Source organism: Catenulispora subtropica (assembly GCF_039531675.1).
Taxonomy (GTDB): Bacteria; Actinomycetota; Actinomycetes; order Streptomycetales; family Catenulisporaceae; genus Catenulispora; species Catenulispora subtropica.
Genome location: NZ_BAAAQM010000008.1, coordinates 1 through 112,357, shown reverse-complemented (window position 1 = coordinate 112,357; position 112,357 = coordinate 1). Strand labels below are relative to the sequence as shown.

At 69.4% G+C, this 112,357-nt stretch carries 110 protein-coding genes, 1 tRNA gene and 5 pseudogenes (1 of these 116 cut by a window edge); 80 read left to right on the top strand and 36 right to left on the bottom strand.

Annotation, left to right across the window (positions count from 1 at the left end):
• The 13 genes from rplX to ABD466_RS09670 form a co-directional block, all read left to right on the top strand.
• On the top strand, positions 1-101 hold the 3' portion of the coding sequence (gene rplX, locus ABD466_RS09730) for a 50S ribosomal protein L24 (RefSeq protein WP_344656703.1). Its footprint begins 259 nt before the window's first position; only the last 101 of its 360 coding nucleotides appear in the window; its start codon lies off the left edge, out of view; the stop codon is at positions 99-101.
• 1 nt (position 102) lies between these two features.
• Entirely contained in the window at positions 103-672 is a 570-nt protein-coding gene (gene rplE, locus ABD466_RS09725) for a 50S ribosomal protein L5 (protein WP_344656629.1), read from the top strand.
• 4 nt (positions 673-676) lie between these two features.
• On the top strand, positions 677-862 hold the full coding sequence (locus ABD466_RS09720) for a type Z 30S ribosomal protein S14 (protein ID WP_012785171.1): 186 nt from the start codon (positions 677-679) through the stop codon (positions 860-862).
• 94 nt (positions 863-956) lie between these two features.
• The gene (rpsH, locus tag ABD466_RS09715) at positions 957-1,355 is read left to right on the top strand and encodes a 30S ribosomal protein S8 (RefSeq protein ID WP_344656628.1); all 399 of its coding nucleotides are present in this window, start codon (positions 957-959) and stop codon (positions 1,353-1,355) included.
• Positions 1,356-1,372: 17 nt separating this feature from the next.
• The gene (gene rplF / locus ABD466_RS09710; RefSeq protein ID WP_344656627.1) at positions 1,373-1,915 is read left to right on the top strand and encodes a 50S ribosomal protein L6; all 543 of its coding nucleotides are present in this window, start codon (positions 1,373-1,375) and stop codon (positions 1,913-1,915) included.
• Entirely contained in the window at positions 1,915-2,298 is a 384-nt protein-coding gene (rplR, locus tag ABD466_RS09705; RefSeq protein ID WP_344656626.1) for a 50S ribosomal protein L18, read from the top strand. The genes rplF and rplR overlap by 1 nt, the downstream gene beginning before the upstream one ends.
• Positions 2,299-2,329: 31 nt before the next feature.
• Entirely contained in the window at positions 2,330-2,962 is a 633-nt protein-coding gene (gene rpsE, locus ABD466_RS09700) for a 30S ribosomal protein S5 (RefSeq protein WP_344656625.1), read from the top strand.
• Between the two features lie 5 nt (positions 2,963-2,967).
• Positions 2,968-3,150, top strand: a complete 183-nt coding sequence (rpmD, locus tag ABD466_RS09695) for a 50S ribosomal protein L30 (protein ID WP_344656624.1) — start codon at positions 2,968-2,970, stop codon at positions 3,148-3,150.
• A 1-nt stretch (position 3,151) separates the two neighbouring features.
• A complete protein-coding gene (rplO, locus tag ABD466_RS09690) occupies positions 3,152-3,592 on the top strand; it encodes a 50S ribosomal protein L15 (RefSeq protein WP_344656623.1) in 441 nt (146 codons plus the stop codon).
• Positions 3,593-4,071: 479 nt separating this feature from the next.
• Positions 4,072-5,421 carry a preprotein translocase subunit SecY gene (gene secY / locus ABD466_RS09685; RefSeq protein WP_344656622.1) on the top strand — a complete coding sequence of 450 codons (1,350 nt, stop codon included), beginning with the start codon at positions 4,072-4,074 and terminating at the stop codon, positions 5,419-5,421.
• An 88-nt stretch (positions 5,422-5,509) separates the two neighbouring features.
• On the top strand, positions 5,510-6,193 hold the full coding sequence (locus ABD466_RS09680) for an adenylate kinase (protein ID WP_344656621.1): 684 nt from the start codon (positions 5,510-5,512) through the stop codon (positions 6,191-6,193).
• A 43-nt stretch (positions 6,194-6,236) separates the two neighbouring features.
• Positions 6,237-7,064 carry a type I methionyl aminopeptidase gene (gene map / locus ABD466_RS09675; RefSeq protein ID WP_344656620.1) on the top strand — a complete coding sequence of 276 codons (828 nt, stop codon included), beginning with the start codon at positions 6,237-6,239 and terminating at the stop codon, positions 7,062-7,064.
• Positions 7,065-7,141: 77 nt separating this feature from the next.
• Entirely contained in the window at positions 7,142-7,897 is a 756-nt protein-coding gene (locus ABD466_RS09670; RefSeq protein ID WP_344656619.1) for a sensor domain-containing protein, read from the top strand.
• Positions 7,898-7,998: 101 nt separating this feature from the next.
• Here the strand turns inward: ABD466_RS09670 and ABD466_RS09665 are convergent, their stop codons facing one another.
• From ABD466_RS09665 to ABD466_RS09655, 3 genes are all read right to left on the bottom strand, one after another.
• Complete coding sequence (locus ABD466_RS09665) at positions 7,999-10,128, bottom strand: MMPL family transporter (RefSeq protein WP_344656618.1); 2,130 nt, start codon at positions 10,126-10,128, stop codon at positions 7,999-8,001.
• Positions 10,129-10,206: 78 nt separating this feature from the next.
• The gene (locus ABD466_RS09660; protein WP_344656617.1) at positions 10,207-10,881 is read right to left on the bottom strand and encodes a response regulator; all 675 of its coding nucleotides are present in this window, start codon (positions 10,879-10,881) and stop codon (positions 10,207-10,209) included.
• Positions 10,882-10,953: 72 nt separating this feature from the next.
• Complete coding sequence (locus ABD466_RS09655; RefSeq protein WP_344656616.1) at positions 10,954-12,090, bottom strand: sensor histidine kinase; 1,137 nt, start codon at positions 12,088-12,090, stop codon at positions 10,954-10,956.
• Positions 12,091-12,205: 115 nt separating this feature from the next.
• On the opposite strand from ABD466_RS09655, the gene ABD466_RS09650 reads away from it, so the two are divergent.
• From ABD466_RS09650 to rplQ, 8 genes are all read left to right on the top strand, one after another.
• Positions 12,206-12,799 carry a DUF1707 SHOCT-like domain-containing protein gene (locus tag ABD466_RS09650; RefSeq protein WP_344656615.1) on the top strand — a complete coding sequence of 198 codons (594 nt, stop codon included), beginning with the start codon at positions 12,206-12,208 and terminating at the stop codon, positions 12,797-12,799.
• A 339-nt stretch (positions 12,800-13,138) separates the two neighbouring features.
• The gene (gene infA, locus ABD466_RS09645) at positions 13,139-13,360 is read left to right on the top strand and encodes a translation initiation factor IF-1 (protein ID WP_012785186.1); all 222 of its coding nucleotides are present in this window, start codon (positions 13,139-13,141) and stop codon (positions 13,358-13,360) included.
• A gap of 134 nt (positions 13,361-13,494) precedes the next feature.
• On the top strand, positions 13,495-13,608 hold the full coding sequence (gene rpmJ, locus ABD466_RS09640) for a 50S ribosomal protein L36 (protein ID WP_009740505.1): 114 nt from the start codon (positions 13,495-13,497) through the stop codon (positions 13,606-13,608).
• A gap of 181 nt (positions 13,609-13,789) precedes the next feature.
• Positions 13,790-14,170, top strand: a complete 381-nt coding sequence (gene rpsM, locus ABD466_RS09635; RefSeq protein WP_344656614.1) for a 30S ribosomal protein S13 — start codon at positions 13,790-13,792, stop codon at positions 14,168-14,170.
• Positions 14,171-14,242: 72 nt separating this feature from the next.
• Entirely contained in the window at positions 14,243-14,653 is a 411-nt protein-coding gene (gene rpsK / locus ABD466_RS09630) for a 30S ribosomal protein S11 (protein WP_012785188.1), read from the top strand.
• Between the two features lie 20 nt (positions 14,654-14,673).
• Entirely contained in the window at positions 14,674-15,300 is a 627-nt protein-coding gene (rpsD, locus tag ABD466_RS09625) for a 30S ribosomal protein S4 (RefSeq protein ID WP_344656613.1), read from the top strand.
• 103 nt (positions 15,301-15,403) lie between these two features.
• Positions 15,404-16,429 carry a DNA-directed RNA polymerase subunit alpha gene (locus ABD466_RS09620; protein WP_344656612.1) on the top strand — a complete coding sequence of 342 codons (1,026 nt, stop codon included), beginning with the start codon at positions 15,404-15,406 and terminating at the stop codon, positions 16,427-16,429.
• An 85-nt stretch (positions 16,430-16,514) separates the two neighbouring features.
• Positions 16,515-17,045 (top strand): 50S ribosomal protein L17, encoded by a 531-nt coding sequence (gene rplQ / locus ABD466_RS09615; RefSeq protein ID WP_344656611.1) that lies wholly within the window; start codon positions 16,515-16,517, stop codon positions 17,043-17,045.
• Between the two features lie 54 nt (positions 17,046-17,099).
• Here rplQ and ABD466_RS09610 read toward each other — a convergent pair whose 3' ends face one another.
• On the bottom strand, positions 17,100-17,360 hold the full coding sequence (locus tag ABD466_RS09610) for a Txe/YoeB family addiction module toxin (protein WP_344656610.1): 261 nt from the start codon (positions 17,358-17,360) through the stop codon (positions 17,100-17,102).
• Positions 17,357-17,602 carry a type II toxin-antitoxin system Phd/YefM family antitoxin gene (locus ABD466_RS09605; protein WP_344656609.1) on the bottom strand — a complete coding sequence of 82 codons (246 nt, stop codon included), beginning with the start codon at positions 17,600-17,602 and terminating at the stop codon, positions 17,357-17,359. The genes ABD466_RS09610 and ABD466_RS09605 overlap by 4 nt, the downstream gene beginning before the upstream one ends.
• 82 nt (positions 17,603-17,684) lie before the next feature.
• On the opposite strand from ABD466_RS09605, the gene truA reads away from it, so the two are divergent.
• Entirely contained in the window at positions 17,685-18,560 is an 876-nt protein-coding gene (gene truA / locus ABD466_RS09600) for a tRNA pseudouridine(38-40) synthase TruA (protein WP_344656608.1), read from the top strand.
• Here truA and ABD466_RS09595 read toward each other — a convergent pair.
• Positions 18,517-19,068 (bottom strand): DUF6886 family protein, encoded by a 552-nt coding sequence (locus tag ABD466_RS09595; RefSeq protein WP_344656607.1) that lies wholly within the window; start codon positions 19,066-19,068, stop codon positions 18,517-18,519. The two genes, truA and ABD466_RS09595, sit on opposite strands and share 44 nt — an antisense overlap.
• A gap of 9 nt (positions 19,069-19,077) precedes the next feature.
• Positions 19,078-19,593 carry an NADPH-dependent FMN reductase gene (locus ABD466_RS09590; protein WP_344656606.1) on the bottom strand — a complete coding sequence of 172 codons (516 nt, stop codon included), beginning with the start codon at positions 19,591-19,593 and terminating at the stop codon, positions 19,078-19,080.
• A gap of 57 nt (positions 19,594-19,650) precedes the next feature.
• Here ABD466_RS09590 and ABD466_RS09585 point away from each other — a divergent pair, with 57 nt between their 5' ends.
• From ABD466_RS09585 to glmM, 4 genes are all read left to right on the top strand, one after another.
• The gene (locus tag ABD466_RS09585; RefSeq protein WP_344656605.1) at positions 19,651-21,315 is read left to right on the top strand and encodes an ABC-F family ATP-binding cassette domain-containing protein; all 1,665 of its coding nucleotides are present in this window, start codon (positions 19,651-19,653) and stop codon (positions 21,313-21,315) included.
• Positions 21,316-21,524: 209 nt separating this feature from the next.
• Positions 21,525-21,968 (top strand): 50S ribosomal protein L13, encoded by a 444-nt coding sequence (gene rplM, locus ABD466_RS09580; RefSeq protein ID WP_344656604.1) that lies wholly within the window; start codon positions 21,525-21,527, stop codon positions 21,966-21,968.
• Positions 21,969-22,016: 48 nt separating this feature from the next.
• Positions 22,017-22,535, top strand: a complete 519-nt coding sequence (rpsI, locus tag ABD466_RS09575; protein ID WP_344656603.1) for a 30S ribosomal protein S9 — start codon at positions 22,017-22,019, stop codon at positions 22,533-22,535.
• Positions 22,536-22,684: 149 nt separating this feature from the next.
• A complete protein-coding gene (glmM, locus tag ABD466_RS09570) occupies positions 22,685-24,028 on the top strand; it encodes a phosphoglucosamine mutase (RefSeq protein WP_344656602.1) in 1,344 nt (447 codons plus the stop codon).
• Between the two features lie 81 nt (positions 24,029-24,109).
• On the opposite strand, the gene ABD466_RS09565 is transcribed toward glmM, so the two are convergent.
• Positions 24,110-25,429: an ATP-dependent 6-phosphofructokinase gene (locus ABD466_RS09565; protein WP_344656601.1), complete on the bottom strand. Its 1,320-nt coding sequence runs from the start codon at positions 25,427-25,429 to the stop codon at positions 24,110-24,112.
• Between the two features lie 297 nt (positions 25,430-25,726).
• Between ABD466_RS09565 and ABD466_RS09560 the strand changes: the two genes are divergently transcribed.
• From ABD466_RS09560 to ABD466_RS09530, 7 genes and pseudogenes are all read left to right on the top strand, one after another.
• Positions 25,727-26,815, top strand: coding sequence for an ABC transporter ATP-binding protein (locus ABD466_RS09560; protein ID WP_425558597.1), 1,089 nt, complete (start codon positions 25,727-25,729; stop codon positions 26,813-26,815).
• Positions 26,805-27,752, top strand: coding sequence for an ABC transporter permease (locus tag ABD466_RS09555; RefSeq protein ID WP_344656600.1), 948 nt, complete (start codon positions 26,805-26,807; stop codon positions 27,750-27,752). Before ABD466_RS09560 ends, ABD466_RS09555 begins: the two co-directional genes overlap by 11 nt.
• A gap of 152 nt (positions 27,753-27,904) precedes the next feature.
• A pseudogene (locus tag ABD466_RS09550) lies at positions 27,905-28,756 on the top strand (ABC transporter ATP-binding protein); the annotation flags it as partial.
• Positions 28,757-28,770: 14 nt separating this feature from the next.
• The gene (locus ABD466_RS09545; RefSeq protein ID WP_344656599.1) at positions 28,771-29,565 is read left to right on the top strand and encodes an ABC transporter permease subunit; all 795 of its coding nucleotides are present in this window, start codon (positions 28,771-28,773) and stop codon (positions 29,563-29,565) included.
• Between the two features lie 16 nt (positions 29,566-29,581).
• Positions 29,582-30,424: a helix-turn-helix transcriptional regulator gene (locus ABD466_RS09540; RefSeq protein ID WP_344656598.1), complete on the top strand. Its 843-nt coding sequence runs from the start codon at positions 29,582-29,584 to the stop codon at positions 30,422-30,424.
• A gap of 319 nt (positions 30,425-30,743) precedes the next feature.
• The gene (locus ABD466_RS09535) at positions 30,744-31,250 is read left to right on the top strand and encodes a SigE family RNA polymerase sigma factor (RefSeq protein ID WP_344656597.1); all 507 of its coding nucleotides are present in this window, start codon (positions 30,744-30,746) and stop codon (positions 31,248-31,250) included.
• Between the two features lie 13 nt (positions 31,251-31,263).
• Positions 31,264-32,166 carry a hypothetical protein gene (locus ABD466_RS09530; RefSeq protein ID WP_344656596.1) on the top strand — a complete coding sequence of 301 codons (903 nt, stop codon included), beginning with the start codon at positions 31,264-31,266 and terminating at the stop codon, positions 32,164-32,166.
• A gap of 25 nt (positions 32,167-32,191) precedes the next feature.
• On the opposite strand, the gene coaA is transcribed toward ABD466_RS09530, so the two are convergent.
• The gene (coaA, locus tag ABD466_RS09525; protein WP_344656595.1) at positions 32,192-33,184 is read right to left on the bottom strand and encodes a type I pantothenate kinase; all 993 of its coding nucleotides are present in this window, start codon (positions 33,182-33,184) and stop codon (positions 32,192-32,194) included.
• Positions 33,185-33,277: 93 nt separating this feature from the next.
• Here coaA and glmS point away from each other — a divergent pair, with 93 nt between their 5' ends.
• The gene (gene glmS, locus ABD466_RS09520) at positions 33,278-35,170 is read left to right on the top strand and encodes a glutamine--fructose-6-phosphate transaminase (isomerizing) (RefSeq protein WP_344656594.1); all 1,893 of its coding nucleotides are present in this window, start codon (positions 33,278-33,280) and stop codon (positions 35,168-35,170) included.
• Between the two features lie 19 nt (positions 35,171-35,189).
• A complete protein-coding gene (locus ABD466_RS09515; protein WP_344656593.1) occupies positions 35,190-35,540 on the top strand; it encodes a holo-ACP synthase in 351 nt (116 codons plus the stop codon).
• 231 nt (positions 35,541-35,771) lie between these two features.
• Here ABD466_RS09515 and ABD466_RS09510 read toward each other — a convergent pair whose 3' ends face one another.
• The gene (locus ABD466_RS09510) at positions 35,772-36,413 is read right to left on the bottom strand and encodes a DUF1707 SHOCT-like domain-containing protein (RefSeq protein ID WP_344656592.1); all 642 of its coding nucleotides are present in this window, start codon (positions 36,411-36,413) and stop codon (positions 35,772-35,774) included.
• Positions 36,414-36,569: 156 nt separating this feature from the next.
• Between ABD466_RS09510 and ABD466_RS09505 the strand changes: the two genes are divergently transcribed.
• Positions 36,570-38,000: an NAD(P)H-hydrate dehydratase gene (locus tag ABD466_RS09505; RefSeq protein ID WP_344656591.1), complete on the top strand. Its 1,431-nt coding sequence runs from the start codon at positions 36,570-36,572 to the stop codon at positions 37,998-38,000.
• 703 nt (positions 38,001-38,703) lie between these two features.
• Positions 38,704-40,434, top strand: coding sequence for a DUF4209 domain-containing protein (locus tag ABD466_RS09500; RefSeq protein WP_344656590.1), 1,731 nt, complete (start codon positions 38,704-38,706; stop codon positions 40,432-40,434).
• A gap of 326 nt (positions 40,435-40,760) precedes the next feature.
• Here the strand turns inward: ABD466_RS09500 and ABD466_RS09495 are convergent, their stop codons facing one another.
• Both ABD466_RS09495 and ABD466_RS09490 read right to left on the bottom strand, forming a co-directional pair.
• Complete coding sequence (locus ABD466_RS09495) at positions 40,761-41,249, bottom strand: NUDIX domain-containing protein (RefSeq protein ID WP_344656589.1); 489 nt, start codon at positions 41,247-41,249, stop codon at positions 40,761-40,763.
• A gap of 30 nt (positions 41,250-41,279) precedes the next feature.
• A complete protein-coding gene (locus ABD466_RS09490) occupies positions 41,280-42,503 on the bottom strand; it encodes a helix-turn-helix domain-containing protein (RefSeq protein ID WP_425558592.1) in 1,224 nt (407 codons plus the stop codon).
• A 342-nt stretch (positions 42,504-42,845) separates the two neighbouring features.
• Between ABD466_RS09490 and ABD466_RS09485 the strand changes: the two genes are divergently transcribed.
• The 3 genes from ABD466_RS09485 to ABD466_RS09475 all read left to right on the top strand — a co-directional run bounded on the left by ABD466_RS09485 (position 42,846) and on the right by ABD466_RS09475 (position 44,957).
• Entirely contained in the window at positions 42,846-43,064 is a 219-nt protein-coding gene (locus tag ABD466_RS09485) for a hypothetical protein (protein ID WP_344656587.1), read from the top strand.
• A 46-nt stretch (positions 43,065-43,110) separates the two neighbouring features.
• Positions 43,111-44,037: an ATP-binding protein gene (locus tag ABD466_RS09480; RefSeq protein WP_344656586.1), complete on the top strand. Its 927-nt coding sequence runs from the start codon at positions 43,111-43,113 to the stop codon at positions 44,035-44,037.
• Positions 44,038-44,228: 191 nt separating this feature from the next.
• The gene (locus ABD466_RS09475; protein ID WP_344656585.1) at positions 44,229-44,957 is read left to right on the top strand and encodes a GntR family transcriptional regulator; all 729 of its coding nucleotides are present in this window, start codon (positions 44,229-44,231) and stop codon (positions 44,955-44,957) included.
• Positions 44,958-44,972: 15 nt separating this feature from the next.
• Here ABD466_RS09475 and ABD466_RS09470 read toward each other — a convergent pair whose 3' ends face one another.
• Positions 44,973-45,413 (bottom strand): PH domain-containing protein, encoded by a 441-nt coding sequence (locus ABD466_RS09470; protein WP_344656584.1) that lies wholly within the window; start codon positions 45,411-45,413, stop codon positions 44,973-44,975.
• Positions 45,414-45,581: 168 nt separating this feature from the next.
• On the opposite strand from ABD466_RS09470, the gene ABD466_RS09465 reads away from it, so the two are divergent.
• From ABD466_RS09465 to ABD466_RS09440, 6 genes and pseudogenes are all read left to right on the top strand, one after another.
• Positions 45,582-45,995: a plasmid replication, integration and excision activator gene (locus ABD466_RS09465; protein ID WP_344656583.1), complete on the top strand. Its 414-nt coding sequence runs from the start codon at positions 45,582-45,584 to the stop codon at positions 45,993-45,995.
• Between the two features lie 112 nt (positions 45,996-46,107).
• The gene (locus tag ABD466_RS09460) at positions 46,108-46,383 is read left to right on the top strand and encodes a hypothetical protein (protein ID WP_344656582.1); all 276 of its coding nucleotides are present in this window, start codon (positions 46,108-46,110) and stop codon (positions 46,381-46,383) included.
• Positions 46,383-47,885, top strand: a complete 1,503-nt coding sequence (locus ABD466_RS09455) for an FtsK/SpoIIIE domain-containing protein (protein WP_344656581.1) — start codon at positions 46,383-46,385, stop codon at positions 47,883-47,885. The genes ABD466_RS09460 and ABD466_RS09455 overlap by 1 nt, the downstream gene beginning before the upstream one ends.
• Positions 47,882-49,504, top strand: a complete 1,623-nt coding sequence (locus tag ABD466_RS09450) for a replication initiator (RefSeq protein ID WP_344656580.1) — start codon at positions 47,882-47,884, stop codon at positions 49,502-49,504. Before ABD466_RS09455 ends, ABD466_RS09450 begins: the two co-directional genes overlap by 4 nt.
• Positions 49,501-49,728 (top strand): helix-turn-helix domain-containing protein, encoded by a 228-nt coding sequence (locus ABD466_RS09445; protein ID WP_344656579.1) that lies wholly within the window; start codon positions 49,501-49,503, stop codon positions 49,726-49,728. Before ABD466_RS09450 ends, ABD466_RS09445 begins: the two co-directional genes overlap by 4 nt.
• Position 49,729: 1 nt before the next feature.
• Positions 49,730-50,993 (top strand): annotated as a pseudogene (locus ABD466_RS09440) (tyrosine-type recombinase/integrase).
• A 49-nt stretch (positions 50,994-51,042) separates the two neighbouring features.
• Here ABD466_RS09440 and ABD466_RS09435 read toward each other — a convergent pair.
• Complete coding sequence (locus ABD466_RS09435) at positions 51,043-51,852, bottom strand: GNAT family N-acetyltransferase (RefSeq protein ID WP_344656578.1); 810 nt, start codon at positions 51,850-51,852, stop codon at positions 51,043-51,045.
• A 96-nt stretch (positions 51,853-51,948) separates the two neighbouring features.
• Here ABD466_RS09435 and alr point away from each other — a divergent pair, with 96 nt between their 5' ends.
• From alr to ABD466_RS09405, 6 genes are all read left to right on the top strand, one after another.
• On the top strand, positions 51,949-53,136 hold the full coding sequence (alr, locus tag ABD466_RS09430; RefSeq protein WP_344656577.1) for an alanine racemase: 1,188 nt from the start codon (positions 51,949-51,951) through the stop codon (positions 53,134-53,136).
• A gap of 29 nt (positions 53,137-53,165) precedes the next feature.
• A complete protein-coding gene (locus ABD466_RS09425; RefSeq protein ID WP_344656576.1) occupies positions 53,166-54,344 on the top strand; it encodes an alpha/beta fold hydrolase in 1,179 nt (392 codons plus the stop codon).
• An 88-nt stretch (positions 54,345-54,432) separates the two neighbouring features.
• Positions 54,433-55,155: a glycosyltransferase family 2 protein gene (locus ABD466_RS09420; protein WP_344656575.1), complete on the top strand. Its 723-nt coding sequence runs from the start codon at positions 54,433-54,435 to the stop codon at positions 55,153-55,155.
• Complete coding sequence (locus ABD466_RS09415; protein ID WP_344656574.1) at positions 55,152-55,511, top strand: DUF2304 domain-containing protein; 360 nt, start codon at positions 55,152-55,154, stop codon at positions 55,509-55,511. Before ABD466_RS09420 ends, ABD466_RS09415 begins: the two co-directional genes overlap by 4 nt.
• Entirely contained in the window at positions 55,508-57,547 is a 2,040-nt protein-coding gene (gene galE / locus ABD466_RS09410) for a UDP-glucose 4-epimerase GalE (protein ID WP_344656573.1), read from the top strand. Before ABD466_RS09415 ends, galE begins: the two co-directional genes overlap by 4 nt.
• A 218-nt stretch (positions 57,548-57,765) precedes the next feature.
• On the top strand, positions 57,766-59,517 hold the full coding sequence (locus tag ABD466_RS09405; protein ID WP_344656572.1) for a DUF2142 domain-containing protein: 1,752 nt from the start codon (positions 57,766-57,768) through the stop codon (positions 59,515-59,517).
• A gap of 13 nt (positions 59,518-59,530) precedes the next feature.
• On the opposite strand, the gene ABD466_RS09400 is transcribed toward ABD466_RS09405, so the two are convergent.
• Positions 59,531-62,749 (bottom strand): lipopolysaccharide biosynthesis protein, encoded by a 3,219-nt coding sequence (locus tag ABD466_RS09400; RefSeq protein ID WP_344656571.1) that lies wholly within the window; start codon positions 62,747-62,749, stop codon positions 59,531-59,533.
• 87 nt (positions 62,750-62,836) lie between these two features.
• Here ABD466_RS09400 and ABD466_RS09395 point away from each other — a divergent pair, with 87 nt between their 5' ends.
• Positions 62,837-64,564 carry a hypothetical protein gene (locus ABD466_RS09395; protein ID WP_344656570.1) on the top strand — a complete coding sequence of 576 codons (1,728 nt, stop codon included), beginning with the start codon at positions 62,837-62,839 and terminating at the stop codon, positions 64,562-64,564.
• A 39-nt stretch (positions 64,565-64,603) separates the two neighbouring features.
• Positions 64,604-65,152 carry a tRNA (adenosine(37)-N6)-threonylcarbamoyltransferase complex ATPase subunit type 1 TsaE gene (gene tsaE, locus ABD466_RS09390; RefSeq protein ID WP_425558591.1) on the top strand — a complete coding sequence of 183 codons (549 nt, stop codon included), beginning with the start codon at positions 64,604-64,606 and terminating at the stop codon, positions 65,150-65,152.
• An 18-nt stretch (positions 65,153-65,170) separates the two neighbouring features.
• Here tsaE and ABD466_RS09385 read toward each other — a convergent pair whose 3' ends face one another.
• Positions 65,171-65,812: a hypothetical protein gene (locus tag ABD466_RS09385; protein ID WP_344656569.1), complete on the bottom strand. Its 642-nt coding sequence runs from the start codon at positions 65,810-65,812 to the stop codon at positions 65,171-65,173.
• Between the two features lie 34 nt (positions 65,813-65,846).
• Here ABD466_RS09385 and tsaB point away from each other — a divergent pair, with 34 nt between their 5' ends.
• The 5 genes from tsaB (at position 65,847) to ABD466_RS09360 (ending at position 69,440) form a co-directional block, all read left to right on the top strand.
• Complete coding sequence (gene tsaB, locus ABD466_RS09380) at positions 65,847-66,503, top strand: tRNA (adenosine(37)-N6)-threonylcarbamoyltransferase complex dimerization subunit type 1 TsaB (RefSeq protein ID WP_344656568.1); 657 nt, start codon at positions 65,847-65,849, stop codon at positions 66,501-66,503.
• 15 nt (positions 66,504-66,518) lie between these two features.
• Complete coding sequence (gene rimI / locus ABD466_RS09375) at positions 66,519-66,995, top strand: ribosomal protein S18-alanine N-acetyltransferase (RefSeq protein WP_344656567.1); 477 nt, start codon at positions 66,519-66,521, stop codon at positions 66,993-66,995.
• A 5-nt stretch (positions 66,996-67,000) separates the two neighbouring features.
• A complete protein-coding gene (gene tsaD / locus ABD466_RS09370) occupies positions 67,001-68,041 on the top strand; it encodes a tRNA (adenosine(37)-N6)-threonylcarbamoyltransferase complex transferase subunit TsaD (protein WP_344656699.1) in 1,041 nt (346 codons plus the stop codon).
• Positions 68,038-68,319 carry a hypothetical protein gene (locus tag ABD466_RS09365; RefSeq protein WP_344656566.1) on the top strand — a complete coding sequence of 94 codons (282 nt, stop codon included), beginning with the start codon at positions 68,038-68,040 and terminating at the stop codon, positions 68,317-68,319. Before tsaD ends, ABD466_RS09365 begins: the two co-directional genes overlap by 4 nt.
• Before the next feature lie 107 nt (positions 68,320-68,426).
• Positions 68,427-69,440: a polysaccharide deacetylase family protein gene (locus tag ABD466_RS09360; protein WP_344656565.1), complete on the top strand. Its 1,014-nt coding sequence runs from the start codon at positions 68,427-68,429 to the stop codon at positions 69,438-69,440.
• Between the two features lie 95 nt (positions 69,441-69,535).
• Here ABD466_RS09360 and ABD466_RS09355 read toward each other — a convergent pair whose 3' ends face one another.
• Positions 69,536-70,333 (bottom strand): hypothetical protein, encoded by a 798-nt coding sequence (locus ABD466_RS09355; protein ID WP_344656564.1) that lies wholly within the window; start codon positions 70,331-70,333, stop codon positions 69,536-69,538.
• Positions 70,334-70,587: 254 nt separating this feature from the next.
• Here ABD466_RS09355 and groES point away from each other — a divergent pair, with 254 nt between their 5' ends.
• Together groES and groL are read left to right on the top strand one after the other, a co-directional pair.
• Complete coding sequence (groES, locus tag ABD466_RS09350) at positions 70,588-70,884, top strand: co-chaperone GroES (protein ID WP_012785229.1); 297 nt, start codon at positions 70,588-70,590, stop codon at positions 70,882-70,884.
• 146 nt (positions 70,885-71,030) lie between these two features.
• Entirely contained in the window at positions 71,031-72,656 is a 1,626-nt protein-coding gene (gene groL, locus ABD466_RS09345) for a chaperonin GroEL (protein WP_344656563.1), read from the top strand.
• 345 nt (positions 72,657-73,001) lie between these two features.
• Here the strand turns inward: groL and ABD466_RS09340 are convergent.
• Positions 73,002-73,334: pseudogene (locus ABD466_RS09340) on the bottom strand (WhiB family transcriptional regulator); the annotation flags it as partial.
• An 810-nt stretch (positions 73,335-74,144) separates the two neighbouring features.
• Here ABD466_RS09340 and ABD466_RS09335 point away from each other — a divergent pair.
• The 9 genes from ABD466_RS09335 (at position 74,145) to ABD466_RS09295 (ending at position 84,212) form a co-directional block, all read left to right on the top strand.
• A complete protein-coding gene (locus ABD466_RS09335; RefSeq protein WP_012785233.1) occupies positions 74,145-74,756 on the top strand; it encodes a response regulator transcription factor in 612 nt (203 codons plus the stop codon).
• Positions 74,757-74,926: 170 nt separating this feature from the next.
• Complete coding sequence (gene guaB / locus ABD466_RS09330; protein WP_344656561.1) at positions 74,927-76,423, top strand: IMP dehydrogenase; 1,497 nt, start codon at positions 74,927-74,929, stop codon at positions 76,421-76,423.
• A gap of 103 nt (positions 76,424-76,526) precedes the next feature.
• Positions 76,527-77,636: a GuaB3 family IMP dehydrogenase-related protein gene (locus ABD466_RS09325; protein WP_344656560.1), complete on the top strand. Its 1,110-nt coding sequence runs from the start codon at positions 76,527-76,529 to the stop codon at positions 77,634-77,636.
• 126 nt (positions 77,637-77,762) lie between these two features.
• Entirely contained in the window at positions 77,763-79,472 is a 1,710-nt protein-coding gene (locus ABD466_RS09320) for a glycerol-3-phosphate dehydrogenase/oxidase (RefSeq protein WP_344656559.1), read from the top strand.
• 23 nt (positions 79,473-79,495) lie between these two features.
• Positions 79,496-79,984, top strand: a complete 489-nt coding sequence (locus ABD466_RS09315) for a glutathione peroxidase (protein WP_344656558.1) — start codon at positions 79,496-79,498, stop codon at positions 79,982-79,984.
• A 34-nt stretch (positions 79,985-80,018) separates the two neighbouring features.
• Complete coding sequence (locus ABD466_RS09310; protein WP_344656557.1) at positions 80,019-80,993, top strand: oxidoreductase; 975 nt, start codon at positions 80,019-80,021, stop codon at positions 80,991-80,993.
• 134 nt (positions 80,994-81,127) lie between these two features.
• Entirely contained in the window at positions 81,128-81,679 is a 552-nt protein-coding gene (locus ABD466_RS09305; RefSeq protein ID WP_344656556.1) for a hypothetical protein, read from the top strand.
• 124 nt (positions 81,680-81,803) lie between these two features.
• Positions 81,804-82,364, top strand: coding sequence for a TIGR00725 family protein (locus ABD466_RS09300; RefSeq protein WP_344656555.1), 561 nt, complete (start codon positions 81,804-81,806; stop codon positions 82,362-82,364).
• A 69-nt stretch (positions 82,365-82,433) separates the two neighbouring features.
• Positions 82,434-84,212, top strand: a complete 1,779-nt coding sequence (locus ABD466_RS09295; protein ID WP_344656554.1) for a glycoside hydrolase family 15 protein — start codon at positions 82,434-82,436, stop codon at positions 84,210-84,212.
• Positions 84,213-84,365: 153 nt separating this feature from the next.
• Here the strand turns inward: ABD466_RS09295 and ABD466_RS09290 are convergent, their stop codons facing one another.
• From ABD466_RS09290 to ABD466_RS09260, 7 genes are all read right to left on the bottom strand, one after another.
• Positions 84,366-85,352, bottom strand: coding sequence for a zinc-binding alcohol dehydrogenase family protein (locus tag ABD466_RS09290; protein WP_344656698.1), 987 nt, complete (start codon positions 85,350-85,352; stop codon positions 84,366-84,368).
• A gap of 97 nt (positions 85,353-85,449) precedes the next feature.
• Complete coding sequence (locus ABD466_RS09285; RefSeq protein WP_344656553.1) at positions 85,450-87,111, bottom strand: alpha-amylase family glycosyl hydrolase; 1,662 nt, start codon at positions 87,109-87,111, stop codon at positions 85,450-85,452.
• A gap of 175 nt (positions 87,112-87,286) precedes the next feature.
• Positions 87,287-90,223: an ABC transporter permease gene (locus ABD466_RS09280; RefSeq protein ID WP_344656552.1), complete on the bottom strand. Its 2,937-nt coding sequence runs from the start codon at positions 90,221-90,223 to the stop codon at positions 87,287-87,289.
• 5 nt (positions 90,224-90,228) lie between these two features.
• Positions 90,229-91,008 carry an ABC transporter ATP-binding protein gene (locus ABD466_RS09275; RefSeq protein ID WP_344656551.1) on the bottom strand — a complete coding sequence of 260 codons (780 nt, stop codon included), beginning with the start codon at positions 91,006-91,008 and terminating at the stop codon, positions 90,229-90,231.
• Between the two features lie 354 nt (positions 91,009-91,362).
• Positions 91,363-92,361: an acetamidase/formamidase family protein gene (locus tag ABD466_RS09270; RefSeq protein WP_344656697.1), complete on the bottom strand. Its 999-nt coding sequence runs from the start codon at positions 92,359-92,361 to the stop codon at positions 91,363-91,365.
• Positions 92,362-92,402: 41 nt separating this feature from the next.
• A complete protein-coding gene (locus tag ABD466_RS09265; protein ID WP_344656550.1) occupies positions 92,403-93,827 on the bottom strand; it encodes an APC family permease in 1,425 nt (474 codons plus the stop codon).
• Positions 93,828-93,915: 88 nt separating this feature from the next.
• Complete coding sequence (locus ABD466_RS09260) at positions 93,916-94,968, bottom strand: ABC transporter substrate-binding protein (RefSeq protein ID WP_344656549.1); 1,053 nt, start codon at positions 94,966-94,968, stop codon at positions 93,916-93,918.
• Between the two features lie 56 nt (positions 94,969-95,024).
• On the opposite strand from ABD466_RS09260, the gene ABD466_RS09255 reads away from it, so the two are divergent.
• Positions 95,025-95,492 (top strand): MarR family winged helix-turn-helix transcriptional regulator, encoded by a 468-nt coding sequence (locus ABD466_RS09255; protein ID WP_344656548.1) that lies wholly within the window; start codon positions 95,025-95,027, stop codon positions 95,490-95,492.
• Positions 95,493-95,753: 261 nt separating this feature from the next.
• Here ABD466_RS09255 and ABD466_RS09250 read toward each other — a convergent pair whose 3' ends face one another.
• Both ABD466_RS09250 and ABD466_RS09245 read right to left on the bottom strand, forming a co-directional pair.
• Positions 95,754-96,782: a DUF2690 domain-containing protein gene (locus ABD466_RS09250; RefSeq protein ID WP_344656547.1), complete on the bottom strand. Its 1,029-nt coding sequence runs from the start codon at positions 96,780-96,782 to the stop codon at positions 95,754-95,756.
• Positions 96,783-96,857: 75 nt separating this feature from the next.
• Complete coding sequence (locus ABD466_RS09245) at positions 96,858-97,382, bottom strand: DUF2690 domain-containing protein (protein ID WP_344656546.1); 525 nt, start codon at positions 97,380-97,382, stop codon at positions 96,858-96,860.
• 238 nt (positions 97,383-97,620) lie between these two features.
• Between ABD466_RS09245 and ABD466_RS09240 the strand changes: the two genes are divergently transcribed.
• The 3 genes from ABD466_RS09240 to ABD466_RS09230 all read left to right on the top strand — a co-directional run bounded on the left by ABD466_RS09240 (position 97,621) and on the right by ABD466_RS09230 (position 100,782).
• Positions 97,621-98,598, top strand: a complete 978-nt coding sequence (locus ABD466_RS09240) for a DUF2690 domain-containing protein (RefSeq protein WP_344656545.1) — start codon at positions 97,621-97,623, stop codon at positions 98,596-98,598.
• 830 nt (positions 98,599-99,428) lie between these two features.
• The gene (locus tag ABD466_RS09235; RefSeq protein ID WP_344656544.1) at positions 99,429-99,821 is read left to right on the top strand and encodes a peptidase inhibitor family I36 protein; all 393 of its coding nucleotides are present in this window, start codon (positions 99,429-99,431) and stop codon (positions 99,819-99,821) included.
• 589 nt (positions 99,822-100,410) lie between these two features.
• Entirely contained in the window at positions 100,411-100,782 is a 372-nt protein-coding gene (locus ABD466_RS09230) for an RICIN domain-containing protein (protein WP_344656543.1), read from the top strand.
• A gap of 442 nt (positions 100,783-101,224) precedes the next feature.
• On the opposite strand, the gene ABD466_RS09225 is transcribed toward ABD466_RS09230, so the two are convergent.
• Entirely contained in the window at positions 101,225-101,857 is a 633-nt protein-coding gene (locus tag ABD466_RS09225) for a tyrosine-type recombinase/integrase (RefSeq protein ID WP_344656542.1), read from the bottom strand.
• A gap of 681 nt (positions 101,858-102,538) precedes the next feature.
• Here ABD466_RS09225 and ABD466_RS09220 point away from each other — a divergent pair.
• From ABD466_RS09220 to ABD466_RS09210, 4 genes and pseudogenes are all read left to right on the top strand, one after another.
• Positions 102,539-103,507: a GNAT family N-acetyltransferase gene (locus ABD466_RS09220; RefSeq protein WP_344656541.1), complete on the top strand. Its 969-nt coding sequence runs from the start codon at positions 102,539-102,541 to the stop codon at positions 103,505-103,507.
• A gap of 67 nt (positions 103,508-103,574) precedes the next feature.
• Positions 103,575-103,880 (top strand): annotated as a pseudogene (locus ABD466_RS44400) (protein kinase domain-containing protein); the annotation flags it as partial.
• 29 nt (positions 103,881-103,909) lie between these two features.
• Positions 103,910-104,071 (top strand): hypothetical protein, encoded by a 162-nt coding sequence (locus ABD466_RS09215; protein ID WP_344656540.1) that lies wholly within the window; start codon positions 103,910-103,912, stop codon positions 104,069-104,071.
• Between the two features lie 112 nt (positions 104,072-104,183).
• A complete protein-coding gene (locus ABD466_RS09210; protein ID WP_344656539.1) occupies positions 104,184-105,083 on the top strand; it encodes a tyrosine-type recombinase/integrase in 900 nt (299 codons plus the stop codon).
• 206 nt (positions 105,084-105,289) lie between these two features.
• On the opposite strand, the gene ABD466_RS09205 is transcribed toward ABD466_RS09210, so the two are convergent.
• Both ABD466_RS09205 and ABD466_RS09200 read right to left on the bottom strand, forming a co-directional pair.
• Positions 105,290-105,361: transfer RNA gene (locus tag ABD466_RS09205), tRNA-Arg, on the bottom strand.
• Between the two features lie 87 nt (positions 105,362-105,448).
• The gene (locus ABD466_RS09200) at positions 105,449-105,898 is read right to left on the bottom strand and encodes a PaaI family thioesterase (RefSeq protein ID WP_344656538.1); all 450 of its coding nucleotides are present in this window, start codon (positions 105,896-105,898) and stop codon (positions 105,449-105,451) included.
• 226 nt (positions 105,899-106,124) lie between these two features.
• Here ABD466_RS09200 and ABD466_RS09195 point away from each other — a divergent pair, with 226 nt between their 5' ends.
• Positions 106,125-106,559, top strand: a complete 435-nt coding sequence (locus tag ABD466_RS09195) for a DUF6918 family protein (RefSeq protein ID WP_344656537.1) — start codon at positions 106,125-106,127, stop codon at positions 106,557-106,559.
• A 329-nt stretch (positions 106,560-106,888) separates the two neighbouring features.
• Here the strand turns inward: ABD466_RS09195 and ABD466_RS09190 are convergent, their stop codons facing one another.
• The 4 genes from ABD466_RS09190 to ABD466_RS09175 form a co-directional block, all read right to left on the bottom strand.
• On the bottom strand, positions 106,889-107,254 hold the full coding sequence (locus tag ABD466_RS09190; protein WP_344656536.1) for a chorismate mutase: 366 nt from the start codon (positions 107,252-107,254) through the stop codon (positions 106,889-106,891).
• Positions 107,255-107,511: 257 nt separating this feature from the next.
• Positions 107,512-107,808, bottom strand: a complete 297-nt coding sequence (locus tag ABD466_RS09185; RefSeq protein WP_344656535.1) for a WXG100 family type VII secretion target — start codon at positions 107,806-107,808, stop codon at positions 107,512-107,514.
• A gap of 14 nt (positions 107,809-107,822) precedes the next feature.
• Positions 107,823-108,212 (bottom strand): WXG100 family type VII secretion target, encoded by a 390-nt coding sequence (locus ABD466_RS09180; protein WP_344656534.1) that lies wholly within the window; start codon positions 108,210-108,212, stop codon positions 107,823-107,825.
• A 170-nt stretch (positions 108,213-108,382) separates the two neighbouring features.
• Positions 108,383-110,035, bottom strand: coding sequence for a succinic semialdehyde dehydrogenase (locus ABD466_RS09175; protein WP_344656533.1), 1,653 nt, complete (start codon positions 110,033-110,035; stop codon positions 108,383-108,385).
• A 119-nt stretch (positions 110,036-110,154) separates the two neighbouring features.
• On the opposite strand from ABD466_RS09175, the gene ABD466_RS09170 reads away from it, so the two are divergent.
• A complete protein-coding gene (locus ABD466_RS09170) occupies positions 110,155-110,859 on the top strand; it encodes a haloacid dehalogenase-like hydrolase (RefSeq protein ID WP_344656532.1) in 705 nt (234 codons plus the stop codon).
• Between the two features lie 86 nt (positions 110,860-110,945).
• On the opposite strand, the gene ABD466_RS09165 is transcribed toward ABD466_RS09170, so the two are convergent.
• Both ABD466_RS09165 and ABD466_RS09160 read right to left on the bottom strand, forming a co-directional pair.
• A complete protein-coding gene (locus tag ABD466_RS09165) occupies positions 110,946-111,671 on the bottom strand; it encodes a hypothetical protein (protein ID WP_344656531.1) in 726 nt (241 codons plus the stop codon).
• A 12-nt stretch (positions 111,672-111,683) separates the two neighbouring features.
• Positions 111,684-112,357 (bottom strand): annotated as a pseudogene (locus ABD466_RS09160) (hypothetical protein); the annotation flags it as partial.

The window sequence follows — 112,357 nt, the reverse complement described above, 5'->3', positions numbered from 1 at the left end:
GCTACCGCCGCGTGGAGGAGGAGCGCACGCTCGCCGACGGGACGAAGAAGACCGTCACGCGCAGCGTCCGCTACGCCAAGCGCACCGGTAAGGACATCTGACATGACCGTGACTGAGACTGAGACCGTGGCGCCGCGCCTGAAGCTGCGCTACCGGTCCGAGATCGCCCCGGCGCTCAAGGAGCAGTTCGCCTTCGAGAACGTCATGCTGATCCCGTCGCTGACCAAGATCGTGGTCAACATGGGCGTCGGCGACGCCGCCCGGGACAGCAAGCTGATGGACGGCGCCGTCCGCGACCTCGCGGCGATCACCGGCCAGAAGCCGACCGTGACCAAGGCCCGCAAGTCCATCGCGCAGTTCAAGCTGCGCGAGGGCCAGCCGATCGGCGCGCACGTCACGCTGCGCGGCGACCGGATGTGGGAGTTCTGCGACCGGCTGGTGTCGATCGCGCTGCCCCGGATCCGCGACTTCCGCGGTCTGTCGCCGAAGCAGTTCGACGGCAAGGGCAACTACACCTTCGGTCTGAACGAGCAGTCGATGTTCCACGAGATCGACCAGGACCGGATCGACCGCGTGCGCGGCATGGACATCACCGTCGTGACGACCGCTCGCAACGACGATGAGGGTCGCGCCCTGCTGCGTCTCCTCGGATTCCCCTTCAAGGAGGCGTGAGCCAATGGCGAAGAAGGCCCTGATCAACAAGGCGCTCGCGAAGCCGAAGTTCAAGGTGCGCGGCTACACCCGCTGCTCCAAGTGCGGCCGCCCGCACTCGGTCTACCGCAAGTTCGGCCTGTGCCGGGTTTGCCTGCGCGAGATGGCGCACGCCGGCGAGCTGCCGGGCGTGACCAAGAGCTCCTGGTAACTACTACACGCCGCAGGTCCGCGCGTATGTGCACTCCTATCGGAGAGTGTGAGCAGCGCGCGGATACCACGGCGAGGAAGGCCTCAGGCCAAACATGACCATGACCGACCCGATCGCGGACATGCTCACCCGGCTGCGGAACGCCAACTCGGCGTACCACGACCAGGTGTCCATGCCGTCGAGCAAGATCAAGACCCACATCTGCGAGATCCTCAAGCAGGAGGGCTACATCGCCGCCTGGAAGGTGGAGGACGCGGAGGTGGGCAAGACGCTCACCATCGAGCTGAAGTTCGGCCCGAACCGGGAGCGCTCCATCGCGGGGATCAAGCGGATCTCCAAGCCGGGTCTGCGCGTCTACGCGAAGTCCACGAGCCTGCCGAAGGTTCTGGGCGGACTCGGCGTCGCCATCATCTCGACTTCGACCGGTCTGCTGACCGACCGCCAGGCCGCCCGCAAGGGCGTCGGCGGCGAAGTCCTCGCCTACGTCTGGTAAGGGAAGGAGGAGAAGCAATGTCTCGTATTGGACGGCTGCCGATCCCGGTTCCCGCCGGCGTCGACGTCACCATCAACGGCCAGGACGTGACCGTCAAGGGGCCCAAGGGCTCGCTGTCGCACACCGTCGTCGCCCCGATCACGATCGCCAAGGGCGAGGACGGCAATCTGGTCGTCTCCCGCCCGAACGACGAGCGGGTCTCCAAGGAGCGCCACGGTCTGTCGCGCACCCTGGTCAACAACATGATCATCGGCGTGACCCAGGGCTACACCAAGAACCTGGAGATCTCCGGTGTCGGTTACCGCGTGACCGCCAAGGGCAAGGACCTCGAGTTCGCCCTCGGCTACAGCCACCCGGTCCCGGTCCCGGCCCCCGACGGCATCACGTTCGCCGTCGAGAGCCCGACCAAGTTCTCCGTGTCCGGGATCGACAAGCAGCTGGTGGGCGAGACCTGCGCCTACATCAAGAAGCTGCGCAAGATCGACCCCTACAAGGGCAAGGGCATCAAGTTCGCCGGCGAGGTCATCCGCCGCAAGGCCGGAAAGGCTGGGAAGAAGTAATGGCTTTCGCAGTCAAGATCGGCAAGGGACCGGCGAAGAAGCGCAACGCCGTCAAGCGCCGCCACCTGCGGGTGCGCAAGAAGGTGTCCGGCACCGCGCTGCGTCCGCGCCTGGTCGTCACCCGCTCCGCGCGCCACATGGTGGCGCAGGTCGTGGACGACGTCACCCGCGTGACGCTGGCCTCCGCCTCCACCATGGAGGCCGGCCTGCGCACCTCGGAGGGCGACAAGACCGCCAAGGCGAAGGAAGTCGGCAAGCTCGTCGCCGAGCGGGCCAAGGCCAAGGGTGTCGGCACGGTCGTCTTCGACCGCGGCGGCAACAAGTACCACGGCCGCGTGGCCGCGGTGGCCGACGGCGCCCGGGAAGCGGGGCTGGAGCTGTGAGCACTAACTACTCGAAGGGAAGGAGCCTCTGATGGCTGGACCGCAGCGCCGCGGAGGCGGCTTCGGTGGGCAGAACCAGGGCGGCGGCGAGGGCGGCAACAACCGCCGCGAGCGCCGTGACCGTCGCGGCGACCAGGCCCCGGTGGAGAAGTCGGCGCACATCGAGCGCGTCGTCACCATCAACCGCGTGGCCAAGGTCGTGCGCGGTGGCCGCCGCTTCAGCTTCACCGCCCTGGTGATCGTCGGCGACGGCGAGGGCACCGTGGGCGTGGGCTACGGCAAGGCGAAGGAAGTCCGGGACGCGATCGCCAAGGGTGTCGAGGAGGCCAAGAAGAACTTCTTCAAGGTCCCGCGCATCCAGGGCACCATCCCGCACCCGGTCACGGGCGAGCGCGCCGCCGGCGTCGTTCTGCTCAAGCCGGCCGCCCCCGGTACCGGTGTCATCGCCGGCGGCCCGGTGCGCGCCGTGCTGGAGTGCGCGGGCGTCCACGACGTGCTGAGCAAGTCGCTCGGCTCGGACAACCCGATCAACATCGTCCACGCGACCGTGGCGGCCCTGAAGGACCTCGTGCGTCCGGAGGAAGTCGCCGCTCGCCGCGGGCTGCCGCTGGAGGACGTGGCCCCGGCCGCCCTCCTGCGCGCCCGCGCCGGTGTGGGGAGCTGAGAGACATGGCCCGTTTGAAGATCACGCAGACCCGCTCCCAGATCGGGACGAAGCAGAACCACCGGGACACCCTCCGGTCGCTCGGCCTGAAGCGGATCAACGACACCGTGGTGAAGGAGGACCTCCCGCAGTTCCGCGGCATGGTCCACACCGTTCGCCACCTGGTCAAGGTCGAGGAGGTCGACTGACATGACGCTGAAGGTCCACCACCTCCGCCCGGCCCCGGGCGCCAAGACGCCGAAGACCCGCGTGGGTCGCGGTGAGGGCTCCAAGGGCAAGACGGCGGGTCGCGGTACCAAGGGTACGAAGGCCCGCTACCAGGTCTCGGCGCGTTTCGAGGGCGGCCAGATGCCGCTGCACATGCGCCTGCCGAAGGCCCGCGGGTTCAAGAACCCGTTCAAGGTGACGTTCCAGGTCGTGAACCTGGACAAGCTGTCGGCCCTGTACCCGGCCGGCGGCGAGGTCACCGTCGAGGACCTCGTCGCCAAGGGCGCGGTCCGCGACAACGAGCTCGTCAAGGTGCTCGGCACCGGCGAGGTCTCGGTCGCGCTGCAGGTGAAGGCGCACGCCTTCTCGGCCAGCGCGAAGGAGAAGCTGGCCGCGGCCGGCGGCTCGGCTGAGGAAGTCTGAGCCGCTGACGCGGTGAGCTCGTCGCTGTAGACGGCAAGGAAGGGGCGCTGCCTCGGGGAGACTCGGGGTGGCGCCCTTTCCGTTCCGTTCCGCCCGGGCCCTCCGGCCGTGAGCCTGCGCACAAGGCGCTCGGCTGTCCGGGTTCGCCCGGGATCCGGCGGCTGCCGCAGGCCTCGTCAGGCCTCAGCGATCTCCGCCGCATCGTCGCAGGTCGGAGCCCGTCCACCGATCCCCCTCGGCCTCCTGCCCGGACCGTGTCGCGTCCTGGACAGCCTCCCCACCCTCACTCCCAGTACATCGCCCACAACTCCCCCCGGGTGAGGGTCGCCATAGGCTTCCTGCTATGCGTAAGATGGCGCAGGTCGGCCATCACCCCGACTTGACCCCGCGTGCCCGAAAGCGCCGCGCAGCAGCGTGAAGCCGAAGGCGCGAGGGAATCAGGACCCTCTAACTCTCGTCTCGCAAGGCGCAGGAGGACCATGCTCACCGCATTCGCTCGGGCGTTCCGTACGCCCGACCTGCGCAAGAAGCTGCTCTTCACGCTGGGCATCATGGCGCTGTTCCGCTTGGGCGCGCACATTCCGGCGCCGGGTGTCGACACCCACACGCTCAGTCAGTGTCTGAACCTGACGAAGTCGCAGAGCGGGAACAACAACTCGGCCCTGGGGCTGATCAACCTGTTCTCGGGCGGGGCGCTGCTGCAGCTGTCGATCTTCGCGCTGGGGATCATGCCCTACATCACCGCGTCGATCATCCTGCAGCTGCTGACCGTGGTGATCCCGCGGCTGGAGGCCCTCAAGAAGGAGGGGCAGGCCGGGCAGACGAAGATCACGCAGTACACCCGGTACCTGACCATCGGCCTGGCCGTGCTGCAGTCGACGACGATGCTCACGCTGATGAAGAACAACCCGAGTGCCCTGCTGGGCAGCGGGTGCGCCGGGCAGAACGTCATCTACACCAAGATCGACTGGACCGGCATGGCGGTCATGGTCATCACGCTGACCGCCGGCACCACGCTGATCATGTGGCTCGGCGAGCTGATCACCGACCGCGGCATCGGCAACGGCATGTCGCTGCTGATCTTCACGTCGATCACCGCGAACTTCCCGCAGTCGCTGTGGGCCATCAAGCAGGCCGGCAAGACCATGGACGGCTGGCCGGTGTTCTTCGGCGTGCTGCTGATGGGCATGGTCATGGTCGGCGCGGTGGTGTTCGTCGAGCAGGGGCAACGGCGCATCCCGGTGCAGTACGCCAAGCGCATGGTGGGGCGGCGGATGTACGGCGGGTCGTCGACCTACATCCCGATGAAGGTGAACCAGGCGGGTGTCATCCCCGTCATCTTCGCCTCGTCGCTGCTGCAGCTGCCGCTGATGGTCGCGAACTTCACGCACCCGAACGCCCAGAAGGGCTGGGCGCACTGGATCAACAAGGAGTTCGGGTTCAGCACCAACGGCTACTCGCTGGCCTACTCGATCACCTACTTCCTGCTGATCCTCGGCTTCGCCTTCTTCTACGTGTCGATCACGTTCGTGCCGGACGAGATCGCCGACAACATGAAGAAGTACGGCGGCTTCATCCCCGGCATCCGGGCCGGCAAGCCGACGGCCGAGTATCTGCAGTACGTCTCCACGCGCGTCACCTGGCCCGGTGCCCTGTACCTGTCGGTGATCGCCATCATCCCGATGATCGCCCTGGCCGAGCTGCACGCCAGCGGGAAGTTCCCGTTCGGCGGCACTACTATCCTGATCATGGTGGGCGTGGGCCTGGAGACCGTGAAGCAGATCGAGTCGCAGCTCCAGCAGCACAACTACGAAGGCTTCCTGAGGTGACGGCTGTGACAACGGCGTCGACGCGCCTCACCCACCGCGGACGGCACACCGCCGTCCGTCCCATCGACGCCGAAGGGTTCCTCCACTAGTGCGTATCGTTCTCGTCGGTCCGCCGGGCGCGGGCAAGGGCACGCAGGCCTCGTTCATCGCCTCGCACCTGGGCGTCCCGAAGATCAGCACCGGGGACATCTTCCGGGCGAACATCTCCCAGGGCACCCCGCTGGGCGTGAAGGCCAAGGAGTACCTGGACGCCGGCCACCTGGTCCCGGACGAGCTCACCATAGACATCGTCCGCGACCGGCTCTCGCAGCCGGACGCGGCCGGCGGGTTCCTGCTCGACGGGTTCCCGCGGAACGTGGCGCAGGCCGAGGAGCTGGACGAGATCCTCGCCGACAACGGCGTCTCGCCCAGCGTCGGCAAGGCCTACCTGGACATCGTGCTGGACCTCGAGGTGGACAACGACGAGGTCATCAAGCGGATCTCCGGCCGCCGGCTGTGCCGCAACGACTCCGGCCACATCTTCCACGTCGACTACAGCCCGTCCCAGGCCGGCGACAAGTGCGACGTCTGCGGCGGCGAGCTCTACCAGCGCTCGGACGACAAGGAGGAGGTCGTCCGCAAGCGCCTGGAGGTGTACGCGGCCGAGACCGCCCCGATCATCGACTACTACCGCGAGCAGGGCGTGCTGACCACGATCGAGGCCGCCGGTCAGGTGCACGTCATCACCGAGCGCGCGATCGCCGCCGTCGACCAGGTCGCCGCCCGCGGCTGAGCCGCACGCCCCCGAGCAGTCCCCCGAAGGAAGCCCCGCACCCATGCACGCCCACGGCGACGACGACGGCACGATCGAGCTGAAGACCCCCGAGCAGTTCGAGGCCATGAAGCAGGCCGGCAAGGTCGTCTCCCGCACGCTGGCGCTGTTGCGCTCGGCGGTCCGGCCGGGCATCACCACCGGTGAGCTGGACCGGATCGCCGAGGAGTCCATCCGTTCGCAGGGCGCCGTCCCGTCCTTCCTCGGCTACGGCGACTTCCCCGGCTCGATCTGCGCCTCGGTCAACGACGAGATCGTGCACGGCATCCCCGGCGCCCGCGTGCTGCGCGAGGGCGACCTGATCTCCATCGACTGCGGCGCGATCATCCCCGACGACGTGACCCTGGTGGCCACCGGCCGCTGGAACACCCGGGGCTGGCACGCCGACGCGGCCGTGACCGTGGGCGTGGGCGAGATCGCGCCGGAACTGGCCGAGCTGTCCCGGGTCACCGAACAAGCGATGTGGGCCGGGATCGACGCGGTGAAGGAGGGCGTCGCGCTGAACGACGTCTCCACCGCGATCGACGGCTTCACCCGCTCCCAGCCGCGCCGCTACGGCATCATCCGCGACTACGGCGGCCACGGCATCGGCTCGTCGATGCACATGGCCCCGATGGTCTACAACTACCCGGTCCGCGGGGAGCGCCTCGTCCTCACCACCGGTATGGCGATCGCCATCGAGCCCATGCTGACCCTGGGCAAGAACAAGACCCGGGTGCTGGCCGACGACTGGACCGTGGTCTCCAAGGACGGCTCCTACGCCGCGCACTGGGAGCACACCGTCGCCCTGACGCCGGACGGCGTCGTGGTCACCACTGCTCCGGAAGAGTGATCCGAGGTGCCCACAAGGGGTGACCGCGCGGCGGGGCCGGGCGTGCACCGGGGCCCGAAACGTCAGAACATAGAGTCATGGCTCGTGCTGCCGCGCTGACGTCGGCGCTCCTCCTGTCCCTCGGCACCGCCGCCGGGTGCGGGAGTTCCAAGAGCGCGCCGAAGCCGACCGCGACCTCCGCCTCCACCCCGACGGCCGGTACCGCGTCCTCTCCCGCGACCTCCGGTCCGAGTCCTTCGGCCACCGCGCTCAGCGCCGACGACCTCGAAGCGCGCCTGCTGACCGTCGCCGACCTGCCGAGCGGCTTCTCCGTCGACAGCGACAACGCCGACGCCAACGGGACGATCAGCGCGACCGACCCCCGCTGCCGGCCGCTGGTCGACCTGATGAACAGCGACGGCAAACCGTCCGGGGCGGTCGCCGACGCCGACACCTCGTTCACCCGCTCGGAACTCGGCCCGAACATCGCCACCGGGCTCGCGAGCTTCCCCTCGACGCAGGACGCCCAGAAGCTCATGGACTCCGTGACGAAGGCGATGCGGGCCTGCACCGAGCTCACCGAGACCGACAAGGACGGCACCAGCTACGACTTCGCTGTCGCCCCGTTGGAGTCCCCGAAGACCGGCGACGCGGTCGGCGCCATCCGGATGTCGGCCGACATCGGCGGCTACCCGGCGCAGATCGACATCGTCCTCGTGCGTGTCGGCAGCACTCTGCTGTACGTCGCGAACACCGGCCTCGGCGACACGGACGCCGGGCTGACGCAGGACGTCGTGAAGCGGGCTGTGGCGAAGCTGCAAGCGGCCGGCACGCCGAGCGGCCCGGGCGCGTAGGACACCCGGGGCACAGGACGGGGAGGGCCGGGACACGCCGACGCCGGGTAGGGCCACCTGCGCGGCCGTACCCGGCGTCTTCCCTCCTGGCCCGCGGACCGTCACACCCGCTGGAGCACCTCGCCGCGCACCGGTTCGGCCGCCTCGCTCACCCCGAACCGCCGGTGGACGCCGCGCAGCGTCCGCGGCGCCCACCATCCGTGCTCGCCGAGCAGCGCCAGCACCGCCGGCACCAGCATCATCCGGACCAGCGTGGCGTCGATCAGCACGGCCAGCGTCAGTCCCAGCCCGAACTCCAGGATCGGCGCGGCGCCGCCGGTCATGAAGCACGCGAACACGATCACCAGCAGCGCCGCGGCGCAGGTCACCACGCGGCCGGTGTGCCGGATCCCGGTGACCACCGCGGTGCGCGCGTCCTCGCCGTGCAGCCGGGCCTCGCGGATCCGGCCCAGGATGAAGATCTCATAGTCCATCGACAGCCCGAAGGCGACCGCGATCATCAGCGGCGGCACGGTGACGTCGAGGGCGCCCAGCCCGCCCTTCACCCCGCCGCCGAAGCCGGCCGCGCTGTGGCCGTCCTGGAACACCCACACCACCGCCCCGAGCGCGGCGCCGATGCTCAGCAGGTTGGTCAGCACCGCCTTGAGCGGGATCAGCACCGAGCCGGTGAACAGGAACAAGAGCACGAAGACAGACACCAGCACCACGCCGACCGCTACCGGGAGCCGGTCGACCAGCATCTGCCGGAAGTCCACGAGGTGCGCGCTGGCCCCGGTGACGAACGCCCGCTGGTGCTCGCCGCGGATGGTCTTCACCAGGCCGGTCGCGACCGCGCCGTCGTCGGTGCCCGAGGGCGTGAGGCTGACGATCGCGCTGCCGTCCGGATACGTCTTCTGTGACGAGTCCACGACGCCCGGCAGCGACCGCAGGTGCTTCAGGTAGTCCGGCCGCGCGGCCCCGTCCTCGACCAGCACGGTGACGGCGTCGGCGTTGCTGTGTCCCGGGAAGTGTGCCAGCGCCAGGTCGTACACCTGCCGAGCCTCGGAGGTGGCCGGCAGTTCGCGAGCGTCGCCGGGCGTCAGCGCCATGCCCTTCACCGGCACCGCCGCGGTCACCAGCGCCGCGCCGATCACCAGCAGCACCGGCACGGGACGCCGCACCACGCCGGCCGCGAACGTCCCGAACCAGCGTCCCTGCCGCCGCCGCGTGCTCGCCGGCTTGATCCGGTGCCCGTACTTCGCCAGCAGCGCCGGCAACAGGGTCACCGCCGCCAGCATGTCGACGGCCACCACCGCGCACGAGGCCAGACCCATGCTGCGCAGGAACGGCGCCGGGTACACCACGATCCCCGCCAGGCTCACCGCGACCGTCAGCCCGGAGAAGAAGACCGTGCGGCCCGCGGCCGCGACCGTGGCGCGCACGCACTCGGCGACGTCGGCGGTGACGAGGCGCTCCTGCCTGAACCGGGTCACCATCAGCAGGGCGTAGTCCACACCGAGTCCGAGCCCGAGCATCGTCGTGATCTGCACCGAGTACACCGACAGATCGGTGACGAAGCTGAAGGCGAACAGCACCAGCAGCGTCGACGCCACCCCGCACAGCGCCAGCAGCAGCGGCAGCGCCGCGGCCAGCAGCCCGCCGAACACCACGACCAGCAGCACCAGCACGATCGGCAGCGAGAGCGTCTCGGCCTTGCTCGCGTCGTTCTGCGCGGTCTTGTTCAGGGCGTCGTCGAGCAGCGGGCCGCCGCTGACCCGGACCTGGAAGTCCGGGGTGCCGATCGCCCGGAGCCGCGTCTGGGCGGCGTCCAGCGCCTTGTCCTCGGCGTCGGAGCCGAGGCCGCCGGCGAAGGTCACCGTGACCGCGATCGCCTGCCCGTCGCCGGTCATGCCCGGCGTCTGATAAGGGTCCGGCACCTGCGTCACACCGGGGATCCCACGCAGGTCCGCGACGGCGGCGGTGATCCGCCCCCTGAGTCCGGCGTCGCCGGCGATCGTCCGGCCGGCGGCCGTGGCGGTCACCATCGCGCCGATGGTGTCCGGTCTCGGGTCCAGATTGTCCACGCGGTCCGCGGTCACCCGGGACTCGCTGCCGGGCACCGCCGCGCCCAGCCCCCCGAGTTTGCCGAAGACCGCGCCGCCGATCCCCATGCCCACCGCGAGCACCACGAGCCAGACCGCGACGACGGTCCGGGGGCGGCGGATGGCGAGTTCTGCAGCGCGTCTCAACATGCCACCACCGTGCGGCATCACGCTATGTCTTGAGATCCCCCGGGCGAGGGGAGCGTCCCCCTCATTCGGGTGGGGGAGTCATCCCTCCGTGGAGGGAGTCACCAGAGCGCTCTCGTAGGCGAAGATCACCGCGTGCACGCGGTCGCGCAGGCCGAGCTTCATCAGGATGTTGCTGACGTGGGTCTTCACCGTGTGCTCGGAGACGAACAGCGCCGCCGCGATCTCCGCGTTGGACGCGCCGCGCGCGATCTGGACCAGCGTCTCGCGCTCGCGCGGGGTGAGGACGTCGAGCCGCTCGGACGGCGTGCCGCCGGAGCCGCCCCGCGCCGGGCGCCGCGCGGTGAAGTCGGCGATCAGCCGCCGGGTGACCGACGGGGCGAGGAGCGAGTCGCCGGAGGCGACCACCCGGACCGCGTGCACCAGGTCGTCGCGGCGCACGTCCTTGAGCAGGAAGCCGGAGGCGCCGGCGTAGAGCGCGTCGTAGACGTACTCGTCGAGGTCGAACGTGGTGAGCATGAGGATCCGGGCGCCGCCCTCGGCGGTCACCAGGCGCGCGGCCTCGATCCCGTCCATCACCGGCATCCGCACGTCGAGCAGCAGCACGTCCGGCGCCAGCGCGCGGGCCAGCTCCACCGCCTCGGCGCCGTTCCCGGCCTCGCCGACGACCTCGATGTCCGGCTGCGCCTCCAGGATCATCGCGAAGCCGCTGCGCACCAGCTCCTGGTCGTCGGCCACCACCACGCGAATCGCCACGACCGTTTTCTATCAGCCGGTGGCGACCGGCGTCTGCCCCCGACCGGACGGCGGCCCGCCGGCGGCGACCGGTCAGCTCTCCGACGGGATGTAGGCGGTCAGCGCGAACCCGCCGGCGTCCGGCGGCGAGCTCCAGCTCAGCCGGCCGCCGACCGGGGCCAGGCGCTCGCGGAGGCCGTTCAGGCCGTGGCCGCCGTGGCCGCCGTGGCTGTTGCCGGCGCCGCCGTGCGCCGGGCCCCGGCCATCGTCGGCCACCGTGATCTCCAGGGCCTCCGGCGACCAGGCCAGCAGGACGTCGGCGCGGGAGGCCCGGGCGTGTTTCAGGGTGTTGGTGAGCGCCTCCTGCACCACGCGGTACGCGGCGGCCTCGGCGCCCGGCGACAGCGCCGACGGCGTCCCGGTCGCCTCCAACGCCACCGGCAGCCCGGCCGCGCGGACCCGCCGGACCAGATCGTCGAGCCCGGCCAGGGTCGGCACCGGATCACGGCGGTCGGCGTCGTCCCGCTGCAGGACCCCGAGCAGGGCCCGCAGCTGCGTCATCGCGTCCCGGCCGGCGGCCGAGATGGCGTCGAACGCCGTCTCCGCGCGCTCCGGGTCGCTCCGCACGAACAAGGGCCCGGCCTCGGCCTGCACCACCATCAGGGCCACCGCGTGCCCGACCACGTCGTGCATGTCCCGGGCGATCCGGGCCCGCTCGGCGGCCGCGGCCCGATCGGCCAGCACCTCGGCGGAGTCGCGCTCGGACTGGGTGAGCAGCCCGAGGGAGATCGAGGTGAGGCTGAGGGTGAACGTGACGAAGAAGTCCTCGGGGTTCCCCGTCTGCTTGTGCAGGATCTCGGCCAGGATGTTCCCGGCCGTGAACAGGCCGACCATCACCACCCGGGTCCGCGCCCGCAGCACCGACCCGATCGTGTACTGGGTGACCAGGACCGAGTAGGGGAACGGCTGGGCCGGATGCACGATCGAGGTGACCAGCAGTGTCATTCCCCCGACGACCAGCGCGGACAGCACCGGATAGGTCTCCCGCCACAGCAGCGGCAGGATCGCCGAGGCCTCCAGCGCCAACCGCCACGGCCCGAAGGGAATCACCCCGGGCAGCAGGTAGCCGCCGGTGTTCAGGCCGAGGATGATCAGGGTGAGCAGCACGTCCGCGCGGCGGGGCGGGCGGAGGCGGAATCCGCGGATCCGGGAGGCGGCCGTACTCAGCACGTGATAGATCATCCTCCGCCGGGAGTAGCCGCACCTCCCTCTGTGGGGGGATCCTGGGGACGGTGTCCTGAGGTACAGTCGAGATATGTCGCGAGTCAGTTGGGGAGTCACGCAGATGACGCAGGGTGGGGCCGCCTTCGAACCCGAGATGCGCGCCGGCGACGCCGACCGCGAACGCCTGGTGGAGCAGCTGCGCGAGCACCACGCCGCCGGGCGCCTGACGCTGGACGAGTTCGAGGAGCGGATGGCCCAGGCCTATTCCGCCAAGACCTACGGCGAGCTGCGGACCCTCACCCGCGACCTGCCGATCGACCTCGCGCAGCTGAACCTGCAGCAGGCGCAGCAGCGCACCGCCGCGCCGGGCCGGCCGGTCGAGGTCCGCCGGGACGGCGCCGGGCGGATGCAGATCAACATCGACAACCAGGCGATCCAGGACCGGATCAACCAGCACATGGAGCGGCACCAGGCCCGGCACCAGGAGCGCATGGAGCGGCACCAGCAGCGCTGGGACGCACGCGCGGCCCGGCGCGGCCACGGCTGGGGCGGCTGGGGCCTGGGCGGCTGGCTGTCGCTGTCCCTGCTGCTCACCACGATCTGGCTGATCAGCAACATCACCGGCGGCGGCGACTGGGGCAACTTCTGGCCGGCCTGGCCGATCGGCATCACCGGCGCGCTGATGCTGGCCAAGACCATCAACCGGCGGGGCTGACCCGCTCGCGGGAGCGCCGCGACCGCCGAAGCCCGCCGCGACAGCCGCGGCCGGAGTGCCGGCCGCGGCGATTCGGCGTGTCCGGTGGCCGGGGGACGAACGGGACGGGAATGTTCGCCACCCCGCGCGGGTTTCACGCAGTGTGCGAACCGGGTAATAATCTCCGGTTTCGCGTTCTGCAAGTGTTCGGCGTACACTGGCGTGTCGGCTCCGTATGGAGTGGTTCAGGTGCGCCCCCGCGGCTGGGTCAATGAGCGCACCAGCGCTGAACCACCACTTGCTCCTGGCTACGGAAGCCGGCACTGCAGTAGACACCCTTCTGAAGGAGATTGAAGGAACTTGGCCAAAAAAGAAGGCGCCATCGAGATCGAGGGCACCATCATCGAGTCCCTGCCCAACGCGATGTTCCGCGTTGAGCTGGCGAACGGCCACAAGGTCCTCGCGCACATCTCCGGCAAGATGCGGATGCACTACATCCGGATCCTCCCGGACGACCGGGTCGTCGTCGAGCTCAGCCCGTACGACCTGACCCGCGGGCGCATCGTCTACCGCTACAAGTGACCTGGAGGACTCCTCCCTCGACGGGGGAGTTCCTGCTGCTCACACCCATCGAGGCTCACCGCGGAGAAGAGCGGTGAGCTGCCTTTCGGTGCGTCTACGCGCATCGGACGACCGATACCAGTTAAGGAACCGCCATGAAGGTCAAGCCCAGCGTCAAGAAGATCTGTGACAAGTGCAAGGTGATCCGTCGCCACGGCCGCGTCATGGTCATCTGCGAGAACCTGCGCCACAAGCAGCGTCAGGGCTGAGGTGCGACGGGCCCGTCCCGTCGTCACTCGACTGAAGTACTCGCAGCGTCCCGTCCCCGCGGGCCTTCGCCATGAGGCTCGCGGACGTCACCCCCGGCCCGGAGGCCGGAGACCTGGTCAGGCACCAGGACCGGCGCTGCACCGACACCTCCGGAACGAAACAGAAACAGGAGCCTGCCTGATGGCACGTCTCTCTGGTGTGGACATCCCGCGCGAGAAGCGTCTGGAGATCGCCCTCACCTACATCTACGGCATCGGCCGTACCCGCGCGCAGGCTACGTGCGCGGAGACCGGCATCAACCCGAACACGCGCGTGAAGGACCTGACGGAGGACGACCTCGTCAAGCTCCGCCAGTGGATCGACACGAACTACCGCGTCGAGGGCGACCTGCGCCGTGAGGTCCAGGCGGACATCCGCCGCAAGATCGAGATCGGCTGCTACCAGGGCGTGCGGCACCGCAAGGGTCTGCCCGTCCACGGCCAGCGCACCCACACCAACGCGCGTACGCGCAAGGGCCCGCGCAAGGCCATCGCCGGTAAGAAGAAGGCCGGCCGGAAGTAGTCCAGCCACGGACCGGATGAGCTGGTTGTCAGTGGCCCGGACCGATCACCTCAATCAGGAGAACCCAGCACAATGCCTCCCCAGAGCCGTAAGGCCGGCGCCAAGGCTCCCAAGCTGCGCCGTAAGGAAAAGAAGAACGTCGCCCACGGGCACGCTCACATCAAGAGCACGTTCAACAACACGATCGTCTCGATCACCGACCCGCAGGGGAACGTGATCGCGTGGGCGAGCTCGGGTCAGGTGGGCTTCAAGGGCTCGCGCAAGTCGACCCCGTTCGCCGCTCAGATGACCGCCGAGGCCGCCGCCCGCCGCGCCATGGAGCACGGCATGAAGAAGGTCGACGTGTTCGTCAAGGGTCCCGGCTCCGGCCGTGAGACCGCCATCCGGTCGCTGCAGCAGACCGGCCTGGAGGTCGGATCCATCAACGACGTCACCCCTTCGCCGCACAACGGCTGCCGTCCGCCGAAGCGCCGGCGCGTCTGAGCTAGGAGAGTAGAAGAACCATGGCCCGTTACACCGGCCCCGACTGCAAGCGCTGCCGCCGCGAGAAGACCAAGCTCTTCCTCAAGGGCAGCAAGTGCGATGGCCCGAAGTGCCCGATCGAGATCCGTCCCTACCCCCCGGGTGAGCACGGCCGCGGTCGCACCAAGGAGAACGAGTACCTGCTCCAGCTTCGCGAGAAGCAGAAGACCGCCCGTATCTACGGCGTTCTGGAGAAGCAGTTCCGCGGTTACTACGAGGAGGCCAACCGCAAGGGTGGCAAGACGGGTGAGAACCTGCTCCGCATCCTCGAGTCCCGCCTGGACAACGTGGTCTACCGCGCGGGCTTCGCGAAGTCCCGTGACCACGCGCGCCAGCTGGTGCGCCACGGCCACATCCTGCTGAACGGCCACAAGGCGAACATCCCCTCGATGCGCGTGTCGCCCAGCGACATCGTCGAGGTGCGCAAGGAGAGCCTGGAGCTCACCCCGTTCGTGGTGGCCCGGGCCGAGGCCGGCGAGCGCCAGGTCCCGGCCTGGATCGAGGTCATCCCGTCGAAGATGCGGATCCTCGTGCACGCCCTCCCGGAGCGCGCGGTCATCGACACGCAGGTCCAGGAGCAGCTGATCGTCGAGCTCTACTCCAAGTAGCGGCTCGAACCCCGCGGGGAGCCCTTTCCGAAGGGCTCCCGGCGGACGCACCACCCCCGTGGCCGGTATATAGCGGCCGGCCCAGGCACTGGAGGTTGAAAGCGTGCTTATCGCACAGCGCCCCACTCTCACCGAGGAGATCATCGATGAGTACCGCTCGCGGTTCCTCATCGAGCCGCTGGAGCCGGGCTTCGGCTACACCCTCGGCAACTCGCTGCGCCGGACGCTCCTGTCGTCCATCCCCGGCGCGGCGGTGACGTCCATCCGGATCGACGGCGTGCTCCACGAGTTCACCACGATCCCGGGTGTGAAGGAGGACGTCACCGACCTCATCCTGAACATCAAGCAGCTGGTCGTCTCCTCGGAGATCGACGAGCCGGTGACCATGTACCTGCGCAAGCAGGGCCCGGGCACCGTCACCGCCGCCGACATCGCCCCGCCGGCCGGCGTCGAGGTCCACAACCCCGAGCTGATCATCGCCACGCTCAACGGCAAGGGCAAGCTCGAGATGGAGCTCACCGTCGAGCGTGGCCGCGGCTACGTCTCCGCGGTGCAGAACAAGCAGGCGGGCCAGGAGATCGGGCGCATCCCGATCGACTCGATCTACTCGCCGGTGCTGAAGGTCAAGTACGACGTCGAGGCCACCCGCGTCGAGCAGCGGACCGACTTCGACCGCCTGGTGCTGGACGTGGAGACCAAGCAGTCGATGCGCCCGCGCGACGCCGTCGCCTCCGCCGGTAAGACCCTGGTGGAGCTGTTCGGCCTGGCCCGCGAGCTGAACATCGAGGCCGAGGGCATCGACATGGGCCCGTCCCCGACGGACGCCGCCCTGGCCGCCGACCTGGCGCTGCCGATCGAGGACCTGGAGCTGACGGTCCGCTCGTACAACTGCCTCAAGCGCGAGGGCATCCACACCGTGGGCGAGCTGGTCGCGCGCAGCGAGGCCGACCTGCTGGACATCCGCAACTTCGGGGCGAAGTCCATCGACGAGGTCAAGGTCAAGCTGATGAGCATGGGCCTGGCGCTGAAGGACTCCCCGCCCGGATTCGACCCCTCGCTCGTCGTCGACAACCAGTTCGACGAGGACGAGGACCTGGACGCCGCGTACGCGGAGACCGAGGAGCTGTAAGGCCCTCACCCCGCCGGCGGGCGCCCGCTCGCCGGCGGTTCTGATCCCGGGTACCTGACACGGCCCGAGACACCAAGGAGAAGAAATGCCCCAGCCGAAGAAGGGCGCCCGCCTCGGCGGCTCCCCGGCGCACCAGAAGCTGATGCTGGCGAACCTCGCCAAGTCGCTCTTCGAGCACGACAAGATCACCACCACCGAGGCCAAGGCGCGCCTGCTGCGCCCCTACGCCGAGCGGCTGATCACCAAGGCCAAGAAGGGCGACCTGCACAACCGTCGCCAGGTCCTGGCCGTGCTCCGCGACAAGGACATCGTCTTCCGCCTGTTCGACGAGATCGCGCCGAACTACACCAACCGCCCCGGCGGCTACACCCGCATCATCAAGGCCGGCAACCGCAAGGGCGACAACGCCCCCATGGCCGTGATCGAGCTGGTCGAGGCCCTCACCGTGCAGCAGACCGCGGTCCGCGAGGCCGAGGCCGCCACCAAGCGCTCGGTGAAGGAGAAGGCCGCGAAGGCGGAGGCCCCGGCCGCCGCCGAGGCCGTGACCGAGGAGGCTCCGGCCGCCGAGGTCGAGGCCGCTGAGGCCACCGAGGCTGAGGCCGCTGAGAAGGAGTAAGTCCTTCTGAGTTCACGGAAGCCCGCCGTTCTCTTCGGAGACGGCGGGCTTTCGCTACTTCTCGTAGTGGTAGCGGGCCTGGAAGATGATTACATCGTCGCCTTTGACTACGTAGACGAGGCGACGTTCTTCGCTGATCCGCCTAGACCACGCGCCTGATAGTCCGTGCCGGAGCTGTTCGGGTTTGCCGATCCCATCGAAGGGATCGCGGAGGATTGCCTCGATGAGCTTGTTGATGCGCTCGAGCTGGGCTCGGTCCACCTGTTGCCAGTACGTGTAGTCCGACCAGCCGGTGGCGGTGAAGACTGCTCTCATTCGAGCAGTTGGTGCTCTTCGTACTCACCGCGACGCGCCTGCTCCAAGCCCTCCATGAGGCGGCGGGCGTTCTCCGGCGACCGAAGCAGGTAGGCGGTTTCCTCCATCGCGTCATAGTCGCGCTGGGCGATGAGAACGGCGTTGCCGTGCCGAGAGGTGATCACTATGGGGAGGTGATCGTCATTGACCTTCTCTATCAGCGGGAACAGCCGCTTGCGAGCCTCGGATGCGGTGATCGACATGATCGACTCCCTTCGCCGCAGTGGAGGTTATTGTGCCGATCCCGGGCGTTCGGCAACCGCGCCGACACGCGACAATGGACCGGTGAGCACCGAGCCCGCCCCCGGAGACGTCCGCATCCGCCTCGACCTGGCCTACGACGGCACCGCCTTCTCCGGCTGGGCCGTGCAGCCGAAGCGGCGGACGGTGTGCGGAGAGCTGACGGCCGCGCTGAGCACCGTGCTGCGGCGGGACGTCACGCTCGTGGTGGCCGGGCGCACCGATGCCGGGGTGCACGCCAGCGGGCAGGTCGCGCATCTCGACGTGCCGGCTGTGCTGTGGGCTGAGCACGAGGAGCGGCTGCTGCGGCGGCTGGCCGCCGTGCTGCCGGCCGACGTGCGCGTCTGGTCGGCCGCTGTCGCGCCGGCGGGCTTCGACGCTCGCTTCGCCGCCGTCGGCCGCCGCTACGCCTACCGCGTCACCGACGCCCCCTATGGCCCGCACCCGCTGCGCCGGCACGATGTCCTGTGGCATCCGCGGGAGCTGGATCCCCAGCTCATGAACGAGGCCGCGGCTGCGCTCCTCGGCGAGCACGACTTCGCCTCCTTCTGCAAGAAACGTGAAGGCGCCACGACGATCCGCTGCCTGACCCACCTGGAGTGGACCCGTGAGGCGCCGACCTCGCTCACTCCGACCGGGCTGCTCGTCGCCGACGTACGCGCCGACGCCTTCTGCCACTCCATGGTGCGCAGCCTGGTCGGGGCGCTGCTGGCCGTCGGGGAGGGTCGGCGGCCGACCAGCGATCCCGGTCGCATCCTCGCCGAGCGCGTGCGGTCGCCGGAGGTGAAGGTGGCGCCGCCGCAGGGGCTGACGCTGGAGGAAGTCGTGTATCCGGCGGATGAGGAGTTGGCGGCTCAGCAGGTCAGGACGCGGCGTGTCAGGGTGCTGGAGTCCGAGGCTGAGGAGAGCGGGCGTTCCTGAGGCGGATGCCGCTGAAGCCCAGTGTCGAGGTGATCACCTGGTCCCAGAACGGCAGCAGTGTCGGCAGGACCCTGAGCTGGATGTCGGCCTCCTCATGGAGCTCGAACAAGTCCTGGACGCGTTCCGGCGGCCCCAGTGGCCGCACCTCCTGCTCGGCGACGTGCGCGTTCGCCGGGTCGCCGAACGGGTGGAACTCCCGGGCGTCGAAGCGGTACGCGTACAGCTCGACCGTGCGCATCCGCTCCAGCCAGCCGTACTCCACCGCGTGCACGCGCAGGCCGCCGCCGGGCCCGATGACGCGGTCGCGGTCCTCCGGCGTGGTATCCGGCCGCACCCACGCCATCGCCCGGGGGCACTGGCGCGGGAACCAGTAGTCGGGGCTGCGGTCGTAGTCGACGGCCCACACGTACGCCTCGGGCTGCTGGGCCGTGGCGGCGACGTGGGGTGCGAAGCGGGTGATGGTCGGGTCTTCGGAGAAGTGCAGTACCTGGCCTGGATCCGGTCGCATCCGTTCGTTCTACCGCACTGCCGGCGCCTGTGAAGCGGCGTTTCCCAACGCTCCCAGCACGGCGCTGACCCGTGCGCGCGCGTCGGCGTCGGCCAGGCCGATCCGGACGCACGCCTCCTCCACGATCGCGGCGCCGGTGTACTCCAACACCGTCCGCAGCGTCGCGACGGCGCCCTCGCCGCGGCCGGGGTTCGCCGCGTTGATCCAGCCCGTGGGCTTCTCGCCGATCTCGGTCCCGCCGACCGTCCAGTCCAGCAGGTTCTTGAACGATCCCGGCAGCGTCCCCGCGTACTCCGGCGTGCACACCAGGAGCGCGTCCGCGTGCGCGATGGCGGCGCGCAAGGCGGCGACGGGCTCGGGCAGCGGATCGGCGTCCAGATCGGGGTTGAAGTGGGGGAGACCCCCGAGTCCTTCATAGAAGACCGTGCTGTACGTAGCTCCAGCTACGTCCTCCACCAGCCGCAGCATGGCCTCGTTGGAGGATCCTTTACGCACCGATCCGCACAGCAGTAACACCTCAACCATGTGAGCGACGCTATAACCATTCGCGCCACTAAGCCGCCCTGAGCGACACTGCACGCCATGGGCCATATCGACGTCAACAGCCTCCAGTACCACCTTCCGGACGGCCGGATCCTGCTCCAGGACGTCACGTTCCGGATCGGCGACGGCGACAAGGCGGCCCTGGTCGGCGTGAACGGCGCCGGCAAGACCACGCTCCTCCGGCTCATCGCCGGCGACATCGAGGCCACGAGCGGGGCCGTGGTGCGTTCCGGCGGCCTCGGGGTGATGCGGCAGTTCGTCGACCGCAAAGTGGAGGAGGGGGAGGAGCCCCCGACCGTCCGCACGCTTCTGCTGTCGGTAGCTCCGCCGATGCTCCAGAAAGCCGCTGCGGAGTTGGACGCGGCCGAGCTGGCGATGATGGAGGACGACTCCGAGCCGACCCAGCTCCGCTATGCGCAGGCGCTTGTCGACTGGGGCGACGCGGGCGGCTATGAGGCGGAGACGCTGTGGGACACCTGTTGCACCATCGCTCTGGACGTTCCCTACATTCAGGCCCAGTTCCGTCCGGCCTCCACTCTCTCCGGCGGAGAGCAGAAGCGCCTTGTTCTGGAAGCTCTTCTGCGCGGCCCGGAGCAAGTACTCCTCCTCGACGAGCCGGACAACTTCCTCGACGTCCCCGGCAAGCGCTGGCTGGAAGCGGCCATCAACGAGACGCCCAAGACCATCCTGTTCATCACTCACGACCGCGAACTCCTCGCGGGCACGGCTAAGAAGATCGTCACCGTCGAGCTCGGCTCCGGTGGCAGCGCCGGGGGTACCGTCTGGATCCATGGCGGGGGCTTCTCCACCTACCACGAAGCCCGCAAGGCCCGCTTCGACCGCTTCGAAGAGATGCTGCGCCGCTGGGAAGAAGAGCACCGTCGTCTCAAGGACCTCGTCAACGAGCTCCGCCAGCAGGCGAAGTACTACGAGTCCATGGCCGCCAAGTACAACGCCATGTGTACTCGTCTGGAGAGGTTCGAGAAGGCCGGCCCGCCGCCGGCGCCCCCGCGCGAGCAACAGGTGAAGATGCGCCTTAAGGGCGGTCGCACAGGAGTCCGCGCTTTCGAGTGTGTGAACCTGGAGCTGACCGGCCTTATGAAGCCGTTCTCTACAGAGATCTTCTACGGAGAACGCGTGGCGGTCCTCGGAGGGAACGGGTCAGGCAAGTCCCATTTCCTCCGCCTGCTCGCCGGCGGCGATGACGTGGCTCACACCGGAACGTTCAAGCTCGGCGCACGCGTCGTCCCGGGACACTTCCGGCAGACGCATCGCCAACCGCATCTGGAGCAGAAGACGCTCCTGGAGATCCTCTGGGAGGAGTTCTCCTTCCAGCGCGACAACGCTTCCCCGGCCCTGTCCCGCTACGCCTTGAACGAACAGGCCGAGCAGCGCTTCGGCCAACTCTCCGGCGGACAGCAGGCACGGTTCCAGATCCTGCGCCTGGAGCTCACCGGGTCGACGATGCTGCTGCTCGACGAGCCGACCGACAACCTCGACCTGATGTCCGCCGACGCCCTGGAGATCGGTCTGCAGGGATACGAGGGCACGGTGATCGCCGTCACGCACGACCGGTGGTTCGCCCGCGGCTTCGACCGCTACCTGGTGTTCGGCACCGACGGCCGGGTCTACGAGGCGCCGGAACCGGTGTGGGACGAACGCCGTCCGGACCGCCGGCCGGTGAAGGCGGGAGCGAAGTCCTGAGCACCGTCCTGAGCACCCCCGCTCATCGGGTAAGCTGGTGCTTCGGTGCGTCCGTCCCGTGTTCGTACGAGACCGTTGCCCTGGCGTTGCATCCGGGGAAACGGGAAGTACGGCGAGGGAACACGCGCCTTTAGGCATGCCTTGTACTCACGACGACGGCGTGCTTCTTCACCGCGTAAACGTCTACGACACACGCCAGGAGCATTTCCGTGCGTACGTACAGCCCTAAGCCCGGTGACGTGCAGCGTCAGTGGCACGTCATCGACGCCCGTGACATCGTGCTCGGCCGGCTCGCTTCCCACACCGCGAACCTGCTTCGCGGCAAGCACAAGCCGATCTTCGCCCCGCACGTCGACACCGGCGACTTCGTGATCATCATCAACGCCGACAAGGTGCACCTGTCCGGCAACAAGCGCGAGGACAAGCTCGCCTACCGCCACTCCGGCTACCCGGGTGGTCTGCGTTCCGTCAAGTACGGCGACCTGATCGACAAGGACCCGCGCAAGGCCATCGAGAAGGCCGTTCGCGGCATGCTGCCGAAGAACTCCCTCGGCCGCCAGATGCTGTCGAAGCTGAAGGTGTACCGCGGCGAGGAGCACCCGCACGCGGCCCAGAAGCCGGAGCCGTTCGTCATCTCCCAGGTCGCGCAGTAGTCCCGGCCACTCCACTCTTCTTAGATTTCCCAGAAAGGAACTGTGGCTGTGACCGAGGTCGACACCACCACCGAGTACGTTGACGAGTTCGCCGCCGGCGACGGCGAGGAGGAGCTCACCGAGTACACCTCCGAGACCCCCGCGGCCGCGGCCGCGCCGGTCGTGCGCCGCTCCGCCACCACTTCCGGGCAGGGCCTGGGCCGCCGCAAGGAGGCCATCGCCCGCGTCCGCATCGTGCCGGGCACCGGCGTGTGGAAGATCAACGGCCGCACTCTGGACGCCTACTTCCCGAACAAGGTCCACCAGCAGCTGGTGAACGACCCGTTCAAGATCCTGGAGCTGGACGGCGCCTACGACGTCGTCGCCCGCATCGACGGCGGCGGCATCTCCGGCCAGGCCGGCGCGCTGCGCCTGGGCGTGGCCCGCGCGCTGAACGCGGCGGACGCCGAGAACAACCGGCCGACGCTGAAGAAGGCCGGCTTCCTCACCCGGGACGCGCGCGCCACCGAGCGCAAGAAGGCCGGTCTGAAGAAGGCCCGCAAGGCCCCGCAGTACAGCAAGCGCTAAACCTCGGCCTCCCGCGAGAGGGAATTTCGCGGACACGCCGAAACGAACGCCCCGGGAGGTTCCGCTTCCCGGGGCGTTCGTACGATGTTTTCCCGGGAATACCGTCCCCTAGGATTCCACCCTCCTGCCCCCTCGAGGAGAGCGCGCATATGACCAGGCTTTTCGGCACCGACGGCGTACGCGGCATGGCCAACCGGGAACTGACCGCCGAGTTGGCGCTGGACCTGTCGGTGGCCGCCGCGCACGTCCTCGGCGAGGTCGGCGCCTTCGAGGGGCACCGCCCCAAGGCCGTCGTCGGCCGTGACCCGCGGGCCTCCGGCGAGTTCCTGGAGGGGGCGGTGGTCGCCGGCCTGGCCTCGGCCGGCGTCGACGTGCTCCGGCTGGGCGTCCTGCCCACCCCGGCCGTCGCCTACCTCACCGAGGTCCTCGGCGCCGACCTCGGCGTCGTGCTGTCCGCCTCGCACAACCCGGCCCCGGACAACGGCATCAAGTTCCTGGCCCGCGGCGGCGTCAAGCTGGACGACGCCCTCGAGGACGCCATCGAGCGCCGGATGAACGAGGAGTGGACCCGTCCGGTCGGCGCCAAGATCGGCCGCGTCAGCGACTACCCCGAGGGCGGCGACCGGTACATCGAGCACCTGCTCTCCACGCTCCCCAACCGCCTCGACGGCCTGAAGGTGGTCGTCGACGAGGCGAACGGCGCCGCCTTCCGGGTCTCGCCGGAGGCCCTGCGCCGGGCCGGCGCCGAGGTCGTGGCCACCCACGTGCAGCCCGACGGCCTGAACATCAACGACGGGTGCGGTTCGACCCACCTGGACCAGCTGAAGGCGGCCGTGGTCGCGCACGGCGCGCACGCCGGCATCGCGCACGACGGCGACGCCGACCGCTGCCTGGCGGTCGACGCCGACGGCAACGAGGTCGACGGCGACCAGATCCTGGCGGTCCTGGCCCTGGCCATGCGCGACGCGGGCACCCTGACCGGCGGCACCGTGGTCGGCACCGTGATGGCGAACTTCGGCTTCAAGCAGGCGATGCTCCGCGAGGGCCTGACCTTCGTCGAGACCGCGGTCGGCGACCGCTACGTGCTGGAGGCCATGCGCGCCGGCGGCTACGTCCTCGGCGGCGAGCAGTCCGGCCACGTGATCCTCACCGACCACGCCACCACCGGCGACGGCACCCTGACCGCGCTGCAGCTGCTGGCCCGCGTCGCCGCCACCGGCCGCCCGCTGGCCGAGTTGGCCGCGGTGATGACCAAGCTCCCGCAGGTCATGATCAACGTCAAGGATGTCGACAAGGCCCGCGCCTCCTCCAGCGCCGAACTGGCCATGGCGGTCAAGGAGGCCGAGGCGGAGCTCGGCGACAGCGGCCGCGTGCTGCTGCGCCCCAGCGGCACCGAGCCGCTGGTGCGGGTGATGGTCGAGGCCGAGGACGCCCAGCTGGCCCGCCGCCTGGCCGAGCAGCTGGCCGGCGTGGTCAAGACCGCGCTGGGCTAGTGTCCTGCGAGCGGACGGACACGGCCGCCGGTGCGAACCGGCGGCCGTGACGTCTGTGTGAGAAGAACGGGGCGGGGAGCCTCAGTGCAGTTTCTTCGGCTGCCCGGTGGTCTCCAGGACGTTCATCCAGAGCTGGCCGTAGGGGTCGACCACGCTCCGGCTCGCCGTCGCCAGCGTGATCGGCAGGTGCACCATCCGGCCGTGCCACTGCCCGACCACCATCGAGGTGAACCCGGCCATCCCGGCGTGGGTGGCGGCCTGCGCGAGCCGGGTGCAGTACACCGCGTCGGCGGCGTTGGCCGGGACCGAGCGGATCTCGTAGCCGGGATCCACGTACCGGACCGAGAGCGGCGCGTCGCCGAACCAGTCGATGATCCGCTTCTTCAGCAGGCCGCCGATGTCGTTCAGCTTGGCGTTGCCCGAGGCGTCGGTCTGGTCCGAGGCCGGGAAGTGCTCCTGCCCCGCGCCCTCGGCGACCACGACGACCGCGTGCCCCTGCTGCTCGACCTTCTTCTTCAGGCAGGACAGGAAGACGTCGATGTCGAACGGGACCTCGGGGATCAGCGTGAAGTCGACGTCGTGGCTGGCCAGGGTGGCGTGGCTGGCGATGAACCCGCTGTGCCGGCCCATCAGCTTCACCAGGCCCACGCCGTTCTCCGTGGAGAACGCCTCCACGTGCGCGGCCCGTATCGACTCCGCGGCCTGCGTGAACGCCGTCTGGAAGCCGAAGGACCGGTCGATCCACGGGATGTCGTTGTCGATCGTCTTCGGGATCCCCACCACGGCGATCCGCTCCCCGCGCCGCAGCGCCTCGTCCGCGAGCTTCTGCGCCCCGCGCAGACTGCCGTCGCCGCCGATCACGAACAGGATGTTCACCCCGAGCCGGACCAGCGTGTCCACCGCGACGGCGGGATCCTGGTTGCCGCGGGACGTGCCGAGGATCGTGCCGCCCCGGTTGTTGATGTCGGCGACCGCCGCCTCGGTCAGCCGCAGCGGCTCCGAGCCGTCGGCCAGGCCCTTGAAGCCGTTCCGGAAGCCCAGCACCTTGCGGACCCCGTAGGCCCGTCCCAGGTGCAGCACCAGGCCGCGGATCACGTTGTTCAGCCCGGGGCACAGACCGCCGCACGTGACGATCCCCGCCGTCACCTCGCCCGGCTCGAAGAACAGCTTCTCGCGCGGGCCACCGGGGTTGAAGGCCGGCAGGCCCGCGACGTCCACGCCCCGCTTCTTCGCTATGCCCTGCACGACGTCGAGCAGGACCCGGTCGGTCTCGGTGACGTAGTGCATCGTCTCCTGGCGCTCGCCGAGGAGCTCCTTCAGCGGGGTGTCGACCGTGCGCTCGCCCAGGCGCGTGATGGCCAGATCATCGGAGGTGATGGTGAGCAGATCGGCCGTGTTCATGGGTTCACCGTAACAAGATTCCGGAGTTCCACCGCTTGCCGGTCCACCATCCGGCCCGCCGCTGGAAACGGCCTCGGAGCAGCCTGGAGACCGGCCGGGACCAGCCGGGGGACACCTCGGGGAGCACGCGCCTACTCCCAGGGGCCTACAGCGTCATCCTCGCGGCCTACACCAACCCCCCACTTCAAGCTGAAGCGGTGCCGGCCCCGCGTTCTTTACGGTGACCCTATGACCACAGCCACGACACCGACGGCCGGTCCGGCCGGCCCGGCCGTGCCGGCGGCGGGCACCGCCGCCGTGATCGAGGCGTCGGGCCTCACCAAGCGCTACCACGGCGCCTCCCGCGGCCCGGTGACCGCCCTGGACGGCCTGACCCTCGCGGTCCCGCCCGGCGTCATCGGGCTGGTCGGGGCCAACGGCGCCGGCAAGTCGACGTTGATCAAGATCCTGCTGGGCCTGCTGGCGCCCACCTCGGGCTCGGCCTCGGTGCTCGGCTACGACGTCGTCGACCAGGCCGAGCGGATCAGGACCCTGGTCGGCTACATGCCGGAGCACGACTGCCTGCCGCCGGACGTGACCGCCACCGAGTTCGTCACGCACATGGGCCGGATGGACGGGCTGCCGCCCACCGCCGCCAAGGAGCGGGCCGCGGAGTCGCTGCGGCACGTCGGCCTGCACGAGGAGCGGTACCGCCTGATCGGCACCTACTCCACCGGCATGAAGCAGCGCGTGAAGCTGGCCCAGGCGCTGGTCGGGGACCCCCGGCTGATGCTGCTGGACGAGCCCACCAACGGTCTGGACCCGGCCGGCCGGGAGGCCATGCTGGACCTGATCGAGCGGATCGGATCCGAGTTCGGCATCTCCATCCTGGTGGCCTCGCACCTGCTGGGCGAGATCGAGCAGATCTGCGACTCGCTGGTCGCCATCGACTCCGGCAAGCTGCTGCGCGCCGCCTCCATGGCGGCCTTCACCAAGGCCAGCGCGGTGCTGGCGGTCGAGGTCGACGAGGGCTCCGCGCAGCTCGGCGCGGCGCTCCGGGCCGCCGGGCTGGACCCGCGCCGGGACGGCCGGGCGCTGCTGGTGAAGCTCGGCACCACCGAGGACGAGTCCGACCGGGTGTACGACGCGATCCGCGACACGGTGGCCGAGCTGGGCCTGCCGCTGAACCGGCTGGAGCGGCGGCGGCACCGGGTCGAGGAGCTGTTCGCGGACGCGAGCCTCGACGACGAGTTCGAGCGGGCCGGCGACGCCGGGGACTCGGTCCCGGCCGGACCCCGCGCCGCGACCCCGTCCGCCACCCCGCCCGCCACCCCGCCCGCGACCGACCCCGGCGGCGCGTCCGCCCCCGCGCCCGCTCCCGGGAAGGAGTCCGCCGATGACCACTGAGTCCGCCACCCCGGCCGGCGTCATCCACGACATCGGCTACCGCACCTACACCGGCGAGCGCGTCGGCCGGTTCGGCGTCGTCCGGGCCCTCTACTGGCACAGCCTGCGCTCCGCCTGGGGCCTGGGCCGCGGACCGAAGGCCAAGATCGTCCCGTTCATGGCCCTGGTGATCATGTGCCTGCCGGCGGTCGCCAACGCCTTCTCGGTCTCGCGCACCGGTATCCGGGCCGTCAACTACGACGAGTACATGCACTCCTTCCAGCTCGTCCTGGTCCTGTACCTGGCCGCGGTCACGCCGGAGCTGATCTCCCGCGACATCCGCAACCGCACGCTCCCGCTCTACTTCTCGCGGCCGCTGCGGCGCACCGACTATCCGCTGGCCAAGATCAGCGCCCTGATCACGGCGATGCTCGGGCTCACCGCGGTGCCCCAGCTCCTGCTGTACATCGGCACCGTGGGCTCCCGGCACGGCGGCTCCGAGGTCTGGCACGAGACCCGCGCGTTCTTCCCCGGCCTGGAACTGGCCCTGCTGTACTCGGTGGTCTTCGGCGTCCTGGCCGCGCTGCTGTCCTGCTACACCGGCCGCCGCGCCTTCGCCACCGGCGCCGTCGCGGTGTTCTTCTTCGGCACCTGGGTCGTGTCCTCCGCGCTGGTCCACCTGACCGGCTTCCGGCCGCACTACCACCACCGCGCCGACGGCACCGGCTACTTCGTGAACCCCGACAGCCCCGGCATCGGCCCGAAGGTCTCCGGGCTCCTCAACCCCGCGAACCTCCTGGAAGGCCTGAAGGAGTGGATCGTGGGCCGGGCGCCGGACAACGCCGACGTGCCCTACCCCGGCAGCTTCGGCGCCGTGTACCTGGCCGTGCTCGTGGCCCTGTGCGCCCTGGCCGTCCTCCTGCTGATGCGCCGCTACCAGAAGGCGAGCCTGCTGTGACCATCGACGACATCCCCGCCCAGCGGGACGAGGCGCCCCAGGCGGACCCGGGCGTCCCCGCGGTCCCCTCCGCACCCCGCGGCGGCCCGGCCGAGATCGTGCTCGACACCGTGACCCACTGGTACGGCAACGTGGTCGCGGTCAACGACATCACGATGACCATCGGCCCCGGCGTGACCGGCCTGCTCGGCCCGAACGGCGCCGGCAAGTCCACGCTGCTGCACCTGGTCTCCGGCTTCCTGTCGCCGTCGCGCGGCAGCGTGACCGTGGCGGGCCAGAGCACGTGGCACAACCCCGGCATCTACAAGGTGATCGGCCTCGTCCCCGAGCGGGACTCGGTCTACGCCTTCCTCACCGGCCGCCAGTTCGTCGCGGCGACCGCGAAGCTGCACAAGCTGCCGGACACCGATGTTGCCGTGGCCCGCGCGCTGCGCATGGTGGAGATGGACACCGAGGCCGCCGACCGCCGCATCGACACCTACTCCAAGGGCATGCGCCAGCGCATCAAGGTGGCCGCGGCGCTGGTCCACGAGCCCCGGGTGCTGCTGCTGGACGAGCCGTTCAACGGCATGGACCCGCGCCAGCGCATGCACATGATGGACCTGCTGCACCGGCTCGGCGACAGCGGCCACACCATCGTGTTCTCCTCGCACATCCTGGAGGAGGTCGAGCGGCTGTCCGGCACGGTGCAGGTGATCGTCGCCGGCCGGCTGGCGGCTTCCGGCGACTACCGCACCATCCGCCGCCTGATGACCTCCCGCCCGCACGTCTTCCAGGTCGCCTCCAGCGACGACCGGGCGCTGGCCGCCGCGCTGATCGGCCGGGAGTCGGTGAACGGTGTCGAGCTCACCCCCGGCGGCGGGCTGGAGGTGCGGGCCGGCGACTACGGCGCGTTCAGCCGGGAGCTGGCCGCCGTGGCGCGCGAGCGGGGGGTGCGGCTGCGCACGGTGCTGCCCGCCGACGAGTCGCTGGAGTCCGTGTTCGCCTATCTGGTGGCGTCGTAAGGAGATTGACACCCATGTCGACCGTCTTCAACCCCACGATCGCCGCCATCACCCTGCGCGGCCTGCTGGGCCGCCGCCGCTCGCTGCTGATCGCGCTGCCACCCGCGCTGCTGCTGGCGCTCAGCATCGGCCTGCGCCTGACCACCGACATCAACAGTTCGCACGACTTCGGCTGGCCCGGCGTGGTACTCGGGCAGATCGGCCTGGTCACCCTGCTGCCGCTGACCGCGATGATCATCGGCACCTCGGTGCTCGGCACCGAGGTCGACGATTCCTCGATCCTGCACCTGCTGGCCACCCCGGTCAGCCGGGCCACCGTGATGACCACCAAGTGGATCGTGGCGTCGGCCGCGACGCTGGTGTTCGCCGTGGTGCCGCTCGGCGTGGCGGCGTTCGTCGCCACGTCCGGCTACGTCGACAGCCCGGGGCCGCTGGACATGACGTTCACCCCGGTGAAGGGCGACGCCACCGAGGCGGTCGGGGTCGTCGTGGCCGCCGCGGTCGGGGCCCTCGTCTACAGCGCGTTCTTCCTGTTCCTGTCGGTGGTGACCAAGCGGTCCGTGGCGGTGACCCTGATCTACATCCTGGTCTGGGAGAGCCTGCTCACCCGCCAGGTGAGCGGGCTCCGGCTGCTCTCCATCGGCCAGTACGAGCTGGGCCTGGCCGACCACATCGGGCACCTGCCGAACCTCGACGCGCACCTGACGATGGGCACCTCGGTGGTGATGTCGGCGGCGTTCACGCTCTTCGCCCTGGTCTACGGCACCCGGCGTCTGCGGTCGTTCAGGGTTTCGGGGGAGGCCGCCTGACAATAGCCTGACGGCCATGGAAAGCGTGCGCCGCGAGCCCGACCCGGGACTGCACCGCCTCGTGCACTCCTACCACGGCTTCCGGATGCCGGACGGCCCCGAGCGATCGCGCCTGGAGATCCCCTCCGGCGCGGTCACTCTGCTGCTGGCCTTCGGCGAGCCGATCCGGATCGGCCCGGTCGACGACGATCCCGCGGTGCCGACGCTGCAGCGCACCTCCTTCCTGACGGCGGGCCGGTCCACGGCTTCGATCGGCCGGCACCGGGGCCGCATCCACGGGCTCGAGATCACGCTCAGCCACACCGGCGCGCACCAGCTGTTCGGCACGCCGATGGTGCACCTGGCGAACGGGCTGCCGACCGTGTCGGAGGTCCTGGGCCGGGAGGGCGACCTGCTCGTGGAACAGGTGGCGGGGCTGCCGACGTGGGAGGAGCGCTTCGCCCGCGTCGAGGCGTACCTGCGGGCGCGCGCCGCCGACTCGCCGGTGACGCCGTCCTGGCAGGTGACCCGGGCCCTGCGCCTGGTCGCGGCCGGCCGGCCGCTGCGCGACGTGCAGCGGGACGTCGGCTGGAGCGCGCGGCACCTGCGGACCCGGTTCCTGGAGCAGGTGGGGATGCCGCCGAAGGCGGTGGCGCGGGTGCTGCGCCTGCAGACCGCGTTGCGGGCCCGGCTCGCCGGGCGGACCTGGGCCCAGGCCGCGGCGCTGGCCCGGTTCCACGACCAGGCCCACCTGAGCCACGAGGTCCGGGCGATGACCGGCCTGACGCCGGGACGGCTGGCGGAGCTGCGGCACGGAGCCCCACCGGGGTCCGCGCTCGACCGGTTGCCCGGACGGGTGACCAGCGTGCTCCTCGGCTGACGCCGAAGCCGCGCGCCCCCGTCCGGCCGATGCCCGGTCGTCCACACCAGACCTCGCACCGGCCCCTCGCAGCTCCGGCTCTCCTCCCAGCCGCCCCGGCATCGGGTCCGGCCCGCGCGACGACACCGGAACCCCCGCTTTCCACCGTGCTCCGGTGCCGTCCCCCCGCTGAGGGGCGGGCCGGCGTGCCCTTCAAGATGGCCAGAGCGCGGCGGCGGTGTCTTGTAAGAAAGGGAGACGGGCAGGTCAGGCGTTCCAACCCGAAGGCCCGTACCCGGCATTGAGTACTGGTGGAAAGGGTGACACCGGGGAGGCGCGGATGACCGACGAGGACGAGTTCCGGCAGTTCGCCGCGAGCCGCCAGAAACAGCTGCTGCGCAGCGCCTATCTCTTGAGCGGGGACTGGCACAGCGCGGAGGATCTTGTGCAGACCGCGTTCGGGCTGCTGTACCGCCACTGGCGCCGGGTGAGCCGTGTCGAGTATCGGGACGCTTACGCCAAACAGGTGCTGTACCGCTGCTTCCTGGCGTCCAGACGGAGGAAGGGCTTCGCGACGGTGCCGATCGACTCGGTCCCCGAGCCCGCCGCCGCAGCCGCCGCGCAAGTCGACGACGGCCGCCTGAGCGCCCTGCTGGAGGCGCTCTCCGGGCTGCCGGAGCGGGCCAGGGCGGTGGTGGTCCTGCGGTACTGGGAGGACTACTCGGTGGCGCAGACCGCCGACGCGCTCGGCGTATCGCAGGGCACCGTGAAGAGCCAGACGTCCCGCGCGCTGGAGCTGCTGCGCGTCCGGATCTCCGGCCTGTTGAGCGACAGCCGTCAAGACTGAACGGAGGGGTTCCATGAGCGAGCACGACACCGAGGACCTCAGGGTCCTGTTCGACGGCGTGACCATCGGAGACGCTCCGGGGTCCCGCGACCTGGTCGGGCCGGCGGTGGCCTGGGGCGGCCGGCGGCGGCGCCGCGACCGGTGGCTGACGGTCGGCGCGGCGGCGAGCCTGGTCGTGGCCGTGGCCGCCGGGGCGGTCGCCCTGGCGCCGGGCGGCGGCTCGGGGAGCGGCCGGGGCGGCGGAGCCGGGCCGGCCGGGGCGCCCCCGACGCACACCCCTTCCGGCCGCTCCGCCATGGGGCTGCGTGACATCCTCGGCCAGGAGCAGGGCCTCCTGGACTCGCTGGGGACCTACCTCCCCGAGGGCTACCGGTTCAGCTGCTCCGACCTGCCCTGCCTGGCACACGTCACGCTCTCCGGGCCGCAGGGGACCAGCCTCGTGGAGTGGGGCACGGGAACCGACCTGTTCCAGGCGGCCCCTCCTTCGGACCCCGGCGAGCACGACCACCAGCGGACCGACGCGATCCCTCTGACGTCCGGACCGTTCCGGGTCGAGCACGGAACGGTCACCGTGTGGATGACCGATGACGAGGCCCAAGTCCTCTACGGCTCGGACCTCCTGGCTGATCCGCACCAGATCGTCTACGTCAAGGCGCAGTACACGTACAAGCCCAGCGCCTCGTCCGCCGGCTACCGCATGATGCAGAGCCAACTGGTTCAGGACATCTCCTGGAAGAGCGATCCCCGCGACAACGCCCGCCTCCGGGAGCTCATGGGGTTCAGCCAGACCGGCCCGCTGTTGAGCCCGAACTGGTTCGCCGTGCTGGCCGACCAGCCGACGTTCCAGTACGTGCTCGACCAGCTGAAGGGCTGGGACCAGCAGGCCGCCGAGCTGAAGCAGCGAGGGGCGGCCTGACGGCCGCCCGGCCCGGGCTCCCGTCTCACGGCTTGCGCAGCTGCACCCGCTCCACCCGATGGTCGGCGCTCTTGCGCAGCACCAGCCGCGCCCGGCCCCGCGTGGGCAGGATGTTGTCCATCAGGTTCCGCTCGTTGATCGACGTCCAGATCTCCTCGGCCAGGCCGCGCGCGGCGTCGTCGGACAGCGAGGCGAAGCGGTGGAAGTACGACTGCGGGTCGCTGAACGCCGTGGAGCGCAGGGCCAGGAAACGATCGGTGTACCACTGCTTCAGGTCCGAGCGGCGGGCGTCGAGGTAGACGGAGAAGTCCAGGAAGTCCGACGCCGCCAGCGAGGTGCGGCCGTCGGCGCGGGTGCGGGCCGGCTGGAGTAGGTTCAAGCCCTCGACCAGCAGGATGTCCGGGCGCTTCACCTGCACGCAGGCGCCCGGCACGATGTCGTAGACCAGGTGCGAGTACACCGGGGCCTCGACCGCGGCCTGGCCGGACTTCACCGCCGACAGGAAGCGCAGGAAGGCGCGCTGGTCGTAGGACTCCGGGAAGCCCTTGCGGCCCATCAGGCCGCGCTTCTCCAGCACGGCGTTCGGATACAGGAACCCGTCGGTGGTGATCAGGCCCACCTCGGGGTGCTCGGGGCTGCGGGCCAGCAGCTCGCGCAGCGTCCGGGAGAACGTGGACTTGCCCACCGACACCGAGCCGGCGATGCCGATCACGAACGGCGGCGCGGTCTGCGGCGTCCACTGCCCCTGCCGGTCGCCGCCGCCGGCGCCGGCCGCGAAGGAAGCGATGGTGCCGCGCAGGTTGGCGGTGGAGCGTACGTAGAGGCTGAGCAGCTGGGTCAGCGGGAGATAGACGTCGCGGACCTCGTCGATGTCGGTCACGTCGAGGAGTCCGCGCAGCCGCTCGATCTCCGGCTCGGTCAGCGGCAGCGGGGTCCGGTCCCTCAGGGCTGCCCACTCGTTCCGGCTGAACTCCAGGAACGGGTTGGGCGCGGGAGGTGCGGCCTGAACACTGGTCACGGCCCTACCCTACCGACTGGTAGTCGCGGCTCGGTCGGGCCTAATTGGTCTGTACCAATCCAGGTCAGCGGGCATACCACTATGCTCCTCCCCATGTGCGGAATCGTGGGTTACGTGGGCTCCCAGCAAGCCCTTGGCATCGTGGTGGAAGGTCTGCGCCGGATGGAGTACCGGGGCTACGACTCGGCGGGCATCGCCGTGGTCGACCGGTCCGCCGGCGAGGCGCGGCTGGCCGGTGCCAAGAAGGCCGGGAAGCTGGCGAACCTGGAGAAGGAGCTCGACGCCCGGCCCCTCCCGGCGTCGACGACCGGCCTGGGCCACACGCGGTGGGCCACCCACGGCGGGCCGACCGACGGCAACGCCCACCCGCACTTCAGCGCCCCCGCCGAGGGTGTCTACACGGACACCACCGGCAAGGTCGCGGTCATCCACAACGGCATCATCGAGAACTTCGCGCGCCTGAAGGCGGAGCTGGCCGCCGACGGCGTGGAGTTCCTCAGCGAGACCGACACCGAGGTGGTCGCGCACCTGCTGGCCCGCGACTTCGCCGCGGCCGGCGACGGCGACCTGGGCGCCGCCATGCGCCGCGTCGTGAACCGCCTGCAGGGCGCCTTCACCCTGGTGGCCGTGCACGCCGAGGCCCCGGACGTGGTGGTCGGCGCGCGCCGCAACTCGCCGCTGGTGATCGGCGTCGGCGAGGGCGAGGCGTTCCTCGCCTCCGACGTCTCGGCGTTCATCGCGCACACCCGCGAGGCCATCGAGATGGGCCAGGACCAGGTCGCCGAGGTCTTCCGGGACGGCTCGGTGAAGCTCACCACCTTCGACGGCGTGCCGGTCGAGGGCAAGCGGTTCCACGTCTCCTGGGACGCCTCGGCCGCCGAGAAGGGCGGCTACGACTGGTTCATGCAGAAGGAGATCGCCGAGCAGCCGCAGGCGGTCGCCGACACCCTGCTGGGCCGGGTGAACGGCGACGGCAGGCTGGTGCTGGACGAGATGCGGCTGTCCGAGGAGGAGCTGCGCGCGATCACCAAGATCATCGTGGTCGCCTGCGGCACCGCCTACCACGCCGGCCTGATCGCCAAGTACGCGATCGAGCACTGGACCCGGATCCCGGTCGAGGTCGAGCTGGCCAGCGAGTTCCGCTACCGCGACCCGATCCTGACCCGGGACACGCTGGTGATAGCGATCTCGCAGTCCGGCGAGACCATGGACACCCTGATGGCCATCCGGCACGCCCGCGAGCAGCACTCCCGGGTGCTGGCGATCTGCAACACCAACGGCTCCACCATTCCGCGCGAGTCCGACGCCGTGGTCTACACCCACGGCGGCCCGGAGATCGGCGTGGCGTCCACGAAGGCGTTCCTGACCCAGCTCACCGCCTGCTACATCGTCGGCCTCTACCTGGCGCAGGTGCGCGGGGTGAAGTTCAACGACGAGGTCGCCGAGGTGCTGACCCAGCTGTCGGAGTCGCCGGCGGCGATCGCCGAGACGCTGAAGCGGATGGACCCGGTGCGCAAGCTGGCCCGCTCCATGGTCGGCGCCCGCACCGTGCTGTTCCTGGGCCGCCACGTCGGCTACCCGATGGCGCTGGAGGGCGCGCTCAAGCTCAAGGAGCTGGCCTACATCCACGCCGAGGGCTTCGCCGCCGGCGAGCTCAAGCACGGCCCGATCGCGCTGATCGAGCAGGACCTGCCGGTGGTGGTCGTGGTGCCCTCGCCGAAGCGGCCGCTGCTGCACGACAAGATCGTCTCCAACATCCAGGAGATCCGGGCCCGCGGCGCCAAGACCATCGTGATCGCCGAGGACGGCGACGAGGCCGTGGCCCCGTACGCGGACTTCCTGTTCCACGTCCCCGAGCTGCCGATCCTGCTCCAGCCGCTGGTGGCCACCGTCCCGCTCCAGGTGTTCGCCGCGGAGCTGGCCGACGCCCTCGGCTACGACGTCGACCAGCCGCGTAACCTGGCGAAGTCGGTCACGGTGGAGTAAGGGCAGTGAGGACTCGCGCATGATCCTGGGTGTGGGCATCGACGTCGTCGACGTCGAACGGTTCGCGGCGTCGATCGCCCGCACTCCGGCACTGCGCGAGAAGCTGTTCACCCCCGCGGAGCGCGAGCGCGGCACCGCGTCCCTGGCCGCGCGCTTCGCGGCGAAGGAGGCGCTGGCCAAGGCCCTCGGCGCGCCCCGCGGCCTGCGCTGGCACGACGGCGAGGTGGTGACGCTGCCGGACGGCCGCCCGGAGCTGCGGGTTTCCGGGACGGTGGCGGCGCTGGCGGCGGAGCGGGGGATCCGGACGTTCCACGTGTCCTTGTCGCACGACGCCGGGATCGCCTCGGCCGTCGTGATCGCCGAGGCCTGAGACCGGCGCGCGGCAGCCGGACGCGTCCTTCCGCCGTCTTCGGGGCCGGGGCCGGTGCTTCCCGGCCCGGCGGTCCGCTCGATTGTGAAGTCGTCGAGCTGGGCGCCGCTCTCGGCCAACCGTCGCCCTCAGCGTGCGCTGTGCTCGTCGACGTGCGGCTCGGCCGCGATCTCGTGGCCCGGCTCCAGCGGCGACCGCCCGGACCTGGTTCTCAGCGGGCGCGAGGCCGGATCACGGCAGGGCCCGCTGCGTTCCGGCCGCGATGCGCCGGGCCCGGCGCCGCCGCATGAACCCGGTCAGCGTCCGCACCCGCACGTTGGCGTGGTGGACCTGACCGGTGAGCAGCAGCCGCACCGACTCCGGGCCGGGGGCGCCGAGGTCGCGCTGCGCGATGTTGGCGTGCCGCGCGGCCACCTGCGACGTGTCGGCGAGCGAACCGTCCGGCACGAACATCCGCACGTTCCCGTGCCGCACGTCCAGCACCACCTCCACCTCCCGCGGCCCGGCGAACACCGCTTCGGTGAAGTCGAGCACGACGTTGCCGTGCCGCACCGTGACCAGCAGCTTGCGCGGCACCAGCCAGGCCCCGCGCTTGTGGCTGTTGCCGTGCGCGATGGTGATGCTCTGCGACTCCTGCGCCTCGGTCCGCCGCGCGGCGGAGGCCCCCTGGGCGGACGCCGGCAGATCCTTGATCAGCGTGTCCAGCTCGCCGTAGGTGCGGGCGCTCAGCGCCGCCTCGATGCGCTGGTCAAGCTCCTCGGCGTCGATCCGCCCGTCCCCGGCCGCGACGCGGAGCTGGTCGACGACGATGTCGCGGTCTTCGTGGGACGCGCGCAGTTCGGCACGCGACGTCGGTTCCAGCTCGCCAGGCATGCCGGTGATCCTAGCGAGACAGGGAACTGGCGGACAGCGAATAGGGGGATTGGGAGCCCTGCGGGCAAGACGTCGGAGCGCGCGACGGGAGGACGCTGAGACCTGGGACGGGCGCTGCGGGTGGCGTACCCGCGGGCGGCGGGCCAGGGTGGGACCATGCGGACGGCGTTCTCGGTCGACCAGGTGCGGCGCGCGGAAGCGGCGCTGATGGCGCGGCTGCCCGAAGGTGAGCTGATGCAGCGTGCGGTCGCGGGGCTCGCGTCGCACTGCGCGCGGCTGCTCGGCGGTCGGGTCTACGGCAAGCGTGTCGTGGTCGTGGCGGGGAGCGGTGACAACGGAGGGGACGCGTTGTACGCCGGGGCCCGCCTGGCGCGGCGTGGAGCGGTCGTCGAGGCGGTGCTGCTGGACGAGGCCCGGGCGCACGCCGGAGGGCTGGCCGCGGTGTGGGCGTCCGGGGGACGGCCCGTGCGGGCGGGGGAGTGGACGCCCCGCGGGGCGGATCTCGTGCTGGACGGCGTGGTCGGGATCGGCGGGCGAGGCGGGTTGCGCGAAGCGGCCGCCGCGGTGTTCGACCGGGTCGAGGCGATGCGGAGCGCGGCGATCGTGGTCGCGGTCGACGTCCCGAGCGGTGTGGACAGCGACACCGGGGAAGTCGCCGGTGTCGCGGTCCGCGCGGATACGACCGTGACCTTCGGTACCTACAAGCCGGGCCTGCTCATTTCGCCCGGTGCGGAGTATGTCGGCACGCTGGAGTTCGTCGACATCGGCCTGGAACCTTTTCTGGAGGGCGCGCCGGTGCTGGAGGCGCTGGAGGCAGCCGATGTCCGTGCTCTGCTGCCGACGACGTCTGCTGAGAGCAACAAGTACCGGCGAGGCGTCGTCGGCATCGCGGCGGGGTCGCCGCGGTATCCGGGCGCTGCGGTGCTCTGCACGGGAGCGGCTCTGCGCAGCGGTGCCGGAGCGGTGCGGTTCGTAGGCGAGGACGAGGTCGGCCGAGGAGTCCTGGCCGACTACCCGGAGGTGCTGGTCGGGCCCGGACGGGTGCAGGCGTGGGTCGTCGGACCCGGCATCGGACTGGATGACGGCGACCGGGTCGCGACCGCGCTGGCGGAGCAGGTGCCGGTGCTCGTCGACGCCGACGGGCTGGCGGCCCTGCCACGGCCGGTCCACCGGGCGCACCCGACGCTGATCACGCCGCACGCCGGCGAGGCCGCCCGGCTGCTGGGGGACTCCTGGACGCCCGAGCGGGTCGAGGAGGCCCGGCTGGGAGCCGTCCGGGAGCTCGTCGCCCGGACGGGATGCACCGTGCTGCTGAAGGGGTCGACCACGCTGATCGCGGAGCCGGGGAATCCGACGGTGCGGGTCAACCCCACGGGAACCCCCGCGCTGGCCACGGCGGGTTCGGGGGACGTGTTGTCGGGCCTGGCCGGCGGGCTGCTGGCGACGGGCCGCTCGCCGTATGACGCCGCGTCGGTCGCGGCGTGGCTGCACGGGCAGGCCGCCCGGGACCGGCTGGGCGAGTGTCCCGGACAGCAGGTCATCGCCGGGGACCTGGTCCAGGCGTTGCGGGCTGCGCCGACCGCATAAGAAGAAACCTTCTGCAAGGCTCCTTCTGTATCCGGAGACAGAAACGCCCGGGCTGGACTCCGGCTCCTGCCGACGTCCCGCCCAGGCGTTCCGCTCAGACTGCCTCAGGCCTCAGCGGCCGGCTTCGGCTTCCAGATGAACAACGTTCTGCCGGTCGGGGTGGCCACCAGCACGCTTGTGTGAGCCCATGTGGGTGACGTGCTCTTGAGCGGTGGGTGACTGTCATCGTCGGTCATGATCGAGCGACGTTCCACGGCCCAGGGACGGCCCGGGGGAGGGGGCGACTGAGGCTGTATAGATGGCCAAGTTCCGTGCCCGGTCTGGACGCATAGCCGACGCGCTGCTTGCAAAGCCCTGACTATGCTCCAGTAGATCAACTCGCCGAGCATGCGACCCGCTGACCTGCTCCCCGGCGTTGCGATGTCCGTGAGTGTCCGCCCGTAACCGCGAGATCGGCTCCATACGGGCACGCAGTGGGCACGTACGAACACTCGCTGACGCGGGGAGGCATAGTAGCTCTGGAGCCGACGGCAACGTGCTGGTTCGGCCTCCGGTCATACCGCACCCGCTATCGGTTGGGGGACGGGCTCCGCGAACTCATGCCAGTGCCACGCTTCGAAAATTTCCATCGGCGCCGACCTCGGCGGCGTACGATCTGACGGCAAGTATGGGCGTTCCCTGTTTCCGCAGCGAGGTTCCGCAGATGTCCGTGACACATAACTGGGATGAGTCTGTTATCGAGTCGTTCAATGCGATCTTGCATGAACAACTTGACTACTACGAGACTGCCACTCGCATGAGTGCTGCTCTCGGCGAGAGCCCAGATGAGCGTGCGGCGTCTTTGATTCGTGCTCTCTTGTATCACCCAACGCCTCGGCCACATCTCAGCGATCCTGGGTCCCGGGTCTATGCGCCGATGATCGAACTAGCGGACGGCCAGTCTCGCCCCGAGCGGGTTGGTGAGGCGACGGACGCAACGCTCGAAGCCTGGGATGAGGCAACACAGATTTTTGAAAATTTTCCCTTGATCGTCGCAAGGCTCGCCGATCTACTCTGGTTGCGTCGGTACGGCACAAAGAACTATCTCTACGCGCAGAAGGCCCAGAAGTCACTGCGGGCCTTGTCGGCGTACCCGAACATACCCGATATTATCAGAGCCGATTATCTTGTTCGAGCATTGGATCTCGCACACGAAGCGGGAATGAAGAAGGAAATCGCACCAACGGTCAGTGATCTCGTTGCAGCCGCGAAGGTTTCACTCCAGAATCCGGAATGGGTTCCCGGGGTGTCGCTGCGCCTGATTGAACGTTTGGCCAGACTACCAAAGCGCGATCGGCCGGCGGACCTTGATGAACTTGTCCAAGCTGCAGTCGATGCCTACGGAGAAGACCCGTTTATACTTGAGGCCATCCTGCAGATTCGTCTCCACTTGATTGGCCCTGAGCCTGAACTACGCCGAGCAACGGCTCTGGAGATAGTGAATCGATGGAAGAAGGCTGCCGACGGCGCGCCAACGCTAATTGCTCAAAGGCATATCGAGCAAGCACTTTCCATCGCACGATCCGAAGGTCTGAGTGACGAGGTTCCGGCGCTCCGTACTCGCTTGCAAGAGATTAGCCGCCAAGAACACAACTTTTCAGTGTTCTCGGTTGATGTAAACATTCCTGCCGAAAGAATCGAGGCCTTTATTGCGCAATTCACGAACGGTGACGATCCTCAGCGGTGGCTCGGCCGGTTCGCCTCATATTGCCCCGTCCAGCAGGACAGAGATCTTGTTGCGAGACAGGTTCGCGAGAAGATGCAGCAGGCGCCATTCCAATATCTCACAACTAAGATTCTGGTGAACGCGCAGGGGCTCCCAACCAAGACAATCGTTGGTGACGAACAACACTTCGCCCAAGCGATGATCGATCACGACACTTTTTACATTGTGTTTTGGAGTAATTTGGCGGCAGAAATCCTAGACCGCATGTCAGCAACGGGGCGGATGACAGAACAAGAAATATCGACATTCCTCTCGGAAAGCGTGTTTGATGAATCGCAATCCGAGGGTATTGCGCGAAGTTTTATGCACTATGCCGCAGGTCGGTACGAGGAAGCAATGCTCTGCTGTATTCCGAGGCTGGAGGCTGCCTTGCGGTCCGCGTCTATGGCAATTGGTCTTGTTGTCTACATCGAGCCTGGCGCTGCAGCGAACCAACTCGGTAGTTTCAAGGGCCTAGGCGACTTGCTGCGAGCGCTTGCAGGCCGCGCTCCGGAACCGCAGCGCAGCTACCTGCAGCTAATGCTCGCTGAGCCCCTTAGCCTCAACCTTCGAAACAAGGCGCTGCACGGTTTGATGCAGGAAGTCTCGAAGCAGGACGCGGCGCTTGTCTTGCACGCTGCCGCGGCGCTCGGGCAATGGCAAGGAATTCCGGCGCAGCCAGCGCCATAGCCTTTAAATAGGCATCACCGGGGACTGCGCTTGCAAGAGCGACCACACGCGGGCGAGGCATTCACAGCTCGCGGCTGTTGCTTAAGTCGGGGACGTAAGGCGACCACAGGCTGAGGTAACCACGCTGCCCCTTCTGTACGGAACGCAAGGTGGTCGCACAAGTGGGGTACGCCAACAGGTCCAGCGTCGACCCAGCAGGCCAATAGCTACCAGAGGCGGCCTTCACCCCGAGCCGGCCGCCGCGCCCGGGACCGGCCGCCAGGCCGCACGCCCGGGATGCGGCGGGCCGGCGGCGGCGCGTCAGCGCCGCCTTGATCTGATACAGCTCAATTCGGCAACGCGCCGCGGTACGGGTCGCCGTGTTCGAGGTACAGGGTGGCGGCCTGCGAGCGGGCGTCGATGGCGGCCTTGATGCGGCGGGCCAGGCGTGGGATCAGCAGGGTGTCGACCAGGTCGGGGTCATGGAAGGCGTAGCCCGCGATTTCGGCAGGGTCGAGCTCGATGCGCTCGAGGTGCTCGGCTGCGAGTTCGCCGCCGTCGAAGACGAACAGCAGCTTGTCGCCTTCGCCTGTGGCTGGCGCCCAGTCTGCGACCAACAGCGCGCCGATCGGCGGCTTGATGCCTAGCTCCTCCTGGACCTCGCGTGCGGCGGCCTGGGTGGGAGTTTCGCCGATCTCTACGTAACCGCCTGGCAGATCCCAACCAGGCTTGTATGAGGGCCGAACTAGCAGGATGCGGCCTTCGGCGTCGAAGAAGAGGACGCCTGCGGCAACGCGTGGGGTGGCGAACGACTCGGCTGGGGTCGGCTCGGTCATGAGTCGACTCTAGCCCTCGTCACGAACAGATCAGCGGGACTCGATCACGTGAATCCGCTGGGCGAGATCGGCCAGAGCGAGGCTGGGCCTGCCGTGCTGGCGTCGGATCCACGAAGTGACCAGTTGGCGAGGGATGAAGTGGTACCGGACCTGCTCCGGTGCGAGCTTCTCGGCGTCCAGGATGAGGGACAGCGCGTCGTCGGTCTGGTTCCGGGCGGAGAACGCACGGGCGACCTCGAGGGCGTGGCGGACACGGCGTTCGGTCGGCATCTGCGACGTGTCGAGTTGCGGCCCCTGGTCGAGCGCAAGCTGTACGTCGCCGAGCTCCATCGCTGCGCCGACCCGGTGAATCGCGACGTTGGTCGGCCCGAACGCGGTCCACATGTGGTTCGCGTCCTGGCCCAGCCGGCGGGCCGACTCTTCAGCCTCGGCTAGGAACGTCCGCGTAGTCGCACGGTCCTCGGATCGAGATGCTGCGACCGATCCGGCGAGGAACAGCGTTCCGTAGATCGACAAGAACTCGGGCGATGCCTTCGACACGTGCGGCTGAAGGAAACCCGCCGCGTCGGCGGTGAGCTGCTTCGCGGAGTCGAATCGTCCGTTGGCCAGTAGGCAGTGGGTGACCGATCGGAACAGGGACCCGATGATGACCGGATCGCCCGACTCCTGCGCAGCGCTCAGCCCCCGATCAGAGGCGATCCAAGCAAGCTCGGTCTCGCCAATCTTCGTGAGCACCTGAGCCGCGCTCTGGTACGCCATCGCGAGAAGCCTGCATGCCTCAAGCTGCTGGTCTCCGTTGTATGAGCGTGTTGCAGCCTGCGCTAGGGACAGCACCGACGGAACCATGCGGGCCGTGCGGGCGAATCGCCCTTCCTGGTACGCGGTCCATGCGTCTCCGACTTCTTGCCTGAGCACCTCGAGGTCCGGGCGGAAGCCGTTCGCCTCTCCGCTCAGCAAGGGGGAGAGCTGGCGGTAGTCCATGAGCGCTTCGCGCAGTACTGAGACGGTGCGGCCCTTCACGTCCTGGGTCCAGTCGAGCAGCGACGGCTCGGCCAGGAGGTCGCCGAGCTGCACGTCCAGGGCGTCGGCCAGCGACTTGATGACCGACAGCCGGTCGAGGTCGGCTCGGTTGTTCTCGACCTTGCCGAGCCAATCGGCCGTCCGCCCGACCAGGCCGGCCAACACCTCTTGCGACATGCCCCGGCGCCGCCGGTACCAGGCGACGCGCTCACCGATGCTCAGGGTCTCAGTCATTCCACGCATAGCCCTAGCCTCACCGCACTCCCCCGCCGGACCCCGGAAGGTTTTTCCGGGTTCCCCTTCGGCGGTGACCGTACGTTCACACCATGTCGTCAGTGCCCCGCAACGAACACGACCACACCAAGGACCCGCGGAAAACGGCCGGAAGCGACGGCTGGTCGTGTACCTCGTGCCGCGGACGTGGCTGGAAGCACATCACCTCACGTCTCGGAATCGTGGCGGGGGCCATCGACGACACCGCCGAAATCTCCGACGAGGAGCCGTGCCGTCACTGCAACGGCACCGGTCGGGCACAGGGCTCCGTCGCCCCGTCGTCCGAGGAGGGAATGTAACGCGATGTCCGACGAGATCAACGGCTCGGACCGTCCGCTGATGCCGGGACACATCGGTATCAGGATCACGGTGATTGACTATGACGGTGCGACAGGCACCTACCGAACGATCAAAGAGATGTCGTTCACTCCGCCCGCCAGACACCTCGCCCTGCCGGGCTTGACCACGTTGCAGCTCGGCCGTGGTCGGCAAGAGCGTCAGGACACGGACGGAGAACTCTGATGGCTTGCGTGGTGGCAGTAGGCGTAAGCAGGAGAGGGATCACACGGTGACCGGGTTCGTCCGAGGAACGCAAAACGACGTCCTGAATGCACTGGGCCGGCGCTTCATCGACCCGCTGTATCGCGATCAGGCGACACAACAGGCCACCTGGGCTGCAATGTGCGAGATCCAAGATGGCGGTTGGCTCGTAAAGGTCCAAGACATCGTGTTCGAGGTTGTCGAGGAACCGACGACCGTGGAACAGGACGTCTACGGCTGCGACAAGGGCAGGGCGTGCACAGACGTCGCCGACGAGCTCCGCCCGCGGCTCGAAGAGCTCATCAAGGCAAGACTCGCTGACAGCAGCAGAGCCGATGACCGTCGGTTTCACTGGTTCTGGCGACTCGATCAGAACGTCTTCGACCTACGAGACGTCCGGATGTTCGTGATGGAGACGCTCGGCTCGCACGTTGTCGCAGACGCTGCCGTGACCTTGGTAGGCAACGCCAAGACCTACAGCCGGCACTACGAGATCGACATGCACGTGACGCTGCTGCCGGATCGGATGCGGATCCGCGTGGACGATGACGGCCCACAGTTCAGGCTCGACGATGACCATGTGAAACCGGCGCCTCTGGAACCTGGCGAGAACGGAGCACCTCGGGGCGGCTTGGCGATCATCGATGAGCAAGCCCTGTCCTGGGATGTCATCGGTAGTCCCGAACACGGGTGGAGTGTGTGGGCGGACTTCGCTCGCTCTTCCGAAGAGACTGAGCACCTCGCGGCGAACTTTCGGACGGTCCGGGCTGGTGAGATCCCTGCTCGCGCCTATGTCTACCGCGGAGACGATCAATTGGCATGGGTGCCGGTGGTCACGGTCGAGACGTCCGGAGACCGGGTGCATCCGAACGCGCTGGATGGCTACCCGCTGCCTTCCTTCGGTGTGAACGATGAAGTGCCGATCTTCGCAAGCGATGCGGTGATGTCGCCCTGACGGTCGGACTCGATCCGACGGCCGGACTCACTTCCGGGCGATGTTCGCGACATTGAACTGCGGGGCCTGACACCTGGCGTGGAGGCGCCGGGGCTCCTGGCAGCGCTGGCACGACCTCTGCCTGAGCGCTACGCTGCGGTCAAGCTGAGTAGCTTGATGGGTCAAGTCATGACGTGTTGAGGCGGTAAGTGATGCCTTTCGAATCGGCTCCACCGAAGTACGCGCGCATCGTCGCGCTGCTGCAAGAGCGGATCCAAGGTGGCGTTTACGCGCCCGGTGCGATGCTGCCCAGCGAAGAGCAACTCGTGAACGAGTTCGACGTCTCGCGGACAACCATCATTCGGGCCCTTCAGATCCTCAGCCGCGATGGCTGGATCGAGTCGCAGCAGGGCAAGGGCCGGTTCGTCCGCGGCCGGCCATCCACGATGGATCAGCGATTCCGGCCCAGCCGCAACGCCCTGGAGCAAAGCGAGACCAGCGGTAGCCGGCTCGTCGACGTCGGCCACGTCATTGCTCCCGATGCCGTGGCCGCAGCGCTGAACTTGAAGAAGAACGAAGCGGTGCTCATGAGGCGTCGCCTAGTCGTCCGCGACGACGAGCCGGACGAGTTGGTGACCTCGTACTTCCCGCTGGACCTGGCTCACGGTACAGCGCTCGGCGGCGAGGCTCTCATGACCGATGGCGCCCGGCGCCAGATCGAGTCACGAAACAAGATCCGGTACGACCACGTAACGGAGCGGATCGCCGCTCGACTGCCCTCCGGGGAGGAAGCGCTGCTGCTGGCGCTGCCAAGCAAGCGGACACCCGTGCTCGCGGTGACTGTCACGGCGTTCGAAGCGTCGGGTCGACCGGTTCAGCTCGCCGAACTCGTCTTACCCGGCGACCGTCACGAGCTCGAAGACACGTACCCGTTGGTCTGAATCCCGAGCGTCGGGTCAGGCCGTTGCCGCGCTCCACGCTGCGGTGATCTCGGCGACCTGAGCATCGAACTGGGTGTCCTCAAAGCTTCCGCCAGCAATGGGGGCCGGCAGCCGAACCAACTGTCCAGATGAAGTCCGCACATGCACCAGACGGACCTTCGCTCGGGCAATGACCTCGACACCGGTGATCTCATTCCACGGCAGGTATCTGCTCGAAAAGGTTCGGTGCATCCTGATGCCTCCCGCTTCAAGCACGGTAGCCGCCCTGATCTGACGTAGGACGATCAGTGCTGCCGCAACGGCGAAGAGTCCGTAGCCCAAGCCGTTGTAATGCACGGGCCGAGGCTTGGTGAGGCTGACCAGTCCAGGGATGATCACTGGGCTGGCAGCGAAAACAGCCGAGCTGACCCAACCGCGAGGTGACAGCTTCAGTCGGAAGCGCATGTTCGAGGACATCGGCAGATCATGGCAGACCACGCCTGGCGGACGGAAGGTCACGAGCAAGCCTGGCCGAGCCACTCCCGTCACCTCAATCAGCTTGACAGCCCTCTGCGTTACCCGCATAGTCGAACTTGTAGGGCTAAGTGAACAACACCTAGCACGACAAGTTGATGAGGAGTGAGAGTGGCGATCCAGGGTGCGATCCGGGTCCAGTTCGGCGACGTGTTCCCGCACGGGGCGTTCGCCGTGGCGGTGGAGCCGGTGCGGGACTTCGACAAGTCCACGCGGGAGAACACGGTCCAGGCCCGGGACAAGGAAACCGGCGTGCTGGTCTGGGCGGTCGAGGTGCTCGACGCGGACCCGGAGGCTCGGGCGGCGGAGCGGTCGGTGAAGGTGAAGATCGCGGCTGACCAGCAGCCGGTCATGCCGGAACTGATGGCGGGGACTCCGTTCCGGCCGGTCGAGTTCGAGGGGCTGCGGGTGCGGCCGTACGTCAACGGTCAGGGACGGCTGGCGTACTCGTTCAATGCCGCCGCGATGCGCGGTCCGGGTGCCGGGGTGAAGCCGACCGCGGCCGCGAACGGTTCCAAGGGCTGAGCGAAAGCCCTCCTGAGGTACAGCGCCACCACGTAGCAGGGGAGGCCGGATTAGGCCCCGGCCTCCCCTTATGTCTCTCCAGGGTGCGATCCGAGAAGAGGAGTCCAGGCTAATGGCCGAGACGAGAGATCGTCAGCACAACCCCGGGCCGGGTGCGGCGCGGGTCGAGATATCCGAGGTCAGCGAACTGATTCAGGCGGCGGCTGACCTGATCCACGCGCGTACCGCCCCGGCGTCGGCGGTGCTGGCGTTCCACGAGCGCAAGGCGGCGTTGTTCGAGGCGCTGGCTGCGGAGGAGCCGGAGAACGTGGACCGGCAGGAGGCCGCGAAGTCCTCGCGGGATCAGGTCGAGTACCTGCGGGCGATGGCTGAGCGGGGGTGCAGCTGATGTTCCGCACGGTGCATGGGGATGCCTCCTCAGCGGACAAGGCGACGCGCAAGGTCGGAGGCGTCTACGTCCGCGAGCCGGTGTTCGAGGTGCCGGTCTGGTGGCTGGCGATCCGGCGCTTCTTCGGGGCCTTCGGGCTCCTGGGACGCAAGGCGATCAAGCACCCGGTGTTCTCGGGACTGCTCGTGCTGGCCGTCGTTCTGCGCGTCTCGTTGGGGTCGTCGGCGTTCGGCTGGCTCCTGGTGGGCGTGCTGACTGCGCTGTGCTGCTGGGCGGGCCTGCACTGGTCCAGCTTCGAGCGGGCGGTCCGCTTCCCGATCGTGAGCGCGTGGCGGCGTTGGTGGGTTTATGAGCGGCGCTGGCACGCGACCATGGCCGTGTGCGGCCTGGCCGTGCTGTATGGCGATCTGGAGTACGTCCCGAGCCTGCGCCAGGTCCGCTCGACACGGTTCGTCGACCGGGTGACTGTCGACATGGTGTCGGGCCAGGTTCCTGAGCAGTGGGAGAACCAGGCTCCGGCGCTGGCGCACACGTTCGGCGCGCTGTCCTGTCGGGTGCAAGTGGTGAAACCCCGGCGGATCGCGCTTGAATTCATGCACGCCGATCCGCTGACCTCGACGATCCAGGCTGACCAGCTCGACGGTGACGACGAGTCACACGCGGCGGATCGGATGCCGGTCAACCTGCGTGCACTTCCCCTCGGCGTCTGCGCTGACGGTCAACCGTGGACGCTGCGACTGACCACGCACGTCCTGATTGCCGGCGCCTCGGACGCGGGCAAGGGCTCGGTTGTCTGGGCGCTCCTGCGGGCGCTGGGACCGGCCATCCGGGCTGGCTACGTGGCTCCCTGGGTCCTCGACCCGAAAGGCGGCATGGAGCTCTCGTTCGGAGAGCCGCTGTTCCGGCGGTTCGAGGCCGATTCGTATGAAGGCATGGCGCGGATGCTCGAAGACGCGGCCGACCTGATGGACGTGAGGACGCGTCGGCTCCGTGGCGTGGCACGTCAGCACATCCCGACGCCGGATGAGCCCTTGGTCCTGGTGGTCGTCGACGAAATGGCGGACCTGACGGCGTACTGCCCGGATCGGGCCATCCGCCAGCGCATCGCTTCGGCCCTGTCGCGTCTGCTGTCCAAGGGGCGCGCGGCTGCGGTGCATGTCGTCGCCGCGTTGCAAGACCCGCGCAAGGACGTGCTTCCGTTCCGCGACCTGTTTCCGGTCCGGATCTGCCTGCGGGTCACTGAGGCGTCGCACGTGGACATGGTGCTTGGCGACGGTGCCAGGGACCGCGGTGCGACGTGCGATCTGATCGATCCGCAGTTGGCCGGCGTCGGCTTCGTGACGATGGCTGGCGTTCGTGAGCCGGTTCGGGTGCGGGCGATCTATCACAGCGATCGCGATATCGCGGCGATGGTCGAGCGGTTCAAGCCGCTGGTGCTTCAGGACGCGATCCCCATACAGCGATCCGACGAGTTCGACGGGAAAGGGGTCGACACGCTGTGACTTCTGAACAGCTCAAGGCACAGGCCGTGGTCGGTGGAAGTCGTGCGGGGCGTGCTCGGATGCCGCTGGCGCGCAAGATCCTGGAAGAGTCGGCAATTCAGCACGGCGTGTGTATCCGCCCCGTCTCACTGCGACGTGTGGACCTCGCGACCGGCGCGGAAGAGATCATCGATATCCCATGCGGCGCAACGCTTTCGAGCGTCTGCCCGCCGTGTGCGGAGACCAAGCGTCAGCTTCGGATCGACCAGTGCCGCACTGGCTGGCACCTGGAGCAGGAGCCGGATTTCACGCCTGATCCGGCGACTGAGGAACAGCGTCTCCTCGTCGAGCTCCGCTCGCAAGCGCAGAAGTCCCTCGATAACTCGGACGGCTCGGAGGCGGCCGAGTGGAAAGAGACCATCGCCGAACTCAACGCAGAGCTCGCGGCGGCCGGAGTCCGGGGCCAGCTGGGCGTTGAGCGGGCGGCCCGGCGTGTCCGGAGCACACGGCGCCGTCAGGACGCGTCCGAGCTCCCAAAGCGGCCCGTGAGTGCGCGGACGATCGGCAAGGTCTACGAAGCGGCCAGCGGGAAGAAGTTCCGTCCGTCTATGTTCCTGACGCTTACGCTCGACAGCTATGGCAAGGTCACCAAGGACGGGACGCCGGTGCAGCCGGCCGCCTACGACTACCAGCGAGCTGCTCGCGACGCGATCCACTTCGCGCGGCTGATCGATCGCTTCATTCAGAACCTCCGCCGCTTCGTCGGTTTCGATGTGCAGTACTTCGCGGCGGTGGAACCTCAGCGACGGTTGGCGCCCCACCTGCACATGGCGATCCGAGGCACCATCTCCCGCGCCGAGCTCCGCGAAGTCATCGCCGCGACCTACCACCAAGTGTGGTGGCCGTCGACGGATGAGCCGGTATACGTCGACCAGTTGCCCGTGTGGCATGACGGGACCGGCGCCTACGTCGACGCAGACACCGGCGAGGTCCTGCCCACCTGGGATCAGGCTCTCGACGAGATCAAGCCCGACGACGAGCCGTCGCACGTTGCCCGCTTCGGCAGGCAATTCGACGCGCAAGGCGTCCTGGCCGGCACGAAAGAGGCGAACCGAGCGATCGGCTACCTCGCCAAATACCTGACCAAAAGCGTCGACCAGTGCCATGAAGCAAGCACCGATCATCAACGCGACCACGTCTCGCAGCTCGTCGAAGCACTTCGTTACGAACCATGCTCGCCAACATGCGCGAACTGGCTGCGCTACGGCGTCCAGCCGAAGAACGTTCGGCCCGGTCTCACCCCAGGTGCGTGTCGTGGCAAGGCCCACAAGCCGACGCACCTCGGTTACGGCGGCCGTCGCGTCCTGGTCTCCCGCAAGTGGTCCGGAAAGACGCTCACCGACCACAAGACGGACCGCAAGAACTGGGTTACCGAAGTCCTCGGCGTGGAGCCGCAGAAGCCAGCACCGGGTCGCTACTCGTTCGAGTACGTCTCGCGCGATGACGCCAAGCTCAAGCCGCTGACGGTGCGGCTTATGCACCGCATCGCCGAGCGCATCGAATGGCGCAGACAACTCGACGCCGCACGCCACGGACCGACCGACCAAGAGATTTCGGCAACCACGGGGAGGGCCGAATGACCAGGCGTCCTGAACAACGCCGTAGCGCCGAAACACGCGGACTCGACGAGATGCTGACACCGGTCGAGGTCGCGAGGCTGCTTCGACTGCCCTCGGTCGAGACGCTGTACCAGTGGCGTCGCAAGCGCATCGGACCGCCGGCCGTGCGGGTCGGCCGTCACCTCCGCTACGACTCGGCCAAGCTGGCGTGCTGGCTGGATGAGCGTACGGAAGCGGGGCGCTGACATGGCCGGACACATCCAAGACCGCTGGTACAAGACCGAGCCCGGACCGGACGGCAAAGAGATCCGGGTCAAGACCGACCGCTACGGCAAGGGCATGCGCTACCGGGCTCGCTACATCAGCCCGGATGGTACCGAGAAGAGCAAGTCCTTCCCGGACCGGCAGAAGCGGCAGGCAGAGGACTGGCTGACCAACGTCGAGGCCGACATGTCGCGCGGCCAGTACATCGACCCACGGGCTGGGAACATGACGTTCCAGACCTACGCCAAAGATTGGCTCGACGCTCAGACCTCCGACCTCGCGAGTCGGATCGTTCACGAACGGCGGCTGAGGCTCCACACCTTCCCGTACATGGGGTCACGTCCGCTCATCGCCATCCAGCCGTCGCACATCCGCGCATGGCTCGCGACCCTGGAGAGCGCGGGGCTGGCGGACAACTACCGGCGCGGAATCTTCGACACGGTTTCCCTGGTCCTCGGGGCGGCGGTCGATGACGGACGGATCCCGCGGAACCCCTGCCGCACCTCGTCCGCACGTCGGCCCAAGCTGCCTCCTTCGCGAGTCAAGCCCTGGTCCTCAGAGCGGCTGTTCGCGGTTCAGGACGCGCTGTCACCGCGCTATCGGGCACTCGTCGATGTCGGGGGAGGGCTGGGACTGCGTCAGGGGGGAGATCTTCGGCCTGGCGGTCGATGAGGTCGACGTAGACGCTCAGATGGTCCACGTCGTCCAGCAAGTCAAGGAAGTCGGTTCGCGCCTCATCTTCGCGCCTCCGAAGGGCGGCAAATTCCGGGACGTTCCCCTGCCCGACAGCGTCGCGACAGCGCTCGCAGAACACGCTAAGGAGTTCCCTCCGGTCGAGGTGACACTGCCGTGGGGCCGGCCTGACGGTCCTGAGGTAACGCGTCGTCTGTACTTCACGACCCGCTTCGGTAACCCGCTGCGTCATCAGACGTTCGAGGGCATATGGAAGCCAGCGCTGGTTGCGGCCGAGGTGATCCCGCCTCCGGAAGAACCGGGCAAGTTCGCGCGGGCACCGGAAGACGGGATGCACGCACTTCGCCACCACTACGCCTCGGTGCTCCTGGACGCGGGCGAGAACATCAAGGCGCTCAGCGCCTACCTGGGTCACTCCGACCCCGGATTCACTCTCCGGGTCTATACGCACCTCATGCCGACGAGTGAGTCTCGGACGCGCGGCGCGGTCGACGAGGCGTATCGGAAGGCTGGCAGATACCGAGACGGCCCAGAGACGGCCCGAATGGCCTAACCGGTGCCCCCGATCAGCTATACACGCTGGTCGGGGGCACGCACTATCGCTATGGCTTCCAGATGAACAACATCTCCCCCAGGCTCCGGTACCCGACCGTCGAGTACAGCCGCTCCTGGTCCGGCCCGGCCGGTGACAGCCACACGCAGTCCAGGCCCGACACCTCGAGCAGGTGGCGCGACAGCGCCGCCGTCACCGCGGCGCCGACACCCCGCCGGCGGAACGCCGGACGCGTCGCGATGCCGCCGATCTCGGTGGTGCCGCCGAGGCCGAGGCCGCAGCCCCCGCCGCCCATCGCGATACCGGCCTCGGCCGTTCCCGCCGCGCCGCGGGCCAGGACCGAGAACTTGCCGGCCTCGGCCGCCTCGCGCAGGCCGGCGATGTCGCCGGTGAAGTCGGCGTCGTCCTGCGGCTCGTCGGAGTCGCCGAACGCCTCGCGCTGGGCCAGCGCCACGCCGCGCAGCTCCTCGTCGCTCGCCGACGCGTCCAGGATCCGGACCTCGACGCCGTCGACCGGCTCGGGTCCCACCAGGTCGGCGGCGGTGACGAGCATGAACGGCAGACGCTGCTGGACTTCGAACCCGGCCGCGAGCAGCGCCTCCTCGACGCCCGGGGCGCCGCCGGGGGCGAACTCCAGCCGGGGTGTCCGCTCCCGCCGCTCGAAGGCCGCGACCAGCGCCGCGATGTCCTGCTCCGTCACCTTGGCGCCGGATTCGGGCACCGCGTAGTTCGCGAACGGGTGGTCGCTGCCGGCGTCGAAGCCGATGTGGAACGGGCCACACGCCTCGTTCACCTTCCGCAGGCGGGCGTTGGCGTGCAGGTAGCCGTTGACCTTCGACTCCAGTGTTTCCAAAATCAAGAACCCCCTCGTGGACCTGTGCCAGGACGTGGCGACGCGGGCGCCGACGGGTGGGTGTTTCCGTCCCGGTCGCGCCAGCCTGGCAGACTACCGTCGATGACTGAGCAGACCGCCAATGATTTAACGCCCGGTCCCGGAGCCCCGCTCCGGGCCGAGGCGGTGATCGACCTGGACGCGGTGCGCGCGAACGCCGCCCGCGTCGGGGAGATCGCCGCCGCGTCGGGGGCCGCGGTGATGGCGGTCGTGAAGGCCGACGCCTACGGGCACGGGGCCGTGGAGTGCGCCCGCGCCGCCCAACAGGGCGGCGCCGCGTGGCTCGGCACGGCCCTGCCGGAGGAGGCGCTGGAGCTGCGGGCCGCCGGGCTCACCGGGCCGATCCTGGCCTGGCTGCACACCGTCGGCGGGCCGTGGGAGGCGCTGATCGCCGCCGACATCGACGTCACCGCCTACGCGCCGTGGGCCCTGGAGGAGATCACCGCGGCCGCCCAGCGGCTCGGGACCCCGGCCCGGGTGCAGCTCAAGGCGGACACCGGGCTCGGGCGGGGCGGCACCCAGCCGCACGACTGGCTGGAACTGGTCGAACTCGCCGCGAAGGCCGAGGCCGCGGGGCACGTGAAGATCACCGGTGTGTGGTCGCACTTCGCCTGCGCCGACGAGCCCGGCCACCCCTCGATCCGGGCCCAGCTGGACGCGTTCGGGCAGGCGCTCGCCGTCGCCGACCAGGCCGGCCTGCGGCCGGAGGTGCGGCACATGGCCAACAGCCCGGCCACCCTGACCCTGCCCGAGGCCCACTTCGACATGGTGCGCCCGGGGCTGGCGCTCTACGGCCTGTCGCCGCTGCCCGACGTCACGCCCGCGGACCTCGGTCTGCGTCCGGCGATGACGCTGCGCGGCCGGATCGCCCTGGTCAAGAGCGTCCCGGCCGGGCACGGCGTATCCTATGGGCACATCTACCACACCGAGCGCGACACGGCCCTCGCCCTCATCCCGCTCGGCTACGCCGACGGCCTGCCCCGCAACTCCTCCAACATCGGCGAGGCCCTGGTCGGCGGGCGCCGCCGGCGCGTGGCCGGCCGCATGGCGATGGACCACTTCGTCGTCGACCTCGGCGATCCGGCGGCCGTCGCGGACGTCCGGGCCGGGGACGAGGTCGTCGTCTTCGGGCCCGGCGACCACGGCGAGCCGACCGCCGACGACTGGGCGCGCGCCACCGGAACCTTGAACTACGAGATCGTTACGCGCATCGGTCCGCGTGTCCCGAGGGTCTACGTCGGGAAGTCGTGACGTAGGGGTATTACGGCGGAAGGGGCGCAATGGCAGCGAGCACCGCGAAGAAGGCGGGCATAGCCGGGGTCGCGGTCGGGGTGATCGCGGCCGGAGCGGCGGCCGGGTTCGCTCTGGAGCGGGCCACCATCGGGCGTGCCGTACGCCGTTTGGCCGAACCCCGCCGTCTCGCCGAACCCTACGGCACCCTGCGCGGCCGGCCGCTGACCGTGCGGACGGAGGACGGCGTCGGCCTGTACGTGGAGGTCGACGGCCCGCAGCTGTTCGACAGCGGCGCCGGCTGGGCCCGCAAGCGCCCGGACCGCGCCCCCGGCGGTCCGACGCTGGTGTTCTGCCACGGCTACGCCCTGCACCAGGACACGTGGCACTACCAGCGCGCCGAGTTCGCGGCCGGCAACCGCTGCGTGTTCTGGGACCAGCGCGGCCACGGCCGGTCCGAGCGCGGCACCCAGCCCTCGCACACCATCGACCAGGTCGGCCGCGACCTGTACACCGTGCTGGAAGCGGTGTGCCCGGACGGGGACGTGATCCTGGTCGGCCACTCGATGGGCGGCATGACGATCCTGGCGCTGGCCGCCGAGCATCCGGAGCTGTTCGCCGGGCCCGAGACCGGAGACGGCGCGGACCACGCGCGCGTGCGCGGCGTCGTGCTGGTCTCCACCACCGACGGGCACTGGAACGAGATGACCCTGGGCCTGCCGGTCGGCGCCGCACGGCTGTTCCAGCGCACCGCCCCCGGCGTGTTCGTGCTGCTGGGCCGGGGCCACACGCTGGTGGACCGCACCCGGCGGGCCGGGACCGACCTGGCGCAGCTGCTGACCAAGCGCTACGCCTTCGCCTCGGACGTGCCGCCGGCGCTGGTGCGGTTCACCGACGAGATGCTGTCCTCCACCCCGATGGACGTCATCGCCGACTTCTTCCCGACGTTCTCCGCGCACGACAAGACGGCGGCGCTGTCCACGCTGAGCCACGTGCCGGTGGAGATCGTCGTCGGCGACCACGACCTGCTGACGCCGGCCTTCCACAGCGAGCGGATGGCCGCCGAGATCGACGCGAACGCCGACGCCCATCCGGACGGCACCCGGCATCGCGCCAGCCTGGAGATCGTGCCCGACGGCGGGCACGTGCTGCCGCTGGAGCACCCGGACGCCGTGGACGGGGCGATCCGCCGGGTGCTGGCCCGGGCCGCCGACGCTGAAACCCGTTAGGTCGACGGTTGCTCTCCCAAGGGGCAACATTTACCCCTTAGGGCTAATTGTCGTGCGATTCGTCCTATAAGGACACAGTCTGGGAGCTGTGCAAACAGCGGAGCCTCCCGGTGCGGCTGGGACTTCGGAGTTCGACGACGTCTGGGTCGTCATCCCGGTCTACAACGAGGCGTCGGTGATCGCCGGGGTCGTCGACGGCCTCCTGCCGACGTTCCCGCACGTCGTGTGCGTGGACGACGGCTCGCGTGACGACTCCGCCGACCGGATCTTCCACACCGGCGCCCATCTCGTCTCGCACCCGGTGAACCTGGGCCAGGGCGCCGCCCTGCAGACCGGCCTGGAGTACGCGCTGCTGCACGAGGACGCGCAGTACTTCGTCACCTTCGACGCCGACGGACAGCACCGGGTGGAGGACGCCGCCGAACTGGTCCGCGCGGTCAAGGACGGCGACGCCGATGTGGCGTTGGGCTCCCGGTTCCTCGGTGACACCGAGCAGGTGCCGTGGCTGAAGCGGGTGCTCCTGAAGGCGGTCGCCTCACTCAGCCCGGCGGCCCGCCGCCTCCAGCTCACGGACGCCCACAACGGCCTGCGGGTGCTGAACCGGGCCGCCGCCTCCCAGCTGAAGATCACCATGAACGGGATGGCGCACGCCTCGGAGATCGTGGACTACCTGGCGCGCTCGGAGCTGGAGGTCACCGAGGTGCCGGTGACCGTCCTCTACACCGACTACTCCAAGGCCAAGGGCCAGTCCCTGATCAACGGCGTCAACATCCTGTTCGACCTCTCCCTGCGGTCGCGGAGGCCGTCATGATCATCCAGATCGTCCTGCTGGCGGTCGCGGCCGTGCTGCTGCTCCTGTTCATCCGGAACTGGAACTCGGTGCAGACCCGGGCGCTGAAGCGGCTGGCGTTCCTGGGCTTCATCATCATCGTGGTGATCGCCGTGCTGCGGCCGGACTGGGTGGACTGGCTGGCGCACAAGGTGGGCGTCGGCCGCGGCACCGACCTCGTCCTCTACGCACTGGCCATCGCGTTCGTGTTCGTTTCGGTGAACACCTACTTCCGGCTCAAGACCCAGGAGGCCCGGTTCACCGAACTGGCCCGGGCCATCGCGGTGCGGGACGCCACCGAGGTGAACGCCGAGCGCTTCGGGGTGAGGCAGCGGTGAGCGCGGCGCGGGAGGCGGGTGTGCATCCCCCGCAGAAGGTCCTGATCACCGGAGGCGCCGGCTTCATCGGCTCCACCGTCGCCTCGGCCTGCCTGGACGCCGGCCTCACCCCGGTCATCCTGGACAACCTGTCCACGGGCCGCCGCGAGTTCGCCGCCGGCCGGATCTTCTACGAGGGCGACATCGCCGACGCCGCCCTGCTGGACAAGATCTTCGCCGAGCACCCGGGCCTGGCCGCGGCCGTGCACTGCGCCGCGCTGACGATCGTGCCGGAGTCGGTCGCCAACCCGATCCGCTACTACCGGGAGAACGTCACCAAGACCCTGGAACTGATCGACGGCCTGGTCCGCAACGACTGCCGCCGCCTGGTCTTCTCCTCCTCGGCCTCCGTCTACGCCGCCGGTGCCGGAAGCGAGGCCGGCGAGATCGACGAGGAGACGCCGATCGCGCCCGCCAGCCCCTACGCGCGGACCAAGGCCATCATGGAGTGGGTCCTGGAGGACGTGGCGCGGGCCGGCGACCTGCGGGCTGTCTCGCTGCGCTACTTCAACCCGATCGGCGCCGACCCCGAGTTCCGCACCGGCAACCCGAACCCGAACCCGTCGCACGTCCTGGGCAAGATGATCACCGCCTACGAGAGCGACGAACCGTTCCACATCACCGGCGTCGACTGGCCGACCCGCGACGGCAGCGCCATCCGCGACTACATCCACGTCTGGGACCTCGCCGAGGCGCACGTGGCCGCGCTGCGGAACTTCGACGCCATCGTCGCCCGGCACAGCGCGGGCGAGGTGCCCTATGAGGTGATCAACCTGGGCACCGGCGACGGCACCACGGTCCGCGAGCTCGCCGACGCCTTCCAGGACGTGGTGCCCGGCGAGCTGGAGGTCAAGACCGCCCCGCGGCGCCCCGGCGACGTCATCGGCGCCTACACCGGCACCGCCAAGGCCCGCAGACTGCTCGGCTGGGCCCCGAAGTTCACCGTCGCCGAAGGCATCCGCGACGCCCTCACCTGGGCCCGCGTCCGGGCCGGCCTTCCCCTGACGGACAGCCTGGCCGGCCGCCCCGCCCCCAAACCGCCGGAACCGGTCCTCGACATCCTCATGCCCTACTACGGCGACGTCGGCATGATGCAGGAGGCCGTCCGCAGCGTCCTGGCCCAACGCGACCCGCACTGGCGGCTCACCGTCGTCGACGACGGCACCGAGCCCGGCGTCCCGGAATGGTTCGCCGGCCTGATCGCCGACCACGGCCCCGAGAAGATCCACTACCTGCGCAACGAGAAGAACCTCGGCATCACGGAGAACTTCCAGAAATGCCTGAGCCTGGTCACCCAGCCGCTGGTCACCATGATCGGCAGCGACGACCGCATGCTGCCCGACTACGTCGGCACCGTCCGCGCCCTGATGAAGGCCTTCCCCCAGGTCTCCCTCGCCCAGCCCGGCGTCGAGGTCATCGACGAGAACGGCGAGGTCGTCGAACCCTGGGTCGACAAGGTCAAACGCCTGGTCTACGCCCCCCGCGTGCACGGCGTCGCGGTCCTCGGCGGCGAGAGCCTGGCCGTCAGCCTGCTGCGCGGCAACTGGATGTACTTCCCCGCCATCTGCTGGCGCGCCGACGTCATCACCGAGGTCGGCTTCGACCCGGCCCTGCGCGTCGTCCAGGACCTGGCCCTGACCATGGAATGGGTCCGCGCCGGAGCCCAGATCGTGGTCGGCGACACCATCTGCTTCCAATACCGGCGACACGCCGTCAGCGTCTCCAGCGAACGCGCCTCCAGCGGCGCGCGCTTCGCCGAGGAACGGGACTTCTTCCTCGCCGAGGCCGCCAAGCTGGACCAGCTGGGCTGGCGCAAGGCGGCGCGCGCGGCCCGGCTGCACCTGTCGTCGCGGCTGCACGCCGCCACGCTGCTGCCCGGGGCGCTGCGGCGGGGGGACCGGTCCGGAGTGCGGACGCTGGCGGGGTACGCGTTCAGCCCGACCCGAGGGTCGCGGCGGGGCTCGTATCAGCGGCGGGCCGGGGGATCGGCGCGGTGAGCGCTCACGGTCCGGGGGCGCCGGAGAGGCAGCCGGAGCCGGAGCCGGAGCCGCCGGTGTCTCAGCCTCAGCCTCAGCGCCGGCCTCAGCCCCAGCCTGAACCGACGCCGAAGCCCCAGCCCCAGCCTCAGCCCCAGCCCCAACCTGAGCCGACGCCGAAGCCCCAGCCGACACCGATGCCCGAGCCTCAGCCCCAACCGCTGCCTCAGCCTGAGCCCGTGCCCCTGCCTGAGCCGGAACCGGTGCCCGAGCCGGAACCGGTGCCCGGACCGGCGCCCGAGCCGGTGCCGGTGCCCTGGCCTGAGCCGGAGCCTCAGCCCTGGCCGGATGTCGACGAGCCGGAGTGGCCCGACGGGTGGGCCCAAGCCGACGGGCGGGTGCCCGTGTCGGCCTTCGGAGCGGCGCCCCCGCCGGATGCCGCGAACCCGGCGACCAGCCGCTGGCGCCGCACCGGCCGCTTCCTCGCCCGCCCCTGGCTGCTGGCCCTGGTCGGCTTCTTCCTCATCTCCGCCGGCTGGGCCTTCGCCTCCCCGATGTCCAGCTCGCCGGATGAGCCCTCGCACATGGTCAAGGCCGCCGCCACCGCGCGCGGCGAGTTCGTGAACTCCACCTCGCGCCACGAGGTCAAGGGCGGCTTCGAGAAGACCTGGCTCGGCTACCCGCTCCCGGCCAAGTACGCGACGCTCGACGCGATGTCGGCCTGCTTCCGCTTCCAGCTGACCTCTGCGGCCTGCGGCAAGAAGTTCGGCACCGACGAGAGGACCAAGATCGTCGAGACCTCGGCGGGCAACTACAACCCCACGTACTACCTCCCCGTCGGACTGCCCAGCCTGTTCCTGCCCGGGGTCGGCGCCCTTTACGGGATGCGCCTGATGTCCGCGCTGCTCAATTCCGCGCTGCTGGCCGCCGCCGTCGGCGTCGCCGCCGGCTGGCGCCGCCCCGGCTGGCCGGTCATCGGCGTCGTGGCCTGCGGCACCCCGATGACGCTGTTCCTGTCCGGGACCGTGAACTCCAACGGCATGGAGGCCACCGCCGCCGTGCTGGCCTGGACCGCCGCCATGGCGCTGGCGCTGGACGACGATCCGAAGCCGCGGCAGGTCACCCGGCGCGCGATCGCCCTCGGCGTCGGCGGGGTGCTGCTGGCCAACACCCGGAGCCTCGGCCTGCTGTTCATGCTGTCGGTGCTGGTCGCCCTGGCGGTGGTGGCCGGACCGCGGATGATCGCGCGCCTCGTCCGGTACCGCGCGGTGCAGATCGTCCTCGCGGTGCTGGTCGCCGGCGCCGTCGCGGCCTTCCTCTGGAACCGCTACTCCGATCGGCTGACCACGCAGGCCCAGTCCTTCGGGTTCCTGACGCCCGGAGTGATCGCCACCGAGGTCTTCTGGAACTCCGGCACCTACATCGTCCAGGTGGTCGGCAGCCTCGGCTGGCTCGACGTGGCGCTGCCGCCGGGCAGCGTCATCGCCTGGTACGCCGTGGCCGGGCTGCTGGCGCTGTGCGCCCTGGGCTGCGCGCGATGGCGGGAGACGCTGGTGCTGGTGGCGCTCGTGCTCGGCACCGTGCTGATCCCGATCGCGGCGCAGGTCGCCGAGGCGCGGCGGGTCGGCATCGGCTGGCAGGGCCGGTACATCCTGGCCTGGGTGGTCGGGCTGCCGGTGCTGGCCGGGCTGCTGGTGGCCCGCCGCGTCGGCCCGGACCTCCCCGCGGCGCTCGAACGGCGGGTGCCGACGGTGGCCGCGATCGTGCTGGGCCTGGCCGGGGTCGGCGCGTTCTACTGGTCGATGACCCGCTACGCGCACGGCGGCTTCAAGAAGTACGGCCCCTACCCGATCCAGTGGGCGCCGCCCGGCGGCTGGGCGATCTGGTGGGTGGTGTACTCGATCGGGCTGATCGCGCTGGTCGCGACGGTCGCGATGCGACGCCGGGACGCCTTGTGGCGGCCGTCCCCACCGCCTCCGCCACCAGCGTGAGCACGCGCTGCCGTCAGTGGTTCCGCGGCGGCGCGAAGTTGTTCAGCCACGACTGGTCGCCGGTGTCCGAGCACGCGTGGTCCGGCGCGTACGTCGGGCAGGTCCCGTCGGGCTTGCGCATGGTCTGCGCCACGTAGGCGAGGATCTTGTAACTGTTCGTCTTCGCCGGCATCCAGTAGTCGGACGCCGACGACGCCGCCGTCCCCAGCACCAGCAGCGCCGCCGCCAGCGCACCGACGTGCGCGCCGAGCCGCGCCGGCGACGGCGGCCACGAGCCCAGCCGGGACGCCGCGAAGCACGCCGCCGCCGCACCCAGCACCAGCACGCAGTACAGCAGCTGGTTGCCGGTGCGGGGCCACAGCTGCACCGTCCCGGTCGCCCACATCCGCGAGGCCACTTCCATGCGCCACAGCCAGGTTCCCGCGAACACGCACGCCACCGTCACCGCCAGCGGCCGCCGCCAGCCCAGCCACAGCGCCACCCCCAGCCCGGCGAACGTCAGGATGCTGAACAGGCCGACCCCCGCCAGCTCACCCGGAGGCGGCCACTGGCCCACATCCCCGGGCATGTCGGTGCGCCACATCGAGAAGAACGCCGGGTCGGTGTACGCGTCGAAGCCGTAGGCCCGGTCGACGGTGCCCGGGCCCAGGAGGTCGTTCACGTACCAGCCGCACAAGATCCCGAACACCGCCAACGTCGCCCCCACGAACGCCGCGAGCTTGCCGACACGGTGCTTCGACCAAGGGAAGAGCAAGAACACCGCGGCCATCAGACCCGGCGCGCTCCACAGCGACGAGCCCGGATACGTCAGGAACAAGATGGAGTACAAGAGCCCGAACAACACGGCGCTGGCCAGCACCCGCCGCCAGCTCAGATCGCCCACTCGCGTCGTGTGCCGGACCGACGCCACGAACACCGGCAACAAGACGATCATCACGATCGCGCCGTAGGGCTTGTAGGGATCGATGATCGCGTACGCCGGCACCACCCCGACGACCAGCGCCCACAGCGGGCTCAGCACCAGCCGCCACGCCAGATACGCGGCCGGCCCGGTCAACGCCGCCCCGCCGATCTCGAAGTCCCGGAACGCCGCCGCCGTGTCGCCGTGGTGGAACAACTGCGCCCACCACGCCAGCGCGTGCAGCGTCAGCGGCGGGTAGGTCGGGTTCGGGTTGCCGTGCCCGTGCACGATCGACGCCGACCACTCCACCAGCCGCCCGGTGTCGCCGGACAACCCGAACAGCGGCCACGGCGTCCCCCGCAGCGCCACCACGACGCCCCCGCCCAGGAACCCCGACGCCAGCCCCGCCACCGCCGCGCACACCACCCGTTTGGCGGTGTCGTACCCCCGGCCCCGCCGATGGAAGAAGACCAGCACCGCCAGCAGCGCGATGCCCAGGACGGCGAACCGCAGCTGCAACGCGGCCAGGGCACTGACCTGCCCGGTCCGCGCCAACGGATCCACGGCGATGTACCGCGCCGCGAACACCATCACGAATGCGGCCACCAGCGCGGCGACCACCTCGGCGGCGGGCTTCCCGGCCCGCGCGGCCGTCCGCTGCCAGCTCGCCCCACCTGCGCCGGGACCGGCCAGCGGAAACCGCCTCTCAGCGTGGGCGGCGCCCGGTGCGTCACCTGGCACGCCGGCGAGAGGGCCGTTCATGGCCGCGGCCATGGCGACTGGTGCGCCGTAGGGCCGGGCCGCGGTAGCCGCCGGGGCGGCTTCGCTTGTTGCCCAGAGCATCTCGGCTGTGGCCGTCGAGCCGGCGGTTGTACCGTGTGCCGCGCGGTCGGTCGTGTCGTGTGTCGCGCCGTCGATCGCGCCGTGTGCCGCGCGGTCGGTCGTGTCGGGTGTCGCGCGGTCGGTCGTGTCGCGTGCCGCGCCGTCGATCGCGCCGTTGACCGCGTCGGGCAGGCTGCCGTCAGTTCCAGTCGCTCCGGTCGCTCCGGGCGTGCTGGTCGCGTCACCCCTCGCCCTCCGCAAAGCCCCGGCCAGCCCACCCGCCATCACCGCCACCACCGTCACCGGCCCACCCACACCCCCGGCCGCCGCTGCATGCAGCGGATCCACCGGCAGCTCCACCAGCACCGCCGACACCACCGCGCCGGCGCCCCACGCCATCGGCACCAACCGGTGTCCGTTCAGCGCGACCAGCGTCGGCTGCAGGATCGCCGCGGCCATCAGGAACACGGTGCCGATCCCCAGCACCGCCAGCAGCGCGTGCGACAAGTCAGCCTTCGTCCCGAAGAAAACCCGCAGCACCCAGGGCCCGGCCACCGCCAACAGCGCGGTCCCCGCCACCCCGAGCCCTGCGACCGCCGCCAGCGCCAGCCGCACCTTCGCCTTCAGTGCCGCGTGATCCCCCCGTGCCGCCGAACGAGTGAGGTCCGGCAGCAGCATCGCCTGGATCGGTGAGATCAGCAGCAGCGGGATCCGCACCAACACGAACGCCTGCCCGAACGCCGCCGCCACCGCGTCCGAGTGCTGCAGGCGCGTGCTGGCCGCCAGCGGCGGCAGGTTCGCCACCACCTGCGTCAGCAGGCTCCCCGTGACCAGCAGCGCCAGGCCGCCGGCCGCCGAGCGCTCCCCGGATTCGAACTCGGAGATCTCCGTGTCCACCGGGTCCGTACCGGGGACCTCGAACCCCTCCCGCAGCCACCACCACCCCGCCCCCGCGGCCAGCCCCTGAGCGGCCGCGAACGCCACCCCGTAGGCCCACGCCGCGCCACCCTGCCCCGTGGCCACGAACAGGGCCACGCACGGCACCAGCCGCCCCAGACCCTCCGTCGCCAGCGTCGCCGCGTACCCGTGGAACTGCTGCCGCCCGCCGAGCAGCCCCCGCACCCAGTAACAGGCCGCCCCCGCGCCGGCGGCCAGCATCAGCGCCCCGAACAACGCCCACTGCCCGCGCAGCGGCCCCGCCACCAGCGCCGGGGACAGCACCGCCAGCACCGCCAGCGTCAGCGCCAGCAGCCACACCGTGTGCCGCCGCGCCCTCCGCGCCACCGGCGCCAGCCGCCGCCCCGAGGCCATCGCCCGGCTGGTCGCCCGGCTCGTCTCCTGCTCCAGCCCGACGAACACGCCGAGCGTCACCAGCCCGGCCAGGAAGTACAGCGAGGACAGCGCCGCCGCGTTCGAGGGCGTCGAGGAATGGCCGGTGACCGCCAGGAACACGTAGCCTGACAAGCCCACCAGCAACAGCCCCGCCGCCATCCCGACGGAGGCCCTCATCGTCACCTCCGGTGCGGGAGTCCTCGGCGCCGATCATGCCCGGGGCGGAGCGCGGGTAATCGGGCCGAAAAGCGGTATATGCCCCTCATGCGACGAGTCGCCGGGGTGTGGCGCCACGACTTCTTGGGGGTCCGCCTCGGCGTGCTCGCCGTCGCCCTGCCCCCGGTGCTGCTGAGCATGGCCCACACCCTCGCCACCCGCGGCGCCTGGCTCCACCCTCCCGACAGTCGCTACTACCTGACGATGACCTCGCGGGACATGGGCCACGGCATCACCGACGCGATCGCCCGCACCCGCGCGGTCGCCAACTGGCGCCTCGCCCCGTGGTACTTCGCCGGCAACGACCCGACCTGGCAGATGGTCAAGACCCGGGCGCTGTACCCGTTCCTCTCGATCCCCTTCGTCTGGGTGGTCGGACTGAAGAACGGCACCCTCTACGTGCCCTGCCTGGCGATGATCGCCTTCATCGTCGTCACCGCCCACGTGCTCCAGCGCCTGTACGGACCCGCGGTCGCGGCCCTGGTCGCCGCCGCCTTCGGCATCACCACCGTCGTCACCGACCTGACCTGGGCCACCACCGACGCGCTGGCGCTCGCCCTCGCCGCCGTCCTGGTCGCCAACCTGCCGATCGAACGCCGCATCGGGCCCGTCAACCTGGTGTGGCTGGCCGCGGCGTGCGTGGCGGTGGCGCTGACCCGGCAGGTCGGCGTCCTCGCCCCGGCGATGGCGTTCGCGGGATGGGCATGGGCGTTCGTGCGGGACCGGACGTGGCGGAACCGGTGGTCGGGGGCCGCGATCGTCACCATCGCCGTGACCGGGGGCATGCAGCTGATCCTCAGTACGGTCGCACACGTCGACACCCAAGGGCTGGTCACCCGCGGGCAGACGACGGCGGGCGGCGTCGCGCGGCAACTCCTCAGGAACCTGGGGACGGTCACCCGAGGCGACATCAGCTACATGTGGGCCAACGACCGCGTTCTCTATGCGTTGCTCATCGCGGCGGTCCTCATGACGCTACTGCGCATCACCAAGGACTTCGCCGCGGTCTTCATCGGCGCCGTCGCCGCCTCCTACATCCTCACCTCCGGAGTCGGCTACAGCGCGGGTATGCGCTACGAGATCATCATGTTCCCCGCCGCCGCCGTCGCTACCGGCGGCTTCGTGGCCTGGGCGCTGGGCCAACAGGGGTCGCCGTTCCCACTCGTGCGGGAACCCGAGGTAGAACCCGACCCGGGGCGCTCTCTGTGGATCCCCCAGGCAGTCGGGTGCGCGACGGTGCTCGGGCTCTGCGTCCTGGTGACGGCCCTCGGAGGATCGCAATCCACGACGCCCGCGCCCGCCTCGCCTTCCTTCACAGCGGCTCAGGGCGGACAGCCCTATGCGGTGCAGCCCTTAGCGCGCCCGGGTGCGGAGGTCACCCTGAGAGCAGCTCTCACACAGGCGCTCAACACCCTCAAGTCCGGATACGACCTCGAAGGACCTTTCGACTGGGTCCACGACCTCCGCTACCGCGTCACCAGCCCCGACGACCCGAACTACGCGCGGCGCTCCCCGGACGGAACCACCATCACCCGCATCAACGCGATGACCAAAGAGGAGCAGAAGGCCTTCGCCGGCTCCGTCACCTTCGACGGTGCAGCCCAGCCCGCCACCCTGAAGGTCGACGACCGCACCACCAGCGCGTACGGCGAGGACGTGACCTTCTCCGTCCGCGACCGGAACGGCGTCACCCACACCGGCACGGCCACCACGCTGTACCCGATCTGGTCCGCCGAGGAACCCGGAGTGGTGACAGCACTCGTCTACGCTCGGTGACTGGCCGTACCGGCCCGCCCGGCCCGGTACGGTGGAGCCATGTCGGTGATCCCTGACCAAGCCGGACCCGGACTGCCCGGACCGGTCCTGGAGACCCCCGTGGCCACCGCGGCCGCCATGCACGACCTCGGCCGCCGCCTCGGCGCCCGCCTGCGCCCCGGCGACCTGGTGGTCCTCACCGGCGACCTCGGCGCGGGCAAGACCACCCTCACCCAGGGCCTGGGCGAGGGCATGGCGGTACGCGGCCCGATCACCTCGCCGACCTTCGTGATCGCCCGCGTCCACCCCTCGATCGCCGTCGGCGGCACCCCGCTGGTGCACGTCGACGCCTACCGCCTGGGCTCCCTGGACGAGCTCGACGATCTCGACCTCGACGCCTCGGTCGCCGAATCGGTCACCGTCGTGGAGTGGGGCGAGGGCAAGGCGGAGGTGCTCACCGACGACCGCCTGGACATCGTCATCTCCCGCGAGTTCGCCGAAGAACTCGACGAGCCCGGCGACTCCGACGTGCGCTGGGTCGTGGTGCGCGGGATCGGCGCGCGGTGGACCGACGCGGACCTGGCGGACCTGGCCGACGCGGTGGCCTGAGCGGGCTCGGGCGCCCGCCTACGGCACCACGACGACCTGCGTCCCCTTCACCGTCGCGAACTGCCACACCGCCAACGCGTCGTTCTGCGTCAGCCGCACCCCGCCCGTGGTCGTCCCCGACGCCGGCTTCGGCGGCATCTGGTCGGCGGGCAGCCCGGCGACCGCGTCGAACCCGAACTTGGTGTTGTTCGACGACGGGCCCCACAGCACCTGGTACTGCACCGCGGTGCGGTCGCCGCCCTGGTTCGTCGTGTACCACTTCGACACCGGGTACGTCCCGGGGGCCGGCGAGACCGTGCCCGCCACCGACGGGGCCGACAGCTGCACCTTCTCATCGGCGCCGACCAGCCACACCCGCGACTTGCCGAGGCTGTACACCACCCGCTTGCCCTTGCCGCTGTTCTCCGGCAGCGCGTTCGGGTCCGGCGGCGGGGTCACGGTCTGGCCGGACTGGTTCGTCGACGGCGGCTGCGGCTGCGCCGGTTTGTCGATGGTCGTGGTGGCGCTCTTGTTCGGCGCCGACCCGTTCGCCTGCACCGCCAGCACTCCCACGCCGACCAGCGCCGCAGCAGTGATCAGGACGACCGAGGCCATCGGGTTCACGCGGGAGCGGTTCACCCGCTGCGGTGACCGCGGGGCGTTCTGCTGCTGGCTGGTCATGGGTCGTATGGTGCCAGAAAGATAGGCTGTGCGGGTGCTCCTGCTCGCGTTCGACACCGCTACCCCGGCCATCACCGTCGCGCTGCACGACGGCGCCGACGTCCTCGCCGAGTCCACCACGGTGGACGCGCGGCGCACCGGCGAACTGCTCGCGCCCGGCATCGGCGCTGTACTGGACGCCGCCGGGCACAAACCCGGGGAGCTGACCGGCATCGCCGTCGGGGTCGGACCGGGGCCGTTCACCGGGCTGCGCGTGGGACTGGTCACGGCGCGGGCCCTGGGCGACGCCCTCGGCATCCCTGTGCACGGCGTCTGCACCCTCGACGTGGTCGCGTACCAGTCGCGCCGCACCGAACCCTTCGCCGTCGCCACCGACGCTCGGCGCAAAGAGGTCTACTGGGCCCAGTACGCGGACTACCTGACCCGCACCTCGGAACCGGACGTGGCCCACCCCGCGCTCATCGCCGAGCGTCTCAGCGGCCTGCCGGTGGCGGGGGAGGGGGCGGTTCTCTATACGGAGGCCTTCCCTAAGGGCATCGAACCGCGGCATCCGTCCGCTACAGCGCTCGCGGAACTGACGGCACTGCGCCTCAAGGACGACCCTGACTCGCTGCTGTTCCCCGAGCCGCTCTACCTGCGCCGCCCGGACGCTGTCGAGCCCGGCACCCGCAAGCGCGTCTCCACAGGCTGACGCGTGGTGAACGTGATGACGTCGACGACGACACTGCGTCCCTTCCGCTGGTGGGACATCGAAGTGGTGCGGCGTATAGAAGAGGATCTCTTCCCCGAGGACCCCTGGTCCGTGGAGATGTTCTGGTCCGAACTGGCGGAGGTCCCCCACTCCCGCTACTACGTGGTCGCCGAGGTCGACGGGGAGATCGCCGGATACGCCGGCCTGATGACCCAGGCGGGCGCCGTGGTGAACACCGTCGAGGGCTGGGTGCAGAACATCGCGGTCGGCCGCGCGCACCAGGGCCGGGGGATCGGGGCGGTCCTCCTCGAAGCACTTCTGGAGGAGGCCGAGCGCAGGAACTGCGCGGAGGTCTGGCTCGAGGTGCGTACTGACAACGACTCCGCACAGCGCCTCTACACCCGCTACGGCTTCGAGCCCGCCGGGATCCGCCGCGGCTACTACCAGCCTGGCAACCACGACGCGCTGATCATGAGGAAGGCACTGGCGTGACGGCTCTGAAGGACGAACCACTGGTCCTCGGCTTCGAGACCTCCTGCGACGAGACCGGCGTCGGGATCGTGCGCGGCAACACCCTGCTGGCCGACGCGGTCGCCTCCAGCGTGGACGAGCACGCGCGCTTCGGCGGCGTGGTACCCGAGGTGGCCAGCCGCGCGCACCTGGAGGCCATGGTGCCCACCGTGCAGCGGGCCCTGGACGACGCCGGCGTCACCCTCCAGGACATCGACGCCATCGCCGTCACCGCCGGACCCGGCCTGGCCGGCGCCCTGCTCGTCGGCGCCGCCGCCGCCAAGGGCTACGCCCTGGCTCTCGGCAAGCCCATCTACGGCGTCAACCACCTCGCCGCCCACATCTGCGTCGACCAGCTCGAACACGGCCCCCTGCCCGAGGGCTGCGTCGCCATGCTCGTGTCCGGCGGCCACTCCTCCCTGCTGTTCGTCCCGGACGTCACCGAGGACGTGCAGCCCCTGGGCCAGACCATCGACGACGCCGCCGGCGAGGCCTTCGACAAGGTGGCGCGCGTCCTGGGCCTGGGCTTCCCCGGCGGCCCGCTCATCGACAAGGCGGCCCGCGAAGGCGACCCCGAAGCCATCGCCTTCCCGCGCGGCCTCACCGGCCCCCGCGACGCACCCCTGGACTTCTCCTTCTCCGGCCTGAAGACCTCCGTGGCCCGCTGGGTCGAACACCGCGAACGCGCAGGAGACAAGATCCCCGTCGCCGACGTGGCAGCCTCCTTCCAGGAGGCAGTCGTCGACGTCCTGACCCGCAAAGCCATCCTGGCCTGCAAGGAACGCGGCGCCGACCACCTCCTCATCGGCGGCGGCGTGGCAGCCAACTCCCGCCTCCGCGTCCTCGCCGAAGAACGCGGCGCCAAGGCGGGTATCCAAGTCCGCGTCCCCCGCCCCAAGCTCTGCACCGACAACGGCGCCATGGTCGCCGCTCTCGGCTCCGAACTGGTCCGCCGCGGCCGGCAGCCCTCCACCCTCGACTTCCCAGCGGACTCCTCCCAGCCGGTCGTGGACGTGGTGGCTCGATGACCGCCAAGAACCAGACCCTGATGTGGGAGGTCCGCTGCGAACCGGGCAAGGCCCGGGCCGTGGAGGAGTGGGTCCGCGCGATCATCGTCCCGCCCCTCTGGGAGGACGAAGACGTCGCCTCCTACAACGCCTACAGCTCGGTCGGCCAAGACGGCGAGCGCGTGGTCGTGATCATCGACTACCTGGGCGCAGCCCCCGACACCCTCGCGGCCGAACCCCCCGCACACCTGATCACACGGCCCGGACACGCCTGGATCTTCCAGCGCCTCGACGTGTGACTTTCGGCCCAGCGACCGATTAGGCAACTGTCGCGCCGGTGATGACGTCCTCATTCAGGGGAATGCGCGGGCATCGGGGCCCCGCTGATACTGACTGGGGAAACGGTGTGACGTACGACGAACAGGGCCAGACCATCGGTTGCGGCTGCGAGGACCACGGCGCGGTCTTCGGCACACCAAGCCCGGGAAGCGCCTCCCGCCGGCGTTTCCTCCGCACCGCCGCGGGGCTGGCGCTGAGTGCTCCGGCCCTGCTGGCGGCCGCCTGCGGCTCCTCGTCGTCGCCCGCGAAGCCGTCCGGCCGGAACTCCGGCGGCGAGGGCGACACGCCGCCCATCGCGACGCCCTCGACGTCACCCGGCGGCGCCACCCCGACCTTCACGCCGCCGGCGTCTCCCAACGGCCGCCCACCCGGCCCGGAGACCGCCGACGCGGCCCTCCTGGCCTCCAAGTACCACGGCCTCAAGCCCTTCGCCCCGGCCCCGCCGCCCCCGGCCACGAAGCCGGTCGACACCAGCGTCCCCCTGCCGCCGGTCATCGACCACATCCCCACGGACCAGAAGATCTGCTTCCTCACCATCGACGACGGCGCCGAGAAGGACCCCGCCTTCATCGACATGGTCAAGGACTTCCGCATCCCCTTCACCATGTTCCTGGCCGAGACCTTCATCCACACCGACTACGAGTACTTCGCCAAGCTCCACGACACCGGCTACTGCACCATCCAGAACCACACCCTGACCCACCCCAACATGGTGACCCTCTCCGCCCAACGCCAATTGGCGGAGATCACCGGCCAGCAGCAGAAGATCGAGAAGGTTTACAACGCCACCCCGTATCTGTTCCGCGCGCCCTTCGGCAACAGCAACAAGGCGACCCAGGAAGCCTGCAAGCAGAACAACCTCAAAGCCATCTGCTACTGGCGGGCCTCCTTCCAGAAGCAGGGCTTCCAGTGGCAGGCCGCCGACAAGAAGCTCCGCCCCGGCGACATCCTCCTAGCCCACTTCCGCGGCCCCAAGGCCAACGGCGCCGGCTGGCCCGAGATGCACGAACTGATGACCAATCTCTTCCGCATCGTGCAGGACCAGGGCTACACGTTCGCTCGTTTGGAGGACTACGTCTGAGGCGGCAACCGCGGGCCGCAGCGCTGCCTCACCGCTGCCTCACCGCTGTCTCACCGCTGTCTTTCCGCCGCCTCACAGGCGCCTCACAGCCGCCTTCAGCGACAAGCCACCACGACGTCGACCGGAAACTCCGCCTGCCCGCCGTTCGACCCGAAGAGCCCCAGCGACCCGGTCAGCGTGAACGTCGGCGGCGCGCTCGGCACCACGCCCCCGGTACTCACCAGCGGATCCACGGCCGTGAGCACGACGGTGTCCCCGCTCTGCGTCGTGCTGCCCCCGCTGAAGTGCGCTTGCCAATCTCCCAGGCCGCTGAACACCGCGGTCGCCCGGATCACCGCCTGCGTGGGGCCCCACACGCAGCTGTCGCCGGTCATGCTGAGCAGCACCGGCTTCGGGGGGATCGTCGTCGGGTGGGGCGCGGGGCAGCGGGCGGCCTGATCCGGGGTGGTCGGGTGCGCGCACACGTTCGAAGACGTCGGCTTCACCGGTGACGCCGACGACTGCGGCGTCGTGGTGTGGCCGGGTGCCGAGGCCGTGGGGGCATGCGTCGACGGTGACCCGATCGGCGCAGACGTCGGCTTCGGCGCTGTCGCGCCAGCGTTCTGCGCCGCCGACGGTGTACCCGTGCTCGCTCCGGCCGGCGTCGTGGCGTCTGTCGCCACGGTCTCCGACGCGGCCGGGCCCGACGTCGCGCCGGAAGCCGTGCCGCCCGTGCCGCCCGTGCCGTCCGTGCCGCCTCGCGCGTCGGCAGTCGTGATCGAACTCTTCGTCGCGTCGCCGCGCGCCGCCGCCCCGCCACCACCGCACCCGGCGACCGCGAGCACGACCGCCGCGGTCACGGCCACGCCGGCCACCCCCGGAGCCCGTCGCGACCCGGCCGTCCACGTCCTCATACCCGCCCCGTTCCAGCAGCTCTCCGGCCCGCCGCGGTCGGCGGGCCGCGCGAGCGTACCACCGGGAGGCTGACGTCCCGACCCGCCTGTTTGGCACTCCACTTGACCGAGTGCTAAACGCCCGCCTACTCTCGCTTTGGCACCCTCGCACCGAGAGTGCCAGCGCGATACGGGCCGGACCCTGGCACCCGCGACGACAGGTTCCGCAGTAGTTCCCATCGCCGATCCGTCACGCGAACGAAAGGTCACACATCGTGGCTACCGTTGCCATCAAGCCGCTCGAGGACCGCGTCGTCGTCAAGCCGCTGGACGCCGAGCAGACCACCGCCTCGGGCCTGGTCATCCCGGACACCGCCAAGGAGAAGCCGCAGGAGGGCGTCGTCCTGGCCGTGGGCCCGGGCCGCTGGGAGGACGGCAAGCGCGTCGAGCTCGACGTGAAGGAGGGCGACATCGTCCTCTACAGCAAGTACGGCGGCACCGAGGTGAAGTACAACAACGAGGAGTACCTCGTCCTGTCGGCGCGCGACCTGCTCGCGATCGTCAACAAGTAAGACCGTCCGTCGCCCGGCCACCGTCCCGGGTGGGCAGCGACGCGCCGCACAGCCTCAAAGCTGCATCCGCCCCGGGCGGCCGGGGACTGACCCGGCCTTGCCGCCGGGGCGGATTTTTCTCTTAAAGACAAGGAACGTACTCGCTCATGGCGAAGATGCTCGAATTCGACGAGGACGCCCGCCGCAAGCTGGAGCGCGGCGTCAACGCGCTCGCCGACGCGGTCAAGGTGACGATCGGCCCGAAGGGCCGCAACGTCGTCATCGACAAGAAGTTCGGTGCCCCGACCATCACCAACGACGGCGTGACCATCGCCCGTGAGGTCGAGCTCGAGGACCCGTACGAGAACCTCGGCGCGCAGCTGGCGAAGGAAGTCGCCACCAAGACCAACGACATCGCCGGCGACGGCACCACCACCGCGACCGTGCTGGCCCAGGCCATGGTGCGCGAGGGCCTGCGCAACGTGGCGGCCGGCGCGCAGCCGATCGCGCTCAAGCGCGGCATCGACGCGGCGGTCAAGGCCGTGGCCGAGGAGCTGCTGGCCACCGCCAAGCAGGTGGAGACCAAGGAGTCCATCGCCCAGGTCGGCGCGATCTCCGCGCAGGACAAGGCGATCGGCGACCTGATCGCCGAGGCCATGGACAAGGTCGGCAAGGACGGCGTGATCACCGTCGAAGAGTCGAACACCATGGGCCTGGAGCTCGAGTTCACCGAGGGCATGCAGTTCGACAAGGGCTACCTGTCGCCCTACATGGTGACCGACCAGGAGCGCATGGAGGCGGTCCTGGAGGACCCCTACATCCTGATCAACCAGGGCAAGATCAGCTCGCTGAACGAGCTGCTGCCGCTGCTGGAGAAGGTCGCGCAGTCCCGCAAGCCGCTGCTGATCATCGCCGAGGACGTCGACGGCGAGGCGCTGTCCACCCTGGTGGTCAACAAGATCCGCGGCACCTTCACCTCGGTCGCGGTCAAGGCCCCGGCCTTCGGCGACCGCCGCAAGGCGATCCTGGAGGACCTGGCGATCCTCACCGGCGCGCAGGTCGTGGCGCCCGAGGTCGGCCTGAAGCTGGACCAGGTCGGCGTCGAGGTGCTGGGCACCGCCCGCCGCGTGACCGTCACCAAGGACGACACCACGATCGTCGACGGCGCCGGCGACACCTCGGCGGTGGCCGACCGCGTGAAGCAGATCAAGGCCGCCATCGAGACCACCGACTCGGACTGGGACCGCGAGAAGCTCCAGGAGCGCCTCGCGAAGCTGGCCGGCGGCGTGTGCGTGATCCGCGTCGGCGCGGCCACCGAGGTCGAGCTGAAGGAGAAGAAGCACCGTCTGGAGGACGCCATCTCCGCGACCCGCGCCGCGGTCGAGGAGGGCATCGTCTCCGGCGGCGGCTCCGCCCTGGTGCACGCGGTCTCCGTGCTGGACGGCGACCTGGGCCTGACCGGCGACGAGGCGACCGGCGTGCGCGTCGTGCGCCGGGCCGCGGTCGAGCCGCTGCGCTGGATCGCCGAGAACGCGGGCCTCGAGGGCTACGTCGTGACCGACAAGGTCTCGAACCTGCCCGTCGGCTCCGGCCTGAACGCGGCCACCGGCGAGTACGGCGACCTGGTCGCGGCCGGTGTCATCGACCCGGTCAAGGTCACCCGCTCCGCGCTGGCCAACGCCGCCTCCATCGCCTCGATGCTGCTCACGACCGAGACCCTGGTCGTCGAGAAGCCGGCGCCGAAGGAGGACGAGGGCCACGGCCACTCGCACGGCCACGGGCACAGCCACTAAGCACGTGGGCACAGCCTGAGCAGTAGCGAAGGGCGGTCTCATACGGAGAAGTCCGTATGAGACCGCCCTTCAGCCTTCCGTGGCGCGGTGCGGACCTGTCGCCCGCGCTACAGAGCCGTTCAGGACGAGCCGGTGTGAGTACTGGCTGAGTACTGGCCAGTGCGACAAGCCGGAGCCGGCCGGTGCGGCCTACGGCTTGGCCTTGGCCGCCTTCGCCCGCGCCCCCGCCGCCGACGCGGCGTTGGCCGGCCGCGTCATCGTCATCCCGTTGCTGGGTGCGGTGGCCGGTGCGCCGGAGGCCTTCGCCTGGACCTTCATCGGCGGTTTCCCGGCGGGCTTGCGGGCCGGCTTGCCGTTCTTGGCGCCGGCCAGCGCCGCGAGCTTCGCCGCCCGGGCCGCGGCCTTCTCGCGCACGTAGTACTCCTCGCGCTCCTCCTCAGTCATCCCGCCCCAGACGCCGTAGGGCTCGTGCACCCGCAGCGCGTGCTCCCGGCACGGCTTGCAGACCGGGCAGTGCAGGCACACCTCCTTCGCCGCCTCCTCCCGCGAGGTCCGCGCCTGGCCGCGCTCGCCCTCGGGGTGGAAGAACAGGTCGCTGTCGGTTCCGCGGCACGAGCCGCGCAACTGCCAGTCCCAGAAGTCCGCATTGGGTCCGGGGAGACGGGACACGTCGGCCATGGCAAGCCCTTCCTCGCTCGACCATCAACCGGCGAATCCGCAGGTCAGTCGTCCTGTTGTCGGACGACCGACGGCGAGTCGCTAGATGGAGTGGTCTTCGGCGACATCGTGTTGGCCGGTGCCGCGGCGGGTGCATGATCCCGGTGAGAGTGAGTCGGGAACGTGCATCGGCGCCGCGGCGCGGCCGTACCTCGTGGTGAACCAGGTGTTGGTTGTCCAATACCTGATCCTGTGGACGGTCATTCCGATCATGCCCCGAACCGAGGTCGATTGTCACTGAGTTGCCGCAATCGACTACGGAGTGTGACTACTAAGAGAGGCGCGGGCAGGGTGATCGGGCTCCCCGAAGATGACGGCTGGGCGGAAGACGGGTGGGTGCGGGCACTGTCCGCGGGGCGCCCTCATGAGAGTGGCGGCGGTGGCGGCCGAGGCAAGCGAGGCGGTGGCGGCGGGCGGGACGCGCGGGACACCCGCGACGAGGGAGACGACGCGGCGGGGTGCCCCGAGGACCGGCCCTGGACCCCGATCCCGCGTCAGGCGAAGGCCGCCGAGCGGGGCCTGATCCCGCCGCAGCGCCGTCTGAAAAAAACATCGCGGAGCGCGTAACGCTTTCGGGTGAAGCTCGTTTTGCATCTCGGAGTGACGATGGCGAGCGCCCCCGCCCGCCGCCCGACCGCCGCCCGATCCGGGCGGCGCCTCGTGCCGCGGTCGACAAAGGGGTGGCGAAGCGGCGCGAACCATCGACTACGGGGACCTGTCCGCCATAAGCTCAATAGGTGTCACAACCTCACGAATGTGGAGGCTTGACCAATGACGTCCATCCTAGTCTGCGACGACTCCCCGCTGGCGCGGGAGACGCTGCGACGCGCCGTGGCGACCGTGCCCGGTGTCGACAAGGTCACCACCGCCAACAGCGGCGAGGAGGTGCTGCGCCGGTGGACGGCCGACCGCTCGGACCTGGTCCTGATGGACGTCCGGATGCCGGGTCTGGGGGGCGTGGAGACCGTGCGCCGGCTGCTGTCCAACGACCCCAACGCCCGGGTGATCATGCTCACCATGGCCGAGGACCTGGACGGCGTGGCCCTCGCCGTGGCCACCGGTGCCCGCGGCTACCTGCACAAGGACGCCTCCCGCGCGGAGTTGCGGGCCACCGTCAGCCAGGCGCTCGCGGACCCGACCTGGCGGCTGGCCCCGCGCCGGCTGCGCCCGGCCGAGATCGGCGCCGTCCCCACCCTGACCGCCCGCGAGATCCAGGTGCTGGAGGGGATGAGCCACGGCCGCTCCAACGCCGAGATCGGCCGCGACCTGTTCCTCTCGGAAGACACGGTGAAGACCCATGCGCGCAGGCTGTTCAAGAAGCTCGGCGCCAGCGACCGGGCGCACGCCGTCGCCCTCGGGTTCCGGTGGGGCCTGGTCCGCTGAGGGCGGACCGGGGGGCGGCCGCGGCGGCGAGGGGCCGGCGGCGGGGTGCGCGGGGCCGTGCCGGTGTGATCCTGGCCACGCGCCGGGCGATCATCCACTGATCGGTTTGGTCGGGCCGGATTCCTGGGGGAAGATTGCATATCGGTCCCCCTTGACATTCGGATGGTGACATGTCTGACGCCGGCCTGCCCGCCAAGTTCGCGACCCTCGGCCTCACGTACGACGACGTCCTGCTGGTCCCGGCCTACTCCGAGGTGGTGCCCAGCGAGGTCGACACGGGCACCCGGCTGTCGCGCAACATCCGCCTGAACATCCCGCTGATCAGCGCCGCGATGGACACCGTGACCGAGGCCCGGATGGCGATCGCGATGGCCCGCCAGGGCGGCGTGGGCGTGCTGCACCGCAACCTGTCGATCGCCGACCAGGCGGCGCAGGTGGACCTGGTCAAGCGCTCGGAGTCGGGCATGGTCACCCAGCCGGTGACCGTCTCCCCGGACGCCAGCCTGGCCGAGGTGGACGCGCTGTGCGCCAAGTACCGCATCTCCGGCCTGCCGGTGACCGCCCCGGACGGCACCCTGCTGGGCATCATCACCAACCGCGACCTGCGCTTCGAGGTCGACAAGACGCGCCGCGTGGCCGACGTCATGACGCCGATGCCGCTGGTCACCGGCCCGGCCGGGATAAGCGGCGAGGACGCGATGCGGCTCCTGGCCCAGCACAAGATCGAGAAGCTCCCGCTGGTCACCCCCGAGGGCAAGCTGTCCGGCCTGATCACCGTCAAGGACTTCGACAAGAGCGAGAAGTACCCGCTGGCCACCAAGGACGCCAACGGCCGGCTCCGGGTCGGCGCCGCGATCGGCATCCTCGGCGACTCCTTCGAGCGGGCCCAGGCCCTGGTCTCCGCGGGCGTCGACTTCCTGGTGGTGGACACCGCGCACGGCCACTCCAAGGTCGAGCTGGACATGATCGCCAAGGTCAAGGCCGAGGCCCCGCACATCGACGTGATCGGCGGCAACGTGGTCACCGGCCCCGGCGCGCACGACCTGATCGCGGCCGGCGCCGACGGCGTCAAGGTCGGCGTGGGCCCGGGTTCGATCTGCACCACCCGCGTGGTGGCCGGCGTCGGCGCCCCGCAGGTGACCGCGGTCTACGAGGTGGCGCAGGTGGCCAAGGAGCACGGCGTCCCGGTGATCGCCGACGGCGGCCTGCAGTACTCCGGTGACATCGGCAAGGCGATCGCCGCCGGCGCCGACAGCGTGATGCTCGGCTCGCTGCTGGCCGGCTGCGAGGAGTCGCCCGGCGAGCTGCTGTTCATCAACGGCAAGCAGTTCAAGTCCTACCGCGGCATGGGCTCCCTGGGCGCGATGCAGTCGCGCGGGGAGAACAAGTCCTACTCGAAGGACCGCTACTTCCAGGGCGAGGTCGACTCCGACGAGAAGCTGATCGCCGAGGGCGTCGAGGGCCAGGTGCCCTACCGCGGCCCGCTGGCGGCGGTGGCGCTGCAGCTGATCGGCGGCCTGCGGCAGTCGATGCTGTACTGCGGCGCGCACACGATTCCGCAGCTGCAGGACGCGCAGCTGGTGCGTATCACGGCCTCGGGTCTGCGGGAGAGCCACCCGCACGACATCCAGATGACCGTCGAGGCGCCGAACTACTCGAAGCGCTGATACGCAGCGCTGTACACATAGAGCTGAACACATAGAGCACTCCACGGCCCGGCGCTGTAGCGTCGGGCCGTAAGTACGTCCATCGAAAGCAGAGGTACTCCAGGTGACCGAGGTCGAGATCGGGCGGGCCAAGCGCGGCCGCCGTGCCTACGGGTTCGACGACGTGGCGGTGGTCCCGTCGCGTCGGACGCGAGACCCCGAAGAGGTCTCCATCGCCTGGCAGATCGACGCTTATCGGTTCGACACGCCGTTCATGGCCGCCCCCATGGACTCCGTGGTGTCCCCGGCCACCGCGATCCAGATCGGCAAGCTCGGCGGCGTCGGCGTCCTCAACCTCGAAGGCCTGTGGACCCGCTACGAGAACCCCGAGCCGCTCCTGCAGGAGATCGCCACGCTGTCCGAGGACGCCGTGACCAAGCGCCTCCAGGAGATCTACAGCGCGCCGGTGCAGTCCGAGCTCATCTCCGCCCGTATCAAGGAGATCCGCGCCGCGGGTGTCACGGTGGCCGGCGCACTGTCGCCGCAGCGCACTGCGGAGTTCCACTCCGTCGCGGTCTCCGCGGGTCTGGACATGCTGGTCATCCGCGGCACCACCGTGTCGGCCGAGCACGTCTCGGCCAACGCGGAGCCGCTGAACCTCAAGCAGTTCATCTACGACCTGGAGATCCCGGTCGTGGTCGGCGGTTGCGCCACCTATCAGGCCGCGCTGCATCTGATGCGCGCGGGCGCGGCGGGCATCCTGGTCGGCTTCGGCGGCGGCTCCACCCAGACCACCCGGGACGTCCTGGGCATCGAGGTCCCGATGGCCACCGCGGTCTCCGACGTCGCCGCAGCCCGGCGCGACTATCTGGACGAGTCCGGCGGCCGCTATGTGCACGTCGTCGCGGACGGTGCCATGGGCGTGTCCGGTGACATCACCAAGGCGATCGCCTGCGGCGCCGACGCGGTGATGATCGGTTCGCCGCTGGCTCGCGCCGCGGAGGCGCCGGGGCGCGGTTTCCACTGGGGCGCCGAGGCGCACCACGCGTCTGTTCCGCGCGGGCACCGTACGGCGGTCGGTACGGTGGGGACGCTGGAGGAGATCCTCGTCGGCCCCTCCTTCTCCCCGGACGGCACCATGAACCTCGCCGGCGCCCTGCGCCGCGCGATGGGTACCTGCGGCTACACGGAGCTCAAGGGATTCCAGCGGGTCGAGGTCACTGTCGCGACCTGATCCGTTCTCCCTTCCGTCGGTTTCTCGTCGCCCGTGTGGCCGTTCACCGCGTCTTGTGATCGGCTTCACGGGTGACGTGCCGCGCCCGGTCGCGTGCAGGGCGCTCACATAGGGCAGGCTTGAGTCGTGCGTAGTGTGCGGCTGGGACCGGTGGAGCGGGAGGCGGCGTTGACCGCCATGGCCGAGCGTGAGCTCGATGTCGTGGTGGTCGGCGGAGGCGTGGTCGGGGCCGGGACGGCGTTGGACGCCGCGACCCGGGGCCTTGCCGTGGGATTGCTGGAGGCGCGGGACTGGGCGTCGGGGACGTCCTCCCGTTCCTCCAAACTCATCCACGGCGGACTCCGCTATCTGGAGATGCTCGACTTCGGGCTGGTTCGCGAGGCGCTAAAGGAACGCGGGCTGTTGTTGCAGCGGCTTGCGCCTCATCTGGTGCGACCGGTGCCGTTCCTGTATCCGCTGACCGGCCGCGGTTGGGAACGCTTCTATGCCGGCTCTGGCGTCGCGCTGTATGACGGGATGGCTACTACCTCGTCGCATGGCAGAGGCCTCCCTGTGCACCGCCAGCTGACGCGCCGTGGCGCCCTCCGTATCGCGCCAGCTCTTAAGCGTTCTGCGCTAGTAGGTGCGATCCAGTACTACGACGCTCAGGTGGACGATGCGCGCTACGTCACCTTCTTGGCGCGTACGGCCGCCAGCTACGGCGCCCAGGTGGCTTCGCGTGCGCGCGTCACGGGCTTTCTCCGTGAAGGGGAACGCGTTACCGGTGTCATCGTGCGGGACCTGGAGACCGGAAGGACCCTGGAGATCCGCGCCAAGCAGGTCGTGAACGCGACCGGCGTGTGGACCGACGACACGCAGGCTCTGGTGGGGGAGCGCGGGCGGTTCCACGTGCGCGCCTCTAAGGGGATCCATCTTGTCGTCCCCAAGGACCGCATCCACTCTTCCTCCGGACTGATCCTTCGGACAGAGAAGTCCGTCCTCTTCGTCATCCCGTGGGGCCGGCACTGGATCATCGGCACCACTGACACCGAGTGGACGCTCGACAAGGCGCACCCGGCGGCGTCGAAGACCGACATCCAGTACCTGCTGGACCACGTCAACGAGGTGCTGAACGTCCCGCTGTCCCGGGCCGACGTCGAGGGCGTGTACGCGGGTCTGCGACCCCTCCTGGCCGGGGAGTCCGAAGAGACCTCCAAGCTCTCGCGTGAGCACGTCGTCGCGCACGCCGTGCCGGGTCTGGTGGTGGTCGCCGGGGGCAAGTACACGACCTACCGCGTGATGGCCCAGGACGCGGTCGACGCGGCCGTACACGGCCTCGGTGGCGGCGTCGCGGCCTCTGTGACCGAGAACGTGCCGCTGCTCGGCGCTGACGGCTTCCAGGCCCTGTGGAACAACCGCGCGCGGATCGCAGCCCGCAGCGGGCTTCACGTCGCGCGCGTCGAACATCTGCTGCGCCGCTACGGCTCGCTCATCGACGAGGTGCTCGACCTGATGACCGAGCAGCATGAGCTCTCCGAGCCACTGCCCGGCGCGGAGGATTACCTTAAGGCCGAAGTTGTGTATGCGGCGCAGTCTGAAGGGGCTCTGCACCTGGACGACGTCCTGTCCCGCCGTCTGCGCGTGTCCATCGAGACCTTCGACCGCGGCGTCGGCGCCGCCGAGCCCACCGCGCGGCTGATCGCCCCGGTGCTCGGTTGGACCGAGGAGCAGATCAAGCGCGAGGTGGAGCACTACGCCGCGCGCATCGCCGCCGAACGCGAGTCCCAGGAGCAGCCCGACGACGCCACCGCGGACGCCGCCCGCCTCGGCGCCCCGGACGTTGTGCCGGTTATGTAGTCACCCGTGCTTTGATGGCGGACATGAGTCTTCACGACATCCCGATCAACACACTCGACGGCAAGCCGGGCTCCCTGAACGACTACGCGGGCAAGGCGGTCCTGCTGGTCAACGTGGCCTCCCGCTGCGGCCTCACTCCGCAGTACGAGGGCCTCGAGCGCCTGCACGAGCGCTACGCCGAGCGCGGCTTCACCGTCCTGGGCGTCCCCTGCAACCAGTTCGGCGGCCAGGAGCCGGGTACTTCCGAGGAGATCCAGGAGTTCTGCTCCGCGACCTACGGAGTGACCTTCCCGCTGACCGAGAAGATCGAAGTCAACGGCGAGAACCGGCATCCGCTGTATGAAGAACTCACCAAGACGACCGACGCCGAAGGTGTCAACGGCGATATCCAGTGGAACTTTGAAAAGTTCCTTATTAGCGCGGACGGAACGGTCCTCAAGCGCTTCCGGCCCCGCACCGAGCCCGAGGCCCCCGAAGTGGTCGAAGCCGTGGAAGCCGCGCTTCCCGCATAGTGACACGCGCGGCTGATCACGCCAGGATGGCGCTATGCCGCATTGGACTCCGGAGGAAATGCCGGATCTGACGGGGCGAGTCGCCATGGTCACGGGGGCCAGCAGCGGGATCGGGTTCCAAACGGCGTTGGAGCTCGCGCGTCACGGGGCCCGGACCCTGCTCGCCGTCCGCGATCCGGTCAGGGGATCGTACGCGCTGGAGCGGATCACCGAGGTGATCCCCTCCGCGCGCGGGCTCGTCGAGGTCGTCCTGGTCGACCTCGCGAGCCTGGACTCCGTCGAGGACGCCGCCGCCGACCTGGCCGACCGGACGGCGGCGGTGGACATCCTCGTGAACAACGCCGGCGTGATGGTGCCCGACGGCCTGAGCACCGTCGACGGCTTCGAGCTCCAGTTCGGGACCAACCACCTGGGGCACTTCGCCCTCACCGGCCGGCTGCTGCCGCTGCTGCTGGCCGCCGAGGCCCCGCGCGTGGTCACCGTCTCCAGCCTCACCCACCGCCACGCCAAGCCGATCTGGGACTTCGAGGCGGTCGCCACCGAGAGTTCCAAGTCCGGCAATCCCGAATCCGACGGCCACCACCGCGTCGCGGGGTACGGCCGCAGCAAACTCGCCAATCTGTTGTTCGCCAGAGAGCTGGACCGGAGAGCGAAGAACGCGCGGTTCTCTTTAGCGAGTATCGCCGCGCACCCCGGCTATGCGGCAACGGGCTTGTTCACGAAGACCTCCTTCAGTCGCCACAATCGCGTCGTCTCCGGACTGGCACATCTGGTGACCCGCGCGACCGGGCAGAGCTCTGCCACGGGCGCGTGGCCCTCTCTCTACGCGGCAACCCACGTGGACCTCTTCGGCGGTGAATACATAGGCCCGCGCGGACCGGGAGAGATGCGCGGCGCCCCCACCCACGCCTTCATGAGCCCGATCGCCCGGGACGAGGCCGTGGCCGCCGCCCTCTGGGACCAGTCCGTCGCCGCCACCGGCGTGGGCTACGAGGAGCTGTCCCGCTGAGCGGCGGCCCGTCGGACGGCCCTCACGGCCGCTCTGACGGTCCGTCCGAAAAATCGGGGAAACTCGTGGGAACCCGCGCGCCGGCGGCCGCGTCCAAGTCCGCAGAAGCAGTGACGGCGAGGAGATGGAGCACAATGAAGCTTCTGGTCAAGACCGCGGCGAGTACCGCCGTAGTGCTGATGGCGCTGGCCGGTTGTGCCTCCCGCAGCGCGGGCGGCGACACTTCAGCGGCCGGTGGCGGAAGCACGTCGTCCGCGCCCTCCGGCGGGACCACCGGCACGGGGAACGGGTCGCAGCCGCCCACCACCGGCCCCTCGGGCGGAACGTCCGGCCAGCAGTCCGGCTCCCAGCCCGGCGGCCAGACCCAGAACCCGGGATCATCCTCGACGGCCCCGTCCGCCCAGGTGAAGTACGTCTCCCCGCAGGGCGTCTCCGTGCAGAAGGACGGCATCACGCTGGTGACCGAGGTCGAATGGGGCGGCTGTGACGACCAGCCCCAGCTCGTGGTCAAGAGCGAGGACGCCTCGAAGGTCGTCGTCGTCCTCAAGAAGACTTCCCACGCCAAGATCGGCGTCATGTGCCCGGACATCGCCCGCCAGGGCCAGGCCACGGTGAAGCTCGCGGCCCCGCTCGGCTCGCGCCAGGTGATCGACGGGATCACGAACACGCCGATCGCCCTGCAGTGAATCGGATGTAGACGAGTTGGTGGGGGCCGCCTTGGTGCGGCCCCCACCAACGTCCCGGCCACGATCGGGGCGCCCGCTGCGTTCCTGAGCCGACCGCACGGCTCGACTCGGATAGCCTGCGATCGTGGCCATTCAGATCGCGGTGTGCGGACCGGCTGAAGCTTCGGAACAGGAGTGCGACCACGCGCGGCAGGTCGGCAAGCTCCTCGCGCGACGCGGCGCCGTGGTGATCTGCGGCGGCTACGGCGGTGTGATGGCCGCGGTGGCCGCCGGCGCCCGGGAGGCCGACGGCACGGTCGTCGGCGTACTGTCGCGTGCCGACCGTGAGGATGCGAACCCTGATCTGACCATCGCCATCCCCACCGGCATGGGACAGGCCCGCAACGTGGTCATCATCAACTCCGCGGACGCCGTCATCGCCGTCGGGGGAAGCTGGGGCACCATGTCAGAGGTCGCGCTGGCTCTTCGTCGCGGTACGGCCCCGGTGGTGTGCCTCGGCGGTTGGCATGTGGACGGCGACGACGGTCGCCCCGTGCCGACGGGCCCGGTCTACGTCCTGACCCCGGACGAGGCGGTCGACGAGGCGCTGGCCCGACTGAACAGCGGCCGGAACACCGGTCCCGATCCGGCCGCCGAGCCGAACGGCCAACCCGACCCCGCGGTGCGTCCCGCCTCCCCGGGCTGACCGCCGACAGCCAGTACCGTCGCAGGACAGAGCCCGTCCGACCCGCGACGAGAAGAGGAAAGTGCCACTGTGGCTGGACGAATCGAGGACTACGCGCTCATCGGCGACCTGCAGACGGCCGCGCTGGTCGGCCGGAACGGGTCGATCGACTGGCTCTGCTTCCCGCGTTTCGATTCGCCCAGCTGCTTCGGCGCCCTGCTCGGCGGCAAGGAGAACGGCCACTGGTTGCTGGCCCCGGTGAACGCGACAGAGTGCACGAGCCGTTCGTACGTCGGCGACAGCCTGGTGCTGGAGACCTTCTGGGAGACGTCGACCGGCACGGCGAAGGTCATCGACTTCATGCCGCAGCGGGATGCGACGCCCGACGTGATCCGCATCGTCGAGGGCATCTCAGGCTCCGTGGACATGCGGGGGGAGCTCCGGCTGCGCTTCGACTACGGCCGCGTGGTGCCGTGGGTGCGGCGAACGGACAACCAGCGGGTCGCGGTAGCCGGGCCGGATTCGGTGTGGATGCGCGACCACCCCTCGATCCACTCCTACGGCAAGGGCTTCGCCACCATCGCCGAGTTCACCGTACGCGCCGGCGAGCGGCTCCCCATGATCCTCAGCTGGATGCCGTCGCACTACACGGTGCCGCCCGGGCAGGACGCCGAGAAGTCTCTGCGGGAGACCCTGGACGGCTGGTACGAGTGGTCCACGAAGGCTCGGTACCAGGGCCCCTACCAGGACCTGGTGATGCGTTCGATGATCGTGCTGAAGTCGCTGTCCTATCAGCCCACCGGCGGGATCGTCGCCGCGGCGACCTCCTCGCTGCCGGAGCAGATCGGCGGCGAGCGCAACTGGGACTACCGCTTCTGCTGGCTGCGGGACTCCACCATGACGCTGTCGGCGCTCCTCCGCGGCGGCTGTATCGAGGAGGCCGTGGCCTGGCGGCAATGGCTGCTGCGCGCCGTCGCCGGCGACCCGGCCGCCCTGCAGATCATGTACGGGGTCGGCGGCGAACGCCGGCTGCCGGAGCTGGTCGCCAAGTGGCTGCCGGGCTATGAGGGCTCTGTCCCAGTCCGGTTCGGCAACGCCGCCGTGGAGCAGCTCCAGCTGGACGTCTACGGCGAGGTGATCGACACGCTGCACACCGCCCTGGAAGCCGGTATCCCCACGGAGCGCCACGTCTGGGGCCTGGTCAAGGCACTGATGGACTTCCTGGAGGGTCACTGGCACGAGCCGGACGAAGGCATCTGGGAGGTCCGCGGCGGCCGCCGCCACTTCGTGCACTCGAAGATCATGTGCTGGGTCGCCTTCGACCGCGCGGTGAAGATGGCCGAGGCCACGGGAATGACCGCACCGTTGGCACGGTGGCGCTGGACACGCGACGCGATCCACGCAGACGTCTGCGCCAAGGGCTACGACCCGGAACTGGGCGCGTTCACCCAGTACTACGGCGGCAAGACCCTCGACGCGGCGACCTTGTTCGTGGTGAAGACCGGCTTCCTTCCGCCGGACGACCCACGGGTGGTCAGCACCGTCAAAGCGGTCCGCGACGGCCTGAGCCACGACGGTTTCGTACGCCGCTATTCCACGGGCACTGCGAACGACAGCGCGGTGGACGGCCTGCCCGGCGAGGAAGGCGCCTTCCTGGCATGCTCCTTCTGGCTCGCGGACGCGCTGGTCGCGATCGGGCACAAGGAAGAGGCCCGCGCCCTGTTCGAGCAAGTGGCGGCCATTTCCAATGACCTCGGGCTCATTTCGGAGCAGTGGGATCCGAGGGCCGGACGGCAGTTGGGGAACACACCGCAGGCGTTCACCCATGTCGCGCTCGTCAACACGGCGTTCTTACTGGCTGAGAGCTGACGCGCCGTCCGCCGGCTCAAGCCCTGGCCGATCTGCACGAGCCGGTCGCCACGGCAGCCGGATCATCGCCGTGCTACCGGATATCGAGTCCTGATCCACCATCTCGGCGCGGCAGGCCGTCGATCCTGCGGCCGACCAGGACGGATGCGGAAGTCAGGACGGATGCCGGACGCGTACGACGAGCTTCCCGGTCGCCGCGTTCGTCTCCATATCGGTGTGCGCCCGCCGCACCTGCTCCAGTCCGTCGTAGACATGGCTGATCGGCAGGCTGAGCGATCCGGCAGCGATGTCGTCGAGAACCTGCTGCAGGACTTCGCGGGGCAGATCCGCCGCCTCGCCGCCGTACCCGGTGAGCCGGACCCCGCTGGGGATGTAGCCGATCGGGTAGAAGTCCGGGACGGTCCATTCGTCCGACAGCATGCCGGTCATGCAGACCGTGCCGTGGATCCGGGTGGCGCGCAGGGTGTCCGGCAAGGTCGGCGTGCCGACCAACTCCAAGGCCGCGTCCACGCCCACGGGGTAGAGCGCGCGAGCCTGCGCGGCCACCTCGCCGTCGTCGAGCAGAGGGTGGTCGACGCCGCGTTCCCGCAGCGTGTCCAACCGCTCGGCGCGTCGGCTCGTCGCGAGCACCGTCGCGCCGATCCGCTTGGCCAGCGCGGCCGCCGCCATCCCGATCGACGACGTGCCGCCGCGGATCAGCAGCGTCTGGCCCGGCTGAAGGTCCAGGCCGACGGTCAGGGAGCCGTACGCGGTCTGAAGCATCTCCGGCACCGCGCCGAGCACCTCCCACGGCAACTCGGACTCGAACGGGATCACCTGCTCCCGCGGCACCAGCGTGTACTCGGCGTAGCCCCCGTCGAAGACGCGGCCCATCCCACCCATCATGGTGACGACTCGCTGACCCGGGCGGAGCCCGCTACCCTCCGGCGCCCAGTCGACAGTGCCGGCAGCCTCGATGCCGGGCACCCGCGGGAAGGTCACCCCCTGGGCGAAGCCCAGCCGAGTGTGGTACTCGGAGCGGTTCAGACCGAACGCCTCCACGCGGAGCCGTACCCAGCCCTCGCGCTCCTGGGGCATCGGCAGATCCTTGATCTCCAAGTTCTCCACCGGCCCCGGGCCGGACAGCACCACCGCGCGCATCGTCACAGAGATCATGATGCCGTATCACGGCCCCTGACCATGTTCGGCGCCGCCGCCTCCGTGCGCACGGAGACGGCGGCGCCGATGAACGATGTCGTCACTCAACGGTGAGGAGCTCGAACACGCCGTAGGAGAACCCCGGCGCGGTCACCGCGTGCGGCTCCAGGTGGATACCGTCGCCCCCGGCGATCGACCGCACCGACGAGATACCGAGGTCCGGGGGCAGATCGGCCGATGCGGCGGCCCGTCGCGGGTTGACGACGACCAGGTGTGTGCCGCCCCGCAGGTAGACGAAGGGGTATCCGTCGTGGAGGACTTCGACCGAGCCCGCAGCGCCCAGAGCGGGTGTCGCTCGGCGGACGGCGATCAGATCCCTGACTTTGTGGAGCAGGGATCGCGGGTCGGCGAGTTGTGCCGCGACGGTGGGGCGTCCGGGTTCGGGATCGATGGGGAGGTAAAGGGATTCGGCCGGACCGGTGGAGAAGCCGGCGTTGTCGGTGGCGTCCCACTGCATCGGAGTCCGTGAGCCCTGGCGGGCCTCCACCCCGACGTAGCTCCCCTCCTTGGGGGACAGCCCCGGAAGATAGCGCATTCCGATCTCGTCGCCGTAGTAGATGGTGGGCAGGCAGGGCCAGGTCAGCAGGAACGCGAAGGCAGGGGCGACCATTTCAGCGGTCCGGCGGCCGCAGGTCAGACGGGAGAAGTCGTGGTTGGCCGTGGGAAGCGCGACCAGACCGGTCCCACCGGCGCTGTTCGTGAACTCGTTCCAGGCCTCCAGGAAGACCTTCGGCGAGCCGAGGCCGTCGGGGTCGAAGAAGCAGGGATCGGTGCCCCATGACGGATCGTAGGTGCCCTCACCGTTGTTCCACAGCGAGCGCAGGACGGGGCCCACGGCGTGCAGGAAGAAATCGGCGTGGAAGCCGGCCGGGATAGCGGTCTTCGGGTCACCCCATTCGGCGATCAGAGCCCGGTCCGGGTACTCGACCTCCAACCAGGCCCGAATCTCGCGCCACAGCTTGCTGGTCTCAACACTGCCCGGATCGTCCTTGACGAGCGAGAAGGCCATGTCGACCCGGAACCCGGACACGCCGCGGTCGAACCAATACGCCATGATCTCGCGCAGTGCGGCGCGATTGGCACGCGGGCCCGGTGCGTCCACCGGCTGACGCCAAGGCTCGGCGGGATCCAAGCGGGCGTAACCGTAGTTCAGCGCCGGCTGGAAGGAATAGAAGTTCGGCAGATAGGAGCCGCTCCTGCCACCTGGAGAGGGCACCCAGTAGTCCGACGGCCGCGCCTCGGACCAGATATAGCGGTCGGCGACCCCGGCGCCCGGCTCCGCGGCGGCCGAATCGCGGAACCAAGGGTGCTGATCGGAGGTGTGACCGGCGACGAGATCCAGGACGACCCGGATCCCCCGCGAACGAGCCGCTTCGATGAAGACGACCAAGTCCTGCTCGGTCCCATAGCGCGGAGCGACGGCCAGGTAGTCGCTGACGTCGTAGCCCGCGTCCCCGAACGGGGAAGCGAACAACGGGCTGAACCAGACCACGTCGACACCCAGCAGCGAGAGGTGGTCCAGGCGCGCCAACGCGCCGGCGAGATCGCCGACGCCGTCGCCGTCCGAGTCGGCGAAGGACTGCGGGTAGATATGGTAGACAACGGCGTCACGCAGCCACTGCGGCGGCCGGGCATCGGCGCCGGCGGATCCAGCGACAGAGGCATCGACAACGCTGGCGTCGGCGGCTTGGTCATCGTGCATCGCGGGGCTCCAGAACGTTGTACGGGCGAACGCTGTCCGGTGTGCGGCGCACCACCGTACCCGCGCTACGCCATACCGAGTTCGGCATATTAGGGCGTGGCTTGGAACCCTGTCGCCTTGCCCGTGCCGCATCGGGATGATCTCAGGCCGAAGCCGAACTTTTCGCTGAGGGCCTCTAATCGACGATGCGCAAAGCCACCGCGGGCAACGTCTGTGCGGCCTTGCGTGCCGGCAGGTAGGTCGCCGCCATGGATGCGAGGAACGCGATCCCAGTGATGACGAACGTTGCGATCCACGGAACCGAGAACCCGACCTCGTAGCCGCTGAACGCGGCGTTGTTGCGGAAGAGTAGATAGCTGACGAACACCGACAAGGTGGTGCCCAGCACGATGCCCTCGGTGGCGATGAGCGCACTCTCCCCCAGGAACGCGCCCCGGATCCACCGTGCCTGGTAGCCCAGCGCTCGCAGCACTCCGATCGTGCGCCGCCGCTCTCGCACCGCGCGGACCATGACCACGCCGAGGCCCGCGACCGCGATGAGCAGTCCGAGGATCAGGAAGCCCTGCATCAGTTGGAAGAAGCCGAGGGTCGCGTTGTAGTTCTGCCGCACCTGCTGGGCGATCGGGGTGACCACCATGCCGCCGGTCAGATAGTGGCCCTGCAACTCCGCCGCCAAGGATGTCTCCGAGACACCGGCGGCCGGGGTGACCAGCGCGGCCGACGACACCGCCTGCGCGCCGAACTCGGACTTGGCCGCGGTGTCGCTCATCAGGATCGGGTACGCGACGCGGCCGCCGATGCCGAGGAAGGCCGCGGAGGTCTTCATGACGCCGGCGATGGTCTTCACTTCGGTACGGCCGGTCGCCTGGTCCACCAGGGTCACGTGGTCGCCGGACGTGTACAGGGTCTGCGCCGGCCCCGGTTGCACCGCGACGTACTGGTCGAGGATCACGTAGCGGGGATCGGACGCGACGGCGCGCCACGCGGAACGGTCGTCCGGGCCGAGCGCTGCCATGTGGTTCATCAGCGCGAAGCCGTCGCCGCGGGTGACCGCGCCGGGCAGGCCCACGACCGTGACGTTGGCCGGACCGAGCCCGTGCGGCCCCAGGTCCTGGACCTTGGCCGGGGCGACGGTCAGCGGGGCCACCGCCGCGACCCGTCCGGCGAACGGCGACGTCCCGAGTGAGCTGACGACGTCCGGCGGTGTGGCCGGGTTGTAGTCCAGGCGCAGGGCGTAGCCGCCGGTGGCGAACGAGACGCCCTGGCTGACGGTTCCCTGGATCATCGAGTTCAGCACGCTGAGCAGGACCAGGGTGAAGACGATCAGGCTGTACATCATCAGCAGCGCCCCGGTGCGGAAGCGGCGGGCCAGCGGGTAGGTGACCGCGAGCCGCGCGGTGAGGCCGCCGGCGGTGGGGCGCTCGATCCCGCGGCGGAACGGGCGCAGCAGCGTCTCCTGGTTCTGGCTCACCAGGATCACCGAGGCGATGATCAGGATGCAGCCCATGATGATGTAGGTGGCCGTCGAGTTGGTGTCGAACACGTGCGGGCGGACCGTGTTGGCCAGCGACGTCCAGGCCAGCACCGCGAAGGACGTGGCGGTGTAGACCGCCCGCGGCGGGGCGAACCTGGTCAGGACCGGGATGGCCAGCATGATCGCGACCGTCGGCCAGATGTACAACGCGACCGAGCGGCCGCCGACGACGGCGGGGACCGACAGCGCGGCCGCCAGCAGTGAGCCGGCCAGGCATAGGACGACCGTGCGCGTGCGCATCGCCGCGATCCCCGGGGCGGGGAGGTCCCGGATCGCCGCGATGATGTTGAAGCGGCTGATCCGCACGCTCATCACCAGGGCCGTCAGGAACGCGATGAGGAACCCCATCGCCAGGGCGTTCACCAGGCTGGTGGCCGTGAAGTGGAAGACGAGACTCAGTGAATTGCTGTTGCCGCCGCCGGCGCCGTTGCGGAAGATCCGGGCCGCGACGACCACCGCCAGCCGCCCCACGCCGATGCCGAGGAGCACGCCGAGCACGGAGGCGGCCAGTGCGTAGACGCTGCCCTCGATCAGGAAGCTGCGAACCAGCCGGCTGCGTTTCAGGCCGATGGCGCGCAGCATCCCCATCTCCGGCTTCCGCTCCTCGGCGAGCATCACGAAGATGTTCATCAGCAACACGACGCCGACGATGATGCAGAAGCTCCCGATGAACAGGAAGAGGGAGCCCATGCCGTTTCCGGCGTCGCGTGCCGCCTTCAGCACGTCGTGCTTCGGGGTCTGCACTGCGGCCTGGGTGCCGGTGGAGGAGCCGAGCAGGTTCCGGATCTCGGCGGTGACGGACGCGGTCAGCTTGTCGCCGGAGGTGACCCCTCCGGCGTTGGACACCAGAGTCAGGGTCCGGGGCTGGGCGCCGGGGACCGCCTGGGCCGCGGCGGCGAACGTGCCGGGGGCGACGAAGGCCGTCCCGTCCGAGTTGGACTCCCCGAGCCCGGCCAGGCCGCGGGTGGGCACGATCCGCGCGACCTTTTCCACGACCGGCTGCCCGAACACGTACAGCGTCACCGGGTCGCCGGTCTTGAGGTGCAGCGCCGTGGCGAGGTCGGAGTTGACGACCGTCTGTCCGGGCACGGGAGTCGTCCCGGAGAGCCCGGAGGGACCGCCGGCCGCGCCGAACGCCGCGGCTTGGGTGAAGTCGGCTTCGATGGTGTAGGCGCGCGGCACCGCCCGCGAGATGCCTGAAGCGACCGCTGTCTGCTCCATGTGAACCGTCATGAGCCCGTCTACCCGGGGATCATGCTTCAGCGGCGCGAGGAGGTCGGCAGCGTGCGCGCCCGCGGCGAGCGTGGAGGAGTCGACGATCTCGTCGACCGGCCCGAGATGCTGGTAGGCGTTCTGCCCGACCGAGTAGTTCAACGTGTCGCCGACGATGAGACCGGCCGCGATGACGGCCGACCCGAGAACGGATCCGCCGACGACAAGCATGGCCTCGGTCCGGCGCCGGGAGACCTGGCGGAGCGCCAGGCGCCGCAGGAAAGGCTTGCGGATCGCGATGAACGCCGCCGCCGCGAACGCGGCTCCCAGCAGGGCGAGCAGTGTGGGGGTGAGATTGGGATACATGGCCGCTAACCCGCTCTCGCCGCCCCGGGACGCTGCTCGTCGGGGCGGAGCCCACGGCCGTCGACACCGGTCAGGACCTCTCGCCCGTCGCTCTCCAGCCGGCCGTCACGCATCCGCACCAGCCGGCTCGCACGCTCGCCGACCGCGGGGTCGTGGCTGACCAGCACGATGGTCTGCCGCTCCTCGCGGTTGAGCCGGCACAGCAGGTCCATCACCTGCTGGGCCATGTGCGTGTCCAGCGCCCCCGTCGGTTCGTCCGCCCAGACGATCGCCGGCTTGGCGACCAGCGCGCGGGCGATCGTGACCCGCTGCTGCTCGCCGCCCGACATCTCACCGGGCCGGTGCTCGGCACGGTCCTTCAGGCCGACCCGGTCCAGCATCTCCACGGCGCGCTCCCGGGCCTGCTGCTGCGCGACGCCGGTCAGCAACAGCGGAAGTTCGACGTTCTCAGCGGCGGTGAAGACCGGCACCAGGTTGAAGGCCTGGAAGACGAACCCCATGTTCGCGGCCCGGTGCGAGGTGCGCTCGACGTCCGACATCGCGAACAGGTCGGTCCCATCGATCAGGACGCGGCCGCCGTCGATGGAGTCCAGGCCGGACAGGCAGTTGAGCAGGGTCGTCTTACCGCATCCGGACGGCCCCATGACCGCCACCATCTCGCCGGCGTCGACCCTGAGATCCAGGTCGATCAGCGCGTGGACCACCACTCGGCCGGTTCGATACACCTTCTGAACCTTCTCCGCCAGCAGCAGTGGACTCGGGTCCGTCTCCTCTGCGATTCCCACTGGGGCCACCTCCAAGAGAGCCGGACGGCCCGCCGTAACCTCCAGCCCATCAAGCGCGACCATCAACTGATAGGGACCAAAGGCCCTAGGTGACGGAGCCGATCGTCCTTCGTCGTCCGGACCGGGCCGACGACGACGGGTCCCCGGCGAAGACTCAGGCGCACCGCTTCTGCAGCCCCGTAACGCTGCCGACACGGCCGCCGCGGTCGGCTCGGCTCCCCGCGCCACTCACCTGCCGCCGGGCGCCGGGACGCCGGCTGACGCCGGGACGCCGGCTGACGCCGGGACGCTGGCCGGCGCGGAGACAGCCCCCGCTGGGAAACCCTGCCGGGGGCTGTCTTCACGCGGACTTCGTCAACCTCGGCCGATCGGCCGCAGCCCCGCCTCGTCGAGATACCGTCTCCCGGTCGCGCGCAGCCGGGCGTGGACGCCGTCATAGGGCTGCGCCGCTCCCAGCATCGTCACCGGCAGTTTCGCGACCATCGTGTAGTTGGTGTCCACCACGTTCGCGGCCGGGGCCAGGCCGGTCTGGCTGACCAGCTGCAGGGCGTCGAGGGGGTCCAGGCCGAGCAGCTCCGCGGTCCAGACGACCAGGTCGTGCTGGCTGATGCGAAAAGCGTCCTCCAAGGGCCGCGCCGAGCCGGTGGTCATCAGGTACTCGTCGTTCTGCAGCCGGGGCCAGCCGGATGCCGCCCCCGGGATCACGTCCACGACGATGACGGTGTCCATCGCGGCCTCCACCGCGGTGCCACAGACCTCGCCTTCGCCCTGGCGGCAGTGCCCGTCGCCGATGGCGAGTTGGCCGCCCGCCACGTTGACCGGCAGATACAGCGTGGTTCCGGCCCGCAGTTCCGGAGTGTCCATGTTGCCGCCGTGCGCGGACGGGGTGATCGACATGACCACTTCGCCGCCGGCCGGCGCCACACCGACGGTGCCGTGCATCGGGTCCAACGGCATCTCCACGCTGAGGTCGCCGCGCCGTGCGTGGTAGCGGACCACGCCCGCCTCGACGTCCACGTCGTATCGCCAGACCACTTCGTCCAGCGGCGGGTGCAGCATCGCCGTCGTATGGGTCGCCGTCAGTGCCCCGAAGTGCGGGAATGTAGAGGAGACGGCCCAGTCACGGCGCGGGCGGATGTCGATGAAGTGGACGGCCAGCAGGTCGCCCGGCTGCGCGCCCTCGACGTGGATCGGCCCGGTGACCGGATTCAACTCCGGGAACACGCACACCCGGCTCGGCAGATCGGTGACCTCGCGAACCTTGCCGCCGAAGCAGTCCTCCGTGGTCAGCTCGATCACGGTGCCCGGCCGGACCCGCAGCACCGGCCGCCCTCCGCCGAAGGCGTAGCGCATCTGCTCCGGGCGGGGGTCGAACCGCACCACCTCCAAGTCGGTCACGAGGTACCGCCTTCGGCGACGACGGCGTCCGGCTGTTGCATCGCGATACCGGCCAGTGCCGGCTTGCGGCCGAGCAGCCGCAAGGTGACGAGCACGCCCACGCCGATGGCGAACCAGACGAAACCGAGCATCTGCGCGGCGACCTTCGCGTTGATCACCACATACAGCAGGATCGCGAAGCCGAGCGCCGGGAAGACGAGGTGCCGCAGCCAGTCCCGGCTGCGTTGCCGGATGACGTAGTGCACGACCACCGAGACGTGCAGCACCAGGAACGCGGTCATCGCCCCGAAGTTGACCAGTGTGCTCATCAGGGTGATGCCGTCTGCTCGCGTCGTCAGATAGACGCCCAGCGCTAGGGACACACCGCCGACGAGGAAGACCGCGTTGGAGGGAACCCGGCGCACCGGGTGCACCCGGGCCAGGAACGTGGGCAACTGGCGGTCCCGGGCCATCGCGAACAGCAGCCGCGAGGTCGCCGCCTGGGCCACCAGCGAGTTGGCGAATCCCCAGGCTATCGCGGTCGTCAGGGCGGTCAGAGTGGCCAGCCAGGCGCCGCCGGCGTAGCGGGCGACGTCATAGAACGCCGTACCGTCCGGATCGCCGTTCGCGATCAGTCCGGCCGGGTCCGGCACCAGCAGCGCGGCCACCCAAGTCTGCACGATGAACAGGACGCCGGCCAGCAGCAGGGCGGCGACCATGGACCGGCCGATGGAACGCACCGAGTCCCTGTTCTCCTCGGCGAGCGTGGAGATCCCGTCGAAGCCGAGGAAGGAGAGCACTGCGATGGACACCGAGCTGAACACCACGCTCCAGGAGAACGTGTGGTGGTTGTAGAGCGGGGTCAGCCCGGAGCCGTGGCCCTTGCCCGCCGCCAGTGCCGCGATCCCGACCGCCAGGAACACCGCGAGCACGACGAGTTCGCCGACCAGCATGACCTTGTTGATGCGCGCCGTCATCTCGATGCCGAAATAGTTGACAGCGGTGTTGAGCAGCACGAAGGCGACCAGCCACAGCCACACCGGGATTCCGGGGACCAGCGAGTTCATGGCCACGCTGGCGATCAAGTAGAGCAGTGCCGGGACCAGCAGGTAGTCCAGGATGATCACCCAGCCGGCGAGGAAGCCCACGGGAGCCGCGATGCCGCGTCCAGCGTAGGTGTAGACCGAACCGGCCATCGGGAAGGCACGGGACATCTGCGCGTAGGAGCCGGCGGTGAACATCATGGCGACCATGCCCACGACGTAGGCCAGAGCGACCATGCCGCCAGAGCCCTGATAGACCCCGCCGAAGATGCCGAACGGTGCGATCGGCACCATGAAGATCAACCCGTAGACCAACAGGTCGCTGAACCGCAGCGACCGCTGGAGCTCCTGCGCGTATCCGAACTGCTCGACGCCCCCGGCGTCCGCTTGTCCGCCCATGCCGTCCTCCTCGACTACCGCTGATCCGGTGGCCGGGAGACTACGCCACATTACTTCCATTCGGAAGTATCTTGCGGACGGTGACCGATCAGTGCACCACGGTGAGGGTCAGGCCGTCGGCTCGCGCGAGTTTGGCCCGGTTCCTCCTCCCTGTGGGGCCCGGTGCCGTCGTTCCCAGCGATCGCACGTTCAGCGCGTCGGCAGCCGCCAGCGCCGCGATGTGCCGGACCCCCTGATAGCAGCCGTGCGCATAAGCACCCAGCGCGGGCGCGGTCGGTCCCCAGCGATCGGCGTACCGCTGCGCGAAGCCGTCGACATCGGCTTCGGAGGCGAACCAGGGCATCACCGCGTACAGCTCACCGCTGTCGTCACCGCCGGCTTCCAGCAGGCCGTTCTCCTCCAGTGCGCCCGAGACTCGCAGAATCCGGTCGGTGAGGCCGGCCCGCGCGAACGCCCGGTTGAACGTCGCGAGATCCCGGCCGACCAGGCTGAGCAGCACCACCTGCGTCCCGGACCGGCGCACTTCGGAGACCAACCGCTCGGCGTCCACGCCACCGAAGGGCACGAGCCGATCGAGCACCACCTCAGCACCCGACGCCCGGAGCATGGGCACCGCCGCCGCGTGCACCGCCCACGGCCAGATGTAGTCGTTGCCGACCAGCGCCCACCTGCGCAGCGCCCGGCGGGCCGACAGCTGAGCCGTGACCGGCGCCAGCTGCTCGCGCGGACTCTCACCCAGCAGCACGACACCTTGCCCAGGCCGCCCGCCTTCATGCGGGGGCGTGAATACGTAAGGCGTCCGGTTCGCGGTCACGGCTTTGAGCGCCCGATGCACGTCGCTGGTGTGGAACCCGCACACAGCGTCCACAGCCCCTGCCGCGAGGAGCCCCCGCATATCGGCCGCGACCTCGTCCGGCGCCCGCCCGGCGTCGACCGTCACCAGTTCCAGCGCCCGGCCGCGGAGTCCACCGGACTCGTTCGCCTCTTCAGCGGCGAGCATCGCGCAGGCGAGTGCGGCCGGCCCGGTCATGCCCAGCGGTCCTGACAACGGCACCGCCAGGGCCAGCCGCAGTGCCGCCCTGGAGGGGCCCTCGATCAACGCCGCCAGCGGGTCTACCAGCACAGACGCCGAGTTGGACATCCGCTGAGTATAGTCACGCAGTGTAATTCCGCCAACGGTGATCGGAGGAAGCACGGGTGACCGGCAGCCAAGACCGACTGGTCAGCGTCCTTACATCGGCCCAACGGACGCTGTCCAAGGAATTGGCCGAACGGCTGGCCGCCGAGCAGGTGACCGTGGACCAGTGGCGCGTCCTCCGCCTTCTCGGCCACCCGGACGCCGCCGACGGCACCGCCACGAGCGAGCTGGCCGAACGCACCCAGATCGCCGCGCCATCCCTGACCAGGCTTCTGGACGGACTGGTGGATCGCGCACTGGTCTACCGGAAGCAGTCGCTGCACGACGGCCGACGGATCGACCTGCACCTGTCCGACCCCGGCCGCCGACTGCTGACCAGGCTGGAGGCGATCGTCGAAGCCCACGAACAGGTACTGGCGCGCCGACTGGGCACGAACGGACTGTCAGACGCCATCGCGATCCTGCAGCGGCTCCGGTCCGCGGACCGGGCCGACGAGCGGGCAGCCGAAGGCGCCGACCGACAGTGAGCGGTTCGCCACAGACGAGGGGCGTGCATCAGCGCGCGTAACTCGCGACGGCCACGGCTCCCCAGCTCGCGGCGAGCACGTTGGCCCGGCCGCTCCCGCGAGGGGCCGCCGGCGGAGGCCACCGTCATCGAGGCATGGCCGAGGGACGCTGGCGCGACGCGACGACGCCGCCGGGCCGAGACGAAGAACCCCGGACTCCGTGACTCACGGAGCCCGGGGCTCTGCAGGTCACGGGGTCCGGGACCGCGGTCATCGGCTCCGTCAGACCCAGTTGGTGCAGTGGGCGGGACCCCCCACGCTGAAGCAGGCACGCGCGGGGCCCGGCGAGTAAAGCATGTTGGACCAGTAGGGCCCAACGCTGGAGTTGACGGTGAAGGAGTAGTGACCGCCCACCCTCGCGGGGATCCCACCGTCGTTGGTTGAGGACTGCCGTTCCACCCATATCTGGACGTTCACGCCGTCCTGCCCGCCGGCTGGGGTGAAGCGCGCCCAGTTCGTCCAGCAGTCGTCGCTCCACCGTAGCTCGATGGTGCCAGTGGGCCATGACGCGGAGGTGATGGAGCGGTAGACATTGGTGCAGTAGGCCTGGATGGGGTCCTGGTTGTCGCAGTTTTGTCGATCGCAGTCGGGCAGGGTGATGTCTGCGCTGTTCCACTGGTTGACCGTGTCCCCGTACCAGTTCGCGGGCGACGGATCGGTTACCGGCGCTATGAGGTTCGGCGCGTTGTAGGCGGCGAGGACCTTGTACGCGTGGTCCTCGCAGTTGTTCGTGATGATGCCGTACCCAACGGTCGGGAGCGTCGCGATGACGTCTTTGGCCGCCGTCACGGCGCTGTTAGGCACGTCCTCACACGTGTAGTCCTCGAAGTAGTTCGCGGAATGCGGGATCGTCGTAAGGCCGGAGTCCGGGGTCGCGGCGCTTGGCGCCTGGGTTCCCTGGAACGAGGCAAGTACTTCGTGCCACGACGATGTCGCTGACCAGGCCTGGTTGTCGTCGTAGTAGTAGCCCGCCTGCCCGGCGGCCGGGGCGATGATGTTCTGGCTCGTGTCCTCGGTCGATCCGAAGATCCACAGGTCCTGCTGGTCGACGCGAACCGCCCAGCCGACGTGCCCGAGCCCCCGTGCGCCTGCCGGAGCGAAGAAGATGCAGGCCCGTCCCGTGCCCAGGGCGTGGGCGGCCGGGGCCTGTGCGGTCTGCAGGCCGAGAGCGGACAAAATCAACAGGCCGACCAGTATGAGCGCGCTCAGGGTGCGCGAGGGCCGATTCGGTCTTGCCAACGCTGTGATCACGGTTCTCCTTCGTCCGCAGTGCGTTCGGTTCGGTGGTTCGCGAGGTGAAACACGGGCGGTGGACCCTGTCGCGGGTCAGTCGCCACAGCTGGCGAGCGGCGGCAGCCCTTGCTGCACCATCTCCGCGTAGTTCACGTACGTCCCATTCGAATTCCACTCGCAGACCCGTACTCCCGCCGGCCTGCCGAGACCAGTGGACTTGTCGACGCCGTCGACCATGTCAGTCCACGCGACTTCGTCGCCGGCCGACGTCCACTGCTCTGCCTTGAACTGGTAGCCCGAGCCGCCGTTGGACTCGACGAAGAGGTCGAAACTGAAGCCGGACGGATATCCGTCGAACTCTGCCCAGTTCGTCCTGCAGTGAGGGCTGTACATCAGGTGCAGCTTCCCGAAGCCCGTGTCACCGGTCTTGTTCGGGAAGCCCTGAGCGATGTACGCCGACGACACCGCGTACGCCCCCGCAACGCAGCCGGCGTCGTACGGATCGAGGGGGTCGCTGGCAGCCCGGGCCGGTGCGACGAGGGCAAGGCAGAGCGTCGTCGAGCACAGCACCGGAACCAGTCTTCGCGTGCGTGACAGCATCTTGATCTCGTGGGACATGGCGCGTTCCTCCGTAGTGTGATCAGTTGATGGTGATCAATGGCCGGTGACGGATCTCCGGCCCGCAGGGCACGACGCCTCATGGAACTACCTGGTCAGCGGGGCGACAATGAATTCTGGACAATCCGCCGTGCCGTTTTGTCCACGCCTCGGGTGGCTGCTGTCTTTCCTTCAACCTTCGTGCTCTGATTTTCTGGGCAGACGGACCTGCATGCTGATGGGGACAGAGGAGGTTTGCATGGGAAGGCGGATGCGTGCGCTGGATCCCGACGCGGGGATAGCCGAGCGCTTCGCGTGCGAGCTTCGGGCGCTACGTGCGGTCGCCGGCGAACCGCCGTTCTGGAAGATGGCGCGTCGTTGTGACGTGTCCAAAAGCGCGTTGGCCGCCGCCGTCGACGGTCGGGCACTTCCTTCCGAGAACGTCACACGTGAGTTCGTCAGGGTCTGCGGTGGAGACTGGCAGTGGTGGCGTGAGAGGCTCCGTCAGGTTCGTGATCAAGTGAACAGCTCGCGGGCTGAGGACGAGCGATCCACGGTCGAGGCGGTCGGAGAGCCCGACCCGTCCTTGGCCCCGGTCCTCATGCGGCGTGTTCTGCCCGCACCGACGACAGCGTTCTGGCCCGTCACCGCCGGCGGCAGGCCGCTGAGCCGCGAGGGGGATACCGACCGCGACGGTCAGGGCGGCCCGGAGACCCTGCGGAGCCTGCGAAAGCGCGCGCGGATCATTTCGGGACTCGCGGTGCTTCAGATGGCGACGATCGTGGCCCTGCTCATCTACGTGTTCGCGCCCTCGAACTCCGCCCCCATCGCCGTCGAGGACGGCACGGATCCCAAAGTGAGCCACTGCGACAGCGACGCCCGGACCCTCGACTCCAGCGCGGTCGTCCTGATCTCGCCGGGGAGAATCGACGGTCGGACACTGCCGATCGGCTCGTCGGTGGGAACCGTGTCATTACGCTTTTCGAGCCGCTGCAACGGCGCGTGGGCCCGGTTCGATCCCGCTGACGGGGTGTTCGGCAACCCGGACCAGGGAACAGTGACGATCCAGGCTGGGCGTCCCGCCGAAGGCGCCCAGTCATCCTTCCGCCTCGGCCACATTGACCAGACGTATAGCGACTTGCTGCTGACGGGTATGGGCTGTGTCGTCGCCTCCGCGACTCTGAATGTCGGTCAGGCAACCGCGACCGGCAGCACGCGGTGTCGACCTCCGATGTGAAGGTTCCGGACAATCGGCGTTCGCTGATTGTCCAGAACCCGGGGCCCGGTCGTGGTGGCGGTGTCGATCGGATGAGGGGCGAAGGCCCGTTCCATACGTGCTCATGCCGACAGACGTCGGTGTGCTCGGCGAAGCAATCGGAGCACCGACCGTCTTCTGACGCTGGGGTGGCCCGGGCACTGCCACCGTCATCGCGGCATGGCCGACGGAGGCCTGGACGACCTGCCAGGCAACCACTCGCCGCAATCGCCCCGCTGATCGAGCCGACGCTCACCACCGGCGTGGAACCGCCTCAAGCGTGAGCGGAGGCCACATCCAATCGGGCAAGTGCTCGTTAGCAATGTCGGCTCCGTGTTTCGGTCGTGGGGACCACCTCGGCGGAGCCGAGCACCAAGGAGGTTCTTGCCGTGAGGCCGACAGCGCGGTGGGCGGTGGCCGTGGCCGTGACGGTAGCTGCATTCGCTATCAGTCTCTGGTCATTCCGTCACCTGCAGCTATCTTGGCTGCCCCATGCGGAAGCAGACCGGTGGGCGGTAGCCACTGGATTCGGCGCAGTCGTCTCGGCAGCCTTGGGCACAGCACTGGGCTGGTGGGCCGGGCACGAGAGTGGACATGAGACCGAGGCAGCAGCGCCATTCGACGCGGACGCGTCGCATCCAGATCCCGAGAATCCGCCTGCCGTCAGGCAGCGAGCGAACGCCTCCGGCCGGGGCCGGATCACCCAGGTGGCAGGTGACCAGCACACTCACCTTCACCTCGTAGTCAAAAGTGAGTCCGATGGCCGTCGTTGGAAGCTCCAGGCGGCTTCGGCCGCCACAATCCTCGGATTGATGCTCGCCTTCGGCGTAACCTGGGCAATTCGCCACCGCAGCCCGAGCAGCAGCCCGACGGTGGGCACCATGGATTTTGCGCCCAGCCGGATCGAAGCCGAGAAATGTCCGCGCGACAGCTTCTGTGTTTGGGCACTCGACAGCAAAGAGATGTTCGCGACGTCCCTGGCAGTCGAAGATCTATCGAGCCTGCCAAAGACATCGCTTCGCCTCAGGAACAATGTCGGCTACTGGTACAATAATACCGGCCGTAACTGGTGTGCTTATGGGGCAGTCGACTATCGCGGCATCAGCGTGCTGCTACCAGCCGGAGGGCAGGACAATACCCGAGGCACGTGGCTCCATGTATTGGGGTCCCTCACGCCGGTTGTGGCGTCGACCTGTGATACCTGACAAAACGCGGACGACCACACCTCGACTTTCCCGCCTCCGCGGTGATCGGTTCCTGGTTTCAGGCAGAAGTATCTGGCCCGCCGCGCGCTGTGGCAGGCGTCCAACGTCTCGCCGCCAGTACCGCCGATCCCGCACCACCGCACTGGTGTTGGACCACTGCCCTTCGAGCCGGGTGACCGCCTGGGCGAGCTGGCACGCTTGCCGGCCTGGAACGGATGCGCAGCGGGATCGACGCGGACGAGAAGCTGACCATCAGCGTGGACTCGGCCCAGTCACGTCCGCCGTGTCCGTGCGTTCGGAGTGTACAGATTAGTACAGATCACGGGCCATTCTGACTCCAGCCACCGAGACTCGAGAGCAGTGCCGGTTCCCGCTCGCGCCGCGGCCGGGGGCCTGCGTCCGAAGTCAATGCTCTGGAAGGGTCATGATGAGTTCGAAGAAGCGTCTCGTTGGGATGGCCGGCGCCGCTGCAGCCGCACTGCTCGCCACTGTGGCGCCCGCCACGAGTGCCTCAGCCTCGACGGGATCGGTCCAACCACAGGCCTACGGCTGGCACTACATGAAAACGGAATCCCCGAACTCTCTGTGCTTGAGCTACGTCCCCTCTCCGCAGCAACTGACCATGGGCTCTTGTGGCGCAACTCAGAACCAGTGGTCGACGTACAACAACGGCGACGGCTCGTTCACGATCTACGCGAACGTCAGCGTCAACGCGTGCTTGGACGCGGACGCCACCAACATGAGGGCCGGCGGCCGGGTCCAGGTGTGGGCTTGCAACGGTCAGCCGCAGCAGAAGTGGTTCCCGGAGTACATCTATGGCGGGATCATCTGGCACAACGGCCTGAACCGCGGCCTTGTGCTCGATGCCAACAACGACGGGGTCCAGAGCCCTGCCACGTGGGGCGACCGCGTCCAACTGTGGACGCGTAATGCCTGGCAGAACCAGATCTGGAACAACTGACCCCAGCCGTCGTCGCGGGGGGACGGGCCGGCCGGGTCCCGCCTCTCGCGGCGTCTCATGCATAGGGCCGGTTTCCTGCTCCGGGGGTAGCGCAGACAGCTTGCACAGTTCCCTACGCCGCGTGCAGCATGGCAGCGGTCTGCGCTCCCGTCGAGCGTCGAATGACCTGGCCAGCGAGCCAGCGGATCGAGCATGCAGTGTTCGAGTGCCGTTCAGCTCAAGATTTCACGGACAGGTATAGGACACAGAACCCTTCACGCGGCGTTCTAGCTCGATACACGCCGTCATACTCGATACACGCCGTCATGCAGGGGCTGAAACAACCGCCGCACGCACTCTAGATCCGAACTACGAATAGCTCCTAGGGCCGAAAGCGCTGCTCGGCGGAATGCCCGACAAGGACAGCAGGGACATCGCGTTGTGACCGGTTCGATCCCGTGTGTCAGGCATCGCCGCCGAGGGTGGCGACGATGCGGTAACTCGGGGAGCGGTCCAAATGGCCGCGGCGGCGGTCGTAGCGGCGGATGGTTCGGGGGTCGGCGTGGCCGGCCATGTCCTGCACGTCGTGCAGCGCGGCGCCGTTGTCCAGCGCGAGGGTGATCGCGGTGTGCCGGGCGGAGTGCGGGGAAATCCGGTCCCATGCCGTGATGCCGGCGGCGGCAGCGATGCGGCGGATCAGCCGCCAGACGGCGGCCTGGTCCAAGTGGCGGCCGGCGGCGGTGGCGAACAGCGGCCCGTCGGTGCGGCCCGCGAGGTAAGCGTCGAGGTCGCGGCCGATGCCGGGGGCGATGACCGCGGCGTGTTTCTTGCCGCCCTTGCCAGCCAGGGCCAGGACGCGGTGTCCGGTGTCGTAGCTGAGGTCGGCGACGTCGGCAGCGATAACCTCGGCGACCTGGGGCCGCAGGCGAGCAACACCCCGATGAGCGCGGCGGTGCGCTTCCCTTGCGGGGCGGTGTCGGCGCGGGCAGCGCGGCGGCCTCGGCGCCGGACAGGCCGACGGTGGGCGAGTAGTCGGCGTCGACGCCGGGCCAGGTGATCGTATCCGGGGAGAACGGGTTCCGCGTGACCAGGCCAAAGCGGGTCAAGCGCCGGTACCAGGAGGACAGCGCTGCCAGCCGGGCGCGACGGGTGGCAACGAGCCAGCCGCGCACGGCCTCGCGGTAGGCGCGGGCGGTGTGCGCGGAAGCCATGGAGGCGCACCAGTGCTCGGCCAACTCGAGGAGAACGGCCGGGCCGAGCCGGCCGGCGGCTTCACCGGACGAAGACGGCGATTACACGCTCCACAGCGCGAGAGCCAGCAGGATCGCCTCGGATAGACCGAGATCACTTCCCTTTTGATCGTAAGGCCGGTGGCTGCTCCCCTAGGATGTAACGCTGCCCTGCCCCTGGAGGCTGACCGCCAGGTGCGCGGTGGCGCTCGTGTCGGGACAACACACGTTGCGGGGAGAGACGAACGCGCAGCTGAACCGGGAGGTGGGGGGTGTCGGCATCGACCGGGCGGGAAACTGGTTGGACCGCTGAAGTCACCTGGGGGGCCGATGCCCTGGACGCTCTGGGGACGGACTGGGACCGGCTCTTCAGGCGCTGCTCGGCGGCGACTCCGTTCCAGTCGAGGATCTGGCTCTCGTCGTGGTGCCGGTGGTACGGGCAGGGGAACGGTCGGCTGTGTCTGGTCAGTGTGCGGCACCGTGGGGTTCTGGTCGCTGCGGCGGCGTTCGTGCTCACCCGGCTGCGGCTGTGGAGGGTGCTCCGGCCGGTGGGCGTCGAGCAGTCGGATTTCTGCGACGTTCTCGTCGACGATTCGGGCGACGGTGTGCCGGACGCGCGGACGATCGTCGAACGCCTTGTTACAGCGATCCGCAGCGAGTTGTGCTTCGACCTGCTGGATTTTCCCGACGTACGGCCGGGCAGCGTCCTCGCTCAGGTTCGCGACGCGTGGGGGAGCGGGGCGCTGGAAATCCCCCACGAGCTGTGCTTGTTCTTTCCCGGTGTGCTGATGGAGCAGCACGTGGGGGCGATCGAGACGGCCAAGACCCGGCAACGGTTGCGGAAGAGTATGCGCGAACTCGGCACGGCCGGCGTGGAGGTTCGCCTGGTGACGCCGGCTGAGGCCGAGGAGGCGATGGTCAGGTTCCTTGAGCTGCACCGTCGGCAGTGGGCCGGCCGTCCGGTCAACTCAGAGCATCTGACGGAGCGGTTCAGAGGACACCTGACGACGGTTCTGCAGGGGTCGATCGAGGCGGGTGAGAGCTGTGGTTTCCAGGCTCTGCTCGCGGAGTTCTCGTTGAAGAACGAGGAAACGCTCGAGACCGAGCATGTCGCCTCCGACCTCCTCATCGTCGGCAGGTCCATGGTCGGCAGGTACCTCTACGGCTACCTGCCGAGCATACGGCGCCGCATGGACGTGTTCCTCGCCATCACTCGTGCCGCGATGGCGTTGACGACCGAACGAGGCCTTCCGGAGTTGTCGTTGCTCCGTGGCGCCGAGCCGCACAAGAAACGGCTGCACCCGAACCAGGCGCAGAGCGTCCGGATCGTCTTGGCGGATGGGCCGTGGGGGGCCGTCGGATTGTGGGCGATCCGGAGCCGGTGGTTCACGGCGAATGCTGTCAAAAGCCTGCTCCGGCGGTACATCGCCACTCCGCCCACACAGACTGCCGCGTCCTGTCGGTCACCGATGAGCCGCTGGCGAGCCGGCCGTTCCCGGCGGAACCGAACGAGGTGAAGAGGGCCACCCAGGTTACGCAGAGTCCTGACAGAATCCAGCTGAGAGAGGGGATTCATCATGGCGGATCGGATCCTCGACGGCCGGTCTGCTCGGCTCCGGCGGGATGGGCGAGGTGTGGCGGTGCCGCGACCCCCGCATCGGGCGTGACGTCGCGGTCAAGGTGCTTCTCGACGTCCGGATGAGCGAGGAGTCCTCGCCGCGCTTCGAACGCGAGGCGCGGGTCGCCGGCGGCCTGGCCTCGCGGTCGATCGTCGCGGTGTACGACTACGGCCAAGGCGAGCTCGACGGACGCGCTGTGCCGTATCTGGTGATGGAACTCGTCGACGGCGAGTCACTGGATCAGGTGGTGGCCCGCGAGCTGGCTACGTTACGAGAGCCCGACGTAGGCAGGGCCCTGCGATGGACGGACAGGTGTGCGCCGCCTTGGAGACCGCGCACCGTGTCGTGGTGCACCGGGACATCAAACCCGCCAGCGGAGGTGGTGCGGTGTTCATCGCGTTGGCGGAGGTGCTCCAGCATGTAGCTGGTGTCTGCGCCCTGGGCTCGCAGCTGTTCGAGTAGCTCCTCAACGCCACCAGGGAAGGCGAGGGCTTCGACACGGAAGCCGGACGCCGAAGAGGCTCCGCCGGTCAGCTGGAAGGCGCTGCACTGGCTCAAGCGGGCTTCTCTCCCGGTGACAGCCATCAACGATGCCGCGAACGCGCGGGCGGTCCTGGATGCGGTGCTGCTGACGATGGACGGACGGCCCGGGAAGGCCAACACAGTGCTGCGGCGTCGGCGAGTCGTCGGCAACGTGGTCAAGTACGCGATCGAGGTCGGGCACCTCGACGAAGACCCGTTCAAGCGCATCACCTGGACACCGCCCAAAGCATCCAAGCGACTCGACCGGCGACGCGTCCCGAATCCGGCGCAGGTCGCCGAGCTGCTGACCGCGGTCTCGTACGTCGGATCGTGGGAGCGCGGGCGGGGCCGGCGGCTGGCTGCGTTCTTCGCGTGCATGTACTACGCGATGATGCGGCCGGAAGAGGTGATCGCGCTCCGGGTGTCGGACTGCCATCTGCCCGACAAGGGATGGGGTCTGTTGACGTTGGAGAAAGCCACACCCACTGCGGGGAAGGCGTGGACCGACTCCGGGAAGGTGCACGACGAGAAGGGGCTCAAGCAACGGCCCGAAGACGAGATCCGACCCGTCCCCATCCCACCCGTCCTCGTCGCGATGCTGAAGACACACATCAGCGAATTCGCAGCCAGGAACGGTGACGGACGAGTCTTCGGCAATGAGCGCGGCGGCCGGATCGTGGCGTCCACGTACTCGCGAGTCTGGCGGGAAGCTCGGCCGTTCGCGATGACGTCGGATCGCGGCGACTCACTCCTGGCGGCCGTCCTCTACGACCTCCGACACGCCGGCGTCTCGCTCGGCCTGCGCAGCACCCGCGATCCGGCGCTGATCGCCGAGCGGGCTGGACACAGCGTGGAGATCATGATGTCCACGTATTCGTGGGTCCTGGATGACCAAGACAAGATCGCAAACAAGGCGATCGAAGACGCTCTCGGCGACGACCCGAGTGTCTGAGCGTGTCCTCGGACACCCGGCCCCCGGCTTCGGCTGGGGGCTCGCTGCTGTCTGGACCGACCTGGGAAAACGTGCCGATCTCCAGACCACAGATAGACCACAACCACCGACACAGAGCCGCTTTCAGCGACACACGCTCGCACACGTGCTCGATAGCGGAAAACAGAAAGCCGCAGCTCATACGGGCTGCGGCTGGTCAGACTAGGTGCCCCCGGTAGGATTCGAACCTACGCACCCGCCTCCGGAGGGCGGTGCTCTATCCCCTGAGCTACGGGGGCTCAGGACGTAGGAAACGATATCAGGTCCGCGGTGTGGCTTGCGCCAGGGTTTCCGGTGGCGTGGTCGGTGGGGGGCGGGTGCCGGAGTCAGCCCAGGATCGCGTAGACGGTTGTGGCGTGGGCTGCCGGTGGGGACTGTGGGTCTCCTGGGGTGGGGGGGGGGGTCATGGTGATGTCCGTGAAGGCCAGGGTGCGGCCGAGTTTCGTGATGTGGGCTGTGATCAGGACGTCTTTTTCCTGGATCGGGCGTTGGAAGGTGGTGTTCTGCTGGACGGTCGTCATGGGGCAGAAGGCGCCGCGGGCGGCGCTGATTGCCAGGACGGTTGTCGTGTCGGCTGCTGCCATGAGGGCTTGGCCGCAGAGGGTGCCGCCTTCGCGGGCTAGGGAGGGGGACCAGGGGAGGCGGACGGTTGTGTGGGTGGGGGTTGTCTGCTCGACGGTGAGGTTGAGGGCGAGGATCCAGGGGGCGAAGTTTGCGTGCAGGATTTCGGTGGCTTTTGCCGGAGTGAGGGGTTCAGGGGGTTGATTGGTGGTCATGAGCACACGATAGGGGTGGGTGGTTGGGGTGTGATGGTGGGTTTTTGGTGGGGGGGTTGGGGGTTTTGCCTGGAGTCAGACATCTGAGCGCGGGGTCTGGGAACAGCTCTTGGCGGGTGGGCGCGTTACGGTAACCTAAGCGCTCACTACTCGGCCGTACGATGCTCCGGGCGTTGGTCCCGGGCCGTGGCGGTCGTCCCTCTACCGCGTTCGAGGACACATCACAATGGGACAGACTCTGCAGGAGAGCCTCCTCAACCCGACCAACCGCCCGCAGGTCGTGACCGACTGCGAGCAGCTCATCGATGAGCAGGTCCGGGACTCGGGGCTGATGGTGAAGGGCGCCTACAAGGTCGTCACCGCTTTCAAGGCCGGCATCATCCACGACGCTGTGGACACGCTGGTGGACGACTTCGTGGTGCGGCTGGAGCCGTTCTACGCGGACTTCGTGGCCGCCGGGGGCGGGTCGTTCGGGGACTACCTCGCCGGGCGGGGGCCGGAGGTGGCGAACGCGCTGCTCGGGGTCACCGACGAGCGGGCCGCGAACTCCGACCGGGCCACCCTGCGCAAGGCGTACGAGCAGGTGCGGCCGAAGGGTGCCGAGAACATCGAGAAGGCGCTGCCGAAGCTGGGCAAGATCGTGGAGAAGTACGCCGGCTGATCACGGTCGGTTCGGTCCGGGTGCCGCCTTGTGCGGTGCGGCCGTTTGACGGCGCCGGGCTGTGAACACCATCGCGGCGGCTGTCCCGGGCGTCCCCGGGGCAGCCGCCGCTTTTTCCTGGTGGCCGGCCCGCTGTCCCCTGCGGTCCACCACTGGCACCGGCGTGGTGTCCCACATCGCCGTCACCGGTCGCGCGCATGAGCGTGGTGGCGCGCTGACCGGGCCGCGATCCGCGCCGGTGATACGTGCGGTTCAACGAACGAGGGGGCCGGCGGTTACGGGCGCCGCGCAGGTTCGTCGGGGGTTCGGGGGAAGCTTCCGGGGGCGCCTCACACGCGGCCCCGGCACAGCTCCAGTACGGCCATCGCGACGGTCACGCCGGGGCGGCCCAGGGCCTCGCGGTAGCGGGCGATGATCTCGGTCTCGCGCTTCAGGTCCAGGCGGCGGCCTCCTTCGGCGATGCGGGCCGCCTGGATGGTGGCCGCGGTGTGCACGCGCTCGGCGATCAGGGCGAGGATGCGGGCGTCGAGGTCGTCGATCTGGGCCCGGCCTGTGCGGACGCCGGCCGGGGTGGGCTGGCCGACGGGCTCGGCCGCCTCCGCCGGTGCGGCACCTGGGACGGCTGAGGCGTCGAGCCCCACCGGCTCGGGATGCTCAGGGTGTGCGGCGGGAGTGGCGGTGGCACTGGGGGTCATGGCTGGGGCTCCTCGGGCTGGGCCCCGGCCCCGCCGTCCCGGCGCGCCCCGTGGAAGAAGCGAGCGCCCCGGACCGGAGGGGTCCGAGGCGCTCGTTGGCTTGTCCTGCTCAGCTGCCGACGATGGCTAGGGACCGGTGTCCGTAGCCATAGAAAAATCGGCGGTTTGCGAGCATGTGGCCATGGTGCCACGGGGTCCGCTGCGCGGTCCAGCCGGTCTCGTGATGTGGATCGGGGGCCCGGGCGCAGTGGGCGGGCTCACGCCCAGACGTCGATGTTCGCCCGTTCGGCGTCCCCGTACTGCTGCTGGGCCACCTCGAGCACCTTCCCGATCTGCTGCAGCACCTCGTTCAGGTCGCCCTGCGCCTGGTCCCACTGCCGCTGCCGGGCCTGGTAGTCGGCCGCGGCCTGGCCGGTCCAGGTCTGGGTCAGGGGCTGGAGCAGGGTCCGCAGATCGTGCAGCTTGCTGTTCAGCTCGTTGTGCGCCGCCGCCACGTTCTGTGACGCGGACGACAGCGTCTCGGCGTGGACGAGCAGCTCGCCTCCGTACGTCATCGCGTCTCCTCCCCTCAGCCGATCAGTCCGGCGACGCGGTTGACGGCGGTGGTGTTCGACTCCTCGGCCGCGGAGTAGCGGCGGTGCGTGCCGGACAGTGACTCGGAGATGCCGCCGAGCGCGGCGTTGAGCTTGCGGGCGTCGGCGTTCCAGCGCTGGTGCAGCGACTGGAACGCGGAGGAGGCGGCGCCCTTCCAGGTGGCGGCGATCGGCTCCAGCTGGGCCAGCAGGGTGGCGAGCAGGGCGGCGATCTCCTCGTTGACCGTGCCGACGTGCGCGGCGGCCTGCGCCATCACGTCCAGCGTGGCGCCGAACTGTGCGGCGCCGCCCGGTACGCCGGGCACGCCGGACGCGGCAGCGGCGGCGGGCGCCGGGACGAACGCGGCCGAGGCGGGTTCCGTCACGCGGATCACCATCCCCTCATGTGCGGTGCGGTGACGCCACGGAGGAGTCGGTCGGTGACCTTGGGTGACGTCGGTCACCACGGTAACCCCGGGTAGCGACAATCGGAACCTTTCGGTCGCCGCGTCACCCGTTTTGAGGAACGCGCTGCGGGTGTCGCCCCGCTACCGCCTCACTTCATCCGCAGGGTCTTGAGCAGCTTCAGCGAGCGCAGCATCAGCGTGCCCCAGCGCTGCTCCGACATTCCGAACCAGGGCGCGATCGGCAGCAGCCGCTCCCGTGCGGTGGTCTGCGCCTCGGTGAAGCGCAGGATGCCCTCGGCGCCGTGCCGCCGCCCGAGCCCGGACTGTCCCATCCCGCCCATCGGTGCGGCCACCGAGCCCCACGCCGCGGCGTAGGCCTCGTTGACGTTCACCGTGCCGGTGTGCAGCTTGCCCGCGATCTCCCGGGCCCGCTTGTTGTCCCGCGTCCACACCGAGGCGTTCAGCCCGTACTTCGTCTTGTTGGCCTCGGCGATGACCTCGCTCTCGTTCTTGAACGAGTACACGGACACCACCGGCCCGAATGTCTCGTCGCCGTAGACCCGCATGATGTCCTTGACGTCCCCGAGCACCGTCGGCTCGTAGAACAGCGGGCCGACGTCGGCGCGGCGCCGTCCGCCGGCGAGCACCTTGGCGCCCTTCGCCTTGGCGTCCTCGACGTGCAGGGTGACGTTCTCCAGTTGCTTGGTGTTCGTGAGCGAACCCATGTCCGCCGTGTAGTCGAGCCCGGAGCCCAAACGCATAGCGCGCACCTCAGTAAGGAACCGCGCCAGGAAGTCGTCGTACTTGGTGTAGTGCACGTATATACGTTCTATAGAGATACAAAGCTGCCCCGCTGAGGAGAAGCAACCGCGCACCGCACCCGACACCGCCTTGTCGATGTCGGCGTCGTCCAGCACGAGCATCGCGTTCTTGCCACCGAGCTCCAGGGAGCAGCCGACAAGGCGCGCGGCCGCGGCCAGCGCCACGCTGCGGCCAGTGGCCGTCGAGCCGGTGAACGCTATGTAGTCCGCGTTGTCGACCACCGCGGTGCCGACCACCGGACCGTCACCGACCACCACCTGCCACAGGTCCTCCGGCAGCCCGGCCTGGACGGCGAGCTCCTTCAGCCGCAGCCCGGTCAGCGCGGTCTGCGTGTCCGGCTTGTGCACGACGCCGTTGCCCGCGATTAGCGCCGGGATCACGTCCGACACGGCCAGCGCCAGCGGGTAGTTCCACGGCGTGATGATGCCGACGGCGCCCTTGGGGACGCGTGTCTCGGTCACCTTGGTCAGCACCGGCAGCACGCCGCGACGCCGCTTGGTCCGGATGTAGCCGCGGGACGCGTGCGCGTAGTGCCGCGTGGCGGCAGCCGCCGAGAGCACCTCGTCCAGCGCGTGCTTGCGGGCCTTGCCGGTCTCGATCTGCACCAGGTCCAGCAGCTGCTCGGAGCGTTCCAGCAGGAGGTCGTGCAGTCGGCGGACGACTCCGGTGCGGTGCGCCAGCGGCGTGTTCGCCCACGCCTGCTGCGCCGCCCGCGCCTTGTCGAACGCGGCCCGCACGTCCTGCGGGGCGCTCGCGGGGTAGTCCGCGATGAGCTCGCCGGTCAGCGGGCTGTAGCTCTGTGTCCGGCCGCCCACCGCGCCGTGGATCGAGACCTTGCCGACCAGGCGCTCGACCAGGTCGGCGGGCAATCGCGAGTGGATGCTTTCGAGGCGGGAGGCTTCCTGGTGGCCGGTTCCGGCCGGAGCGCCCTGCGCATCCTCCGATATGCCGTTGCCGGGATCGATGGTGTCGGCGGTCATGGCGATGAGCTTCCCAGAAAAACCTGACGGTGTCAGCCGTCGGTGGTAACCCGTGAAGACTCGTTCGTCACGCTCTTACGTGGGTTTCGTATAGCGCTCGTCATTATACTGACGGCCCGATGAACTCCAGTCTCCTAGTCCTCTGGGACATCGACCACACGCTGATCGAGACCGGTGATGTGGGCCGCGAGGTGTTCGCCCGGGCGTTCGAGGAAGTAACAGGCCGAGCCATGGGGGAGATGGCAGACCCGAGCGGCCTCACGGAGCCGGTGGTCTTCGAGCGGACACTCGAACTCCATGGGCTGGCCGACCACGGCGAGCTCTTCCCGAGGTTCGAGCAGGCACAGGCGGCCGCCTACCGCGAGCGAGCCGACGGCCTGCGCAGCCGGGGCCGGGTTCTTCCCGGTGCCCTGGAAGCTTTGCGAAGTCTTTCCGCGAGACCGGATGTGGTGTCCAGCGTGCTCACGGGGAATCCGCGGCTGTCCGCGATCGCCAAGCTTCAGATCTTCGAGCTGGACACCTACGTCGACCTCGACTGTGGAGCCTTCGGCAGCGACAACCCCGATCGGGCGGCGCTCGTCCACCTCGCGTGGCAGCGGGCCAGGACGCATCACGGCCAGGAGTTCGGCCCGCTGAACACCGTGATCGTCGCCGACACGCCGAAGGACGTCGCCGCCGCCCAGGCCAACGGCGTGTACGTCGCCGGGGTCGCCACGGGCGGGTTCACGGAGGCCCAGCTCCGCGACGCGGGGGCCAACGCCGTGCTCCCCGACCTCACGGTGTTCCCGCGGCTGCAAGCGCTGATCGACCGCGGCCAGGCGTGAGCGCGATCAGGCGTGAGCGCGGCCAGGCGTGAGCGCGGCCAGGCGTGAGCCCGCGCGGCCAGGCGTGAGCGCGATCAGGCGCCGGCTCAGTCCGGCAGAACCAGCTTGAACGCGTCCGGCCCCTCATCGGCGAGCAGCTGCATGAAGTAGGCCCGGACCCGGTCCGGGACGAGCAGCGGAACGTCCAGCGCCAACCGCACCGCATGCCGGCTCTTCTCGGGGGCCTTGAAGTACAACTCCATACTCACCCCGGGCGTGGTGCGCAGGCCCGGATAGCGCGGCTCCAGATCGAGGTGGTCCAGCAGTTCCCCCACCGACCATTCCGTCGCCTCCAACGGCAGGTCGCGGTCCAGGCTCAGGCGCGCGAACCCACCCTCCACCGGGCTGCGGTCGTCGGCGGCGATCCGTGCGGCTTCACGGTGATCGAGGCGGATCCAGCCCCAGTCGGCGTCGATGGCGGTCCACCGCTTCTCCTCGGGCTGGGCCAGGATGAGCAGGCCAGGCCCGGTGCACACCGGCTCGTAGGATTCGGAAGTCGGCCGTGGCACGGAGGTCAGTTCGCCGGAGTGCCGATCACGCAAGGTGATCGTCGCGTCGGGCGCCCCGGTGTAGGCCGCCGCCAGCTCGTTGAAGAAGGCGTCCTTGTGACTCCAGCTCTGGACACAGGCGAAGTGCAGGTTCCCCTCGATGGTTTCGCCTTCGCCCTCCCACGGCGCCAGGACCAGCTGCCGGCCGATGATCACGTCGTCCCAGCCGGTGACCCCCAGCGTCGTCTGCTTGCAGATGACGCACTCGTCCTCGTACATCGACATGGTGGCCGCCTCCTACTTGATCCCGAGAACAGACACGATATGTCCCCAGTCGTTGACCGGGCCGCCGGGGACGTACTTCGAACCTTCGGGCGGGTCCACGAAGCCGTTGTGGTCGAAGAACCGCACGTCGCCGTTCTGGGACACGACGGCCTCGATGTGGTGTGAGCCCTCGTCGGCCTTGTTCAGCAGGTCCTTGACCATCGAGTGGTGGCCGCTGAGGTCCTTGACGCCGGGCATGTTCGGCTCGGGATGGGTGTGCAGGATGAAGTCGTAGCCCTCCCTCTCGAGGGCTTTGGGGAGGCTCGTGGTCTTGGCCTTGCCCATGATGAGCTTCAGATCCCCGTTCGCGTTCTGGAGGACCCCGAGCTCCTTGTCGACGTGCGAGGTGATGTCCGCCAGGTGCTGGACGCTGACCTCGGCTGAGCGGATGTCCAAGATGCCGTTGCTCGCTTCGAGGCCCTTGAGCAGCTGCCGTGCCTTGGGCGACATCTCCTCGAACTTCAGCAGCTTCGACGTGACCAGCATCTCCCGTCGGCTCCACGTCATCGCCCGAGTGATCTCACCGCTGCCGGTGACCAGCTCGCGCAGGAATCCGCCGCCGCCCTTGAGCAGCGCGCCCATGCCGACGAGCAGGTCCTTGGCGGCGCCGCCGATCGCCCCGGCGACGTGCAGGCCCGCGCCGAGCA

What these genes read in the sequence shown, in the direction of transcription:
- rplE (WP_344656629.1), top strand. Translation starts at nt 103, where the DNA reads ATGACCGTGACTGAGACTGAGACCGTGGCGCCGCGCCTGAAGCTGCGC.
- ABD466_RS09720 (WP_012785171.1), top strand. Translation starts at nt 677, where the DNA reads ATGGCGAAGAAGGCCCTGATCAACAAGGCGCTCGCGAAGCCGAAGTTC.
- rpsH (WP_344656628.1), top strand. Translation starts at nt 957, where the DNA reads ATGACCATGACCGACCCGATCGCGGACATGCTCACCCGGCTGCGGAAC.
- rplF (WP_344656627.1), top strand. Translation starts at nt 1,373, where the DNA reads ATGTCTCGTATTGGACGGCTGCCGATCCCGGTTCCCGCCGGCGTCGAC.
- rplR (WP_344656626.1), top strand. Translation starts at nt 1,915, where the DNA reads ATGGCTTTCGCAGTCAAGATCGGCAAGGGACCGGCGAAGAAGCGCAAC.
- rpsE (WP_344656625.1), top strand. Translation starts at nt 2,330, where the DNA reads ATGGCTGGACCGCAGCGCCGCGGAGGCGGCTTCGGTGGGCAGAACCAG.
- rpmD (WP_344656624.1), top strand. Translation starts at nt 2,968, where the DNA reads ATGGCCCGTTTGAAGATCACGCAGACCCGCTCCCAGATCGGGACGAAG.
- rplO (WP_344656623.1), top strand. Translation starts at nt 3,152, where the DNA reads ATGACGCTGAAGGTCCACCACCTCCGCCCGGCCCCGGGCGCCAAGACG.
- secY (WP_344656622.1), top strand. Translation starts at nt 4,072, where the DNA reads ATGCTCACCGCATTCGCTCGGGCGTTCCGTACGCCCGACCTGCGCAAG.
- map (WP_344656620.1), top strand. Translation starts at nt 6,237, where the DNA reads ATGCACGCCCACGGCGACGACGACGGCACGATCGAGCTGAAGACCCCC.
- ABD466_RS09670 (WP_344656619.1), top strand. Translation starts at nt 7,142, where the DNA reads ATGGCTCGTGCTGCCGCGCTGACGTCGGCGCTCCTCCTGTCCCTCGGC.
- ABD466_RS09665 (WP_344656618.1), bottom strand. Translation starts at nt 10,128, where the DNA reads ATGTTGAGACGCGCTGCAGAACTCGCCATCCGCCGCCCCCGGACCGTC.
- ABD466_RS09650 (WP_344656615.1), top strand. Translation starts at nt 12,206, where the DNA reads ATGACGCAGGGTGGGGCCGCCTTCGAACCCGAGATGCGCGCCGGCGAC.
- rpmJ (WP_009740505.1), top strand. Translation starts at nt 13,495, where the DNA reads ATGAAGGTCAAGCCCAGCGTCAAGAAGATCTGTGACAAGTGCAAGGTG.
- rpsM (WP_344656614.1), top strand. Translation starts at nt 13,790, where the DNA reads ATGGCACGTCTCTCTGGTGTGGACATCCCGCGCGAGAAGCGTCTGGAG.
- rpsK (WP_012785188.1), top strand. Translation starts at nt 14,243, where the DNA reads ATGCCTCCCCAGAGCCGTAAGGCCGGCGCCAAGGCTCCCAAGCTGCGC.
- rpsD (WP_344656613.1), top strand. Translation starts at nt 14,674, where the DNA reads ATGGCCCGTTACACCGGCCCCGACTGCAAGCGCTGCCGCCGCGAGAAG.
- rplQ (WP_344656611.1), top strand. Translation starts at nt 16,515, where the DNA reads ATGCCCCAGCCGAAGAAGGGCGCCCGCCTCGGCGGCTCCCCGGCGCAC.
- ABD466_RS09610 (WP_344656610.1), bottom strand. Translation starts at nt 17,360, where the DNA reads ATGAGAGCAGTCTTCACCGCCACCGGCTGGTCGGACTACACGTACTGG.
- ABD466_RS09605 (WP_344656609.1), bottom strand. Translation starts at nt 17,602, where the DNA reads ATGTCGATCACCGCATCCGAGGCTCGCAAGCGGCTGTTCCCGCTGATA.
- ABD466_RS09595 (WP_344656607.1), bottom strand. Translation starts at nt 19,068, where the DNA reads ATGCGACCGGATCCAGGCCAGGTACTGCACTTCTCCGAAGACCCGACC.
- ABD466_RS09590 (WP_344656606.1), bottom strand. Translation starts at nt 19,593, where the DNA reads ATGGTTGAGGTGTTACTGCTGTGCGGATCGGTGCGTAAAGGATCCTCC.
- ABD466_RS09585 (WP_344656605.1), top strand. Translation starts at nt 19,651, where the DNA reads ATGGGCCATATCGACGTCAACAGCCTCCAGTACCACCTTCCGGACGGC.
- glmM (WP_344656602.1), top strand. Translation starts at nt 22,685, where the DNA reads ATGACCAGGCTTTTCGGCACCGACGGCGTACGCGGCATGGCCAACCGG.
- ABD466_RS09565 (WP_344656601.1), bottom strand. Translation starts at nt 25,429, where the DNA reads ATGAACACGGCCGATCTGCTCACCATCACCTCCGATGATCTGGCCATC.
- ABD466_RS09555 (WP_344656600.1), top strand. Translation starts at nt 26,805, where the DNA reads ATGACCACTGAGTCCGCCACCCCGGCCGGCGTCATCCACGACATCGGC.
- ABD466_RS09545 (WP_344656599.1), top strand. Translation starts at nt 28,771, where the DNA reads ATGTCGACCGTCTTCAACCCCACGATCGCCGCCATCACCCTGCGCGGC.
- ABD466_RS09540 (WP_344656598.1), top strand. Translation starts at nt 29,582, where the DNA reads ATGGAAAGCGTGCGCCGCGAGCCCGACCCGGGACTGCACCGCCTCGTG.
- ABD466_RS09535 (WP_344656597.1), top strand. Translation starts at nt 30,744, where the DNA reads ATGACCGACGAGGACGAGTTCCGGCAGTTCGCCGCGAGCCGCCAGAAA.
- ABD466_RS09530 (WP_344656596.1), top strand. Translation starts at nt 31,264, where the DNA reads ATGAGCGAGCACGACACCGAGGACCTCAGGGTCCTGTTCGACGGCGTG.
- glmS (WP_344656594.1), top strand. Translation starts at nt 33,278, where the DNA reads ATGTGCGGAATCGTGGGTTACGTGGGCTCCCAGCAAGCCCTTGGCATC.
- ABD466_RS09515 (WP_344656593.1), top strand. Translation starts at nt 35,190, where the DNA reads ATGATCCTGGGTGTGGGCATCGACGTCGTCGACGTCGAACGGTTCGCG.
- ABD466_RS09510 (WP_344656592.1), bottom strand. Translation starts at nt 36,413, where the DNA reads ATGCCTGGCGAGCTGGAACCGACGTCGCGTGCCGAACTGCGCGCGTCC.
- ABD466_RS09505 (WP_344656591.1), top strand. Translation starts at nt 36,570, where the DNA reads ATGCGGACGGCGTTCTCGGTCGACCAGGTGCGGCGCGCGGAAGCGGCG.
- ABD466_RS09500 (WP_344656590.1), top strand. Translation starts at nt 38,704, where the DNA reads ATGTCCGTGACACATAACTGGGATGAGTCTGTTATCGAGTCGTTCAAT.
- ABD466_RS09495 (WP_344656589.1), bottom strand. Translation starts at nt 41,249, where the DNA reads ATGACCGAGCCGACCCCAGCCGAGTCGTTCGCCACCCCACGCGTTGCC.
- ABD466_RS09490 (WP_425558592.1), bottom strand. Translation starts at nt 42,503, where the DNA reads ATGACTGAGACCCTGAGCATCGGTGAGCGCGTCGCCTGGTACCGGCGG.
- ABD466_RS09485 (WP_344656587.1), top strand. Translation starts at nt 42,846, where the DNA reads ATGTCCGACGAGATCAACGGCTCGGACCGTCCGCTGATGCCGGGACAC.
- ABD466_RS09475 (WP_344656585.1), top strand. Translation starts at nt 44,229, where the DNA reads ATGCCTTTCGAATCGGCTCCACCGAAGTACGCGCGCATCGTCGCGCTG.
- ABD466_RS09470 (WP_344656584.1), bottom strand. Translation starts at nt 45,413, where the DNA reads ATGTCCTCGAACATGCGCTTCCGACTGAAGCTGTCACCTCGCGGTTGG.
- ABD466_RS09460 (WP_344656582.1), top strand. Translation starts at nt 46,108, where the DNA reads ATGGCCGAGACGAGAGATCGTCAGCACAACCCCGGGCCGGGTGCGGCG.
- ABD466_RS09455 (WP_344656581.1), top strand. Translation starts at nt 46,383, where the DNA reads ATGTTCCGCACGGTGCATGGGGATGCCTCCTCAGCGGACAAGGCGACG.
- ABD466_RS09445 (WP_344656579.1), top strand. Translation starts at nt 49,501, where the DNA reads ATGACCAGGCGTCCTGAACAACGCCGTAGCGCCGAAACACGCGGACTC.
- alr (WP_344656577.1), top strand. Translation starts at nt 51,949, where the DNA reads ATGACTGAGCAGACCGCCAATGATTTAACGCCCGGTCCCGGAGCCCCG.
- ABD466_RS09425 (WP_344656576.1), top strand. Translation starts at nt 53,166, where the DNA reads ATGGCAGCGAGCACCGCGAAGAAGGCGGGCATAGCCGGGGTCGCGGTC.
- ABD466_RS09415 (WP_344656574.1), top strand. Translation starts at nt 55,152, where the DNA reads ATGATCATCCAGATCGTCCTGCTGGCGGTCGCGGCCGTGCTGCTGCTC.
- ABD466_RS09400 (WP_344656571.1), bottom strand. Translation starts at nt 62,749, where the DNA reads ATGAGGGCCTCCGTCGGGATGGCGGCGGGGCTGTTGCTGGTGGGCTTG.
- ABD466_RS09395 (WP_344656570.1), top strand. Translation starts at nt 62,837, where the DNA reads ATGCGACGAGTCGCCGGGGTGTGGCGCCACGACTTCTTGGGGGTCCGC.
- tsaE (WP_425558591.1), top strand. Translation starts at nt 64,604, where the DNA reads ATGTCGGTGATCCCTGACCAAGCCGGACCCGGACTGCCCGGACCGGTC.
- ABD466_RS09385 (WP_344656569.1), bottom strand. Translation starts at nt 65,812, where the DNA reads ATGACCAGCCAGCAGCAGAACGCCCCGCGGTCACCGCAGCGGGTGAAC.
- rimI (WP_344656567.1), top strand. Translation starts at nt 66,519, where the DNA reads ATGACGTCGACGACGACACTGCGTCCCTTCCGCTGGTGGGACATCGAA.
- ABD466_RS09365 (WP_344656566.1), top strand. Translation starts at nt 68,038, where the DNA reads ATGACCGCCAAGAACCAGACCCTGATGTGGGAGGTCCGCTGCGAACCG.
- ABD466_RS09355 (WP_344656564.1), bottom strand. Translation starts at nt 70,333, where the DNA reads ATGAGGACGTGGACGGCCGGGTCGCGACGGGCTCCGGGGGTGGCCGGC.
- groL (WP_344656563.1), top strand. Translation starts at nt 71,031, where the DNA reads ATGGCGAAGATGCTCGAATTCGACGAGGACGCCCGCCGCAAGCTGGAG.
- ABD466_RS09335 (WP_012785233.1), top strand. Translation starts at nt 74,145, where the DNA reads ATGACGTCCATCCTAGTCTGCGACGACTCCCCGCTGGCGCGGGAGACG.
- guaB (WP_344656561.1), top strand. Translation starts at nt 74,927, where the DNA reads ATGTCTGACGCCGGCCTGCCCGCCAAGTTCGCGACCCTCGGCCTCACG.
- ABD466_RS09315 (WP_344656558.1), top strand. Translation starts at nt 79,496, where the DNA reads ATGAGTCTTCACGACATCCCGATCAACACACTCGACGGCAAGCCGGGC.
- ABD466_RS09310 (WP_344656557.1), top strand. Translation starts at nt 80,019, where the DNA reads ATGCCGCATTGGACTCCGGAGGAAATGCCGGATCTGACGGGGCGAGTC.
- ABD466_RS09305 (WP_344656556.1), top strand. Translation starts at nt 81,128, where the DNA reads ATGAAGCTTCTGGTCAAGACCGCGGCGAGTACCGCCGTAGTGCTGATG.
- ABD466_RS09290 (WP_344656698.1), bottom strand. Translation starts at nt 85,352, where the DNA reads ATGCGCGCGGTGGTGCTGTCCGGCCCGGGGCCGGTGGAGAACTTGGAG.
- ABD466_RS09285 (WP_344656553.1), bottom strand. Translation starts at nt 87,111, where the DNA reads ATGCACGATGACCAAGCCGCCGACGCCAGCGTTGTCGATGCCTCTGTC.
- ABD466_RS09280 (WP_344656552.1), bottom strand. Translation starts at nt 90,223, where the DNA reads ATGTATCCCAATCTCACCCCCACACTGCTCGCCCTGCTGGGAGCCGCG.
- ABD466_RS09270 (WP_344656697.1), bottom strand. Translation starts at nt 92,361, where the DNA reads ATGCGCTACGCCTTCGGCGGAGGGCGGCCGGTGCTGCGGGTCCGGCCG.
- ABD466_RS09265 (WP_344656550.1), bottom strand. Translation starts at nt 93,827, where the DNA reads ATGGGCGGACAAGCGGACGCCGGGGGCGTCGAGCAGTTCGGATACGCG.
- ABD466_RS09260 (WP_344656549.1), bottom strand. Translation starts at nt 94,968, where the DNA reads ATGTCCAACTCGGCGTCTGTGCTGGTAGACCCGCTGGCGGCGTTGATC.
- ABD466_RS09245 (WP_344656546.1), bottom strand. Translation starts at nt 97,382, where the DNA reads ATGTCCCACGAGATCAAGATGCTGTCACGCACGCGAAGACTGGTTCCG.
- ABD466_RS09240 (WP_344656545.1), top strand. Translation starts at nt 97,621, where the DNA reads ATGGGAAGGCGGATGCGTGCGCTGGATCCCGACGCGGGGATAGCCGAG.
- ABD466_RS09235 (WP_344656544.1), top strand. Translation starts at nt 99,429, where the DNA reads ATGCTCGCCTTCGGCGTAACCTGGGCAATTCGCCACCGCAGCCCGAGC.
- ABD466_RS09215 (WP_344656540.1), top strand. Translation starts at nt 103,910, where the DNA reads ATGGACGGACAGGTGTGCGCCGCCTTGGAGACCGCGCACCGTGTCGTG.
- ABD466_RS09200 (WP_344656538.1), bottom strand. Translation starts at nt 105,898, where the DNA reads ATGACCACCAATCAACCCCCTGAACCCCTCACTCCGGCAAAAGCCACC.
- ABD466_RS09195 (WP_344656537.1), top strand. Translation starts at nt 106,125, where the DNA reads ATGGGACAGACTCTGCAGGAGAGCCTCCTCAACCCGACCAACCGCCCG.
- ABD466_RS09190 (WP_344656536.1), bottom strand. Translation starts at nt 107,254, where the DNA reads ATGACCCCCAGTGCCACCGCCACTCCCGCCGCACACCCTGAGCATCCC.
- ABD466_RS09185 (WP_344656535.1), bottom strand. Translation starts at nt 107,808, where the DNA reads ATGACGTACGGAGGCGAGCTGCTCGTCCACGCCGAGACGCTGTCGTCC.
- ABD466_RS09175 (WP_344656533.1), bottom strand. Translation starts at nt 110,035, where the DNA reads ATGACCGCCGACACCATCGATCCCGGCAACGGCATATCGGAGGATGCG.
- ABD466_RS09170 (WP_344656532.1), top strand. Translation starts at nt 110,155, where the DNA reads ATGAACTCCAGTCTCCTAGTCCTCTGGGACATCGACCACACGCTGATC.
- ABD466_RS09165 (WP_344656531.1), bottom strand. Translation starts at nt 111,671, where the DNA reads ATGTCGATGTACGAGGACGAGTGCGTCATCTGCAAGCAGACGACGCTG.